This window comes from Phytomonospora endophytica (assembly GCF_014202425.1).
Classification (GTDB): domain Bacteria; phylum Actinomycetota; class Actinomycetes; order Mycobacteriales; family Micromonosporaceae; genus Phytomonospora; species Phytomonospora endophytica.
In genome coordinates this window covers 113,104-226,869 of record NZ_JACHGT010000013.1, presented here as the reverse complement: position 1 = coordinate 226,869, position 113,766 = coordinate 113,104, and the positions used below count along the sequence as shown (strand labels likewise).

Here is a 113,766-nt window from a genome sequence, read left to right as displayed (position 1 = left end):
GCAGCTTTCGGTGCCCGTCGAGCTGGAGTTCATGGCCCTGTCCTCCTACGGGCAGCGCGCCACCTCCTCGGGCGTGGTCCGCATCCTCAAGGACCTCGACCGCGACATCGCCGGCCGCCACGTGATCGTGGTGGAGGACGTCGTCGACTCCGGTCTGACCCTGTCCTGGCTGCTGCGGTACCTGTCCGGGCGGGGCCCGGCGTCTCTTGAGGTCGTGTCGCTGGTCCGCAAGCCGGAGTCCATGCAGGTCGAGGTGCCGGTGAAGTACGTGGGCTTCGACCTGGGCAACGAGTTCGTGGTGGGTTATGGCATGGACTATGCCGAGAAGTACCGGGAACTCCCGTTCCTCGGGGTGCTGAAACCCGAGGTCTACTCGCGGGGTTAGTCCTTCAAGATCGGCACGATTCTTGAGAGTGTTCTCAGTTCCGGGCCGCTTTTCTCGCGTTTCAGAGGTCGAGGCTCCGGGGACCCCCGAGCAGTTTCCCGCCGTCCCTGCGCACCTCTATATATCCCGGCAGCTGCACGGGCCCCTGCCCGTGCCAGTCGGTGATGAGCCGGTCGAGCTCCCGCACGTGTCCGTAGGACAGCGCCGACCCCGGCACCCCCAGCAGGCGTGCCCACGCGTGGATCACGCGTGTCCGCAGCGCGCGGGGTTGCCCGGTGAGCACCGACAGGTCGAGGCTGGCGTCCTGCCCGGCGGCGCGCGCGGTGACGCGGGCGGCGAGGCCGTCGAGGACGCGGTTGTCGTCGGCGACGAGCCGCGCGGTGCGCGCGAGGTTTCCCGGCAGTCCCCCACCGAGGACCTCGGCGAGTTCGGGCATGAGCGCACGCAGGCGTGAGCGCTTGTAGGCGGGGTCGGTGTTGTGGGGGTCGTCCCAGGTGTCGAGCTCCTGCTCGGCGCAGGCCTTTTCCAGGGTTTCCCGCGTGAGTTCGAGGTAGGGGCGGCGGAGGAAACCCCTGCGGTCGGGCATGCCAGCGAGGCCGCGGGGCCCGGCGCCGCGGGCGAGGGCGAGCAGGACGGTCTCGGCCTGGTCGTCGCGGGTGTGGCCGAGGAGGATCGCGGCGGCGTTGTGCCGTTCGCGGGCGTCGTCGAGGGCGGCGTAGCGGACGGAGCGGGCGGCGTTCTCGGGTCCGCCGTCGCGTGGGTCGACTTCCACGGTGATGATCTCGACGGGGTCGAAGCCCTGGTGGCGGGCCCATTCGGCGAAGGCGGCGGCGCGCTGGGCGGAGCCGTCCTGGAGGCCGTGGTCGACGGTGGCGAAGCCGACGCGCAGGCCGACGCGGGGTCCGACGAATGCGGTGGCGGCGGCCAGCGCCATCGAGTCGGGTCCGCCGGAGCAGGCGACGACGACGAGGGCGCCGGGGTAGAGGTCGGCGAGTGCGCGGCGGACGGCGAGGCGGGTCTGGGCGACCGCGCGCGGGAGTTGCGCCATCAAACGCAGACCCGCTGCACCCAGGCGTGGGGGTCGGCGAGCTCGTCGAGCGTGGGGAGGGTGTCGGGGGAGGTCCAGACGCGGTTGAAGGTGGGCATGCCGACGGCTTCGACGGCGGTTTCGACGAAGGCGCGGCCTTCGGCATACTGGCGGAGTTTGACGTCGACGCCGAGGATCTTGCGGACGACCTTCTCCAGGGGGTTTCCGCCGCCGCGGCGTTTGTTGAAGCGCTGGCGGATCTCGGCGACGCTGCCGATGACCTCGGGTCCGACGCCGTCCATGACGTATTCGGCGTGGCCTTCGAGGAGGGTCATGAGGGCGGTGATGCGGCCGATGACCTCGCGCTGGGCGTCGGTGGTGACGGCGTCGATGACGCTGGTGCGGCCGTCGGGGTCGCGGGCGGCGTCGGCGATGGTGGACATGGCGCGGCGGGCGCGTTCGGCCCAGGCCTCGTCCTGTGCGTCGCCGGCGGCGGCGAAGGCGTTGATCTCGCCCATGAAGTGCTCGCGGAGCCAGGGGACGGCGGTGAACTGGGTGCGGTGGGTGACCTCGTGGAGGCATACCCACAGGCGGAAGTCGTGGGGGTCGGCGCCGAGGCGGCGTTCGGTGTCGAGGATGTTGGGGGCGATGAGCAGGAGTTGCCCGGAGTCCGCGCCGAAGATCTCGTACTGGCCGAGGACCTTGCCCGACAGGTAGGCGAGCACGGTGCCGGCCTGGACGGCGGTGACGCGGGTGCCGATGACGCGGCCGAGGGGGCCGGGGTCGCCGTTGCCGGTCAGTTTGTCGGCGAGGGGGCTGAGCACGCGCTGGAGGCCGTCGATGTTGGCCTGTGCCCAATCGGGGCGGTCGACGACTCGCACGGGGCTCGGGCGTGCTTCCATGCCGGTGAAGGCGGCGACGTGCCCGGCCGCCTCGTCGGCGAGGCGGCGGAGGTCGGAGACGACGGAGGCCGCCTCTTCGAAGGTCACGGCGGGGCCTGTCTTGCCGAGGGCGCGGGCGGTTCGGGCGGCCAGCTCCCAGTCCACGAACTGCGTCATGTACCCCACGGTACGCATTCCGGCTCACAAAGGAAGAGCGGTACGTGGCGGAGGTCCGAAGTGCCCCTTTCGTCTCCGGATGGTTCAGATCAGTGCGACGACGCCCAGATCCTGCGCGACCTCGGGCTCGCAGAGTGTCATGAGGGCCCGCACGCCGAGCCATGTGGCGCCGTGGCGGCGGAGCAGCCCGCGGACGGCTCGGGCCTGTGCGCCGGTGTCGACGAGGTCGTCGACGAGCAGGACGCGTTCGCCGGGGGCGAGGACGCCGTCGGCGATGGCGAGGGTGATGGTCCCGTCGGGTTCGGGGCGTTTCTGGACGCCGACGAAGCCGAGCCCGAGTTCGATCGCGACGAGGGGCCCGAGGAGGTAGCCGGAGGACTGGGCGCCGGCGATGACGGTCGGCCCGTCTGGTGTGACGGGTTCGAGGGCGGCGAGGGCGGGGCCGAGGAGCGCGAGGAGTTCGGCGTCGCGCCACCAGTGGAGGGTAGCGAGGCGGTCGCCGTAAGCGGTGGTGGTGCGCGCCTTGAGGAGTTCGCGGGCGCGGTCGACGCTCGTCACCGGCATCCGCACGTGGCGAGGGCGGCGGCGAGCCGGTCGAGGCCGTGAGCGGCTTCGAAGGCGTTGCCGCGGTCGTTGAGGAGCAGCGCGAAGGTGAGTTCGCGGCCGTCGGCGGACATGACCGACCCGGCCAGGGCGGTGACCTTGCTCAGGGTGCCGGTCTTGGCTCGGACGACGCCGGCTCCGGCCGCGGTCTGCTCGTGGCCGTAACGGCTGTCGAGGGTGCCGGTGTACCCGGCGACGGGCAGCGCGGCGAACAGCGGCCGCAGTTCGGGGTGGTCGGGTCCGGCGGCCTTCGCGAACAGGCTGGACAGGACTCCGGCGGAGATGCGGTTGTCGTAGGACAGGCCGCTGCCGTCGACCATGGCGATCTGTTCGCCGGGGATGCCGAGGTCGTTGAAGACGGCGGCGACGGCGACGGTGCCGTCCTCGAAGGAGCCGGGCAGTCCGCGGGCCAGCGCGACCTGCCGGATGAGCATGTCGGACACGACGTTGTCGCTGGAAAGGACGGTTTCCTCGACGAGGCGGCGCATCGGCGGGGAGTGCACGACGCCGAGTTCGGTGGCGCCCGGGTCGGCGATGCCGGTCTCGATGAAGGTGGGGGCGCCGAGGAGTTCGGCGAACTTCTCGGCGGCGGCGTGGCCGGGATCCTTGTAGCGCGGGGTCGCGGTGTCGTGGCGCTGACCGCCGGTGCCGCTGCCGGAGGGGTCGATGCGGCCGCCGTCGGTCATGAGGGCGGTGGTGTTGGCGCCCCAGCCGGCGGCGATGTCGGCCATGTCGACGCCGGGCGCGAGGCCCGGCCCGGTGAAGGCGCCGCCGTCGAGGACCACGGAGGTGACGGGCTGGTCGCCGAGGGCCTTCTTTACCTGCTCGGCCAGATCGGCGAGACTCGCCGCGCCCGGGTAGTAGCCCTCGCCGTCGATGGAGAGGGTCGGATCCCCCGCGCCGATGATGACGACCTGGCCGGGCTGCGAACCGGCGACCACCCGCGTCGGGATGCGGTAGTCGGGTCCGCGCGTCGCCAGGACCGCCGCGGCGACCGCGACCTTGTTGGTCGAGCCGGGCGTGAGTGTCGTGGTGTTGTTCTGGCCGAAGAGGAGTTCGCCCGTCGCGGCGTCATGGACGGCGACGCCGAGCGTGCCGCGCAGGCCCTCGTCGGAGAGGAGAGGTTCGAGTGCGGCGGCCACCCCTTCGGGTGTCGGCGCCTCGGCGCCCGACGGGCCCGGCAGGACCGGAGCGGTCACCGACGGCTCCGCCTCGAAGACCAGCGTCCCGTCCTGGCTACTCTCGGTGCATCCACTGAGGACGAGCGTCAAGACTACGCCGAGGACGGGCAGCAGACGACGGTTGTGTGGGATTGCGCTCGTCACCCGGGGGTCTCCTCGACGATGTGAAACAGGCTGAGCAAGACTTAGCAAGGCTACTGCCTGTATTCATATGCCCGACGACGTGCGCAAGGAGACGCCGTGGACTTCGACGTCACCATTGAAATCCCCAAGGGAAGCCGGAACAAGTACGAGATCGACCACGAAACGGGTCGAATCCGACTGGACCGGACCCTCTTCACGGCCACCCAGTACCCGGCCGACTACGGGTTCATCGAGGACAGTCTCGGCCTCGACGGAGACCCGCTCGACGCCCTGGTGCTGGTACCCGAACCGACCGTACCCGGCTGCCTCATCCGCGCCCGCGCGATCGGCATGTTCCGCATGTCGGACGAAAAGGGACAGGACGACAAGGTCCTGTGCGTCCCCGCCGCCGATCCCCGCGCCGAGCACCTCCGCGACATTCATCACGTCCCGGAGTTCGACCGGCTCGAAATCGAGCACTTCTTCCGCGTCTACAAGGACCTGGAGCCGGGCAAAAGCGTCGAAGGCGCCACCTGGGTCGGGCGCACCGAGGCCGAAGCGGAGATCAAACGCTCCTGGGCACGGCTCAAGGAGCACGGCGAGTCCCACGACGAACCGGCCGTTTGACGAGCTGACTACACTCTGGCGCTATGAGCGGAGCTAACCCCCCAGGCTGGCACCCCGACCCCAGTGGCAGCGGCCAGCTGCGTTGGTGGGACGGCGGCCAGTGGACCCAGAACACCCGTCCGCCCGAGCAGCGTCAAGGCTCCTCACTGGAGAAGATCGCCGAACTCGACGTCTCCGGCGGGCACGACGCGTCGCAGATCCAGCGCCAGGTGCAGCAACAGGCCGGCGTCGGCCCCATCGCGGCCGGCGGCGGCACCATCTTCAGTGAGCCCGTGCTGGTGGTGAACCAGAAGACGAAGCTGATCGAGATCAGCGCCGAGTACTCCGTCTTCAACCAGCAGGGCCAGCAGATCGCGAAGGTCGAGCAGATCGGCCAGAGCGCGCTCAAGAAGATCGTGCGCTTCCTGGGCTCCTACGACCAGTTCTTCACCCACAAGCTGCAGGTGTCCGACAATCACGGACGGCCGCTGCTGTACCTGACCAGGCCCGCGAAGATCTTCAAGTCGCGCGTCATCGTCCAGGGCGCCAACGGCCAGGAGATCGGCGAGATCAAGCAGAACAACGTGTTCGGCAAGATCAGCTTCGCCTTCCTGGTCAACGGGCAGGAGATCGGCAAGATCCAGGCCGAGAACTGGCGCGCCTGGAACTTCGCCATCCTCGACCACACCGGCGCCGAAGTCGCGCGGATCACGAAGACCTTCGAGGGAATCCTCAAGACGGCCTTCACGACCGCCGACAACTACGTCGTACAGCTGCACCGTCCGCTCCAGGATCCGCTGCTGTCGATGGTCGTCGCGTCCGCGCTGACCGTGGACACGGCACTGAAGCAGGACTCGCGCGGGCTGGGGGGCTAGCGCGGGACTTGGACGTTGGGGAGCCCCGGCCGGCGGTCGGGGCTTTCCTGTGTCCGGGTCGGATCCGGCCGGGGGCTTCGCCCCCGCCAGGGCTTCGGCCAGACCGCACCAGGGACTCGCTACGGGAGATCAAAACCCCTCGCCAACTCCTTTGTCTTGCCGGAGACTCTTCGCGTGCCGCTACTCGCCCTTGACGTCCGTCCCCTGCGCAACCGTGACTTCCGGATCTACTACACCGGGTCCGCCGTCTCGTCCTTCGGCTCCGTCATCTCCTTTGTCGTCATCCCCTTCCAGGTCGCCGTCCTCACCGAGTCGCCGTTCCTCGTCGGGTTGCTCGGACTCTGCGAACTCCTGCCGCTGCTGATCACGTCCTTCATCGGCGGTGCGCTTGCCGACTACGTCGACCGGCGCAAGCTCGTCCTCTGGTGCGAAGTCGCCCTCACCGCGCTCACCGCACTGCTCCTGCTCAACTCCCTCGGCGGCACTCCCCAGCTGTGGGCCCTCTACGTCATCGCCGCCCTCACCTCCGGGCTGTCCGGCCTGGCGCGGCCCTCGCGGGAAGCCCTCATCCCACGACTCGTGACGCCCGAGGAGATTCCGGCCGTCTCGGGCCTGCAGTCGACGTACCACAACATCTCCTCCATCGGCGGGCCCGCGCTCGCGGGGCTGCTCCTGGCGAACTTCCCCCTCGCGTGGGTCTACGCCATCGACCTCGCCACGTTCCTCGTGTCGCTGCTGTGCCTCTCGCTCATCCGGGCCGTACCGCCGCCGCCCGGGGCCGACCGGCCCAGCGTTCGCTCCGTCGTCGACGGGCTCAAGTACGCACGCAAGCGGCCCGAACTGCTCGGCACCTACCTCGTCGACATGAACGCCATGTTCTTCGGCATGCCGATGGCGCTGTATCCCTTCCTGGCGCTCAAATTCGGCGGCCCGCAAGTCCTCGGGCTCCTCCACGCCGCGCCCGCCGCCGGCGCCCTGCTGGCGTCGATGACGTCGGGCTGGTCGGCGCGCGTCCACCGGCACGGGCTCATGGTCCTGCTGGCCGCCGGTGTGTGGGGCCTCGGCGTGCTCGGCTTCGGGCTGTCACCGACTCTGTGGATGGCCCTGCTCTTCCTGGCGCTGGCCGGTTTCGGTGACATGATCAGCGGCCTCTTCCGCGGGATCATCTGGAACCAGACGATCCCCGACCACTTCCGCGGCCGCCTCGCCGGCATCGAGCAGCTGTCGTACCTCTCCGGCCCGACCCTCGGGAACCTGGAGTCCGGCATCGCCGCGAAGGCCTTCGGCATCAGCGGATCGGTCGTCTTCGGCGGCGTCATGTCGCTCGTCGGCACGGCCGCGCTCGCGGTCTGGCTGCGGCCCTTCCTGAAGTACGACGGCCGCGACGGCATCGAGCGCAAACGAGCCGAAGAGGCCGCACACGCTGCGAAGTCGAACGAACACACGGTGTCCTAAGTAGACGTACCGTGCTTTCCTCGTCGACGCGTTCCCTCTAGAGTGAGCCCATGTCGTTTTGAGCCAAGGGAAGGAGGCGACATGGAAGTAGACGAATCGAAGATGCGGCGGGCCAGCGCGAAGATCCGGACCATCGGACACGACGCGCAGGCCTATTTAGACCGCGAGAAGGCCGCGCTCGACTTCGGGTCGCAGGGCAATGACGGCTTCGGCACCATGCAGGCGCTGAAGTCCACTGTGGAGAAGCTGCACCGGGCCGCGTCCCGGCTGGCCTCGGACTCCACCGAGACCGGTGACAACATCACGCGGGCGGCCGACAACCACCGCGAGAACGAGCGCGTCCAGAAGCAGAACATCGACGCGAACCTGCGCGCCCTGACCACGCTGAGGACCCCGTAGACATGGTGACCTTCCAGCAGCTGCGCAACGCGCAGACCACGCAACTGGAGAGCGCCGCCAACAGCGCTCGCAAGGTCGCGCGGGAGATGGAGCAGTACGGATCCGACACCCGCCGCTGGCGGCGGAACCTCAACGGCGGCTGGCGGGGAGTCGACGCGAGCGCGGCCGACGCCCAGCTCGGTCAGCACGAGACCTCCTACCAGCAGATGGGCCGGTCCTACGGGCGCGTCGACGAGGTCGTCGGCTTCTTCGCCAACGAGATCGACATGGCCAAGCGGACGCTGGAACGCGGGGTCGACATGGCCAACACGATCCCGGGCCGCGTCAACGAAAGCGGTTCGATCCAGGTCGACTGGGCGGCGTTCGGGCCGCGGCCTTCCCCCGAGGTCGTGCGGCACGCCAAACAGCAGGCCCAGCAGGCCGCGAACATGATCCGCCAGGCGCTGATGCGGGCGAACTCCGCCGACCGGCAGGCGCAGTCGGCGCTCCAGTCGATCGCCGCGCCGATCACGGTGAGCACGCCGAACGGCACGGGCTCCATTCCCCAGCGCGGCACCGATCCCCGGCAGGTCAAGGGCTGGTGGGACGGGCTGAGCGAGGAGCAGCGGGCGGCGTACCTGCGCGAGAATCCCAAGGCCATCGGGAGTCTCGACGGGATCCCCTCGGCGACAAGGGATGAGGCCAACCGGCTGGCCATCGGCAAGGAACGGGAATGGCTCGACGCCCGCCGCGACTACCTGCGCGGACGGCTCGAAGAGCTGCGTCCCGACGACGGGTCGATGAACATGCAGACGGCGGCCCAGATGGGCGAGGTCAACAAGGAACTGCGCGACCTCGACACCCGCTGGCAGAACCTGGACAGCCTCGAACACCAGCTCGGGCGCACCGACCTCCAGGGCTCGACCGAGCGGATGTACCTGCTGAACTACGATTCGGCCGCCGACGGGCAGGCCGTGATCTCGGTCGGCAATCCCGACACCGCGCACAACGTCGTCACCTACGTGCCCGGCACCACCGCCGATGTTCCCGGCATCAACGGCGATGTGAACCGTGCACTGTGGATGCAGGCCGACGCCACCGCGCTCGACCCGAGCCGGCGTACCGCGGCGATCACCTGGCTGGGCTACGACGCGCCCGACAAGGTGTTCCCGAACGCCATCTCGGCGAGCTACTACGAGGCCGCCGCCGACGATCTGGCGTCCTTCCAGCAGGGACTGCGGGCCACGCACGAGGGTTCGCCGTCCATCAACACGCTCATGGGCCACAGCTACGGCGGTTCCACGATCGGTTACACCGCGGCCCGGCACGACATGGGCATCGACAACCTGATCTCGGTCGCCAGCGCCGGTTCGCAGGGCAACGCCGACCAGTATCTGGGGATCGGCGCCGACCACGTGTGGGCGACGCGGGCCTCGGACGACCCGATCCGTTTCGCGGCGGGGATCCACGGCACCGACCCGATCAACGAGGGCTACGGCGGGCGGGTCTTCCCGGCCTCCGACGGTGGCCACTCCGGTTACTGGGACGCGACCAACGAGGCGCGCGGGCACTTCGCCGAGATCATCACCGGCAACTACGACCGCGTGCCCGCCGGCGAGCAGGACAAGTGGTTCTAGAACGCGATTCCATCCCCTCACAGTGACGTGTGTCCACCGCCCCGTCCGCGCGATACGCGTGGGCGGGGCGGTGCGGTGACCCCTTCCCCCGCCTTCTTCACCTGCGTAGAGTGAGGCCTCATGGCGCGTATCCCCCTCCGGCGTCTCGGCGCGTGCGCCGCAGCTCTCATCGTCGCCGCCACAACGGTTCTGGGCGGTCCCGGCACCCCCGCCCAGGCCGCCGAGAAGTGCAAGCCCGAGTCCCGTACCGGTCAGATGTCGGCGGTTCCCTGGCCGCTCAAGCGATTGCAGCCCGAACGGATCTGGCCGCTGACCAGAGGCGCGGGCGTCAAGGTCGCGGTCATCGACTCCGGTGTCGGCGAACATCCGTTGCTGGACGGGCAGGTGACGGCCGTCGACATGGTCGGCGACAAGCTCGGCGCACGCTGCGACATGGCCTCGCACGGCACGATCGTGGCGGGACTGATCGCGGCGAAGGACACCGAGAGCAGCCCCTTCCACGGACTCGCGCCGGACGCGAAGATCCTGTCGTACCGGGTGATCCAGAGCATGGAGAAGTCGACGGCGCAGGAGAGCACCGTGCCGGTCGTCAACGCGATCCGCCTCGCGGTCGAGGACGGCGCCAAGGTCATCAACCTGTCCCTGACGGCGATCGCGACGCCCGCCCTGGAGTCGGCGATCAAGTACGCCCACGACGAGGGCGTCGTCGTGGTGGCCGCCGCGGGCAACAGCGGCGCCGCTTCGGGACAGCAGAAGGAATACCCGGCGGCCTACGAGTCGGTCATCGCGGTCGCCGGACTGTCGCAGAGCGGGACGCACGTGGACTCGTCGTCGGTGCGGAACTACGTGGACGTCGCCGCCCCCGGCGAGGAGATCGACGGCCCCGCCCCGGCGGGCGGCGGCTTCGGCAGGCTGGTCGACGGCGGTACCAGCTTCGCCGCGCCCTACGTCTCGGCGACCGCGGCCCTGCTCATGTCGCTGTACCCGAACATGAAGCCGGACGAAGTCGCCCGCAGGATCACGGCGACCGCCGTGCACCCGCCCGGCGGATGGAACCCCGTGGTCGGATACGGCGAACTGGACCCCTACCGGGCGGTCACGACTCTGTTGTCCGAAGTGGACGAACGAACGCCGCCCGCCGCCGCCGTCCCCGTCCTGCCCGGCGACCCCGGCAAGGCGATGCGCGAGAAGGCACTCCTGGTGACGGGCGCGGCGGGACTGGCGGTCGTGGCGCTGCTGATCGTCCGCTTCGTCGTCCCCTTGGGCCGCCGCCGCGGCTGGCGCGCGGGGTAGGGACGGCGGAGCGCAGGAGTCTGCGGGTTCGGTGGGGGCGCTCGCTGGCGACTGCTGACAGTGAGTCCCGGCGGTGGCGCGACGGGAACGCCCGGGCCGACCTCGGTAGGACGGGATTCACGTCTACGCGGAGGGGTGCCAGCGGCCGGGGCCGGTTCACACCAGTCACCCGGCTGGACTCGGGCGAAGGCGGGCAGGCGAACGGCCAGAAGGCCACGCGAGCGGACGAACGGGCGAACGCGTGGCCGGACAACCTGGCGAGAACATGGGCGTGGCCTTCGCGAACGAACGGCGTCTCCGCGCGCGCACCGAAGCCCTCCGGGGTCTCGCTGGAGCTCCTGCTGCTGCGCAGGCCGCAGGCTCACACGCGCTCCAGACGCCCGGCAGCGTCGGTGAAGAGCCGCGTGGGCGACGGACGAGTAGGCGGGCTGAGGCGCGCGCGCCTGGCGAGCGGGCACGTGCGTGAGCTGGCGGCCTAGTGGAAAGACGGGCCGGTGCCGTTCCCGGAGAAACGGCGTCTCCGCGCACGCGGCGACGCCCCTCCGGCTCCAACCGCTGCTCCGGCCGCGACCGGCTCACGACACCACCGAACGCAGGAAGCCCGGCAGACGCACAGCGTGAACAGCCACACGAGCAACCGACGAGCGGGCGAACGGGCGAGCCGACGGAGAAGTGGAGAGGGCTGAGGAGGCGGGCTGAGGCGCGAGCGCCTGGCAGGCGGGCACGCGCGTGAGCCGGCGGTCTAGCGGAAGGACGGGCCGGTGCCGTTCCCGGAGAAACGGCGTCTCCGCGCACGGACCGAAGCCCCTCCGGCTCCAACCGCTGCTCCGGCCGCGACCGGCTCACGACACCACCGAACGCAGGAAGCCCGGCAGACGCACAGCGTGAACAGCCACACGAGCAACCGACGAGCGGGCGAGCGGACGGAGGAGTGGAGAGGGTTGAGGAGGCGGGCTGAGGCGCGCGCCTGGCAGGCGGGCACGCGCGTGAGCCGGCGGTCTAGCGGAAGGACGGGCGTGTGCCGTTCCCGAAGAAACGGCGTCTCCGCACACGCACCGAAGCCCCTCCGGACCCCGCTACGGCTCCAACCGCAACTTCAGCACTCACGCCAGCCACACGGCACGGCACGCGCTGGTAAACGGATGGGCGGCCACGCGAACGGATAGGCGGCGAGCGAAGGAATGCGCGCTTGGAGATGCGAGCAGGCGGCGTGACGGACGGACGAGCAAGCGAGCAAGCGAGCGGCGGGCGGCGGGCGGCGGGCGGCGGGCGGCGGGCGGCGGGCGGCGGGCGGCGGGCGGCGGGCAAGCGAAGTGTCGACGTACAGGCGGGCAAACGGACAGGCCCGCAGGCGGCGAGCGGAGGGCTAGGCGATCTGGCAGAGGGCTTGGCAGACAAGCGGAGGGCTAGACCTGTGTGCAGGGGCGAGCAGCGCCAGGCGGTAGAGACGGGGCGAATGGGCGGCCGGAAGGCCGGGCGCGCGGAGGGACGAACGGATGGGCTGATGAGCGCACGGCTGGGCAACGGACGAGCGAACAGGTGGGCACACGGCGAAGGAACGGACGAACAGGCGGAGGAACGAGCAGGCGAACGAGCGGGCACACGACGGGAGAGCGAGCGGCCTGGCGGGTGAGCACACGGCTCGGCAACGGACGAACGGCCAGGTGGGCACACGGCGAAGGAACGGACGAACAGGCGGAGGAACGAGCAGGCGAACGAGCGGGCACACGACGGGAGAGCGAGCGGCCTGGCGGGCGAGCGGCCCGGGCGAACGGCCCGGCGGGTGAGCACACGGCTCGGCAACAGACGAACGGCCAGGTGGGCACACGGCGAAGGAACGGCCGAACAAGCGGAGGAACGAGCAGGCGAACGAGCGGGCACACGACGGGAGAGCAAGCGGCCTGGCGGGCGAGCGGCCCGGGCGAACGGCCCGGCAGGTGAGCACACGGCTCGGCAACAGACGAACGGCCAGGTGGGCACACAGCTAAGGAACGGCCGAACAAGCGGAGGAACGAGCAGGCGAACGAGCGGGCACACGGTGGGAGGGCTGGCACGCGGCGGGAGGGCGGACAGGCGAGCGGAGGGACGAGCGGGCACACGGCGGGCGAGCGGACGAGCGACCCGCCCGCCCGCCCGGTCGGTCATGCAGGCGCGCGGCTCCCCACAAGCCCCCCCCCCGCGCAACAAGCCCCCAAAAAACTCTCGGCCCGAGCTGCTCGCTCGGGCCGAGAGTTCTTGGGCTGAGGCGGAACCACGGCTCGGCCTCAAGCTCGCGCGTGCGGGACGTGTCGTCGGCGCTCGCGTGGGGGGATCGGCGCTTGAGGAGAGCCGTGGCCCGCCGGGGTGACGCGGCGTAAGCCCGTGCCCTGGCGTGCGGGGCGTGCCGGGCTTGTGCCGGGGGCCGCGTCACGGGTGGAAGCCACGTCGGCCGGTCCGGCACCTCGCGGTGTCGTCGTGGCCGGTGTGGCCCATCCGTCCCGGGGGACGGACGGTTGTGGTCGGACCTGCCGGGGGATCCTGGTGCGGCTTACGCTGGCGCGCGTTGCCGGTCACCGGGCGGCAGGTCCGGTGGTGCTGTCGCGGCGGGCCGTGTGGCCGATCGGGGCGCCGTTCCGTATGGGCGGGCGTCCTGATCGCATGCGTTCTGCCGGTCTCGCGCGCCGCGACCGCACGCCCGGAACCGAGACCAACCCGAACCACCAGCCCAAGCCCCATGTCACGACTGCTCACGACGGGAACCCGGCACCGGTGGCGGGCCGAGCCCGATCCGATACCGCAACGGCGGTCTCGTTCGCGCCACCCGACCAGCACGAGCACAGACACCGCCGCCCATTCATGCCGGGGCAGTGGGCGGCGGTGCCGTGTGCGGCGGCACTTAGGCGAACATGTTCGCGTTGGTGCGCTCGGTGTTGCTGTAGTTGTTGCCGGCGAGCTGCACGGTCTGTCCGACGCGGGCGAGGAGCTCGTTGAGGCTGGTGACCGTCTTGGTCCACTCGGCGCGCTGGATCTCGTACTGCTGACGGTCTCCACCGTCCCAGGTCATGGCGTCGAGCTTGCTGCGCAGCTCGTCGAGGATGGCCTGGAGCTCCTGCGCGGAACCCTTGATCTTCGACGAGAACATGTCGATCTGGGCGGGGGACGCCTTGATGTTTTCCATGGACTCCCTTTCGGAAACCTAAGTCTTGGGGGTTGAGGGGATGGGGGGCGTTGGTGGTCAGCCGCCGTGCAGGATGCCGAGCAGGTTGTTCGCGTTGCTCTTCTGCTCTTCTTCGTTCTGCTGGTGGTTCGCGGCCGACTTGTCGACGAGACCGGCGATGGTCTCCAGGATCCCCTGGAGCTTGTTGGCCTTGCCGTCGAACTCGCCCATGAGGACGGTGAAGGCTCCGGCGGCGCCGCCGCCCCAGAACGCGGCGGAGGCGCTGACCTCACCGCGGAGCTTGCCGAGCTGTCCCTGGACGCGCTGCATCGCGTCCCGCATGTCGGACGAGCCCTTGGCGAGCGATGAATGATCGACGAAGATGTCGAGCTCTGCCATGTTCGACCTTTCTAGGAATCGCTTGAGCACTCTGTGTGTCGTCCTATACAGATCGTCACCAGATCGCTCTACTTGGTCGTAGGAACACTATCGGATATCGGCCCACAATGGAAGGTCTAATGTGGACCGACTAATCGCCGTGACGCGGTTGTGACCAGGCGAGCTGGATCAATTCGTTGCCACTGCGGCGAACGAGCATGCCGCGTCCCGGTGGTCGTGGTGAAGGCCTTATGTCGCCGAAGAGCAGACCTTCGTCCCTGTTCCCCGACATCAGCAGTCCGGGCGATTGGAGTTCGCGCAGTCGCTGGATGACGGGCTCGTACATGGCTCGTGAGGCGCCGCCGGAGCGACGGGTCATGATGAGGTGCAAGCCCACGTCACGGGCCTGCGGGAGCAGTTCCATGAGCTCCTGGACGGGGTTGGAGGCGCCGCCGGCGACGATGTCGTAGTCGTCGATGAGGATGTACAGATCGGGTCCGCTCCACCAGCTGCGTTTGCGCAACTGTTCGGGTGTCACGTCGCTTCCGGGGAGCCTGATCCGGATGGCCTCATTGGTGTTCCGCATCAATTGCAGGGCCTCCGCGGAGTTGGCGGCGTAGCCGGCCAGGTGCTCTTTGGAGATCTCCCCGAGGAGTGAACGCCGGTAGTCGATGACGAGAATCCTGGCCTCCGCCGGGGTGAATCTCGCCGCCAATTGGGCCGCGATCATCCGCAGCAGGTTGGTCTTGCCGGACTCGCCGTCGCCGAAGGCGACGAAGTGGGGTTCGCTGAGCAGGTCGAGGTTGACCGGCGCGAGCTGGCTCTCGTTGAGGCCGATGGGGATCCCGGTGGCCGCCGGGTCGATCGGCACCTGGGCGACGTCGACCTTCTGCGGCAGCAGCCGGACGGCGGGCGCGGGCAGTCCGGTCCACGACTTGGCGACCTTCGTGACGAGGTTGCGGACGCCTTCGGTGAGGTCGCCGACGCTGTTGTGCCCGTCGATGCGCGGAAGCGCGACGAGCATCTGCATCCCGTCGGGCGCGAGGCCGCGGCCGGGCGCGCGTTCGGGGACGTTGCGCGCGGCCCGCCGGTCCACTTCGGACTCCGACGGGTCGCCGAGCCGCAGTTCGAGTCGCGTCCCGAGCAGGTCGCGCATGGCGGCGCGCATGTCGGTCCACCGGTTGGTGGCGAGCATGACGTGGATACCGAAGGCGAGGCCGCGCTGGGCGATGACGAGGATGTCGTCTTCGAGGTCTTCGAAGTCGTTGCGGATCGTCGGCCAGCCGTCGATGACCAGGAAGGCGTCACCGAAGGGATCCTCGGTGAACTCGCCAGCGGCCTTGCGGCGCCGGTAGGTGGCCATCGAGTCGATGCTGTGCTCGACGAACAGGGCTTCGCGCTCGTCGAGCAGGGTCGTCATCTCGGCGATGGTGCGGCGGACCTGGTCGACCTGCTGGCGTCCGGCGACGCCGCCGAAGTGCGGATACTCCGCCATGGCGCGCAGGGTCCCGCCGCCGAAGTCGAGGCAGTAGAACTGGATCTGCTGCGGCGTATGGGTCAGCACCAGCGAGGAGATCACGGTCCGCAGCGCGGTGCTCTTGCCCGACTGGGTGCCGCCGATGACCAGGACGTTGCCGCCGGCCCCGGACAGGTCGATGGTGAGTTCGTCGCGGCGCTGCTCGAAGGGCCGGTCGACGATGCCGACCGGCACGCGCAGACTGCCCGCGCCGCTCCAGCCGAGCGGTCGCAGACCGTGCTCGGGATCGGGGTGCAGCATCGGGTAGAGCTCGGAGAGCGGAGGCGCGTCGGAGAGCGGTTCGAGCCACACCCGGTGCGCCGGAACGCCCTTGCCCGCCAGGCGGTTGGTGATGACGGCGAGCATCGAGTTCTTGACGATGTCGTCGGGGTTCTCCGGCTCGTCGTCGTCGAAGGTCGTCAGGACCGAGGTGTCGACGGGGATGTCGGGCGGAGCGACGTAGGTCGCCACGAAGTCCTGCAACCTGTCCCTTGTGGACGTCTTGCCGCTCTCGCCGCCGCCGACGCCCCGGTACGGGCCGGAGACGTAGGCGCTGCGGAAGCGCAGCATCGTGCTGGTGTCGATCTTCAGGAAGCCGTGGCCGGGCGCCTGCGGGAGCTCGTAGGCGTCGGAGACGCCGAGCACCGTCCGGCTCTCCATGGCCGAGAAGGTCCGCAGGCCGATCCGGTACGACAGGTGGGAGTCGAGACCGCGCAGGCGCCCTTCCTCCAGTCGCTGCGACGCGAGGAGCAGGTGCACGCCGAGGGAGCGGCCGAGACGGCCGATCATCACGAACAACTCGATGAACTCGGGCTTGGCCGACAGCAGTTCGGAGAACTCGTCGCAGACGATCAGCAGGCTCGGCAGCGGGCTCAGTTCGGCCCCGGCCCGCCGGGCCTTCTCGTAGTCGCGCTGGGAGACGAAGTTCCCGGCCGCGCGCAGGAGCTCCTGGCGGCGGGTCATCTCACCGGCGATCGCGTCGGCCATGCGGTCGACGAGGTGCAGTTCGTCTTCGAGGTTGGTGATGACGGCACTGGTGTGGGGCAGGCGATCCAGGGTCGCGAAGGTCGCGCCGCCCTTGAAGTCGACGAGGACGAAGTTGAGTTCCTCGGAGCTGTGGGTGATGGCCAGCGCGGACACGATCGTCCGCAGCAGCTCCGACTTGCCCGAACCGGTCGCGCCGATGATCAGGCCGTGCGGGCCCATCCCGCCCTGCGCGGCCTCCTTGATGTCGAGGAAGATCTTGGCGCCCTGGGGATCGAGGCCCAGCGGGATGTTGAGGCGGTCGGCAGTAGGCCGGTTCGGGCGCCAGATCACCGACGGGTCAAGGGATCCGACGTCGCCGACGCCGAGCAGGTCGGGCAGTTCGGCCGACACCGCCATCGGCTCGGTCGCGCTGGTCACCGCCGACGGCCGGTACCGGGACAGCCGCCGCGCGAGTGCCGCCGCCTGCGCTTCGCTGACGGTGTCGGGCTTTCCGAGCTGGCTGGCGCGGCCTTTCAGGCGCATCGTCAGCGACTCGGGCTCGGCTTCGAGGGTGAGCAGCCAGTTGCCGGGGTGACGCGGGACGATGCCCGACAGGTCGAGGACCGTGGCCCCGGCCAGGCCGGTGCCCTCCAGATCGCAGTCGGCGTCGACCTCGCCGCCGTCGAGCACGACCAGCACCTGTGGACGGTCGGTGAAGGTGCCCTGGTCGCCGGCCGCGCGGGAGCGGTTGGCCAGCTCGTCGGCGAGCATGTCCTCCAGCTCGGTCATCGAGTCGACGATGAGGCGCCGGGCGCCCAGCGCGTCGGACTCGCGGTCGTGGCGCGCGTGCGGCAGCCACTTCACCCAGTCCCATGTGGACATGCTCGAAGGCCCGGCCACGACGGCGATCTTGAGGTCGGCCGGGGAGTGGAAGGCCGCGGCCTGGCACAGCATCGCGCGGATGACACCACGCGCGATGTCGCCGTCGCCGCGGAACACGACCCGCCGGAAGGCGCGCATCTGGACGGCCATCGGCATGTTCGGGATGTTGGCGTGCGCCCGCACGAAGCGGCGCAGGGCCAAGGCGCTCATGGGTTCGAGGTCCTCGACCGGCTTCGTCTCCGGCGGGACCATGGTCACCGCGAGACGCTGGCGGCCGACGGCGACGCGGACCTCGGCGAAGTCGGGATCGCCGTAACGCCGCTCCCACAGCCGCGTCGAGTGCGTCAGGCTCCACAGCGTGCCGGGCGCCGGATGCCGCCACAGCACGGCCTGCCGCTGCTGGGTGGCCGCGCGGCGGACCTGCCGCCTCGCCTGTGCCAGGTAACGCATGTAGTCGCGGCGCTGGATGGTCTGCTCGGCCTTCTGGTCGCCGCCGGAGGTCATGAAGGACCCGACGAACATGCCGAGCATCGACACACCGAACAGGCCGCCGACGACCATCATCATCGTGCCGCCGCCGCGTCCGGCGTACATGAACGCCATCGCACCGACCATGGCCAGCATCGGCAGCAGCATCAGGTACTGCGCCATGCTCCGCTGCGTCGGCGTCGGCAGGTCCGGTGGCGGCTCCAGCATGAGCTCGCCGCCGGGCATGGCCGGACCCTTACGGCGTGGTGGCCGGGTGAACACCAGTGTGCTCATGTCGTGCGACCTCCGGGGGATGGGGGTTGAAGCATCGTAATGGGTTTAGGGGGACAAAGGGAAAAGCGCGGTGGGCCGCTGAATGAAAGCGCATTCGTCAGCCGGGACGAAACCGCACGTGGGAGCGGGGAAACAGGCCCGATATGCCATCTTGAAGTCACCTGGATTGATCACGCTAAGTTACGCAGGCGTAGGTTTCGCCATTGGGCAAAGTGGACCGGGACGACGGTGAACCCTTTGCGGCCAAGGGGTGTCCGGCGACCGGCACCGCCGAGGCGAAACTCCCATTACGACCGCGACACCGATACGCTCACCGGCGCGAGCCTTCTCGATCCCCCTCCCGGCAAGGAGACCGCGACCGATGACCGTCGCCAGCGAACTGTCTCTCGTCACCATCGTGGCCCCCCACACCCGCATGGACGTCGCCCTCCCCGGACACGTGCCGCTGTCGGAGCTGCTGTCCGACCTGCTCCAGCACGCCGCCGACGGCCCGAAGGGCGAGGACCTCGTCGAAGACGGTGCGGCACAAGGAGGCTGGGTCCTGTCGCGACTGGGCAAGGCGCCCCTGGACCCGGACCTGACGCCGAGCCAGCACGGCATCCTCGACGGCGAGGAGCTGTACTTCACCCCGAGCGCGCAGGCCGCGCCCGAGGCGGTGTTCGACGACGTCATCGACGCGATGGCCACCGCCACCAACGAACGCGTCGGCCGCTGGCAGAACACCACCAGCCGGGTCTTCGGCACGGTCCTGGCCAGTGCCGCGCTGCTCGGCGGGGCCGCCGCGATCCTGTTCACCGGAACGGGTCTGGCGATGTGGGCGGCCCTCGGCGTCGGCGGCGCGCTGCTGTGCGCGGCACTGATCCTGGCCCGCGCGCTCGGCAAGGCCGCCAGCGCCACCGTCCTCGGCCTGCTCGCCCTCGCGTACGGCCTGGTCGGCGGACTGCTGCTGCTCGGCGAACTCCCCGACCTCGGCGACATCAGCGCTCCCCGCGTCATGACCGCGGGCGCGGTCGCGGGCGTGTTCGCCGTACTGGCCGGCATCGTGGTCATCCCCTACGCCCCGGTGTTCCACTGTGGAGCGATCTGCGGCTTCTCGCTGACGGCGGCCGCCGCCCTGTCGACCTTCCTCGGGGCCTCCCCCGCCGAGGCCGGCGCGGCGATCGCGACCCTGCTGGTCGCCCTGGTCCCGATGATGCCGATGCTGTCCTTCCGCATCTCGCGCCTCCCGATGCCGACCGTGCCGAAGTCCCCGCAGCAGCTGCGCACCGACGGCGAGAAGGTCGACAGCGAACTGGCGCTGCTGCGCAGCGAACGCGCCGACCAGCACCTGACGGGCATGCTCACCGCCGTCGCGATCATCGCCGCCGGCGCCGAGGTCGCGCTCGCCTTCGGCCGGACCGTCCCGGCGACGCTCGCGGCGGTGCTGTTCACGCTGCTGGTCCTCATGCGCGCCAGGGTCTTCCTCACGATCCGGCAGCGGCTGCCGTTCCTGTTGGCGGGCGTCGTCGGCCTGGTCTCACTGGCGCTGGCGTTCTGGACCGACGACCACGATGCGGCAACGCGCATGTTCGTGCTGCTCAGCGCCGCGGCCTTCCTCGCGATCATCGCCCTGGGCTACACCCTCGGCGTGGTCGGCAAGCAGGTCTCGCCGATCTGGGGCCGCATCGTCGACATCCTCGAACTGCTGCTGGTCTTCGCGGTGGTGCCGCTGACCGCGTGGGTGTGGAACCTCTACTGGGCCATCCGCACGATCAACGGCTGACGCCCGCGCTCAGATGCCGTCGTCCTCGTCGCCACCGACGACGGGCGGCGGCATCTCCTCGTCATCGTCGAGGCTCCACGGATTGTTGGCCTCGCTGCGCCAGGTCAACTGCTCGGCGGGATCCGGATCGCCCTCGCCGCCGGGATCGACCTCGCTCGTCTCGGCGGACTTGACGCCCGGCGCGACGTGCTCATCGATCCACTGTGGAGGCTCTAAACCCCAGTCCGGGAGCGTCTTGGGAGCTTCGCCGCCGGTACGTGATTCGGTCATCGTCTAAAAGATCCCGCCGCTCGCCGCCGACGCGTACGCCGCCGGACCCTGCCTGCCGTTGCACCGCCGAAGTTTGACCTTGTTGTCGACGGCGAGTTTGCCGAGCCGGCCGACCAGCTCGTCCACGTCATCGTGCTCGGCCGCCACCCTCACCAGGCAGCGGACCGAAAGGCGCTTCTCGATTGGCCGGTCACTGGCCCTCCGCAGCGAGATGGACACCGCGCAGAAGGACGACTGGAGTTCGGCCACCTCCGTCCACAGTCGACGCAGTTCCTCGACGCCGGGGAGCCTGCCGTGCAGGGTGAACGTGACCTGGTCGAGCTCGCCGAGTTTCCAGGTCCGCCAGTCCTCGGTGACCCCGTCGGCGCCGTCGACCTCGGCCGACTCGGTCCCCAGCGACTGGCGCAGGGCCTCGTCGAGGCCGGTCGCGTCGAGGGGACGCAGGTTCACGCCGACCTGTTTGGCGCCCTTCATCAGGCGCCCGACCGTCCCGCCCAGCGCGCGCTGGATCCCCACGGCGCCACCGCCTCGCTCGGCGGCGATGCGCGCGGCGCCCTGCACGTCGAGCCGGACCACGAACCAGGCGTCGCGCCGGGCGAACAACGGCAGACCGTTCATGACCTGCGTGGCCGTCGCGTCGTCGCCGGGGAAGCGCCACTCCGGCTTGATGCCGTCGGCGTCGTCGTCATCCTCGTCGGCAGCCGCCGGGGGAAGGTTCGACGAGGTCAGCGGGACCGTCTGGGTCACCAGCTGCACCGAGGAGACCGGGGCGCCCGAACCGAGCAGGATCCCCGACAGGACACCGAAGGCCAGGTGCGGGGGCTCGTCGCTGTCGACGGTCAGCCCGGCGAACCAGCCGGTCCCGTCGAAGGCGACGCCGAGGCTCATACCGCGCTCGGTCACCGTCTTCAGCTCGATCCCCGAGGCCAGCGCCGCTACCTCGGCGGGCCGCCTGCGGTCCCGGTGGCGCCGGAACACCAGCCGCAGCCAGCGCGCTCCCCGGACGTACCAGAGGAGTCCGCGGGTCCTTCCGAACACCAGGATCCCGGTCACCGCGACGCCCGCGGCCAACCAGATCCAGTCGGAGCCCTTGACGAAAAGCAGCGCCGCCGCCACGATTTCAACGGCCACCAGCTGGGCGAGGCCAACCGGTCCGAAACGCGCGGGCCGCCCCGTCGACGGTGCGGGAGTCGCCATGTGAGACCAACATCCTTTATGGACAGTCAGCGTCGGATGTCTCGCACCCGGGCCGGATTCGGGGTTCTGACATGCTAGCGGGTGCCAGGTTAGCGGCAGGTCATTGACGAGGGAAGCCCCCGGCAAAAAGGGCAGACCTAGGGAGTTTTGCGTATGCGCACGAAGCGCGAACAGGTACAGGCACAACGGTTCATCGTCCGCCGCATCGTCTCGGCAATGGTCAGCGGCGAACCGGAGACCCTGGATCTGCCCATGCGCCGGGTCGGTATCGCGGCCTTCGCCGGAGTGCTGGTCTTCGCCTTGGTCTTCGCCGGTTTCTGGGTGGTCGGCCTGATCTTCCCCGGTGGCAGCAAGTCCTGGATGGTCGACGGCGCGATCATCGTCGAGGAGGAGACCGGGACCCGGTACGTCTACGCCCAGGGCGAGCTGCATCCCGTCCAGAACTACGCCTCGGCGCTGCTCATCGTCGGCAACGGTGAGCGAACCGTCCACCAGGTGCATCAGCAGTCACTGAAAGGAACTCCGCGGGGCCGCACGCTGGGCATCTCCGACGCTCCCGACGCACTGCCCACAAAGGACCTGTTCACGTCTTTGCCCTGGCAGACGTGCAGTGCGCCGACGCCGATCGACCCGACCGGCCGGGATTCCTACGTGCTGATCGGAGCGCCGCTCTCGCCGGCCACCGACCTCGCCGGTCAGGGCCTGTTGCTGGCCAACGGCGACGACTACTACCTCGTGCTGGGACCGACGAAGTACCTCGTGGACGCAACGGCCCTCCCGGCCCTCGGCACCAACAAAGAGCAGGCGATACGTGTCGACGACGTGTTGGTCAACGCATTGCGGACCGGCCCGGACCTGAAAGTCAAGATCTCGGGTAAAGGCCGCGCGGGAACCGAACTCGAAGGCGAGGCCTACAAGATCGGGGACGTCTTCAGCAACAACGATAAGTACTACGTTCTGGTGGGTGACGGTTTGGCGTCGATCGGGGAACTGTCGGCCGAACTGCTGGGAACTAAGAAAGTCGAGCTGGCCACGGCCACCGTCATCGCCAACCAGTCCCCCGCCGTGATCGAGCCGGCGGAGTTCCCGCAGGACCGTCCCGACATCCGCGAGGGCCTCGACGGCGCGGGCACCGCGGTGTGCAGCGTGTACGCCGACGGCGATCTCACCGTGGCCGTGCACACCCCCGTACCTGCGAACTTGTCGATGCAGACGACCGTCGCACCGGTCGGTGAAGGCGATGAGATCAATACCGCCGACCATGTCTGGCTGCCCGGCGGGTACGGCTCGCTCGTCCGCGCCGAGCCCACGCCGGAGGCCCCGGGCGGCACGGTGTATCTGGTCACCGACCAGGGCTGGAAGTTCGGATTGACGCCCGAGGCGATCACGGCTTTCGGTTACGAAAAGGTCACACCGACACCGATCCCGGCGGGCCTGCTCGCATTGCTACCTACGGGACCGGAACTTAGTCAAGCGGCCGCTCTAACGCCTTCGGCGGGCTAGCGGAAATTGAGTCTTTCGCCTTCCCTCCAATTTGCTCTATCCTGTGCGGACAACTGGAAAAGTCAGTGGAGGTAACTGATGGCGCCCCCGTCCGCCACCGACGGTCCCTTTGACGTCCATGTCGATCGGATCGCGGAATTCCAACCGACCTTCGGTCGACTCGACGCCCGGGTGAGCACCGCGCACAGCCAGGTGTCCCCCGCCTCGGCTCAAGGTCTCGGCACTTTCCCGCAAGCTCAGTCGATCATCACCGAACACACGAGGCTGCTCGCCCAGCTCCTGGCACGCTTGGCGGAGCTTCAGGCCGCCATCGCCGCGGCGAACGCCAAAACGACCAAACTCATCGACAACTACCGCAGAGCAGAGCAGACCAACCGCACGAGCATGGAGTCCCTCATGGGTCCGCTGCTCGGTGTCATCTCCGCCATCGCCAAGAAGGGAGACTGACCCGTGTACGGATTCGAGCAGGCGTCGTCCATCTGGATGTCGGTGCAGCCGAGCGGTCCGGCGACCAGCGCGCAGTCCAACTGGATGGCCGCGGCCGCCGAGGCGAGGCAGCTCGCCGACGAACTGATCAAGAACGTCCAGACGCTGCTGAGCTACTGGAAGGGCCCGGCCGCGACCGAGTTCTCCAAGAGCATGCAGACCCTGGCCGGTTTCGCCGCCGACCTGTCGGCGGACATGACGAACATGGCCAAGGGCCTGTCGCAGATGGCCGCGTCGGCCGAAGCGGCGCGCGCCAAGGCGATGGTCATCATCGCGACCCACCAGCACCCGAAGATGCGCGCGATCGGCGCGGCGAAGCTCAACGCGCTGATGGGCACGACCGGTGGGCAGTACAACTCCGCCAAGAGCCAGTACTGGCAGGAGCCGACGCAGCCGCCGGAGAAGCTGCCGCACAAGAACAGCAACAGCGGTGAGACCACCCCTCAGGGTCTCGACAACCCGGGCACCATCCCGTCGAAGCGGGAGATGAAGGACGACTTCGACCTGCTCGACATCATCAAGCCGATCGCCGACGGTCTCGGCTTCGGTGACACCGATGGTCCGGGCGGCGGCGACGGCGATCTGGACGGCTTCGACCCCGGTCCGCTCCCGAACGGGTCGCTTCCCCCCGACGACCCGTCCTACAACCCGGTGCCGATCCCCGACACCAACCTCGAAGAACCCGATCCGATCGGTGGCGGTGGCGCCGGGATGAATCCCGTCGGCGGCAGCACCGGTCTGGCCGGAGCGACACCGGCGGTTCCGACCACGGGACTGGCGACCAACGGCGGCGGCATGGCGCCCGTCGGCGGCGGTGTGGGCCCGATGGCCGGTGTCATGGGCGGTGGCGGATTCGCGCCCCGCAGTGGCGGCGGCGCACCCAAGACCGCCGGCGTCGGCGGCGGTGGCGGTCTGTTCGGCCCGCCCATGATGGGCGGCGGAGCACAGCGCCGCGGCGAGGAAGAGGAGAGCGGTGTGCACACGTGGCTCACCGAGGACGAGATGGCCTGGGACGGCGACGCCGCACCGGGTGCGGTGACCGGGCGGGACTGACGCCGGGTCGTCGACCCGCACCAGTCGCGACCGGAGCGGCGAACGGATCCGCCTGGGAGGGAGGGTTCCGAGCCCACGGCTCGACGAGAGACGACAAGGCCCCGAAGCGCCGGCTTCGGGGCCTTTCCATGGGATGAGCGCTAGGCGTACACCTCCAGCTCGTAGATCCTGGCCGCCGTGTCGGTGTTCTGCGTCGGCGTGATCACGTTGAGGCGCACGTATCTGGCGGTCGTGACCGTCCCCAGTGGATGTTCGCCGACGGCGGCGGTGTTGCCGCGCACCTGCGTGATCGTCGTCCAGTTCACGCCGTCGGCGGACACCTGGAGGTCGTAGTCCCGCGTGTTCCAAGAAGCGTTCTCGCCGCCGGCGCCCGCGTGCCGGACGGTGAAGGAGCGGATCGCGCGCGACTGCTGCAGATCGACCTGGAGCCAGCGGTTCGTGCCGCCCGAACACCACTTGTCGGTGTTGCCGCCGGTCACCGATCCGTTGACGGCCTTGGCCGGGCCCTCGTCGGCGTTGCACGAGGAGTCGGCCGTGGCCGGGCGGTTCAGGGCCACATTGGACGGCCCGCTGCCGCCGTAGGCCTCGAACTCGTAGATCCGCGCGGCACCGTTGCCGTTGTTGGTCGGCGTGGTGATGTCGAGCCGTACGTAACGCGCCTGCCGCGAGGAGAACGGATGGTAGGTCCGGCTCGCCCGCTGGCCCGACACCGCGACCGCCTGCGTCCACGCGTTGCCGTCGGTGCTCGTCGAGATCGTGAAGGAGCCGGTGTTCCAGCCGGTGGTCTCACCGCCGAGCCCGGCGTGCTTGACCACGAAGGACGACACGTTCTGCGCCGACCCGAGATCCACCTGGAGCGACTTGGTCCCCGACGCCGTCGAGCACCACTTGCTGTTCCCCGAAAGGCTTCCGTCGACGGCCTTCTCCGGGCCCTCGCCCGAGCACGACGCCGAACCGGAGGCCGGCTTCCCCAGCGCCAGGTTCGTGCCGAGTTCCGGCGCGGGCGGCGGCTGCGCGGCCCCGTCGGTGAACGACGGCGGGACGTCGGCGGGGTTGTTGCCCCACGTCGACGCCGAGGCGCCCATCGTGTACGACAGCGTCCCGCCACCGGCGATGTCGGTGTAGCGCAGCCACGGCTTCTGCGTCGAGGCGCCGTTGAGCGAGAAGCCCTGTACGTACTGGTTTCCCTGCCCGGCACCGGAGGCGTTGATCTGGACGTTCCCGCCCGGCCGCTGGATCAGGATCGACGGGAACAGTGGCCCGTGCAGGGCGAGGGTGTTCGCACCCGGCGTCGGCGGGTACATTCCCAGCGCGCTCCAGACGTACCAGGCTGAGGTAGCGCCGAGGTCGTCGTTGCCGGGCAGGCCGCCGGGTCCGGTCGTGAAGGACTCGTTCATGATCCGGCGCACCACGCTCATCGTCCCTTGTGGACGGGCGGCGAAGTGGTAGGCCCACGGCACGCCGTGCTCGGGCTCGTTGCCGATGTAGAAGTAGGGCCGCGACAGCCCGCCGTTGAGTTCGGTGAAGTGGTGGTCGAGGCGCTGGACGGCGGTCTGCCGACCGCCCATGAGGTTGATCAGCCCGGCGAAGTCGTAGGTGACCATCCACGTGTACTGGGACGCGTTGCCTTCGGTGTATCCGCTGGAGCTTGCCGGATCCAGCGGCCACGGCCAGCTGCCGTCGCTGTTGCGGTCGTGCACGTAGCCCGAGTCGGTGTTGTAGACGTTCATCCACCACTGGGCGCGCGCCATGTAGGTGTTGTACTTCGCGGTGTCGCCGAGGCCGCGGGCGAACTGGGCGACGGCGAAGTCGGACGCCGAGTACTCCAGGGAGTCCGACGGGTCCTGGTGGATGAAGTGGTTGGCCGTGTAGGTGCCCTGGAGACCGCGGATGGCGCTGCCCTGCATGGTGCCGCCGTTGGAGGACTTGTCCATGAGGGACAGTGCCGCGGCGGTGTCGAAACCGTTGACACCGAAGGCATAGGCGCTCGACACGACGACCGGCCCGGGGTCACCGGTCATCACGAAGTGCTCGTTGCTGTTGTGCGACCACTTCGGTATCAGGCCGCCCTGCTGCCCGTCGAGGACCATCGACTTGACGATGTCGGTCATCTCCGCCGGTGCGATGAACGCGACCAGTGAGGCCCACGAACGGTAGATGTCCCAGCCTGAGTAGTTCTGGTACACGGTGTGGTTCGCGCTGTGGATCTGGTTGTCGAAGCCCCGGTACTGCCCGTTGACGTCGCTGGAGACGTTGGGGTTCTGCAGGACCCGGTACAGCGCGGTGTAGAACTTCTGCAGGTCGGCCGTGGCTCCGCCGGTCGCCTGGACCCGGTTGAGCATGTTGTTCCACGCGGTGTCGGCGGCGGTCCGCACGGCCTGGAAGTCCGTACCCGGGTTCTCCGCGGCGAGGTTGGCGCGGGCGCCCGCGAGGCTCACGAAGGAGATCGCGACCCGCGCCTGCACGGTCCGGTTCGATGTCGTGTCGAAGGTCAGGTAACCACCGGAGTTGACGCCGCCGGCCGAACCCGAACCGGCCGAGATCGTCCCGCCGAGCCAGGTGCCCTGGCCGGTCGGGGCCCGGTCGAAGCTGATCACGTAGAAGATCTGGTAGGTCTTCGACGAGCCGCAGAACCCGCCTCCGGTAAAGGTTCCGGTCATCTCCGAGCCGTTGATGCTGATCGAGCCGCTGCGGTTGCCGGTCGCGCTGCGGCTGGAGTTGACCAGGACGCGCGCGGTCGTCGAGGAAGGGTAGGTCAGCCGCATCATGCCGGTGCGGGTCGTCGCCGACAGTTCGACGTTCGTGCCGCCGTAGGTGTCGAGGACCGTGCGGTAGTAGCCGGGCGCGGCCTGCTCGTTGGACTTGGTGACGGCCGAGGAGTAGCCGGTCCAGCCGGTGCCGGGTGAGGTGCCGAGGTTGCCGGTGACGGGGAGGATGCCGAGGTCCTCGTTGTTGGAGCAGCCGGCGCCGTTGAAGTGCGTGAGGCTGAACTCCTCGACGCGCGTGTCGCCGTAGCGGTACCCCGACGGCGAGCCGGTGGGCGTGTCGGGCCCGAACTGGACCATGCCGAACGGGAGGACCGGGCCGGGGTAGGTGCTGCCCCCGGCGCCGCCGGGGACGGGGTTGGGCGAGTTGCTGTCGTCGGTGCCGATGAAGGGGTTGACGTACTGGGTGAGGGCGAGGGCGGCGGTGTCGGCGGCCTGCGCGGCGGGTGGGGCGGCCAGGAGGGCGGCGACTAAGGCGCCGGTGACGGCCGCGCCCAGGAGGGGGCGGGGTAAGCGTGACATGGGGGTGCTCCCGGAGGTTGAGAGACAACGTTGTCCGTGCTTGTGCGGTCACGCTATTGCCCCGGCCGGAGAGGTGTCAAGACTCTTCATCGGTAACCGGCTATAATCGAATAATCAGTTACACTGATGAGCATGGATCTCACCCCGCTCGTCCGCCGCTGGCTCGCCGCCTGGACCATCGCCCGCGAGCTCGGCCCCGCCGTCGACGTCCCCGGTGGCTTCCGCGTGACCCTCGGACTGCCCGGCCGCCACCACGAGTTCATGGCCCCCGACGCCGCCGGGCTCCCGGCCCTGGTGACCGCGCTCAAGGCCATCGAGCCGTCCTGGCTGACGGCCTTCACCACCGACCCGGCGGCCACCGAGGTCGCGCTGAAGGCCGAGGGCCTGGAGTTCTTCACCGACGCCGAGACCTTTATGCGCACCGACCTCGACGGCCGCCCGAAACGCCGCCCGGCCGAGGGCTACACCGTCGCCACGACGGTCGACGGCCCGCTCATCCGCGCGGCCGTCACCGCCCCCGACGGCACCGCCGCCGCGAGCGGCCTCATGGCCGTCGCGGGCACCGACGCCGTCGCGCACGGGATCCAGACCGACGAGGCCCACCGCCGTCGCGGACTCGGCGGCGCGGTGATGACCGCGCTCGGCGAGGCGGCGACCGCGCGGGGCGCGACGACCGGGCTGCTGATCGCGAGCGCCGCCGGGGAGGGGTTGTACCGGTCGATGGGGTGGGAGACCTTGGCAACGGTGGTGACGGTGCGGGCCTAACCGGCTTTGTCGACCTTCGGTTTCTTCTTGTCCTGTCCGGACTTGGCGCGCAGCAGCGGCAGCACCTCCGTCGCCACGTCCATCGCGCTGATCCCCGAGGCCGCGTAGGACAGCGGGTATGCGCGTTCGACCTGCACCAGGTGGTTTTTCAGGAACACCAGCCGCTCCTCCTCGTCGGTGACGGACCTGACGTCCAGCAGTCCCAGCAGGGCGGCCACCAGCGTCTTGGCGTCGACCGACCTGCCTCGTTCGCGGCCGAGCAGGATCCCGCGCCACTCGCCTTCCCGGTTTCCCTTGGTGTTGGTGACGTCGAGCGCCACCCCGGGGATCTTGTTGATGTAGGCGAGGATCCGATTGACGCCGTCCTGCAACAGCAGCGGCAGATGCGCGTTGGCGATCTGGGCCGCCTGTGCCACGAGGTCGCGCATCGCGGCCGCGATCGGCGGCTCGACGGTCTGACCGAACCCCCTGAACCTGAAGCCGATCACCTCGGCATGGGCACCGAGGACCGGCAGTTTGGCGATCGCCTCGGGGACGGTCTTTCCGAGCACGGCCGTGCGGATCACGTCCTTGTGCACGAGCCAGGCCGTCGTGTGGGCGCCCATCCTGCCGCCCTGAAAGGCGGAGGGTGGTCGCCCCTCGCTGCGCAGGTCGGTGATCACGCCGCGCTCGTCGAGTTCGACCTGGGTCGCGACCGGCTGGCCGGGGATCTCCTCGACGTCGCGTTCCCTCCACTTCGGTGGTTTCGGTGGGGGATCTTGCGCCTCGCGCTTCCGTTTTCCGGCGGCCTGGTCCGCGTCGGACCCGTAGCGCGTGGTCGCCGCCCGGGAGCGCCCGGCCTGCGGATCGGGCCGTGTGAGCGGGGCACCGCCGTTGGCGAGGACGGCTTCCCGGTAGTCCTTGACCTCCTGTCCGATCTCCCGGTACTCGGCGCGCAGGGCGTCGTGCCGGCCGGGGCGCGCCACCGCCTTTTCGTCTTTGAGCTTCTGCTGTCGCTCGTAGGCGCCTCGCAGGCGGTCGTTGTACACCTCGACGTTGCGGGCCTTCTGCGCGACGACGTGGGGGGCGAGAGTCGCGCGCAGCTCGCGGACGGCCGCCTTGACGCCGCCGCGGAGGCCCCACGCGCGCGTGATCGAACCGGGGTAGGCGGCCGAGATCGAGATGAGGTGTTGCGCCAGAATCGGCTCGATCACGCTGTCGGGATCGATGCCCGGTGCGATCACGGGAATCGCTTCCCTCTTGTGCTGCGAAGCCAGCACCGCGAGGCCCTCGAAGTCGAAAAGGCCGCTGATCGCGACCTTGAGCGTTTCGGGATCGGCCTGTTCGTACCCGACCATGGCGCGGGCGGCGCCCGACTCGCCTTTGCCCCGGCCGGCGAGTCCGGCGCTGACGGACTTGATGTTGAGGGTCGTCAGCGGAATCAGTTCACGGTAGTGGAGATAGGCCGTGACGAGACTCTGGAGGGTCGTCATCAGGCGCGGGTCGTCGGCGGCGAGGGTGGTGACCATGCCCGCGAGCCGCGCGACGGTCTGCCTCGCCTGCGCCAGCGCGGCGGCGTGCTCGACTCCGAGGCGTGCGGCGAGGGCGATACCGGGCAGGCTCCTGGCCCGGTCGACCAGTTCGAGGATCCCCCGCGCCGCCTCGCCGGGCGTTCGGCCGACGACGGCGTTGCGCACCGACTGAGCCTGGACGACGAAGGCGGTGGTGTGGTCGCCCATCGTTCCCTTGAACGGCGACTCCGGGCGCCCGCGCACGGTCAGCTCGCCGATGGTGGCCCCGTCGGGGGCCATGCCGATCTGGGCGGCGACCCGTTGCACCACAACGGTTCGGCGCGCCAGCATGCCCGCGACGGCCGCGTTGCCCGCCGTGCGCTGCAAACCGAGCAGCCGTGCCGCGACGGGCGTCGGCGCCGGCGTTCGTCTGACCGGCGCCGCGCTCGGGGCGCGCGTCGGCCGAGTTCCCTTCTCCCACATGAGAGAACTCCTTCCCACCACGCCTGGACTGTGACGGAACGGGAGCCGCGCCGCAATCCGTACATCGGGTGATTCGGGTTCCTCGTCGGGCTTTCCGCGCTTCGCCGGTTGCGGTGCTTTTGGTGGCACGGCGTCAGTGCTAGCCCGTCTTCCGCTTCTTCCCGACGGCCTCGTCTTTTCTGTCGGCCTTGTCCGGGTACGACTTCTCCAGCACGTTGAGGGCCACGCCGGCGATGCGCGACGCCGCGTACGAGACGGGGTACGCCTTCTCGACCAGGATGAGATGGTTCTTCAAGAGCGTCAGCCGGTCGACCGGGTCTCCCACGCTGCTCCTGTCCAGCATGCCCATGAGCAGGCCTTCGAGCTTCTCCGGTGTGGCACCGAGCCCGGTCGTCTCGAAGGCCAGCAGCTCGGCGCGAAGGCCGCCCTCCCGGTCGCCACCGGTGTCGCCCGCGTCGAAGGCGACACCCGGGAGCACGTTGACGCGTTCCAGGAGCTTGTTGATCGCCGCCTGGAGCAGGATCGGTTGAGCCGCGAGTGGCGCGGCGGCGGCGTCCGCCGCGTTCTTGTCCATCACCGACTTCATCGTCTCCGAGGTCGAACCGGCGCCGAACCGCCTGAGCCGGTGCTGCAGCTCGTCCACGCCGACGCCGAGGCCGGGAAGCCGGCCGATCGCCTCGGGAACCGTGCGCTTCAGGATCGCGGTACGGATCACGTCCTTGTGCACGATCCAGGCGGTCGTGTGGGCGCCCATCTTCCCGCCCGTGAACGCGGAGGGCGGGCGGCCCTCGATGTTCAGCTCGGCGATCTTCCCGGCCCCGTCGAGGACGAGCTGGACCGCGGAGTGCGCGCCGACGCCCACCTTCGCCGCCTTGGCTCTTGCCTTGGCCGCCGCTTTGGCGTCCTCCTTGGCCTTGGCTCTCGCGAGGACCGCGGCCGCCTCATCCTCCTCCGCCTTGCGCTTCTTCGCCGCGTTCTCCGCGGTACGGTCCGTACTTCCCGGCGGCGGGGGCTCGGGGATCGGGACGCCCTTGTTGGCGATGATCAGCCGAGTCAGCTTGGCGACCTCGGCCTCGGCGACTTCCCGCGCGTTCATGAGCGTGCGGTCGTCCACCGGCGACTCCTCGTCGTCGCTGAGTTCCACTTCCTTCTCCGGCGGGGGCAGGCCCTTCGCGCGGGCCTCGGCGGCGGCCGTGTCCCACGCGTCGGCCTTCGTCTTCCTGTCCGCGGCCTTCTTCTTCGCCGCCTCCTCGTCGGCGACGGTCTTGGCCAGTGCCGTCGCGGCCCTCGCGTCCTTGCCCGCCTTCTCCTTCGCCAGAGCCGTCTTGTGGGAACGCGGTTTCTCGATCGCCTCAAGTGCCTGGTTCTGCCGCACCGTGGCCAGTTCCTCGTACTTGGTCAGCAGGATCTTGTTGTAGGTGTCGACGTTCGCCTTGTACTCCGCCTCGATCACCGGTGCGACGTACGCGCGAAGATCGTCGAGCGCCTCCTTATCGTTCGCCCACACGCGGTTCGGCATGCCGGGATAGGCGGCGTCGACGGCGTGGAGGTGCTGGAGGAGGATCGGGTCCGTCCGGTCGCGGAGGGCGACGGCGGGAGCCACCTTCCGGGCCATCCCTGGATCGGACTCGGCCATGAGCATCGCCAGGCCGTTGGGGTCGAGCAGCCCCAGGATCGCCTCGCGCAGAATCAGCTTGTCCGTCGTGGCGTCCGATGCCGCGAGAATCTTGGCGTGCCGGGACTCGCCCTTGCCCTTGCCCGCCTTCGCGGGGTTGATCGCGCGGATGTTGAGCGTGCTCAGCGGGATGAACTCGCGGAACTGCAGGTAGGCGGTGACCAGGTTCTGGAGGGTCGTCATCGACCGGCTCTCCCGCAGGTCGCGGTCCGCGGCGGCGTCGTCGGCGTTCTTCCTGTCGGCCGCGGTCCCGGACGCGACCGCGACGGCGTCGAGCGCCGCGGCGTTCCTCTTCGCGACGTCGACCTCGTTGAGCTCGACGTAGAACCCGTCCATCGTGACCTTGGCGGCTTCGAACTTGTCGCCGTGGCCGACGCCGCCACCTTTGGGCAACTTCGGCACCCGGGCGATCCCCGGAAGCTTCATCGCCCTGTCCACCAGCCCTCGCACCCCGGCCACGGCGTCGGCGAGGGACTTGTTCAGGACGGCGTTGCGCACGGCGGTGGCCTGCACGATGAAGGCCGTGGTGTGGTCTCCCATCGTGTCGGTGTAGGGCGAGGCGGGCCGCCCTCGGACGGTGAGATCGGTGATCGTCTTCCCGTCGGGACTGACCGCGAGCTGCGCCGCCACCCGCTGGATCACGATGGGGGCGGTACCGGGGCGGGCGGGCCCGAGCAGGCCCGCGACCGCGCGGTTTCCCGCCGCGCGCTGGAGCCCGATCAAGCGTGCGGCGGCGGGTCTGCCCCGTGCGGCCGTCGCCGGAACGGACGTGGTGGTCCTGCCCGGCGGCTCACCCTGCTCCACCCGTTCGGCACGCTCCGGTCCGTCCGCCGATTCCCGCATGGGTCCCCCTTCATGCCGATGACCTGCGTCGACATTTACCGAAGGGGGCTAATCACCGCAAGATGCATTCGAGGGGCATATGCGCATCCGCCCTTTAGGACCTCGCCCGGTAAGCCGCCACCTTCGTGCGGTTCTGGCAGCTCGTCGAGCAGAAGCGGCGGGTGCCCGGCTTCGTCGTGTCCAGGAAGACGAGGTCGCAGCGTTCGGCTTCGCAGCGGCGCAGCCGCGACAGCCCGTCGCCGCCGGCGAGCATGGCGACGGCGGTGGCGAGGTCGGCGAGCCAGCGTTCGGCGCCGAGGCGGGACGGGTCGCCGAAGTAGAGGTGCCACGGCTCGTCGCCGTACTGGACGAGCCACGGCTCGGCGCGGGTGGCGCGCAGGAGGGCGTTGACGGTCTCGGCGGCGTGGGCGTGGTCGCCGTCGACGAGCAACGACAGGGCCGTGTAGAGGCGCTCGCCGCCGTCGGCGAGCCGGTCGGGGTCATCGACGGGCGGGGCGAGGCGGGTGACGAGGCGCAGGGCTTCGGCGACGGCTTCACGTTTCCCGTCGTCGTCGAGCTCGGGGGCGGGTTTCCCGTGGCGTTCGGGCGCGCCGAAGGCGTTGGCCAGCGCGACGGCCGCGTCGAGGGCGGCGGCGAGGTGGCCCGTCACGTCCACGCGGCCTCCGCCAGCAGCGCCGACAGGAGGCTCGCGCGGGTCCATTCGGGTGCCTCGTCGAACCAGGTGCAGGCGATGTCGACGGCGACGACGCGACCCGTGGCGAGCACGCGCCCGGCGGCGGCGACGACGTCTTCGACGCTCGGGCCGCAGCCGACGGGGTAGCGCAGGCCGGGCATCTGGTCGGAGTCGATGACGTCGGCGTCGATGTGCAGGACGAGTGGGCCGGGCGGGAGGTGCTCGGCGACGTCCTCGATCTTGCTCTGCCGGATCTTCGCCTCGCCGAGGTAGGCGATCTCGGGCGGGTCGAGGTCGCGGGCGCCGACGAGCAGGGCACGGTCCTCGGCGATGGCCTTGAGTCCGAGCCGCTCGGCGATGAGTTCGGGCCGGTAGCCGGTGATGATCCGCAGCGGCATCCCGCCGGGGTAGCCCGACGCGCTGGTCTCGACGGTCTGCACGTCGCCGTGGGCGTCGAACCACACGATCCCGGCGTCGATGCCGGTGCGCTGGAGCCCGGCGAGGACGGCCATGGAGGTGGAACAGTCGCCGGAGACGATGACGGGGTTGCCGTGCGCGGTCTCGGCGACGGCCTGTGCGGTGCGGACGCCGACGTCGCCGAGTCGCGACCAGACGTCGCCCTCGCGGAAGTCGGCGTTGACGGTCGTCGGCTCGACGGCCGCGGGCAGCAGCGCGCGCAGCCCGGGCAGGTGTTCGTCGAGGTGGTAGGGGACGAGGATGACCGTCATGCGAAGACGCTACCGCGCTGCGGTCCGGTGTGGGAGTTCCGGAGGGTGCGGTCCTCGGCGCGTGACCCGCGAGGGCGGTGGCGACCTCGCGCGGGGTCCCGGCCGCGAGAACCCGTAGCCTCGGGAGGGGGTTCGCGCGGTGTCGGCACGCGCCGAGAACGACCTACCCTCCTTCTTGAGATTAACCCGCCCGGTTTCCCGCCGCATTCGGGTCCGTCCAAGGTTCTCACCAGGCAATACGCCTAGAGTTCCGGGCATGACGAATCCCGCCTCGGCCGCCGGCCGCTTCCTCCTCGGCGGCGACCTCGACGTCGCCCGCATCGGCTACGGCTCCATGAAGCTCACGAACTGGCCGCAGGGCGGCCGCAGCCCCGAGCGCGAGACGGCCCTGCGTGTGCTGCGCGAGGCCGTCGCGCTGGGCGTGAACCACATCGACACCAGCTACTACTACGTCGACGGCGAGGGTTTCCGCGCGCCCGAACTGATCCGCGAGGCCCTCCACCCCTACCCCGAGGACCTGGTGATCGTCACGAAGGTCGGTCCGATCATGACCGGCGTCGAGGGCGACGCGCACGACGGACTGGAGCCCGAGAGGCTGCGCGAGGCCGTCGAGTGGAACCTCGCGGCCCTCGGCGTCGAGCGCGTCGACGTGGTCAACCTGCGCGTCGACGGCGTGAACCCGCTGCCCGGCGGGACGCTCCAGCAGCCCCTGGAGAGCCTCCTCAAGCTCAAGGATGAGGGCCTGATCGGCCACATCGGCATCTCCAACGTGCGGCAGGACCGTTTCGAGGAGGCCATGCGGTACGCGCCGATCGCGTGCGTGCAGAACCTCTACAACCTGGGCCGCCGCGAGACCAGCGACCCGATCATCGACGCCTGCGAGCGTGCGGGCATCGCCTTCGTGCCGTTCTTCCCGGTGAGCGGTTTCGACGAGGAGACGACCGCGAAGGTCGCCGCCGTCGCCGCCAGGCACTCGTCGACGCCGCAGCAGATCGCCCTGGCGTGGCTGCTGCGCCGGTCGCCGAACATCCTGCTCATTCCCGGTACCGGTTCGCCCGCGCACCTGGCCGAGAACGTCGCGGCCGCCGGGATCGAGCTGTCCGACGCCGACCTCGCCGACCTAGACCGCACGCAGGTTCCGGACTGACGCCCACGCCAGGGGCAGCAGCGAGACGATCGCGAAGATGACGCCGCCGCCGACCGCCACGGGCTCCTCGCCCGCGGCGGCGACGAGCGGCCCGACGAGCAGCTGCCCGAGCGGGATGGCGACGAAGGAGCCGAGGGCGTCGTAGGAGGACACGCGCGACAGGACCTCCTCGGGGACGTGCTGCTGGAGCGAGGTCGCCCAGGCGATGCCGAAGACCTCCATGCCGAGCCCGCCGACGAACGCGGCCGCCGACAGCGCCCACACCGACGGTTCGAGGCCAAGCACGACCAGCGGGATCCCGGCGAAGGCGACCGCGAACTGGCCCGCCGCCAGGAGCCGGCGGACGCGGACGCGGTACATGATCACGCCCATGATCAGCAGTCCGATCGCGAAGCAGCTCAGGACGGCGCCCCAGCCCTGGGCGCCGATCGTGCGCAGCGCGATGCGCGGTCCGAGGACCGACCACACGGCGACGTAGATGCAGTTGGTGATGCCGAAGGCGGCGACGACCGTCCAGACCCACGAGCGGGAGCGGAACTCGGTCCAGCCGACGCGCAGGTCGTGCCAGGTGCTGGTCCGCTGCTCGCGCGCGGCCTTCTTCGGGAGTCTGACGCGCGTGAGGCAGTACGCGGCGACGAAGTAGGTGGCGGCGTCGACGGCGATCGCCCAGCCGCCGCCGACCCCGGCGACGACGAGGCCCGCGACGGTCGGGCCGGCGATGGTGACGGCGCTGCGCGAGGTCCCGAGCAGCGAGTTCGCGCGCTGTGTGCGCTCCTTGCTGACGATCTCGGGGACGATGCCCATCATCGCGGGGAAGGTCAGTGCGGCGGCGGTGCCGTTGAGGAAGCCGAGCGCCATGATCAGCGGCAGGTGGTAGTTCCCGGTGAGGAAGATGACCGCGATCCCGGCCTGTGTCGCACCCGCGACCAGGTGCGCGCAGAGCAGGACGACCCGGCGCGGGAAACGGTCGGCGATGACGCCGCCGAAGAGCAGGAAGACGACCATCGGCACGCTCTCGGCGGCCAGGACGACGCCGAGGTCCCCGGTCCGGCCTTCCTGGAGGACGGCGAAGGCGAGCGCGACGGGGACCATCGAGGTGCCCATGAGCGAGATGACGCGTCCGGTGAAGAACCACCGGAAGGCGGGGAGGGCGAGGGGGGATGTCGCGATCTTGGCGGGTGGGGACACGGCGGTGGAGTCTATGTCAGGTGGCGGTGGGCGTGTCCCGGTAACGTCGCGGCCGTGACAGAGACCCTGGACGTCGTCCTGGCCGCCGTGGACGAACGGGCCGCCGCCTGCTTCGACGAGGTCGCCGGGGAGTTCGCGCGGGTGCGGGTGTGGCGCGGTTCGATCCTGGACGCCGGCTGCGCGGCCGTGGTGAGTCCCGCCAACAGTTTCGGCTTCATGGACGGCGGGCTCGACGGCCGCTATCTCGTCCACTTCGGACAGTCGATCCAGACGGCCGTGCGGGCGCGAATCTTCCACGACCACGACGGCGAGCTCTTCGTCGGCGAGGCGCTCGCCGTCGAGACGGGCGACGCGTCCGTGCCGTGGCTGATCGCCGCGCCGACCATGCGCGTGCCGATGCGGCTGCCCGCCGACACCGTCAACCCCTACCTCGCGATGCGCGCGATCCTGCGCTGCGCCGCCGGACTGGGTGTCACGTCGGTCGCGGTGCCCGGGCTGGGCACCGGCGTCGGCGGGGTGCCCGCCGCGACGTGCGCGCGGCAGATGGCGGCGGCCCTGCGGTCCGCGTCGGCGCCGACCCGCCTGCCGGGCAGCTGGGCGGAGGCGTCGGAGGAGCACCAGCTGCTGTACACCGACCGGCCGGGGCGGTTGCAGTACTGAGCCGTCAGCCGGGCGGCGTCTGGCGGTACTCCGCCAGCCCCGCCGCCGTCTTCGTCGCGATGAACTCCGTGACCGTGTACGCGCACACCCCGGCCAGGACGAAGGGGTCGGTCGCGACGGCGGCCTCGACCGCCGCCCGCTCGCCCACGGCGAGGATGACGCCGCCGGTGCGCGGTTCCTTGCGGCCCGAGGCGATGAACATGCCCGAGTCGTAGAGCGCGTCGAGCCACTCGACGTGGGCGGGGAGGAGGTCGTCGACGCGGTCGAGGGGGGCGGTGTAGCCGAGTTCCAGCACGAACATGGTCGAGACGGTACTCGACGGCGGGAAGGGGGCCCGCCGACCACGTTCGCGGCCGTCGGCGGTGCCGAGCCCGATCCCCGGGCTCGGCACGCGTCAGCGCACGGCCACGACCTCCCCCGAGCGTCCCGTCGCGCCGGTCGTCAGCGACATCGCCGCTCCGGCCTCGGGGAGGTCGGGCAGGGACGCGAAGGCCGCGCCCATCGCCTCGGCGTCGTCCCACTGCCATGTGTCGGTGTAGCCGCCGTCCTCCAGCCGGACCAGCGTCGTGGCGTTCAGCGCCGGGTGGCGCGACCGCACGGCGTCGATCACGGCCGCCCTGCGCCGCAGGAACTCGTCGAAGACCTCATCGTCGACCCCGTAGTGGTGAACGTGTACCCGCATGCCCGTCACCCCCACTGCCCGGCGATCTGGCGGGTGGTGGCGTTGAGGCGGTTGAGCATGTTGGTCGTCGCGATCGTCAGGACGATGGCGGCGAGCCCTTCCTCGTCGTAGTGTCCGGCGGCCTCGTCCCAGATCTCGTCCGGGACACCGTCGGGGTTGTCGGCGAGGCGGGTCGCGGCCTCGGTCAGGGCGAGGGCGGCGCGTTCGGCGTCGCTGAAGTACGGCGTCTCCCGCCACGCGGCGACGGTGTCGACCTGCCGGTCGGCGACCCCGGCCTTGCGCGACGAGAACGCCCCGCCGTGCACGCACGCGCTGCACCCGTTGATCTGACTGGCGCGCAGGTGCACCAGCTCCAGAGTCGTGGCGGGCACGCTCGTCGTGCGCGATGCGCCCAGAAGCGCCTGGACGGCGGGGTAGGCGCCTTCGATGACGGCGGCGGGGTTCTTCATGCGCGGCTGCATTTCGTGCTCCTTGCGGCTTTCGCGGCGGGACGTTCCCTCCGTCGTTGGGAATCACACACCGGCGCATATGCCGCACGCAGCATCGATGGGACGCCATGGGACAGGCGCACCCGCCGCCATCAGGCAAGATGGCCACACGGAAACAGTCCCGCCGATGGGACAGCGAGGGAGGAGGACCGGGATGGAACGTTCGCCCGCCACCGAACTCGCCGCACGGCTGCGCCGGGTCTGGGACCTGTCCGGCCGCAGCCTGCGCGCCCTGGCCACCGACGCCGCCCTCAGCTCGTCGTCGCTGTCGCGCTACGTCGCCGGGCGGACCGTGCCGCCGTGGGAGGCGGTCGTCGCGCTGTGCCGGGTCGTCAAACGCGACCCGCGACCGCTCCGTCCACTGTGGGAGGAGGCGCGACGTTCCGCCTCGACCGTGGCACCGCCGCAGCGGCCCGCCGCCCGCTCCCCCCGCAACGACCTGCCGTCCGACGTCACCGACTTCACCGGTCGCGCGGGCGAGGTCGAGCGGGTCCTGCGGCATGTCGCCGAGTCGAAGGCCGTCGTCGTCGACGGCATGGCCGGTGTCGGCAAGACGAGTCTCGCCGTGCACGCCGCCCACCGTCTCGCCCGCGAATTCCCCGGCGGGCGCCTCTACATCGACCTGCACGGCTTCACACCCGGCTTCGAACCCGTCGACCCCGCCGAAGCCCTGCGCACCCTGCTGATCGCCCTGGACGTGTCCACACGCGCCATTCCCGACGGCATCGAGCGCCTCGCCGCCCGCTGGCGGGACGAACTCGCCCGCCGTCGTGTCCTGTGTGTACTCGACAACGCCGAGGACGCCGATCAGGTCCGGCCGCTGCTGCCCGGCGCGGGCGACAGCGCCGTCATCGTCACCAGCCGCCGCAGATTCGTGGCCCTGGCGCACATCCCGCCGGTGTCGCTTGACATCCTCGACGGCGACACCGCGAAGGACCTCTTCCGTCGCGCCGGCGGCCCCGACGCGCGCTACGAGCGGGAACCCGAGGCCGTCGCCGAGGTCGTGCGCCTGTGCGGGAACCTGCCGCTGGCGATCCGGGTCGCCGCCGCCCGCCTCCGGCACCGTCCAGGATGGACGCTCGCGGTCCTCACCGACCGGCTGCGCCGCCAGACCGACGACTTCGACACCGCCTGCGGCATGTCCCTGCGCCAGACCGATCCCCTGCACCGCAAGGTCTTCCGCCGTCTCGCCCTCATCCCCGGCGCCGACTTCGACAGCGCCGTCGCCGCCGCGGCCGTCGGCCTGTCCGTCGACGACACCACCGAGATCCTCGAAGACCTCGTCGACATCCACCTCCTCGACGAACCCGACGCCGACCGCTTCCACATGCACGACCTGGTCCGCGGCTTCGCCGCCCGCACCGTCGAAGCCGAGGAGTCCGGGACCGAGCGCCGCCGCGTCGAACAGCGCGTCCTCGACCACCAGCTCGCCCGCGCCGAGGCCGCCTTCCGCCTGTTCCCCTGGCTCACCCTCCCCGGCCCCGTCGAAGAAGGCCCTTTCGCCGACCGCGACGCCGCCCTCGCCTGGTACGACCGCGAACACGCCAACGTCCTCGCCACGTTCCGGCGCGCCGAGGCCATCGGCGACGACACCTTCGTCGCGCGCGTCCCCGGCCTCCTCCGCCCCTACTTCGGCCGCCGCGGCGGATGGGGCGAGGAGGTCCGCGTCCTCGAATCGGCCACCGCCGCCGCCCGGCGCCTCGGCGACACGCGGCTCCTCGCCGAAGTGCGTCTCGGCCTCGGCAACGCCCGCTACGCCGCCGGGAACACCACCGAGGCCCTCCGCGAGTACGCCGACGCCGCCGAACTCCTCGCCGACGGCCGCCACCAGGACGTCGCCGCCATCCTCGACCTGCGGCGGGGATACCTCCACGACAACCTCGGTGACCCCGTCACCGCCCGCGCCTTCCTCGACCGCTCCGCCGAACTGTTCAAACAGGCCGGCGACCAGCCCGGCGGACTGGCCTTCGCGCTCGCCTTCGCGGCCTGGACCTGTTACCAGGACGGGGATCTGGCCGAGTCGGCGCGACTCGCCGAGGAGTCGATGGCCGTCTTCGACCACGGCCTCGCCTACCGCACGGCCCTGGTCACCTACGGGGCGGCGATCGCGCCGACCGAACCCGCGCGCTCGCTGGAGTTCCTCCGTCGCGCCTACGCCCTCGCCGAGGCCGACGACCACCCCTACGACGTCGCCTGGGCGCTGAACTACCTCGCCGTCGCCCTGCGGTACGCGGGCCGTCACGACGAGGCGATGGAGTCGCATCGCGAGGCGATGGCGCTGCTGGAGGAGCTGAACGAGCAGCAGACGGCCGTGCACTTCCTCAACGACTTCGGGGCCACGTGCCGGGCCGCGGGTCTGGCCGACGAGGCCCTCGAACTGCACCGGCGCGCGCTGGAACTGGCCGTGGAGATGCGTTTCGGGCGACAGGAGGAGCTGGCCCGCCGGGGAATCGAGGCGGCTCAGGCGATGGCCGCGTAGTCCCTTGTGGGCAGTCGCGCGAAGCGCTCGGGGGCGAGGAAGGCGGCGACGCCGGTCGGCCGGACGCCCGCGACGGCGCAGCAGTAGGCGGGCGACTCTCCCCGGTACAGGAAGGTCCGCAGCACCTCCTCGGGCGGATCGTCGGCTTCGGGCCAGCCCGCCGGGCCGTGGTGACCGGGGACGAGGATCCCGTCCCGGTGGACGCTGCCCTGGTCGCCGCTCTTGGGGTTGGCGTACATCGCGTAGGCGACCGTCCCGGCCGACAGGAGCCGCGTGACCACCGGATACGACGCGGCATAGGCCCACGGCTGCGCGACGACGCAGCCGCCCGGCACGTCGGTGAAGCCCAGGACGTCGAGGTACTCGTCGCCGAGCCACGCGTCCGGAGCGAACTCCGGCACCTCCGGCAACGCGACGACGTCGAGCCGCCGCATCGCCTCGTCGGCGGAGACTCCGCCCACGCAGCAGACGCTCCACCCGTCGTCGTCGATCTCGTCGAGCGCGGCGATCACGCCCGGCGCCTCCCCCACGGCCGCCTCCTCGGCCGCCGACAGGGCCTCCCGCGCCTTCCCGAACATCCCCGGCGTCGGCCCCGCCAGGCTCAACCGCCCCGGCGACCACCCCGCCATCATCGACCGCCACGGATCGGCGCCCGCCTCCACCAGCGCCCGCGCGTTGTCGTCCCGCCCGGCCCACACCGCGACCCACAGGGCGGAACGCCCGTCGGCGAGCACGTCGGCGTCACCGAGCTCCCGCGCCAGCCCGGCGACCTCGTCCGGTGAACCCGTCTCGGCGGCGCGGTGGAGGAGGTAGAGAGGGTCGGTGTGCGACATGGGGAGAGGGTAGAGGCGAGCCGCCGCCGCGTGTCCGGGGGTGACGCGACTCTCAGCCCCGCCGGCGCCCGCCACGGGTGTGGACCCGCCGCGGAATGGCGCACAGACGATCGAAAGCCCGCCTCCCTGACCGGGAGACGGGCTTCTGACCTGCTCAAACTCTGAGCCGCCTGTCGGAATCGAACCGACGACCTATTCATTACGAGTGGACCGTGATCGTCAAACAGCCTTGCATCTCTTCGTAGCTATCGACTATTCTTGCAGCTAGGCGGCCTAGTTTGATGATCATCAATACTCAGGAATCTACGCGCTGAACGCATGATCCACGGTCAAATCACGGTCAAACAATCTTGGAGGAAAGTGGTGGGGTACAGCAGAAAGCGCTACGGCAAGGACGGCAGGCCCCGCTACACGGCCTACTTCCTCGACCTCCAGGAGAAGCTGCGATCCGCTGGCACGTTCGCCACGAAGAAGGAGGCCGACACCGCCTGGCAGGACGAGGAGGCGAAGCTTCGCCGCGGTCGCGGTTCGAGCCTCGCCCGCAGAAGGACCCACTTCGAGGACTACGTCGAGCGCTGGCTGCCCCACCACACCATGGAGGCCACGACTCGCTCTGGCTACACCTACTCGATCAACGCGAACCTGCTGCCCTACTTCGGGAAGATGAAGCTCGTCGAGATCCAGCCGTCGGTGATCCGCGAGTGGCTGACCGCCCGCAAGCAGGCTGGCATGACGGCCGTGACCCGGGAGTACAACCTCTCGATCCTCAGCTCGATCCTGTCGACCGCCGTGATCGACGAGTACCTCGAGATCAACCCATGCAGCGCCGTCAAGACCGACCCGGTGCCCACCAAGGTCCTCAACATCGTCTCGCCAAGCCAGTTCGACCAGTTCCACGCGGAGATCCCCGAGCTCAAGTGGCAGCTCCTCACCGAGGTCGACCTTGAGACGGGATGCCGGTGGGGGGAGATCGCCGAACTCCGTCCGAAGGACTTCAACTTCGAGGCCTGCACCGTCACAATCAGCCGGGTCGTTGTCGAGATCCCCAAGAAGTTCCACCCCGAGGGCAAGAGGTTCTTGGTCAAGCACTACCCGAAGGACAAGGAGTTCCGCAGCTTCAAGGTCAGCAAGAGGCTGTGCAAGCGGGTCCAGCGGTTCATCAAGGACGAGAACATCGCCCCCGACGACCTGCTGTTCGAGTACGTCCCGAAGGCGAAGTCCACCCCACCCGCCGCTCCCCCGCAGGGTCAGGATCTCGGGCTCACCGAGCCGAATACAAAGGGCCGTCAGTATCAGCACGGCACCATCAGCGCCTACGGCAACGCCCCCTGTCGCTGTGACCACTGTAGGCACGCCGTCGCCGTCTACCGGGCCAACAGACGTGCGGCCGGCAAGGACGAGCCGCGAGCGCCACGCGTCTGCGACACCGACGGGCATGTGCCACACCGCTGGTTCCGCGACCAGATCATCCGCAAAGCCCTCGCCGACTCCGGGCTCAACCGCGACATCACCATGCACGACCTTCGACGCGCACACGCCTCCTGGCTCCTCGCGGGCGGCGCCGACCTGCAAGTCGTCAAGAAGCGACTCGGTCACGCCAACATCACCACCACAGAGAAGTACCTCGGCACCTTCGACGAGCAAGACGACGGCGCGCTCGACGCGTTCCAAAACATCCGCCAGCGCTCGACCAAGGTCAAGAAGAAGACGAAGAAGAAGGTCGGGTTAGCCGACCGCACAGCAAACGACCCCCGGCGAGATCTACTCCGCCGGGGGCCGTTCGCCCCTACCCGTCTCCGAGAACCTTCAGGAGCTCCAGCACGGGAACTCTGATCCGCGACGGGCCGGGACGCAGGAGCCGCACCGGGAACTCGTCGTTCTTCGCGAGCCGGTACGACAGCGCCCGCCCTATCCCCAGTACCGCGCCAGCCGTCTCCAGGTCGGTACTGGCACCGAGAGCTCGGACTTCCTCGATCGTCCAGTGTCGCTTCGGGCAGCCTCTACTCATTGGTCTTCCTTGTCTTCGAGGGGTTCCACCCGTGCTTGGCACGGAGAGGCAGGGAGATCGGTTTGCCGGCGTTCCACAGCCATTCGCGAACCTGGTCGGGGTCGTAGGCGATGTACCAGCCGACGCCGGTGTGAGGTGGGCCGGCACCGATCTCACCGAGGAACAGCAGGGACTCGGGGGTCATGCGCAGGAACTCGGCGGCCTGCTCGACGGTCCAGGTCTCTCGGCCACTCGGGTTGGGTTTACATGTCACTTAACTCGCCTCCTTCTTGGTTTCACAACAAGCCGACTTGTCGATTCGCCCTGTCGGAGTACGAGAATTGCTCGCGACCTGCCACTTTGTCAACAGTCCGTGCTAACTTGTTTCAATGACAAGTCGCTCCCAGGCTTCAGATGCTCCTGAGCGGGAAGCTCTCCCCGTTCGTCAGGTGGTCGCGCGGCGCATCCGCGAAGCGCGCAAGTCCCGGGCGATGACCATGGAAGATCTCGCCGCGCGCTGCGAAGACCTCGGCGCGACTGACATCACCTACAACGTGATCGTGTCGCTGGAGTACGCCCGCCGCGACCCCACGGTCCGCCAGGTCTACGTCGTGGCCCTGGCGCTAGATGTCGCCCCCGTACACCTCCTCGGCTTGACCGAGGACGGCACTGAGTCCCTGACTGTCACAGAAACCGTGACCGTAGATGACCCGATCACATTGCAGCGCTGGATCCGCGGCCTTCACGCACTCCCGTTCGGCGACAGCCGCGCCTACCACGCTGCAACAATCCAGCGCGCCCCCCTGCCGGACTCCACCTTGCTGCCGACGGAGTACGGACAACTGTTCCTCCAGCAGCGGGCCGCCGAGCTCGCCGCACAGTTCCAGACCGAGACCGCCAACGCGCTCGCCGGCGCCCAAGCACAGGTGCGTAACCTCGTTGACCAACTTCGCGCAGAAATCGCCGCCGGAACCGACACCGATCAACTCCTGACAAAGCTTGATACGGTTCGCAAATCGGTGACTCCAGACGACTGAGCATTGCCCGTCGCTACGTCCCGCACAGACCACAGGCATGTCATGATCCTTGCCGGGCCTCCGGCGGTCGCGCCCCGAACGAGCGCCGGAGGCTTTGCACTGAAACCTGCCATCAGCCAGCCAGCGGTCAACGCCTTCGAAACGGGTCGCGCTCGAAGAGTGCCGCCCCGCAACGTGCGCCGAGACTTGTGAGCGTCCTGTATTAATAGCGGCATGCTACGCAGTTCCCGAATCGCCGCAATAGTATCGGTCTTCTGCACAGTGCTGGTGGGGGTGCTCACTAACCTTGCCACCAGCGACCTTCCTTCAGACGTCCTCCGATACCGGTGGATCTTCACCGCCTGCCTGGCAGGCGTCTCTATGATCCTCGTGTGGGTGAGCATCCGATCACAAAGCAGCCGGAGCGTAGCAAAGAGTAGAGTCCGAGAAAGAGCGGCCTTACTCCTTCGCCTGCGACAAATATGGATCGAGGAGGTACTCAATGCTTCTCTCTACCAAGAGGCCAGAATCCGACTCTCTCTGAAGGTTTCATTGGACGAGCCACATCCATGGGGAGTAAGAGTTTCAACCAACCGGGGCGAGGTTCTCCGCGCCGGGCAGGAAGCGATCACAGATCTCTTCTCACGCCAACTCGCGGAACAAATCATCGTATTGGGCGGGCCCGGTGCAGGAAAGACGACAATGCTGCTCGAACTCCTCCAGGGACTAATCAAACGCGCTGAAGACAGTGCCGATGAGCGCTTTCCGATTCTACTCAACCTTTCGGCGTGGCTTCCTAAATTCAGTAAGCTAGAGCAATGGATCGCACATGAGGCATCCGTACGATATCAAGTCAGTAGCGACTTTATATCCGATTCTCTCGCCTCAGGGGAGGCTATCCTCCTCCTAGACGGGCTCGACGAACTTGCGCAGCACAACCGCGAAAAATGCATCGAAGCGATCAACACATTTAGAATTCGACATGGCGAAGCAGGTATCGCCATATGCTGCCGAAGCAAGGATTATGAGCAGCTCGAGACGAAGCTTCGCACCTATGGATCCGTCGAGATCCAGCCCCTAACAATGGCGCAAGTGGAAAGTTATCTGAGAAGGCATGGGCGCCAGCACGCACTGGAGACCCTACAGCAAGACCTGGAGTTGAAACGGCTCGTACGTACGCCGCTCCTATTGAGTATTCTCATGCTTGCGTACCAGGATAGATCGACCGCCGACGTGGAAGCGCCTAATGCTCTTGCGCGACTGGTTACAAGATACGTACAGGTCATGCTCGAACAGCGGGGCCGCACGCCGGATCAACGCTCTCGACTGGTAACTCAGCTCTCCTACATTGCGCGAGCGACAACCGCATCAAAGCAGACGGTTTTTGATTTTGACTCCTTTGATACAGACTGGGTCTATCCCTACCACTCGACGATCAGGGCCAGGGTAGCTTGCGCGCTCATTGCCTCCCCAGTTGCCCTGTTGGCCTGGATGTGGGCATACGACGGAATCCTTGCCGCCATTGCAGTCATCATTGCCTGTATCTGCATGGCAATCCCAAACGAGAACCAGATTGATTCGGGTTGGCTAACGTTCAGCGCTGGACGTCGAATTATCGGAGACCATGCCACTGTCGAGCCCAACCCTCTCAAGGAACTCGGACTGAGCCTTGCGGCGATCGCCATCGAACAGCCAGCATCAATCATCGTTGGACTGCCACTCGGTACGATGGCAGGCTTCTTGTTCGGCTGGAGCACCACCAGCGGGATAGCCTTCGGGGTTGCATCATTTGCGAGCGTCTGGATCACTTGCGGAATTTGCCTAATGACCTGGCATGTAGCCGAACCCGATCGCGTTCCCGCAAGAAAGCGCGAGATTCCTGGCCCACAAGCAGTCGCCGTGCGCTTCAGAGGTCTCATATTCGTACACGTGGGCGCAACTCTCACATTCCTGGTTGCCTACATTATAGTCTATCTTGGGATCCAATGGAGCGGATATGGCACTTACGCCAACGAAAAAGCAACAACGTTTGCTGTCGTTGTGAGCCTACTAAGTGCGTGGTACATTTTCGTTGCATTTGGAGAGCTTGCTTCGGTCGAACAATCGATCATCAGGTCGATACTTGCCAAGAAGCGTGTACTCTTCAAGCCACTGCGCCCATGGCTCGACCACGCTTGCGAATGCCTGCTGCTCCGTAAGGTCGGCGAGTCCTACGCCTTTCCTCACCTCGTGCTACGCGACTTCTTTGCTTCCATCTGGTCTGACACGGGAGTGCCGCAAGAACGGATTGAAGAGCTTTTGCAGCTGTCCAATACGACCAGTGTGGCTACCAACTCGTTTCAATCTAAAGCCTAGGCGCCCGATATCTGGGAGGCCGCTAGGTGGGACACAGCCACTGCTAAGCGGTCAGTGCAAGAACGTCCAGCGGCCCCGGCTGGTAATTCGCACCAGGGCACCAGGAATCACAAAGGTCCAACTGTTTGGCGTCAGATACACACGAGCGTCCCGGTCCTCCCCTTCTGCCGCCCCAGATGGGGCGCCTGCGTGGGCGTGTGCGGCGGGCTGGCCGCCGGCAAGCTGGACCTATCGGGACACCGCATCCAGTCACCGATGCTGCCGGACAGCTGGCCAGTTGGACAGTCCGGCTCTGTCTGGCAGCCTGTGCTCCTACTGCCTGAGTGAGTACGGCTCGCGCCCCCGGCCCAGTGCGGCACGCCCAAGGCGTTCGCGTGCGGGTTCGGGCAACGACGGTGCGTTCTCCAGCCCCGTCTCGCGGAGCTTGCCGGAACGGATGGCATCCGCCATGGCCACGAACATCACCCGCACCGGGCAGCGACTCACTGCGCAACGCCACCCTCGATCGTTTTGCCGGGCTCCACAAGGACCACCAGGACCAGCAAGCTCGACGTAATCATCCTCCGGGCACCGCGCGCAGCATCGGTGGCGGTTTGGCCGTCGCTCAACGCATCCTGCCGGAGACCAGCGTGGCGGCCGCTGCCCTTGCATGACTTCGGCTTCGATTCCATGCACCATTGGGGCTCGCAGCAGCCAGGCAACCTCAATGACCCCTCAGGACCGACTCGGCGAACGAACGTGCGCGAAATACGGCCTGAGAAGTCGACAGTCGGCCTCAAGCCGCGCCACTAACGTACGAGTCACGCTGCTCGCCTCAGTCCCGACGTTCTCTCGTGTGAGGGTCGCCAGCAACGGTTCCATCGATCAGATCGATGATGAGCCGCTGGTGGCCGGTGATGTCGTTACTGTGTGGACCCGATGCGAGGAGGACGAGAACCCGTTTGCTCTCGTGCAGATAAGAGGTCTCCTACACGGCCATCGCGGCCTGGTCTGGCTTCCGGAAGACGCCGAAGTTGAGATCGTGGACCTCCCCCGCTATGCGGGCCGCCCGGAAGACCTGGTCAAGCAGGCGAAACCTGTCAGGGCGCCAGCCGGCAGTAAAGGAGTGCTGAAGACAGCCGAAGGCTGGCCGGAACTGATCTGGCGGTCCGACATCGTCTATTCACCCGTGCAGGGATGGGACGACGCGGAGATCGCCGTTGAAGTCCTTCTCTGCGCGCTGGCGGTCGCCCCCGACGACGACCCAAGCCTCAAGCCCATGCTCCTTGCCGCTCTGGCAGCACGGTACGCAGCACTGCAACGGGACCCCCAGACGTATCCCACCACGAGGTATCCGTGGCGAAACCGAGCTGCGCCGGGATCCGACATGCTCGAGTACCTCCACGGTTGATCAGATCCTCGCGCGCCTTGACTCCGCCCTGGCCGCCATTGATCCGACCGGCTGATCCAGCGGTTTGGCCAGACACAGTTCCCTGTTTGACCACTCCGCCCGCTCCATGGCTGTGCAAGGATTCGTGGCGCCCTCGGCGGTCGTCTGCCCCGCCGCCGAGGGCCTCTGCTTGGCCTGCTGGTTCGTGGCAGTCTGACGGAGCGCCCACTCTGTGCTCCAATGTGGATGCCGCAGTGCGTCACAAGGAGGGCGAACCGCTTGGACTCTCTGCCGACTCGGCTTGTCGGGGTCAACACGAAGACGTACCTGAGTCTCGCCGACTCGCGGCGTTGGCTGGAGCAGCTCGCCGAACGCTCCGATCTACTGGCCGCGGCAGGATTGTTCGTCGCGGTGCCACCTCCCGTCCTTCCCGATGCCCGCGCTCTTCTCGGCGGGACCGGGATCGCTTGGGCGGCGCAGAACACCTGGACAGGCCGAGGCCCCTGCACAGGTGAAGTGGGAACGAGCATGCTCGCCGAACTCGGATGCACCTTCGTCATCGCGGGCCACAGCGAGCGCCGCAAAGCATTCGGCGAGGACGACGCCTCAACTGCTTCGAAGGCCGCATCGATCGCGGCAAACGCCATGGTGCCCGTGATCTGCGTCGGCGAGACCGGGTATGGAGACCTCACCATGGCCGCAGACCACGTCGAGGCCCAGGCCGCACGGATCCTCGCGGCCGTACCCGACACCGCACCGGTGGTCATCGCCTACACGCCAGTGTGGGCAGCAGGCGCAGCCGATGCGGCTAACCACGATCATGTGCAGACCATTCTGCGGCGCCTCGCACCACTACGTCAGGCTAGGCGCGGCGCGATCAGGTTCATGTACGGAGGGGCATGCCGACCGGGAACCTTCACGGCTCTCGCCGGCGGCGAAGGCCACCTTGACGGTGTGTTCACCGCACGCTCTGGGCTGGACGTCACCCAACTGGCCTGCATCGCAGCCGAACTCACCGACGGGTGACAGCCATGAGCCCCTGGCCTTGGGACGGTCATCCTGTGGCCCGGAACGCGGCAAGCCCGTTACCACCCGGGGCATCGGCGATGCCGATGTGCTCGTTGACGAGGTACGGTGCGACTCCAGACGCAACCTCGCGGTCGGCTCCGGCACGAGCGGCGAGGACGAGGGCGCCGTTGGCGGTCCAGGCGTATACAGCTCCGTGCCAGGCACCGGTCACGTCGGGGGCGATGCGCGTCCCGGCTTCGTCGGAGAGTTGCCAGAGCCCTTCGCCGCTGGTGGCGTCGTAGGCGCCGACCCAGTCGCTCGTGGCGCACAATGTCGCCTCGCGGCAACGTTCTCGAGAACTCACTGAGTACGGCAGGCGCGAACTGGCGGCCTGGCATCGAACCGTGGACGGGCTGCTATCCGAGGCAGCGCGACACTGAGGAGGCGGTGGTCTTCGCATTCTTGTCAGGATCGCTCGTGGACGAACTCTTCTCCAAGTTCAGCGGCGGTCCATTGCTCGGCTCTGAAGAGAAGCTTGCCGTTTTGCTCGAAGGGCCGAACGGTCATGAAGGCGCGCTCCTCGTCTCGGGCACACGTGATGAGAAGCCACAGCGTTGACTGCTCGATCCCTCGGATGCACACGTTTCCAGCCGAGCTAAGAGCATGCTGCCAGAACTGCTCGGCGTGGGGCCGCGAGAAGAACAGCGGCATGGCGCCGCTGCCGTCGGGCATGAGCCACCAGCTGCCGGTGATGGCACCGTCGGCGATCTCCATCAGTCCCCAGAATGGCTGGCCGACGGCGTCCTTGCCCGGCAGCGCTACGGCCTTAACCTTTGCTGCCAGGCTGTCGGCGAAGCTCGGCAGGTCCGTGTCGCTGTAATACAGGATCCCGTGATCTTCTAGGTACTTGCGAGCGCCTTGCTGGAAGCCGTTCCTGGAGATGAACACGCCGATCGTGCTTGGCATGTCGAGAAGCTTGCCCGCGAAGGCGATGACGTCGTCGCGCTCGACGGGGCGTTGGGTGTCTTTGCATTCGATCGCGACCCGATGCTGCACGCCGGCAACGATGAACTCGTAGAACACGTCAATGTTGTAGGTGTTACCACGGTTGTCGGTAACCGGAGCCCGACGAGTCACCACGATGTTCTTGCCCTGCGCCTCGAGCAGCATCTGGTAGATGAACCGCACGTAGTCCTCGAACAGCTCTCCGGGACCGGTCATGGGGCGATTCTAGGTATCGGTCTCTGGAATCACCAGATCGAACCGTTCGCCAAGTACGCGTCGGATGCACAGCACCATGCCGGAGCGCGTCGGTAGGAGTGTGCGGCGGGCTGGCCGCCGGCAAGCCGGACCTGCCAGGACCCTGCATCCGTTCACCGTTGCGGGCGACGGCCCGTCGCTGAGACGGTCCGGCTGTGTCCGGCGGCGTGCGCTTCCGCCGCCGAGGATGTCGGGTCGCGCCCCGGCCCGGTACGGCACGCCCACGGCGTGCACGTTCGGGTTCGAGCATCGAGGGCGCGTTCCCGGCCCCGCGAGACGGGACTTGTCGGAACGGACGGCATCTGCCATGACCACGAGCATCACCCGCGCCACTACGGCACCAGGCAGCAACTCACTGCGCAACGCCACCCTCGACCACCTCGCCGAGCTCCTCAAAGACCAGCAGACCCGCAAACTCGACGTGATCATCACCCCCGGTACCGCCCGCAGCGTTGGTGGCCGTCTGGTCATCGACGGGGCCGAACCGGTCCTGTCCGAGACCGGCGTGTCGACCACCGCCGGGACCTACCGCTTGAACCCAATCGCACTGGAGGGAATCGCTGCGAAGCTGCAGATCCCGTTGCCCTACCTCAGGCGCCTCCGCGCCGAGAACATCGACCTGTTCGACACCAACATCAACTCCTGGCTGATGCGCGCCGAGAACCCTTACATGGTTCGCTGCCTGCGCGGCGAGGACGGGGAAGGCATGGCACGGGCGTTCCTGTCCGACCGCTATGCCCGCATCGACAACCTCGACGTCCTCATGGCTGTACTGGAAGGGATCCGCAACGCAGGCATCGCCGTCAGCATCGACGGGTGTGACCTGTCGGATCGGCGCATGTACCTGCGGATCATGGCTCCTGAAGTCGAAGCACTCGCCCCGACTCTCCTGGCGCGCTACCGGTCCCCGTTCGACAACCGGTCTGGCGCAGACCGTCCCGTCGTGTGGGGCGGGTTCGCCGTCTCCAACTCCGAGACCGGCGGAGGCGCGTTCACCATCAAGCCCCGGTTGATGGTCCTGGCGTGCCGCAACGGTGTGGTGATGGATGCCGCCGCAGTCCGCCGTGCCCACCTCGGATCCGCGGTCGACGCTGACGGCGTGATCCCCATGAGCGAGGACACCACTACGAAGACCCTCGCCCTCATTACCGCGAAGACGCGTGATGCTGTCGCAGCGTTCCTCGACGCCGGGTTCGTGCAGTCCATGATCGACGAACTCGAAGAAACCGCCGTGACGCCCGTGAGCGACCCAAACGCCTGCGTCAAGATGCTCGGCCAGAAGCTGCGGTTCACCGAGGATCAGCAGACCCAGATCCTGCGGCACTTCATCGCCGGTGCCGATCCCACCGCGGGCGGCATCCTCCACGCGGTCACCTCCGCTGCCCAGACCCTCACCGATGCCGACGCCGCACACAATTTCGAAGGCGTCGCCGTCAAAGCCATGCACCTGGCCGCAGCCGGGAACTGACACCGCTACCCCAATTCGGGCCGGTCCGATCGCACCCGATCGGGCCGGCCGTCTCGTTGCTCCCAGAAGGACTCCCGTTGCCATGAGCCAGCCACCTGTCCCAGCCCCACCGTCCCTGGTGTTGTCCACCCCGGCCGACACCCTCGCCGCGATCCCCTACTTCATCGGCTACCACCCGAACAGCGATCTCGTCATCGTCGGCTTGCAGAACTCCAGATACCACGCGGCACTGCGCTGCGACCTGTGGCCGACGAACACCCCCTGCCCGATCACACCCCGACTCCTCGCCGACATCAGAATCGACACCGCACTCGTGGCTTCGTTCGGTTCCCGCCGCCAAGCAGCCCTTTGCCTGGCAGCGACCTGCCAGGCGATCATTGACGCCGGGATCCTCGCCGAGCAGCTCATCGTCGTTTGCGACGGCGGCTACCGCGACTTCCTCAACGGCGGCCACACCCTGCTCCCACTTCCGGATGCCACGTCGGCTCTCGCGGCCGGTCTCACCGCCGCCGGGTACGGCGCCTTTCCCGACCGGGCCAGCTTCCTCAGGCACCTCGACCCCGTCCCGGGAGCCTTTACCACCGCCGTCAACACGGCCAGCGCGACCCAACGAAACCGCACCCCAGGAGAGCTGACGTCCACGCTCGCCGAGTTCCTCGATGCCAACGGCACACACGGACTCCCCGACGCCGAAGCCACTGCTGCCCTGCTGCTGGCGATCACCGCCCCGGACATCTCTCCACTGGTCTTGGATGCCTCCACACCGGAACGGTTGACCAGCCTTATTCCCTTGTGGACCCACCTGGTGCGCCATGCGCCCAGACGCCTGCGGGCCGTTCCTGCGGCATTCCTCGCCTACACCGCACGGAAAGCAGGAAACACCGGGTTGGCGCGGCTAGCTATCGACCATGCCTGCGCAGCCGACGCCGCACACCCCGTCGTCGCCATGATCGCCAGCGCCGTCGACGGCTGGATCCCCTCCATCGCCCCCAGGAAAGGGCCACGCACGTGACCATGCCATCAGGGTTTCCGAAGCCCCGCAAGACACCTGTCCAGGAGCGCAGCGCCGAGCGCGTAACCGCAATGCTCGACGTCTGCGGAGAACTCCTCGACGAGATCGGCTACCGCGCACTGACCACCACACTCATCGCCGAACGCGCGAGGGTTCCCATCGGTTCGGTCTACCAGTTCTTCGCCGACAAGCACGAACTCGCCGATAGCCTCGCGGCCCGCCACCTCGGTGATCTGCTTGACCGGATCGATGATCCCTTCGATCCCGAGCGCCTCTCCTACCCCGCGGATTGCAGCCACGAGGCCCTCCCGGGACAGCCTCCCGACGACTGGTGGCAGCTCTTCTCGACCTTCTACGACGAGCTCGTCACCTCCTACCGCACCGAGCCCGGCTGCCGCGTCCTGAGCCTCGGTACCGACTCCACCCTTTGGTCTCCCGGCACCCGGCCACACCCGCACGACGTGATCATCGACCACCTCACCGCCTACTTCGAGAAATACCCGCACCTGACCGAGATCCCCGAGTGGACACGGTTGGGAGCCCGCTGGGGCGTTGAGATCCTGCACGCCTTGGTCGCCGCGGCATTCCGCGCCGACCCCGACGGCGACACAGGAGTCCTCAGCGACGGAAGAGTCCACGCCCGCCACATCCTCACCGGCTACTTCACCGTCCGACGTGCTGGCCATCGATGACCCTCACGCCAGCGTCACGTGTCCGGCCCCCAAGAAGCCGTCAGGAAGGGAACCACTCCATGACCACCACACCACCCCGCGACCGACTTGATCCGAACGTCGAACGCCTCGGCCTTCTTCTGCGGGCAGCGCTCACCTACGCCGCCGCGAACCCCAATCTCGGCCCGGAAGCCACCTACTGCCGCCTCGACCATCCCGCCCAGCTACGCAGCCGCGGCAGACGGGCGCTGGCCTACCACGGCCACGACCCCGTCCTGCCCGACTGGGCAGAAGCACTCATGAACGCCATCGTCCGCTCCCACCCGACCAGGAAGAACCCTCCCATGAACCCCGACACCACGTGCAGCAACGTCCTTCGCGACAGCCGCGACGAGGCGCTCTTGGAACTCGTCACCGAACTCGCGTCCTACCTCGACCAGCGCACCCGGGCCCGCCTTCACGCCGCACGGGGACTCACCAAGACCAGCTCCGAACACGGCAACGCCGCCGAGGAGCATCACCAGCGCGCCACAGCCCTCCTCACCAGCATGTTGCCTGCATCCACGAGGAATGGTGAGAGCCCGTGAGTCGTTTCCAGTGGAACTTCATCGACGACAACCATCCACTTCACGCCTTGTGCCGACAGATCGCGCTCTGTCTGCCTGAGTACACTCTCGTCCGCTGGCGCAACCACCTTGCTTTCAAAGCCGTCCTGTGGAAGACGATCGCCATTGGTGCCACGCCCGACAACTCCCGACTTGTCTTTCGCAGTATCTACCCCGAGCCGCTGCACAAACCCAGCCACTGGCAAGCCGGCACCGCATACATGATCACGGTCTCCGCAGCGAAACCGCCCGACAAGATCGCCGCCGAGATCGGCCGCCGATTCCTACCCCACTACCTGCCCGAGCTCGCCGCAGTCAAGCAACGAGTCCGCGCAACCGACCATGGCCATACCAAGCGCGAGGAACTGATGGCATCTCTCCTGAACAGGCTGCCGGGGTCGTGGATCGTCGAACCCGCCAACCGGCCCAGCCACCTACGCCTCCAACACAGCGGGCAGTCAGAACTGACCTCTGCCGACATCCATCCTTCCCTGAACGGCGAGCGAGCCGACATCACCATCACCGGCGTTTCCCTCGAACTGCTCGACACGATCGTGGCCGACGTCGCAAGGGAACTTCAGATCGCCGACTGACAAGACACCCCACGTCGCGACTAGAAGGACTCCTGCTGGCTCTTCAGTGTTTCGAGGTCATCCTCGGATAGGACTGGCTGCAAGAGCGCGGTCTTGAGGTGTCCGTGTTCTACCGCGTCGAGAGCCTCTGGTGAGGCATCGAAGGCGTGTTCCCGCCACGCTGAGTCGAAGACGACCGGTTCGGAACTGAGGCGTTGGAGCAGGATCCGCTCGCCTTCCTGTGTAAAGACCCCCCGCTGATCGGAGGTGCTGTCCAGGAACGAGACCACAGCGGCGACGACCTCGTCGAGGTTGCGTTGCTCTAGGGCCGGATCAGTGTTGTTGAGGAACCTGAACGTCGTGGAGACCACGTCTCGGTACCCGAGGAGGAACTCGGTGGTCTCGATCTCATCGGCGGGCAGGACACTGGTCATGATGTGAAGACCCTCCCGCTGCGCGAAGCCATCCTCCTCAACGTGGACACCAAGTTCCGCAGCGAAGTGCCTCAAGGTCGCCTCCGCCGCGGAGACGCTGTCCAGGGTTTCCAGGACGTACTCGATTGCCATGGAGCTGCCTTCCGGTCACCAGGGGTAGAAGTCTATGACCTGCCGATTTGCGATGATCTTGATTTCTTTCAGGCCGGCCACGGGCCGCCGTTCCAGGCTCTGCTTGATGGCGTCGGGATCAGCCATCGACCCACCGTCCTCCCTGTCCAGATTCAGGATGATCCGATCCGCCTGATCCTTTTTGATCTTCTCGCTGATGCGTTTGCGGATCTGGCCGCCGTTCGTCGTCAGCGGCGAGAGGCAGTCCCAGTGCCGGTTCTCGATGAGGTAGTCCGGCTGCCGTCTGTTCTCCTTCGCGGGCGGGTTCTGCACAACGTCGTAGCCGGCTTGTGCCAGCACCGTTGCGGCGGTGTTCTCGCGTCGGATCCCGTCGCCTTCGGTACGGGCTTCGCGGACCTTGCTGACGGTCCCGCCGGGCAGCCGCTCCGGATCTGGAGCCAGGGACGGTCTTGTCACTCCGGCGCCATCGGCGTCGTGTGTGGTCGCCGTGTCCGTTGGCTGGACACCCTGCGTGTCAAGCGCCGATGCTAGCCGCGGTGTGGTGGCGCTCGTCGTCAATGGGCCGGCAGTGCCGCGGATGAACGCCACGTAGGACTCGATGGTCTCGATCGCCTCCTGCGCAGCATTGATCGATTCCTCGAGCGCGGTGTCAGCCTGACCGTAGGGCGCGGTGAGGGCGGCGTACCTGGAGGACTGCTCAGTTAAGGTCTCGGCGAGTGTCGACTTCGTGGTGACGAACTTCGCGCGAGCGGCGACCGCCTCCTCGATCCCTTTCTTGATCATCTCGATGGCGCGGTGGCACCCACCGGCGACCTCATCGATGGTCACAATCACCCCTCTGTGGTCGACGTACCGGCATCGTAGGCCACATGGGAGATCTTGCCGCTCAGGTCCCGGTTTGGCCACTGGGCGAAGCGCATCGGGGACGGAGTCAGGAGACTGACAGGTCCGGCCCCGAGCCGAACGTCAGCAGGGGGGACGTTGTACAGCGCCGTATTGACGCAAGCGCCTGCATCACGCGGGGAGCCGCTTTCGCTTTGCGTTGAGTGTGGCCAGGCGCGAGCCCCCGGCAAGCCGCCGTCGTCCACGTACAGCGAAGTGGGTCGGTTGCCGGGGGCTCTCATCCGCCCGGCCGTTCAGCGCGCGTCCGAAAGCGGCCCCGCCCAACCTCCAGGGCGGCTGCGTCTCGATCACGCTCAGAGAGGCCCGTCATGCCCCACACTCCACAACTTGCACGAACACGGTGGCCGTTGCGCACCATCTCGGCCACCGGCTTGGACCATCATGTCCTGGGCATCGGTATTAACGCCCAGCCCGATTCCGAAACCCGTGTCGATCTGCCAGGTCCTCGCGAGCAGCGAGACCGAGTTCGCGCGGCGATCATCAACAGCTCCTGGTTGTGGCCGGACGGTGCGGTACGGCTGGAACGCGACCATGCGGATGGTGAGCTGGGGTCCTCAGCCGATCTGGCCCTCGCGATCGCGGTCCTCATCGCCACCGGCCAAGCCGTGGCCTGGCCGGAGTTGGCCGACACGCTGATCCTCGGCGAGCTCGGCCCCGACGGGTCGGTTCGGGCCTGTCGTGGCGTGTACCCGGCGGTGAAAGCCGCGAAGGCCGCTGGGCTGTCGCGGGTGATCGTGCCCGACGAGAACATCGCTGAGGCGCAACTCGTCAGCGGGATCGGCATCGTTGGCGCCGGCCCGTCTCTGCACTGGGTGAACTCGTGGCTAGCGTCGGCGACTGCCGCCGATGACGTCGACGACGCGGGCGAGCCCGATCCCATCGGGCTTCTGCTCGTGACCGCCGACGCCGAAACTGGCGACGTCACCGTGGAGTCGCTCGGTGCCGGACCGGTTCCTGGGTCTCCACCATCGGATCGCACCGATGGGATCGGGGTGGGGCGGATCTCGGTGAGTACGGCCGACCTGGCCGAAATCCCCGCACATGTGCTGCGCGCGATCAGCCTGGCCGCAGCCGGTGGGCATCACATGATCCTCACCCACGAAGCGCCCGCGGGCTTCGCCGGTGACGTCGCCGCGTTGCTCGTCGGGCTTCTCCCACCGCTGTCGGCCACCGTGCGCGAAGAGGTCATGGACTTGTGGTCTCTGGCCGGGGCTCTCGAACCGAACCTGTCCGCTGTGATCGACGGGGATTCCGAGATGGTGGCAGTGCTACCAAATCTGCTTCTCGACCGGCTCTACGGGCAGCCCGACCACCCCGCCCGACCCGGGTATATGCCCCTGGCGCACCACGGAGTCCTGCACCTCTACGACACCGCCGCCATTCAAGGGTTCGCCCTCGACGTCGTCGCTCAGACCATGTCGCGCCGCAGCGTCATGGCGATGAGCCACTCACCGTATGGCCGCTACCCCGCCGAGTTCCAGCTCCTGGCCACGACCGCGGCCTGCCCGAAGTCCCACACGCCCTGCACCTGCCGGCCCGAGGCACGAGTCCTGCACACCCAGCACATCCACGACAAGCTCGGCGCGCACGCCGCCATCAACATCGCCGCCACCGAACCCGCCGCATCCTTCGACCCCGAGGCGGTGCCGACGGCTGAGAAGGTCGCCACCGCCCGCATCCGCGCTGCCAGACGGTGGGGAGCCAGCCAGGGCGCGGCATACACCAACCACACTGTTCCCGCTGACATGCTCCGGTCGGTCAGCGACGAGGGCTTCGCGTACGGCATCCACAACGATCTCGCAGGGCTGGCTGCCGCTGGTGTTCTCTCCGACCGGCACGTCGAGCTCGTCCAACGGTTGATGTGGACGATCGCCGACTATGACGGCATCACCGCACCCGGCGACGTACAACTCACCCAGGCCCTCGCGCTTCACCTCCACACACCCAAACCCCACTGACCGCCTCAACACCTACGGCCCGATCCGCGAATGCGGATCGGGCCGTCATCGTTCCCCAGCCTGAACGGAAACTCCTCATGTTCGACCCCATCAACGACTACGACGTGCGTGTCCTGCGGATCATGTTGGCGTTCCTGGCCCGGCCCGGTGTTACCGACGTCGCCGACTGCGTCGACCGCCGCGGCTTCGCGAAAACGATCAACATCCTCACCGACCACAGAAACGACCTCGCGATCGCCGCCCGCAGAGACTGCCACCACCTCATCCGCCGCGGCCATGCCCGCATGGTCACCGACGTCCAAGAACTCAGCAACGACCCCACCCACGAGGCGCCCACCAACCGAGGGCAGGACCGATGAGCCACGCCACGCCCAAACCCTCTGAGTGGATGGTCTGCGGCACCTGCGCCTTGCCGCTCAACTCGTTCCAGCCCGCCGACGGCGGCACCACCATCTACCAGCACCCGCTGCGCCCCGGCACCGTCTACGACCACGAACCTCTGCCAGTCCCACGAGACGGCGCCGAGCTCGTGATCATGGAATGCGACTTCTGCAGCGACCCCGATGTCGCCTGGATCTACCCGACCAAACGGGCGGAGTTGCATCGACTGCAACTCACCTCCGCCGCTGCCTCGACGACGACCAGCTCCCACGCGATCTCAGGATCACTGGAGCACTACTTCTGCTGTTCGGCCACCCCATCGGCCGCACCGTCCGGCTCACCGCCGCCCACTACCGCACCGTCGACGACAACCACTACCTGCAACTCGGTCGAACCCCCGTGCTGCTGCCCCCGAGCCTGGCCGTCCTCATCACCGAACAACTCAACCAACCCGCACCCACGCCCCTGGCCAACACCCTCGAGACGACCACCTGGATGTTTCCCAGCCCCCACCCCGGAACCCACCGCCAAGCCAAAGGACTCTACGAACGCCTCGCCGCCCTCGGCATCACCGTCCGCAGCGGACGCCGCGCCGTGCTCATGGCCCTCGCCCAAGACCTACCCGCCGGAGTCCTCGCCAGCCTCATCGGCATCCACGCCTCCACCGCCACCGCCTGGTCCCACGAACTCAAACGTGACTGGACCGCATACCTCGCCACCCGCATCAACCCACCCAACACGGCCAACCATGACAAATAGCGCACACAACCAATAACACCCCTGCGCCAGTCTCGACCCCCATGGGCAACATGCTCGCCATCGAAACCCGAAGGGCGACCGAAGAAGACCACGACACGATGCGCGACCACACCATCCGCCGACACCGCACCACCGGCCACGAAGAACTGCGCGAGAACAGGTTCAGCCCCGACTGGACCGCCTGCGACCCCTGCGCGAAACTCATCGACCGCTACGACGCCAACGCCCTCGCCAGCCGCGTCGCCAAACTCCTCCCCAGCCACCCACCACAAAACGTGCTCAAGAAGCTGTACAGAGACTTCCTCCGCAAGAAGCAGCCCAAACTCCCGGCGCTCCCGAACCCGTGACTCGCCCTCAATAGCCGCGGCACCTGGCCCTTCATCTATGCTTGTGCCCGCCAAACCGGGCGACCAGAGCGACGCTGACGCCCGCGAGCCGAACCCGCAGGCCATCGGGGGCTGCCTACTCCTCCGTCCGGTGGTCGATCGCCGCCTCGTAGAAGGCGTCCGCCAGCGCCGCAATGACGGCGTTGATGCCGGGCCCATCGGAGAAGAAGTAGTCGGCCATGGTGTTGTGGGCCCCTTGGTTCTCGATGACGGCCTCAGTGACGGCCGACTGGAAGTCTTGAGACTCCATGAACTGCTTCTTCGAGTTCACCTTGGTCTGGTTGATCAGGTCCGGATAGGCGAGCAGCCGCTGCACCAGGCCCTGCACGAACTCACGGACCTGTGACTGGGTGAACGACTCGGCGCCGAAGAGGTCGTTCATCTTGTCGATGACGACCTGGAGCGCGACGTACTTCGGTTCCTTCCGTGCCCCGGTACCCGCGGCGCCGATACCCTTGAGTTCACCGTCACCGGTCAGCGAGATGTCGACCGCAGTCGCCTTGCTGTGCTTGACACCGACCAAGACCACGTCAGAGAGGTCGACCTCCGCGGCCCAAGACGCGTCGGCGATGACCCGCTCGAGGAGCCGCAGGAAGATCGAAAGCATCTCCATGTACGGGTCGCCGTAGTCGACGATCTGGCTCATGAAGTCGTAGAGCCGGACGTAGGTGGAGACGTCTTTGCGGAACAGGTCGAGGGTGTTGAGGGTGACCTTGTCGTCGGCCTCGATGGCGGCGGCGTAGCGGCGGGCGAACTCGTTCTTGGCGGGGCTGATTGCGGCCGAAAGGGCGTTGTTGCCCTTGCGGGTGACCCACAGTTCGGCGACCTTGCGCACCTGCTCTTGCGTGTAGATGCCAGCGTGGTTGAGTTTGGTGGCGAGGTGGATGACGACGTAGGGGTCGGTCTCGGTCTCGAGGCGGGCGCCGGCGAAGTACGGCTCGAACGCGGTGCGGATGTCGTCGGGCTTGTTCACGAAGTCGATGACGAAGGTCTTGCGTTTCTGCTCCCCGCTGGCGGTGCGATGGGTGCGGTTGAGCCGCGAGAGTGTCTGCACCGCTGTGACCCCGGAGAGCTTCTTGTCAACGTACATCGCCGACAGCAGCGGCTGGTCGAACCCGGTCTGGAACTTGTTGGCGACCAGCATGACCTTGTACGTGTCGCCCTTGAAAGCGGCGGCCAGATCCGAGCCGGCGCCGGGGTTCATGTTGGCTTCGGTGAACTCGTCGTCCTTGCCCGGCTGCGGCCCCCAGTCGGCGACCCACTCTTCGTCTTCGGCCATCGTCACCGAACCGGAGAAGGCAACCAGGGTCCGATAGTTGTACGAGGCGTCCTCGGCGGCTCTCTTGGCGATGTAGGCGTCGATCGCCTTCTTGTACTTCACCGCGGCCTTGCGCGAGTCGGTCACGACCATCGCCTTCGCCTTGCCCTCCAAGAGGTGGGCGACGTTGGCGTGGAAGTGCTCGACGACGATCTGCACCTTCTGGCTGATGTTGGTCGGGTGGAGCGTCACCCACCGCATCAGCCCTTTCCGTGCCGTAGCCTCTTCGACCATGCTTCCGTCGCCGCTTTCGGCCTTGCCGGCGATCTTCAGTGCGGTGTCGTAGGTCTGGTAACCCTTGAGCACGTCGAGGATGTATCCCTCTTCGATCGCCTGCCGCATCGGGTAGAGATGGAACGCGACGGGCTTGCCGTCAGGTCCTTTGCGGCCGAACAACTCCAGGGTCTTGTTCTTCGGTGTCGCGGTGAACGCGAAGTAGGAGATGTCCTCCGACTCAGCGCGCTCGGTCATTTCCGCGGCCAGGACCGACTCGACGTCGACCGCGCCGCCCTCCTCGATCTCCTTGACCTCCTCGGCGGTCAGCACCGCCTTGAGCTTGATCGAGACCTGCCCAGACTGCGAGGAGTGCGCCTCATCGGCGATCACCGCGAACCGCTTGCCCTTCAGACCTTTGCTCTTCCGGATCTCGTCGAGCGCGTACGGGAAAGTCTGAACAGTCACCGCGATGATCAACTCGCCGTTCTTCAACGCGGTCGCCAGCAGCCCAGACTTCGACTTCGCGCCGGCCTTACGGACGTCCTCGGGGCTGATCGTGGCAACGATGTTCCCCGAGCCGTCGATCTGCCGGATCGCCTCCTGGAGCTGCCCGTCGAGCACCGTGCGATCCACGACCACGATCACCGAGTCGAAGACCTTCGCGTCGTTCACGTGCAGCCGCGCCAGCCGATGCGATGCCCAGGCAATGGTGTTCGTCTTCCCCGACCCTGCCGAGTGCTCGATCAGGTAGCGATGCCCCACACCCTCCTCGCCCACCGCGGCCACGAGGTTCGTGACGGCCTCCCACTGGTGGAACCGCGGGAACAGCATGCTCGTACGCCGCACCGAGGTGCCCGTGGCGACGTCCCACTCCTCCTTGGTCTCCACGATCATCAACCGGCCGATGATGCTGAGCCAGGCATCCTTCTCCCAGACCCGCTCCCACAAGTACGCCGTCGCCGAACGCCCATCCGTACCCGGCGGGTTCCCCGCACCGCCCTCATGGCCCATGTTGAACGGCAGGAAGTGAGTCTTCTCGCCCTCCAACCGGGTCGTCATCGCAGCCAGGTCGTTCGAGACCGCGAAGTGCACCACCGCCCGATGCCCGAACGACAACAGCGGCTCCGGCCGGCCGTTGGTCAGCGGGTTCCGGTCCTTGCGATACTGGTTGGCCGCCTCATCCAGCGACTGAGTGAAGTCGGTCTTCAACTCCACGGTGGCCACCGGGAGCCCGTTGACGAAGAACACCAGGTCTATGCTGCGTCGGTCAGCGGTGGAGAAATGCACCTGCCGCATCACCCGCAGCCGCATCGCCGCATACTGCTCGTTGGTGGTCGCGTTCAGACTGGTCTCAGGCCGAAACTGCGCCATCTTCAACCGCCCACCACCGATGTACTGCACACCGTTCCGCAGGATGTTCAGCGTCCCGCCACCATGTTCGAGAGGCTTGTCGAGCGCCGTAGCTAGCACATCGAGGAACTTCGCCTGCGACCCCGCGGCCCTTAAAGCCTTCTCGTACGCCGCCAGCTGCGTCTCCTTCAGCCACGCGAAGAGGTCCTCGGGGAAGAGAGCCCGCTCCCGGTCGTAACCGGTGTCAGTTGCCGAGTACAGCCAACCTTGGGACTCCAGATACGCGCAGATCTCGGACTCGAAGACGACCTCGTTGTGATCGGCCATCACACCACCTCCCGTACATCAATCTGCCCCGTCACCGCAGCCGCGATCAACGCCGTACGCCGCTCCTTCGAGATCTCGATGAATCGCCATGTCTCAGCGATCAGCGTATCGATCTTTACTGTCTGCCCGTCGAGATATGCAGCAATGCGACGCTGCTCCGTCAATGACGGATAATGCATCTCGAAAGCGCGCAGTTTAGAAAGCGGAAGGTTGTTTGCGAGCCCCTCAGCCCCGCTGATGGCGCGACGCACCTGGACCCGATACCGGCCCGAGTTGAGGCCCCATGCCAGGAACTTGGGGTCCACTAGATGCTTCGGCCGCAGACGAAACAACTTGTCGGAGAGAATTAGTCGATAGTCGAGATGTTCGACGATTGCGGCCGATCCGACAAGATCCGGTGATCCGTTTGCTCGGGAGACGATGACATCGCCCACCTCCACTCCAATCGCAGGATCGAAACCGAAGTCATTCGGAAGCCGCTTGTGCTCCTCCTGGCGGAACACCCCGCGATTGACGCATCCTGCCTTCAGCACTCCCCAGGTACCCGGCTCGTCCGCAAGACCTGCCTCAGCCTGCGGACTGACACCCTGATCGATCCCAGACAGCATGTGCTTCAGCGCCGTACGCGTCCAGGAACTCAATGGGGCCAGAGCAGCGTCAACCATCGCAGCCCGCCGCTCGCCGAGCATCTCAATCAGGCGCTGCTGCTCCTCGATTAGCATGTCGATGCGGACGGTTTCGCGGTCGAGGTAGTTGGCAATCGCGCGCTGCTCCTCCAGGGGCGGCACTGGCATCGGCAGATTGTCGAGGTCTGGCTGCTGCACTCGGCGGTCGAAGGTAGTTTGTGCCCGCGTGTACAGCACGTATTGATCGAGGTAGGGCTGGGATCGCAGTAGGTAATGGATGAACCGTGGGAGCAGAACGCCGCGGGACCTGAAGACCCTGTAGTCGGGGCTCACTGCTCCAGCGCGCCGAGATACTCCGATCCCACCGCCGATTAGCCACATCGGATTGACGATGAGGTCGTCGATCTCGGCTATAAGGTACTTCGGCAGGCTAGCCTCGTCCGGCTCCTGTCGCCCTCCCATCTCGGCGCGTGCAACCACCTCACCTGTCGAGCGAAGTGACAGCATCTCGTGGGAGAGTTCGTTGTTGCGCTGATTGAGTCGGTCGAACAGGCCCTTGAAGCGAACGACGCTCCACGACTTGGGCCGAGTCTCCAGCAACGCGGAGACGGCCCGGTGCGCACCGATGAGTGTCAGAGAACTCATCCCTCGACCTCCCGAAGGAGGTAAAGGATCTTGGCGATCTGCTTCTCCATGTCCGCATCAATCTCGGCGAGGGGCCGGGGCGGAGCGTATTTATAGAAGTGGCGAGTGAAGGGGATCTCGTAGCCGGTCTTGACCTTGGCCCAGTCGATCCAGGCGTCGGAAACGTGAGGCTTCACCTCGGCGCCGAAGTACGCCTGGATCACCTCGGTCTTGCCTGCGGCACCGGCGGTCGAGCCGCCGTAGTTAAACGGAACGTTCTCGGTATCGCGCTTCTTTGTGTCGGGCTTGGGTTTGCCTCTGCGGTCGCCAACGCTGTTGCCGTGTTCGTCAAGCATGGGGCGTTCGACGGTGATGGTCCAGTAGCCGAACTCGTCGTTCCGCAGCACCTTGGAGTAGTCAGGGTCGGCGTCGGTGAAGTCGGCGTACAGTTTGACGACCTTGGTGCGGTCGGCGTCGTTGATCTCGCGGCCCTTGGAGCCGAGGTTCTTGCGCATCTTGGTCCAGAATGAGGTGCCGTTGATGAGCTGGACCTTGCCCTTGCGGTCAGGATGCTTGGTGTTGTCGAGGATCCAGATATAGGTGGCGATGCCGGTGTTGAAGAACATGTTGGTCGGCAGCGCGACGATGGCATCGACCAAGTCGTTCTCCAGTAGCCATCTGCGGATGTTGGAGGGCCCGGACTCGGCGGCACCGTTGAAGAGCGGCGAGCCGTTCATCACGATCCCTGCCCGACCGCCGCCGTCCCCGGGGGCGCGCATCTTGCTGGCCAGGTGGAGCAGGAAGAGCATTTGCCCGTCTGAGGTCGCCGGGAGGCCAGGGGCGAATCGGCCGTAGGGGCCAGCGGAGTCCTTTTCGGCGTTGATGGCCTTGGCGTACTGCTTCCAGTCGACGCCGTAGGGCGGATTAGACATACAGAAGTCAAACTGTCGGCCCTTGAACGCATCCTCGGTCAGCGTGTTGCCGAAGGCGATGTTGGTCGCGTCGTGGCCCTTGGCCAGCAGGTCAGACTTGCAAATCGCGTACGACTGCGGGTTGTACTCCTGGCCGTACAGACTCAGCTTCGCGTCGGGGTTCTGAGCGAGCAGGTGTTCCTCGGCCACAGTGAGCATGCCGCCAGTGCCTGCGGTGGGGTCGTACAGCGTGCGGACGATGCCCGCCTCGCGCAGGTCGACGTCCTTGTCGGCGAAGAGTAGGTCGACCAGCAGTCGGATCGCGTCCCGCGGCGTGTAGTGGTCACCGGAGGTCTCGTTCGCGGCCTCGTTGAACTTGCGGATGATGTACTCGAAGGCATCGCCCATGTCGGCGTTGGAGACGACGTTCGGGTGTAGGTCGACGGCCTTAAAGGACGTGATGACCTCACGTAGGAGCCCGGCCTTCTCTAGGGCAAGGATTTCTTTCTTGAAGTCGAAATACTCGAACACATCGACATCAGACGAGAACCGGTCGATGTAGTCAGCGAGGTTGTCTGCCAGCCCATCGGCGTCGGCCAGCAGGTTGTCGAATGAGTAGTTCGAGGTGTTGTAGAACGGTCGACCGGTCGCCTTCTTCACCTCGATCTTGAGCCGGTTCGGGTTGTCGTACTTCGCCGCGAGCTTACGCACCGTCTCCCGGTCAGGCTCGATGATGCAGTCGAGGCGACGCAGGATCGTGAGGGGGAGGATTACGTTGCCGTACTGGTTGGGGCGGTAGGGACCTCGAAGCTGATCGGCGATCGACCAGATGAAATTACCGAGGGTGCTCACAAGGCTCCTTACGAGGCTCACTCGACTATCAAAGCGGGACGCCCAGCGCAAGCTCGCGCGTGCCATCCGAACAGGCGGCGCACAGTCTGCAGTAGTCGCTGCGTCACGAAACATCATCGCGCATACGACACCCCGCGTGCCACGCGGTCGTCTCGCACGCCCTTAAGACTTGGGCTGCCCTGAGCTTGGTGGGGCGTCAGGGTTGCCGACGGTGTTCGTCAGGCGAGAAGCGGCCGTCAGGGTCGTGATCGCTTCGGTGAAGGTCCCCGCGTGGGCGAGTTCAACGGGTTCCTGGCGAGGACTGGTGAGGGTTACCGTCGTCCCTGTCGGGGTGATCAGGCAGGTCACAGTGGTGCCGGTGGGTGGGGTGTATCGCTCGGCGAGGGCGCGCACGAGTTCCTCGAATCCGTCGGCGAGTTCGCTATCTTGCGGCGCCTGGGACGGGGCTGGAAGCAACTGCGTCGGGCCGTGGTTCGTGGCGGAATTGAACAGCTCGACGGGTAGCGATCGTGCGAGCTGGTCAACGGCGTCACCGAGGGTGTGGTGGGAGCAGATGGTGGCCTGAGGTGGAGCGTCGAGGTGGACGGCTCGAACCTCCCACCGTTCGCCCTGAGTGGCGCCTGCGTCGCCGGCGAGGTGCTTGTACGAGCAGAGGGAGACGCGCAGGCCGATGCCCAGTCCCGTGAGGATCGAAATGAGTCGCGACAGCTGCTCGCTGGTTGAGTCAGGTGCCGGGGTGATGAACAAGAACATGCGGCCTGCGCCCCTGCCCCACATCGTGCGGGCGATGTAGCGGCCGATGACCTGTTGGACGTTGTCACTTGCCGCAGCGGTCACAAGGCCATCATGGAGGTCGTGGGTGATGGGGGTTCCGGACTCGTCGACGAGGCGCTCCCGGTCCACACCGAAGCCGGCCAGGATGGTGGCGAGGCGGTATTCGGCGGGAAGCTGGTAGATGGGATCCCCGGCTGGTGTGGTGTCCACATGTTCGATGTCGGCGTCGAAGGGGATGCACCAGTCAAGGTGGACGGTGCGTGCAGCCAGGTCCGTGACGGTGACGGTGCCTTCCCATTGGTGAAATCCAACGCCGCCGCACGCACTGCAGGAGCCCTCCTGGGGAACTTGGCCGGTCCCGGCGCACCGTGGGCAGTCGGTCTCGGGGACGGTGAGGGCGTAGGCGCACGAGCAGCGTTCCCATGCGGTTCCGGTGACGCAGGCGGCGCACGGCTGCGTTTGAGTCGCTTCGCCGAGATAGGTCGGGTCGGGAATGCGAGTCGCGATGGCGTACACCGACTGGGTGCGGTGGGAGATCTGCCCCGTGGGCAAGCGAGTCATGGTGGTGTTTTCGCCGACGACGGCGACGAGACGGTAATGCCACGTACCTTCGCGCCACACCGCGATCGCCGTCCCCGCGGTCCCGCCGGTGTCGGTGAGCCGTTGTTCGATGGCGGCGATCGCAACGTTCTGGGCGGGTGCTGAGCCTTTGGCGTTGGGGCGGATCCTCCGCGCCGGAGTGCTGCGGTCGCGGTATAGCCACATGTAGTGCAGGGCCCGGTCGACACTCGTGTATGCGAGTGCCTCCGTGAGGGTCCCGTGGTGCCAGCGGAGGTTCCCGTCGCGTAGGCGTGCGCCGGCTGGTTCCAAGCGCACCTCGAACCGTGGAGACGATGCGGGGAAAGGACGCCGCTCGATCACCAGGTCTACATGCATCAGGTCCGCGATCCGGCACAGCTCCCGCAGTGTCGTCTCAGGGGCTGTCGACTGTCGAGGGGCGCTGGTCGCCAGGTACGCCGACCAGCGGCGCGGTCTGCCGGAGACGAGACCGTCGCGGATCATCCGCTGCCGCTCCATGGTCGGCAAGTCAGGGGTGAATCCTTCGGGCAAGGCGATCTGCAGCAGAGTCTGCGGCTTTCCGGTTCCCCCATCCGGCAACAGCTCAACCGCGCCGACCTCGTCGAGCAGAGACGACACAATCTTGGGGGTGTCGATGAACCAGCGTCCGTTGTCGGCTCGGTGCAGCGGCAGATCGGCCTCAGGGGTGATCTCGAACGACGCCAGAGCCGCAGTCTCGATGTTTACAACGGTGCCGACACGCTGCGACCGGATCTGTCCTCCGCCGGCGCACGGTTCACACGCAATGAGCACCGCACCATCGCCTCGGCACTGCTCGCACTCGGCAAAGGGCTCGCCCCGGTACCCGAGAGGTCGGTCGGCCACGATCGCGGTGTTCCCGCTGTAAGTGCACCGGCAGGGTTTCGCGCGCATGGTCGTGCCCTGACAGGTAGGGCAGTCAATAAGATCCTCAGCCATCGACACGCAGAGGCCCCTCTCAAACGCTTGCTCGGCAAGCCTCCATCATCATGTCTCTACGAGAGGGTCGACGTGCCCCAGCGGCATTGCACACCGCAACTTCGTCGCCAAGACGCCCAAGGTGGTGACCCCATCCTGCCCATCGTCCGGCGCTGGTCAATCCTGTCGCGGCACGCTGGCGGCCGCGGGGGCCGGTAGCCGGGAGGCTACCTTCGCAGCGCACTTTTCGAGCGCGGAGTGCGCGTCGAGGCCGAGGCTTTCGATCGCGACGAGCGCAGTGAGGGCTACGTCGGCGAGTTCCTCGGCGACCTGGGCCCGCGTGTGGGTCACGCCCTTCCTCGGGTTCTGTCCCAAGGTTCCGATCCAGGCACCAGCGGCTTCACCGGATTCCTCAGTGACCTTTAGGATCCGGCAAGTCAGCTCGCTCAGCTCGGTGCCGTTGGCCTCATCGAGCCAGCGTCGTGATGCCCGGATCGTGTCCCATATCGCGTCAGCCACCTGTGCACCCTAGCCGCCGACCACGCGCATCCCGGGCAACCGCCGCCTTCTTCGCTGGTGAGTGTGCCGCCCGTCGCCGGACGGCAAGGCCTGGCTTTCGTGTTGTGGGCGTGGATCAGTTGCCGTCCGGCTTCCGCGGGCGGCGAGGGCCTGCGAGTCAGAAGGCGGCACCCGCTGGTGTGCCGCTGTGGTTCGCACCCGAGAACGGAGGTGTCCATCGTGGACATCCTCGACATCCCGCCGCTTCAACTGCTTCCCAGCAAAACCAACCCGCCCGACCGGTCGGCGCGCAACATGACCGCCTTCCGCGACTCCATCGCCGAGGTCGGCATCCTCCAGCCGCTAGTCGTCACAGCCACCGACGAGGAGGGCGTGTACCGGATCCAGATCGGTCACCGCCGCCACACCGCGGCCATCGAACTCGGTCTCGAAACCGTCCCCTGTGTCGTTATCGATGCTTCGGGCGACGCCGAGTACCTGGTGTCGCTGCTGGTCGAGAACAAGCACCGGGAAAATCTCACCGTCTCCGAGGAAGCCGGCGCCTACCACCAGTTGACCCTCATGGACTGGGAGCCCGAGGCCATCGCACGGGTCACGGCGCAACCAATCACACACGTCAAGCGAAGCCTGGCGTTGACGAAACTGCCGAAACCCGCACAGCAGGCTGCCGACGACGGTGTGCTGCCCCTCGACCAGGTCGCCGATCTGGAGGAGTTCAAAGACGACCCCGAACTCCTCGCAAAGGTACTGGATAAGGCATCCAGCGGCACCTGGGGCTTCAAGCACGCGATCTCCGACGCCAAGAAGCGCCGCGACCGCAAGGCCGAAGCCGACAAGCTGCGCGCTGAACTCACCTTGGCCGGCGTGAAGATCATCTCCAGGCCGAAGGACTACCCATGGGCCTCGCGAGCCGCCGACGCTTCCAGCCTCCGCGACAGTGACGGCAACCCGCTCGACCCGCAAGAGGTCAAGAGCAGGCCCGGATTCGCCGCGTTCATCGAACACGACGGGTACAAGCCTGCCGCGACGATCGTGTGCACCGACCCTGAGGCCTGGGGCTACACGCGCACCAGGCACACCAGCTACAAGTCTCCCGCCGAACTCGCCGAAGCCGAACGCGCCAAAAAGGAACACGAAGCCGAGCTCCAGGCACTCACCGCGGCGGCCGAGATCAGGGCCGAGTTCGTCAAGAGCACCTACCACTCCGCGAAGGCCGTCAAAGGCCTGTTCCTCACCGTCCTGCGCGACGCCGTCATCGACCCCGACACGATCAACATCGGGCTCAGCGACTACGCCCAGGACATCCTCACTTCTTTCGCCGGTGGCCCTATCCTTCCGGCGGCCGAGAAGGCCGGCAGTGACAAGCTCTCCCGGATGCTGGTGGCCCGCTGGTTGACCAAGAACGAGACGCGGCTGGCTGGCGGCAAGGCCTGGACCAGCAACGCCCACCACGTCGTGGCCTACCTTGATCAGCTCGCCAGCGACGGCTACACCCTCTCCGAGGCCGAAGCGAACCTCCGCACCGAACTGGAGGCGGAACTGATCGCCGCTGCCGCCACGGACGAACCCAGCCGCGACGACACTGACGACGAGGACGCCGAATCCGAGGCTGAAGACGCTTAACGGCTCGTCCTAGCGGGTCCCGTCCGTGTGGTTCAGTGGCGTGGACGGGACCCGCAACCGCCAAGCCTTCGGGAGTGCCCGCGCCGGTCCGGTGATTAGCCGACGCCGCTGCCCGCTCCTGTGGCACTGTCGTTCGCGGGTTGACCGTAGAGCACCCGCCAGGACTTCTGGTCACGATCGTTCAGTTCGCTGACACGCTCGTTGATTTCAGCGGAGAGTTCGTCGGCCTCGTGTTTGTGGAGTCTTTCGCTGTACCGACCCTGGGTGATCTTCGTGAACTGCTCGATGAGCTCGTTCACGGTCGGCGCGGCCAGGTGAGGGTTGGCGGCGGCGCGGACGTCTCGGAGTTGGGGTCTGGGGCCGGTGTCGTCGTTCGGGTCCCAGATGGAGGCGATCAGGAGGCAGCGCTGGCCTTCGACGTTGATCGCAGCGCGCAGTACGACCGCTTCACGGTACTCGACCGTCACGTCGGGACCGTGTCCTCCGAACCGTTCAACCCACGCGCGCAGTGCCCGGTAGCGGTCGGCGGCCCCGCCGGTGTCGACGATCCCGTGAATGCCCAGAACCGCGCTAAGCGGATCGGAGTTCCACCGCAGGCGCGGCAGGCCTTTGGCCACCGATGACATTGCCTCGGCGAGCACCCGTCCGTAGACGGTCTGTTCAGCGCGACGGGCTTCGATGCGCGCATCGTGAAGGACGCTGCTGATGTGGTTCTCGAAGTCGCTGCGCTGTCGCGGGGTGAACATCGACCGGATCTGAGCCGTGCCAGCTTGCCCACGGATGGCTTTGGCGACCCAGTCGGAGATGGTCACCCCGGCTGACAGCGCGGCCTGTTTGAGGTCCTCGGCAACGCTCTCGCCGAGCACCAAGTTGAGTACTTCGTGAGAGTCATCGTCCCCAAGGAGCCGGCGCTGTCGGTCGCGTTGAGCGACGGCGACCTCGTCGGCGCTGATCTGAGCGACCCATTCGGTCACGGTCACGCCGTCGCGTGAGGCGGCCTCGCGGATCCACGTCATGCTCTCCTTCGGGATGGCGACACTCACGTGCCGGAGCACCTCGGTCATGTTGTCTGCCCCCTTGAAGGTGCGTCCGTCTCGGCATCGGTGTGGACGGCGACGATGATCGTGTCAGGCTCGCGGTCCCATTCGCGTTCGATGACGCGGGCCAGGGCATCGGGGCCGTCCTCGGGATCAGTGACGGTCACCTCCGGTCCTGGAAGCCCGGGGATGGTGATTGTGAAGGTTCCATCCGGGTTGGGCGCGGCGACGGCGTGAAAGATGAACACCGCCAGACGAGGCAGGTCGATCACCTCTGTAGCCCCGTCAGGGTCGAAAGAGGGGAACGGCTGGTTCATGATCGCTTCGGCCGCGTCTCGGAGCTCTTGCGAAACCGGGGTGCGCGGTATCCAGGGTACGAGCCGGATTTCCGCTATGGCGACACCTTCGCGCTCGGCAGCGCGCACCCGTAGACCGTGCCAGGTGCTGGCCTCGACCTCGGCTCCAGATCCGACCATCGTCCCCAGCCAGCCGCCATGGACCCGGGCGGCGTAGACCGTTGGTCGTCGTGGTGACACATGAACCTCCGCACCTCGCGGTCCGATTCAACCGCGGTGACACCAAACAAGAGGGGCGACGTCGCTACTTCTGAGATCGTAAATGACTAACCCTTACCTCCACCGCACATCGTGTCCGTCAACTTTCTAGTACCCTCGATGTCCCACCGCCGCTCAGGCCAAGTGTCCGATCTATCCCTGAATATGAGCCGCTTGTTCGACCAGGCCGTTCACGGTTTCCTGGAGACTGGTGAGTTCAGTGAGCAGATCCTCATCGACCTCTTTCGAATCGAGGAGGCTCTGAATTGCAGCCAAGTTCCTAGCCGCACTTCCCAGCACGCGACGTGCTTTCGCGCGTTGCTCCTCGGACTGCAAAGCAGACGAGCTTTCGACTGCCTCAGCAACGAGCTGCCGCACTGAGCCGTAAGCCTCGGTTGCAGCCTGACCTGGGTCAAGGGTTGGGGAGAGCTGGATCTTCGCTAGGTGCCGAGCGGCCGCATCCCGAATCGCCTTCGGAGCTTCGATCAAGAGGCCCGCCGGTGTCTTCACCTTGCCTTCATCGGCGATCCTATGTAGATACTCGAGCTGACTGGTTCGCTTGCCCTCCGCCGCGATGGCCTTCTTGAGCTGTGGCGTCTCACTGACCTCGTGCACCAGGGCAGTTTGGAGCTCAGGATCGTCCTCGAGGCGTTCAACGATTGCTTCAAGCGCAGCGTTCGCTGCATCCGGGTCCTCAGCGATTACCCGACGCATGACGTCGGTCCGTCCGCGCTGGACATCGTCTCCCACCTCAAGACTCTCGCCACCAACGCCATCGTCAGCCGTTGATGCTGCCGAGAAGTATTCAGACCACCTCTGCGGTTCGGGCAGCGAAAGCTCCTGCCCAGGTGAAAGCATCCCTGCGGCCGGGACGACACCCGCGGTGGCAGCTCGCTCCCATGCCCTGAAGAACCTCATGACTCGGGACGTCGACGTGCCTGCCTCCTTCGCAAACTGCTTGGCGGACAGCTTTGCGTCATGACGACCCTTGCCAGTTGCCCCCGGGCGCACGCTACGCGCGACCATGAGCCCAAAATGCCAACCGCCTGTAAGTGCGAACGCTCCAAATTCCCTGGCGTCCTGCAATGTTGGATCTGCGCCCGGGACCGGGCCCAGAAGGGTCCTAACGGTGGCCCGCATGGCGTCCATACGAGACCGAATCTCACTGTTGGTTTCGTGTGGATGACGAAGCTGAAGCAAAATCCGCACATCCGAGACACTTGCATTCAAGCCAAAGGGTGGCTTCGCTTCGATAAAGTCCTTGAACGATTCAAAGGGTCGGTCGTCGTTGACGCCGGAGGGCACCTTCCGCCAAGTGCCCTCCTCGACCACTGCAGCCAGGACCTCAAGGAAGCCAGAAGGCGTTCCGCCGTTGCGCGTTAGAGAGTCACGCAGCGTGTAGACACGGTGCTGCTCTTCCGTCAGATAGCTGTTTGACTCAACGCGCGTGGTCATGGGGTCTCCTATGTGAGGGACAGCGCGGCTCGAAGGCGCTTCTGGGCTCGCTGGACGGTTGTCGCTTCATCGGCTTTGTACCCCGAAGCTTCGTTCACCCGGTACGTGGCTCGCCGCATGGCGTCGTGGTAGCCGTCGCAACCCGGGACCACTCCGCGAGCATGGAGGTGCTTAGTGATGGCGGCTCGCGTCTGGGCCTTGATCTCCTCGATCTGTTCCTTCTCCGTCGCAGGCGCCTGAACGTAGATGGTCGTCTCTTCTGGACTTTCCCGAGGTCCGGGCACCGGCGGTGAAACCTTCGTCATGATGCCGGCTAGCTCGAGGATCTTCTTCAGCTTCGTGGCGTCCTCACCGGAGTCGACCTTCACTTTGATGTCTTCGATCATCTGGAGGTCGGCCGCCACCAGGTCGGAGTCATTGCTGGCTGCGCGAGTGTCTGTGGCGATGGCCGACTCCAGGTAGCTCAATGGAGTCTGCGACCCATCCGAGCCTTGTGAAGCCTCCGCCACTTCGCGCTCCCTGATGATCTTGAGTCCCTGGTCTCGCTCCTCGCGCATGACCTCAAGGAACTGCTGCATCTTAGGATCGTCGGGGGCGACGATGACGCAGGACTGCTCGCGTGCGGGCATCTGGTCCCAGGTACGCAGGCCTCGGCCGACAAGCTGGGAAAGATGTCCTGGGTCGCGGTAGTGGGTCAGGATCCCGACAACTGTGATCTGTGGGCAGTCGTACCCGATGAACGCCATGCGCACGGTGACGAGGATGTCCATCGACGTGAACCTGAAGTCTTTCAAGATCTTTGCGGCGTCACTGTCGGCTGAGATGGCGATACCCACCCTCAGCCCAGGATAGGTGTCCTGCAAGTACTTCTGTACCTTGCGGGCCTCAGCTTGCTGCATGCAGGAGATCAAGCCCCGGTAGCCGGCGTTGAACTTCTGCTTGTCCTTCACTGCGGTCACCACCCGGTCCACGAGCGGTTTCCACGTCTTTTCATGTTGAAGAGCAGCTACCAACTCGCTTCCGTCGTCGGAGAGGTTGTAGGTCAGTGTGGACTCTCCACGTCCGTCGTCTGAGTCGCCGAGCGTCTTCTGTGTGATCCTGGCGTTGGTCAGCTGCATCTCGAATGTCCGGAGGTAGCCTTCGGCGACTCCATCGGCATAGCTGGCCTCGGCGTGATAAATCAGTTGGCGTAGCGGCTGTCCCGGCACGTCGGTGTAGTTGGCCAGCACCAGGGGCTGGTTGTCAGCACGGTAGGGCGTGCCAGTGAGGAGTAGCGTGTGCCGCGAGTATTGGTGCAACTGCTCGATGTACTGCCCGGCCTTGGTCCCGCCACCCTCATTGTCGTTGGAGTCGCCGCAGAACTGGGCCTCGTCGGCAACAAGCAGGAACTGATGTTGGTGCTTGATGGCCCAGTTTCGAAAGAGTTCTGGGTTCGTCGCGAGCGCGCTGTAGGTAGCGACGAACCCGCTTCCTGGTTCGCTGGACAGCGTCAGGGGGACCTCGTTGGTACGGTGTCGGATCTTCCCCAGGCGCGGCGACTGGAAGAGCTGGCAGTGTCCACGAATGCTGCCGTTGATCTCGTGGAGCCAGTTGAGTTCACACTGCTGAGCCAGGGAGATCCGGGGAACGAACACGGCGATGCTAGTGATCAAGTTCCGCCGGAAGAGGTCAGTGCCCAGAGCCTGGTAGGCAAGGGTCTTTCCTGACCCTGGGGATGCCAGCACGACTGTTTCGTCGCGGCCGGCCCTGATGCCTTCGATGACTTCGTTCCGCACTGCCGCCTGGAACGGCCGCGGCTTGAACTCGTCGGTGTATTCCATCTGACGTCCTTTCGCACGGTTGCAGGCGTCGCACCGCGCGCGCCCGTTCTCGATGGAGGTCGGACCGCCTGCGATCCAGGGGATGCGATGGTCGGCGTGCCAACCATCGGCGAGAGCGGCACCACAGTCCTGGCACTGGCCATTGGCTTGCTCGAAGAGCACCCGTCGCTGTGCAGCCGAGAAGAACCTTTGAGGATCCTGCTCAGCCATCGCAGACCGCCTTCATCCGTGAGGACGTCATGTGGTTGCTGAGGCTAGTGCTGACAACCGACACTTTCGTGTCGCGCCACGACTTCGCGATCGCGCTTCTCATCGGACCAACATCCCTGGGCTGGCCCACAGCCAGGGAGCAGCGACACGGCTACATATGGCAGGCCGAGCCTCCGGCAACGATCACCACATGACGGAACGTTCTGCCCAATGGTTCCGTATCGCGGAGTTGTTCTCCAACGTGAACAGTTAGGCAAGAAAGTGGGCGGCCACCAGAGGACCTAGATCTTGTTCGGGGCTTTAGACAGTCCACGACGCATCCGTGGGCGGGTTCCGGGTGTCTCACGGCAGTTGGGGCGGTTGTTTCCTTCTGTGGTGCGCCGCTGGTGAATCGACCCTATGCATGACCGACCCGGCCCGGGCCGCAAGGTCGCCGCCGAAAACAGTCTGTGGCGGGGCGAAAGAGCGCACCCCGCCAAGATCTTTTCGTCGCTCTCTTGCGGCTTCCGGTCCTATGGGGTCGGTCCTGCGGGTCTTGTCACCGCGGCACGATCCATCAGAAGGGCAACCGCCTCTCACGTGCTGCGGGACAGGAAGCGAACCCGTCATGCTCTTCACCTGCGTCGTCGAAGGCAACCTGACCGCCGACCCGGTCCTCAAGACAACCGACAAGGGCCACACCGTCGCCAACTTCCGCCTCATCCACAACCCGCGCTACCGCAATGGTGCCGGCGACTGGGTCGACGGGAAGGCCGTCACCATCGAGGTCGCCTGCTGGCGCAAGCTCGCCGAGCACGTCGCCGGAGGTCTCCGTAAAGGTGACACGGTCGTCGTGGAGTTCACCGACATCCGCGCCTACGCCAACGGCCAGTTCTCCAACCTCATCGGCAACGCCTCCAACGTCTCGGTCTCCATGCGCTGGGCCACCGCCGCCTCGGCGAAGTCCCGCCCCGAGATCGCCCGGCCCCGCGTCGATTCGGTCGGCGATGCCTGGACCGGCGAGAGCGGGTTCTCCCGCCACCCCGATGACGTCGAGTCGTTCACCGCCGACCGCGAAACCGTCGACGCCTTCTAGGACCTTCCACTCCCTCCAGGACCGGTCGGGTGCCCCAGGGCACGCGGGCACCCGACCGGTCCCCTTTCCATGCCCTGGAGGCATCCACATGACCGCACCGGCCCTGACTCTGTCTTCCTGCCACGACATCTACACCGCAGTCCCGTATCTCCTCGGGTTCCACCCCGAGAAGAGCCTCGCCCTCCTCATCCTGAGTGACGCAGGGGTGGAGGCGGCAGTCCGCTTCCACCTCCCCAACCACCGCACCGCCGAGCGGTGGAAGGCCGACGTTGCCGAAGTCCTCGGCCGACGCGAAGCCACCATGGTCACCGTCGCCGCCTACGGCACCCCTGACGAAGCGGCCTTCGCCGCGCAGACGGCGCTGTCAGTCGCTGATGCCTGTGGCCTGGAAGTCGCCGATGTACTGCGTGTCCACGGTGACTCCTACAGTGCCGCCTCATGCATCACCGACGGTGAGTGCCCGCTCAACGGCCATCCCATCTCGCCTGAACCGGCTCGACCTGCTGACGGTTTGACCGCCCGGCAGCGGCGCCGCCGCGCCACCGGTTTCGCCAGAATCGAGCCCACCGGCCGACCAGAGCCTGCCGCGTGGTTGAAGCCCGCCTTCGACAACGAGATCGACCGCCTCGCCGGGCTTCTCCAAGACCGGCCCGACACCGCGGTCGCCCAGATCCATGCCGACGCGATCGCGCTGTTCGACGAGCACGCCACCAGCGTCGACCTTACGGCCGCACAGACCGCCGGGATGCTGATCGCATTGACCCACAAGCGAGTCCGTGACCACGCGATGATGCTCACCGACCGGTACGGCCCGAAAGCCACCATCGCCACCTGGTCCGACCTCGACCGGCAAGCGCCAGCCGGATACGCCGCGGCGCCGGCCACCCTTCGCGCCTATGCCGCATGGCGGTGCGGTGACGACGCCCTCGCCCGTCACGCCATCGCCTGCGCTCGAGCCGACGACCCCGCATACGTCATGGCCGCCTTCCTCGACCAGGCCCTCACCGCTGGCATCCCCGCACACCGCCTCCCGGCGATCGATGCGCTGTGGCTCGCCGACACCTGGACCGCACTGGTCTAGCCATTCCCGGGGTGGCCCGGGGTCTGACTGCCCCGACGGTCCCCGGGCTGCCCCGTATTCACCTTCCACTTCAGGAGCTCAGACATGAACACGACAGCCACGACGATCCGTCTGTCCACCGCCGACGACATCCTGACCGCAATCCCCTACCTGCTCGGTTACCACCCCACCGACAGCCTTGTCTTCATTTGCATCAACGAAGGCCAGGTCAGCGCCACCGGCCGCATCGACCTCACCTCACCGCCCCCACCGTCCGCCCTGACGCAACTGCTGGCTCGCCAAGCCCGCGACGGCGTCACCGCGATCCTGCTCGTCGGGTACGGCCCCGCAACGGCAGTCACCACAACCGTCGAGGTATTCCGTGACGCCTGCCGTGAACAGAACATCGCAGTCAAAGAAGCCTTGAGAGTCACCCACGGCCGCTACTGGTCCTACCTGTGCCCCGGCGGTGACTGCTGCCCCATCGATGGCGAACCCACCCCGGCCGCCGAAAGCACCGTCGCTACCCAGTTCGTCGCCGCCGGCCACCAAGCCCTCCCGGACCGCCAGCATCTCGCCGGAATGCTCGACCCCGTTGATCACATCAACTCCGGTGAGATCGCGGCCATGATCTCCGCCGTCCGGCCTTGCGGCGACACCTGCCAGGAAGCGCTCCTGCTCCTGCGCCACTACATCCACGCCCAGTCGCTCCCCGACACCGAGCAGACCGCGTTGATCCTGGCCGCGTTGCGCCGCGACCCCGACCTCGTCGCCGACGTCCTCACCGCCATCGACACCAACCCACCTGGCGCGTGCCTCGAAGTGCTGACCTGGGTGACCCGGCTGGCCACACCCGGATACATCGCCGCCCCGGCGAGCCTGCTCGCCTATGCCGCATGGCGCACCGGCAACGGCGCCTTCGCGAACATCGCCTGCGAACACGCCCGCACAGACGACCCCGACCACGACCTCGCAGGCGCCGTCCACCAACTCCTCACCGTCGGCATCAATCCCACGACCGTTCCACCGCTCACCGGTTTGTCCACCGAAACGGCGGCTGCCTCGCCAGCAGCGTGAACCCAGGCCGCCGGGTCCGCACATGGCGCGGGCCCGGCTCGACATCCGGGAGTCTCTCTATGCCTCAGCCACCCTGCCGCTACCTGCGCAGGTTCCGGTACTTCACCGGAGCCGACCGCGCCATCCGCACCATCGCTACCACAACCGGTGACCCGGTCACCCGCTTCGAACCCCTCGAATGCGCCGACTGCGGAGCCATCCACATCTGGGACAAGCACATCGGCCCACCGGCATGGCCCACCAGACGCGCGCTCAACAGCACCACGACCCCGGCCCCAACGGCCCTCTCCCCTCAGGAACGGAGCCCCACATGACCACCGTTGACCACGTCGTCTCTGTCATCGCCACCCGCTACGACCGGGCCCTCACCAAGACGATGCGACAGCTCACCGAAGCCAGCCGCGACGAACCCCTCGACCCGTTCGGACTCGCCTGCGTCTACAACCTCTCGGTGTCATCGGCGTGGTGGCGCGACCTCGAGCGGACCCTCCGGGCACCCGACACCGAAGTGCACGCGTCGATCCAGGCATGGATCCACACCGCCGGGGACGTCCTCCACGCCGTTCCGCCGCCCTACAGCACTCCTGAGCATCCGTTCCGCATCCCGGCCGGCTACCTGTCCGATATCGTCATGCGCACTCTCATCGCCGACGGAACCTACGTGCTGGAGCACACCGAACCAGCCGACCCCGGACTGGTCGGGCCCCTCAGCTTCAGCTCGACCGCACCAAGCTGCTCGGCCGCGGACTGCTGCGGCTCCCTCCTCGGGCACGACACACTGTGTGCACTCGCACGCCGGGACCCGTGCAACGACTGCCAGGCGGGCATCGCTGCGTCCTGTGTCCTCTGGTGCACGATGCCCTCGCCGATGGACACGCGTTGATCGCCCACGTCGTCGTCCGCGCGTTCTCGAAAGGCCACCTCGGCGTGTGCACCGGCACGCCTGCATGCTCACTGCTCGGCCTCACCAGCTCCGCTGTCCATCGCAACGCTTGAAGCGTTCGACGACCACCACGACAGGATCTGCTTGGCGTCTCGCCGCCGACGCGGCTCTCGCGAGTACAACACCACGAACACCAGCCAGACTGAAATGACCGGCCGGACAACGAACCTGGCCACAAGGAACATGGGGACTCCCCTCACCTCTCGCGCCGACCCCGAGGTGTGGCCCGCTGGAGACTGAGGGACAACGTTGGCCCCCGCAGACTTCGCGGAAGGAAACGCAGTTCAGACCACAACATCAGATCCGCAGGCTCGACGACTACAGGAACCAGCACCCAGCTCGTCGTGGCACTGGGGCTTCGAGCGCAGGCCATAACGGTCGCCGATGGCGCCGGTCTAGGCGTCGTCGGTGAACGCCAGGTGGGCCACTCCGTCCCATGGCTCCATCAAGCTGGCGTGCTTTCAGGGGCGGCGCGGCACTCAAGGTCGGTCGCGCCGCAGCACTCCCAGACCCCTGGGATCATCACCAGCACCACGCACGCCAGCCAACGCCCCGGCTGGTGCAGCAGCATCGCGACGACGGGAACGTGTTCGTCGAGAACCGGTTGTGCACGGTCAGCCTTACTCCCGACTCTTGGTGCGTTCGCATGCGGCCCGTCGGTGTGCCCGTGCGATTCGGTCGCGGTTCGACTCAGCCCAGCCTTGACCGCCGTGGCCGGTGCCGCAAGGTCGCCTGCGAGGGAACATCTGATGTCTCGCTGCGCTCGCCAAGATCTTCCCCGCCGCTTCCTTGACGGCCCCTTGGCCTTGATCGGCGGTCCTCGACGGCTGCGTCAACCCGGCGGCCCGAACCGACCAGAGCACCACCATCACCCGGCCGCCGCGAACCTCCCGCCTCTCAAGGAGCGCAGTCATGGCCCACACGATTCGCGGCACCCTCGCCACCCACCCCATCCCCGGACGCGACCAGCAAGGCCGCACTGTCACCCAGCTGCGTATCGCGATCACCCCGCAAGTGACCCACCTGCGGCGCGGCGAGCGCCGCGAGGACTACATCCGCGTGACGACCGTCTACCTCACTGGCGCCCTCACACACCCTGTTCCAGTCGGTGCCCCCGTCACCGTCACCGGTACCACCACGTCGCGACCACGAACCGGACGGGTGACCTACTGGGCGGCACCGGAACAGTTCTCCTGGCGCTGACGCCGCATACGGCGAAGGCCGGAACCCCGTCGGGGTTCCGGCCTTCGCCGCTGGGGCACCGCTATGCGCAATGTGGGGTGTTGAGCTGGGTAGGCGGCGCCTGGACGTTGTCGGCGAGGGCGTTGCGGACGATGTGCACTGGAAGCCGGGTCAGGTCCGCGATCGCCGCGCGGGTCTCGCCGAGCGCGTGGAGTGCGCGTATCGAGTCACGTGCGGCTTCGCGATGCTGCTCGGCTTGCGTGTTCCCGTCAGCGAGGATCTGATCGGCTCGTTGGCGGGCGGCGGCGAGGGCGGCCTCAGCACGGTCATGGTGTTCGAAGACGCCCGCGAGGGCGGTCTCGATGGCCTGTTCGCGTTCGATGGCGCGGGCCAGGCGTTCAGCGCGGATGGAGTGGGCGCGCTTCAGCGCAGTCAGTCGGATTGCTTTCTTCGGTTGCTTCATGGCGGCCACGGTAACGACAAAAAATCTGCCCGACAACCAGTGCATCCCGCGATTCATCATCGCCCGTAATTCGCCGAACCGCATCATCACCAGAAGGAACGAGATAAATCAAACTAGCACTACTACCAGCCCAGATACATACTTCAAGATCATCTCTGTTTTGGGCGAGACACGTCTTGCACCACCGTGGCTGAGGCTATACATTAGCTCCCCGACCCTCTCTCCAAGACCATTTGAAACGTATCGAGTGGCCTCGTGGTCGGAAGGTTTAAGGAACCCGAAGGGTGGTGAGATTTGTCGTGGTGATGACAATGCACAAGCTCACCGCCGGGGACGGGTACACCTACCTGACGCGGCACGTCGCCGGCGGCGACGTGCCGCGCTTGCGGGGCCAGGACGCCGCCGACTACTACACCGCACGAGGGAACCCGCCGGGAATGTGGTTGGGGTCGGCGGTGCACCTGCTGGGGGTCGACGGGACCGTGACCGAGGCGCAGATGAAGGCGTTGTTCGGGTCGGGCATGCATCCGAATGCCGATGCGATGATCCGCGCGTACCTCGCCGAGCATCTGCATGCGGGACTGTCGAAGGCGCATCGCGCGAAGGTCTTGGAAGATGCCCGCAAGGCTGCAACGCTGGGTGCGACATTCGCGGTGTACAAGTCGCCAGAGAACTACGAGCAGCGTGTCGCTATGCGCCTGGAACAGATCGCCGAGCAGACCGGTCGGGCACCTACGGCCGCGGACGAAGCCTGGGTTCGCCGTCAGGAAGCTGGTACGTCGCGCGCCGGGGTCGCCGGTTACGACCTGGTGTTCACGCCGGTGAAGTCGGCGTCGATCCTGTGGGGCCTGCACCCGGATGCGGCCGTCCGCAAGGCGATCGGCGAGGCGCATGCCGCAGCCGTGGCGTCCTCGCTGGCGCTGGTCGAAGAGCATGCTGCGTTCACTCGCACGGGGAAGGCCGGTATCGCCCAGGTTGACAGCTGCGGTCTGATCGCCGCGTCGTTCGACCATTTCGACAACCGCAACGGCGACCCGAACCTGCACACCCACATTGTCGTGGCGAACAAGGTCCGCGTCAACGACGGCCAAGATGAGGTCAAGGGCGAGCGGTGGCGGACGCTGGACGCACGAGCTCTCTACCGCATCACGGTCGCCGCGAGTGAGCACTATTCGACGTCGTTCCAGCAGCAGATGACCAGGCGTCTTGGCGCAGTGTTCGAGCAACGCGGCGACACTTTGGGGCTGCGGTCCCCGGTCATGGAGGTCGCCGGCGTCCCGACCGAAGCGATCTGGTTGTTCTCCTCCCGGCGCGAGCAGCTCACCGAGCGACTGGCCGAACTCCTGCAGGAGTACCGGACCCAGCACGGGCACACCGCCCCGGCGAACGTTCGCCACGCCCTGGCCCGGCGAGCCAATCTCGAGACCCGCGAAGCAAAGAAGCAGCCGCGTTCGCTGCGCGAGATGCAAGCCCAGTGGCGGGACCAGGCTGTCACCGCTTTCGGGCCCGAGGTCCTTGACCACATCGCTGCTGCGATCCCCACCACCGTCAGACACGGTGCGGCCGAAGCTGTGGCGGTGGACGTAGATCAGGTCGCCGCGCGGGTGGTGGCCGAGGTCGCCGAGTACCGCTCTACCTGGACGGAGGCGAACCTCCACGCCCACACCGAACGTGTCCTGCGCACCCAGCCTGGACTCGCTCTCACCCCGCGGGCACATCGTGCCCTGGCCGCCCAGATCGTCCGGGCCGCGGCGAGTCCGGCGCATTCGATCAGCCTGGCGGCCCCCACTCTGGCCATGGAACCCGAAGGCTTGCGGCGCGCTGACGGCGAGTCGGTGTTCGCCGAGCACGGGGCTGGCCGCTACACCTCACGCTTGATTCTCGACGCCGAAGAACGTCTCGTTGCCGCAGCGAAGACTCCGACCACGAAGGCCCTCACAGCGGAGTGGACAACCGGTGCTCTCGACGGGATCGAAGCCGAGGCCGGTACGGAGATGGACGCTGGACAACGGCACCTCGTGGAAGTCTTCGCGACCGATGGGCGGTTCCTGGTCGCCGGACTGGGCCCGGCAGGGGCTGGGAAGACCACCGCCATGCGCGCCTACACGCAACTCGTCCAGCGCGCCGGACGGCGAGTCATTCCCCTGGCGACCTCGACCACTGCGGCCGCCGCGCTCGGAAAGGAACTCGATACCCCGGCCGACTCGGTACACAAGTTCCTCCACGAACACTGCCGCGGCACCCATGCTGCACAGCTGGCCGCCGGTGAACCGGTGCCGGAGGACAAGGCCGTGTACAGGGTGCGGTCGGGCGACGTGATCCTTGTAGACGAGGCCGGCATGGCCGGGACCTTGAACCTCGACCGGATCTGCGCCATCGCCCACACGCATGGGGCGACCGTCCGGCTTCTCGGGGATCATCGGCAGCTCGGCGCCGTTGAATCCGGCGGCGCTCTCGCCTTGATCTGCAATGAGGCCGGGGCGGTCGAGCTGACCACTTTGCATCGCTTCACCGACCCAGGTGAGGCAGAGGCGTCCCTGAAACTCCGCATCGGCGACACCGCTGGCCTCGACTATCACCAGAGCCACGGCCGCATCACCGGCGGGGAACATGACGCGATGATCGACGCCGTCTACACCGCCTGGCACTCCGATATGCGTGCCGGAAAGACCACGATCATGCTCGCCGCAGCCGCCCAGGACGTCACGGCACTGTCGGCAAGGGCTCGGGCCGACCGGGTCGCAGCGGGCCTGGTTCAACCCGGTGGGCCTGCCCTTCGCGACGGGAACGAGGCCGGGATGGGCGACTGGATCGTCACCCGCGACAACGACCGGCGCCTGTCTCTCAATGGAGGCAAGGACTTCGTCCGCAATGGCGACCTGTGGCGCATCCTGCACGTCACCGACACCGGTGGCCTGGTCGTCGAACACCTCGGCCACCAAGGATGCATCACCCTCCCGGCCGCCTACGTTGACGCATCCGTCGAACTCGCCTACGCAGCGACCGTCATGCGCGCCCAAGGCACCACCGTCGATACCGTCCACGCGTTGATCACACCGCAGATGCGGCGGGAAAACCTGTACGTCGCCGCCACAAGGGGCCGCGATGGCGTGTGGTTCTACACCGTCACCCACCACCGCCCCGACCACGTCAACGCACTCGATGCCTCGCGCCGCGACCCGCACGCTCGCACACCCCGCGAGATCCTCGATGCCGTCGTCTCCCGGGCCGGCAACGAACAATCCGCCACCGAGACCATCCGCGCCACTCAAGACGACGCCGTCTCCCTCGCCACGCTGGTACCGCAGTACATCCACGCCCTGACCGAAGCCACGACCGAGACCTACCGGACTATCGCCGGTACGGTTCTCGGTCCCGAGGTCGCCACCGCAGTCACCGGTGACGAGGCGTTCGGCGCACTCGTCAATGCCCTCAACCGTGGCGGCGCGGTCGGCTGGCAACCCCAGCAGCTCCTCGCCGAAGCGGCCCGCTCCGGCCCTCTCCGCGGACACGACCACCCGGCGGCACTCCTCGCCGGTCGCGCGAACGCACTCGTCCGCGACCTCATCCCACCAGCTCCCTTGTCCCAGCCGACAGCAGCCGACGCCGCCCGCTACGCCCGCCTCATCCGCGGCGCGCACACACGCCTGGCGCTCGCCCCGGACGCCGCCTTGACCCCACCGATCGCACTCACCGCGGGCGATCCAGCGAACCGTGCTCAGTACGCCAGCGTGCCCAAGCAGCGACTGGACACAATTGCCGAGACCGTCGCCGCTCACCTCGGACTCTCCGTCGAACAAGTCGTCCGGCATCGCGCATGGCCACATCTGGCCGCCACCCTTACGTCCCGCTCCGAGACCACGCGACTCGTGGAGGCCTACCGCGGCACGCACGATCTGACCTCCCTGGCGAGAACCACCCGCGCACTGCACCGGCATGACCCCAACACTCCAGTCCGGATCCCCAACGCACTCCGACACCAGCACCACACCACGATCGCGCTGGACCCCGAGCACGCCGAAGACGTCCGTACAAGCCGCTACTGGCCCGCCCTCGCCAAAGCCCTTTCCGCGGCCGAGAAAACCGGCATCGACCCCGTCGAAGCACTACGCCGCGCCACCGCCAACCACCGACCTGACCGCGCATTCGACCCCGCACTCGACCTCGCCACAGGTGTCCACCGGCAAGCCCATCTCCACAGCACCGGCATCACCAGCGACCCGACCGAAACCTGGCGCCAGATCGCCTGGATGCTCAAAGCCCACACCGAGCACGGCGGCAACCCCACCGACGTCGCCTACCGAGTCCGAACCACCCGCGACCTGACCGAGCTACGCGACCACATCGCCGCTCACGCCACCCACCCCAGCCACACCGACCTGCCCGCCTGGATCCCGGCCACACCCAACAGCGCCCTGCACGAGCACTGGCGCGCACACCTCACCGACAGCGCCACCGCGATCAACGACCGGATCAGCCACCTCACCGACACTGTCCTCGCCACCCACCCCGCCTGGGCAAGCGCCCTCGGACAAGCCCCCACCGACCCCGTCGCAAGACGCACCTGGCAAGAATGCGTCGGCGTCATCGCTGCCTACCGCGACCAGTTCCAGATCACCAGCAACGACCCCGCCCACCCACTCGGCGCCTACCCCGAACAAGGCCGCACCGGACACGGCGCCTACCTCCACGCCACCACCGCCCTGATCCACGCCCACGCACTCACCACCGCCACCGTGCCCCCTCAAGGCGGCCCGAACCCACCCACCGGTCTCGGCGCCAACACCAACGACCGCATCCGCCACCACCTAACCGCCACCATCTATCGTTCACTCCCGGGCGCCGAACAGAACCAGATCGCCGCAGCTGTACAGGACAGGTTCGGGGCGGCATGGATCCAAGCAGCTCCTACGACTGAAGCCGTCACCGATCCCGCGTACGGCCCCCAACTACTCGCCGCGCTCACCGAGCAAGGGCACCTCGCCCAACACGCGCCAGCACCACGAACGGCCATCCCATATCCGATCCAGCCTCGCCAGAAGCCACGAACCGCGCCAATCCCAGACTCCCAAACACGGTCGCCGCAGGTCTTCCCTGCACCGGTCAGGCCGTCTCCGCCAGCGCCATCAGCGCCGGCCACCGGCTACGACCCCGCGCTCGAACTACCCACACCGACACAACCACAGCCAAGACTTCGCCCATGAGCCCCGCCGTTCGGCGCCCCAGGGGACGCGTGTCAGGTCTGTCGCCAGCATGGAACTGCTAAGGCAGGGTCGCCTTGTCGGCAACGACTACCGCGTCGTACTCACCCAGACTCCTTCTCCTGTACCCCGGTACCGGAACACGTCGACGGACGCAGACGGGTGTCGCAGGTCGGCAGGTCCGCCTGTGATGTCGACTGTAGGAGGGAGCTACTACGACTCTGTCCCTTCGCAGGTTGGAACTCTCGCTGCCTGGCAGTGCGGGGGTGTGACGGTGGCCGGAACTGTGGTGTCAACTTGCCGCCCACTCGGCTCCTGTTTCGCTGGTGTTCTTCGGAATGTCAACCGCGGCGCCGGTGACGTGGATGCCGCCTGTGGGTGGGATATGGACGTGGATGGTGCTTGGCTGGTTGATGTAGTGACCTTGGTGGACAGTGATCGTCGCCGGAGCTCGGACAAGGTCTTGTTCGCGGAGGTAGCCGCCGAGGGCGGCTGCGGCTGATCCGGTGGCGGGGTCTTCGAAGACGCCGCCGATGGGGAAGGGGTTTCGGGCGGTGTATTCGTCTGGGGCGGTGCGATGGACAAGTTGGATGGTGGTCCAGCCGTAGGCGCGCATGGTCGCAGTGAGGACGTCGGAGTCGTAGTCAAGGTTGGCGAGTCGTTCAGGCGTAGCGGCGGCGAGAATCGGGTGCCAATTGCCTGCCCACGCGACCTTCGCCGGTAGGTGATTGTCGAGGTCGTCGGGGCGCCACCGCAGGGCGATCAGGAGCTCGGTGAGCGTGGCGGGGGTGAGCGCGGCAACGCGGGGTGGTGCGCTGGTGAGGGTTGCGGTGACGTGCCCGTCCCAGGTTTTCGTGGTGACGGGGATGGCGCCGGCGTTGGTGGCGAACGTGACGGTTCCGGTGCCATGCCGAGCGGCGTATGCGCAGGCCAAGGCGATGGTGGCGTGGCCGCAGAAGTCGACTTCGGTGAGGGGGCTGAAGTACCGGACGCGGATGCCGAGGATGTCGCGGACGGCGAAGGCGGTTTCTGAGTAGCCGACGTCGCGGGCTATGTCCTGCATGGTCTCGGTTGTTAGGCCGTGCGCGTCGAGGACGACTCCGGCGGGGTTGCCGGCGTTCGGGTCGGTGGTGAAGGTCGCGTATCGCAAGACCTCGGGCAGGACAACAGGGCTGGGGCCGGAGGTTTTCATGCTGTTCCTTGGCCTGTAGTGACGGGAATGTTGGTGTAGTCGGTGCTGATGAATGACGGCAGCGGCTGAAGCTGCCCCGATTCGACGGCAAGAGCGATGTCGGGGAAGCGATTGAGGAGTCCGGTGAGTGCGATGTGTGCTTCGAGGCGGGCGAGGGGTGCGCCGAGGCAGTGGTGGATGCCGTGGCCGAAGGCCAGGTGGTTCTTGTCGTCGCGGTCGAGGTGGAAGGCGTCGGGTTCGCGGTGGATCAGGGGGTCGCGGCCGTGGGCGGCGAAGGCTATGAGGAGCGCTTCACCGGCGGGGATGGTGATCCCGCCGGGGAAGCTGATGTCGTCGGTTGTGTATCGGAGGGGCAGAAACATGACGGGTCCGTTGAGGCGCAGCGTTTCTTCGATGACGTCGCCCCACGCTTCGGGGTCGGTGGCAACGGCTTGACGCACCGCCGGGTTGGTCATCACGTTGACGGCGGCGTGGTTGATGAGGGACACGGTGGTCTCTGAGCCAGCGCCGACGAGGAGCAGCAGGGTGGCGAGGAGCTCTTCTTCGGAAAGGCGATCGTCGTCGGTGTCGTGGATGGCGATGAGGTCGCTGGTGAGGTCGTCGCCGGGGTAGGCGCGTTTGAACACGGCGAGTGCGGCCATGGCCTGGGCCATGGTGTGGCTATTGGCGGCGGCCTGGTCGGGTGGCAGTGAGGTGTTGACAGCGGCTTCCATGACGTGGGCCATGGTGGGCCGTTGGTCGGCGGGGACGCCGAGGAGGTCGCAGATGACGGTGATGGGGATGGGGTAGGAGAAGACGCTCCGCAGGTCGACGAACTTCCCGGCCGCAGCGGTTGCCGCAGCGAGCGCGTCGAGTCGTGTGTGGACGATGGCTTCGATGGCGGGGCGCAGGGACTCGATGCGGCGTTTGGTGAAGGTCTTGCTGAGGATGCGTCGGAGTCGGCTGTGGTCGCCGCCGTGGGCGTTGAACATCGACGGTGACGTCCAGGGCATGAGCCAGCCGGGTTCGGGGGTGGGGCGCCCTCGGGTCCAGTGGGTCGGGTTGCGGGTTATGCGCTTGTCGATGAGCAATTTCTTCGCGATAAGTCCGTCAGTGATGGCCCATGCGGTGACGCCGTCGGGGAGCGTCACCTTCGTGGCGCTGGTGTTGCGGAGGGCGGCGACTTGGGCGTGCAGGCCGGTGCCGGTGGAGTCCAGCAACGGCGGGGCAGGGGTGGTGGTCACGGCGTGTCTCCTCGGGTGGGTGTGGGTTCGCGGGTGAAGGTGATGTTGAGGTGGCGGGGGCATTGGTGGAACAGGCCCGGTGCGCGTGGTGGCTCGGGACCGGTGAGGTGGGCGTCGGGGATGCGGTCGAGGAGGGCGGTGATGGCGGCGTGGGTGATGACCGCGGCGTGGGCGGGGACGGGGCATCGGTGTTCGCCGCCGCCGAAGGCGAGGTGTGCGCGGGAGTCGTAGCCGACGCCGGCCAGGGCGGGGTCGGTGTTGCAGGCATGGTGGGAAATGAGGACGAGGGCGCCGGCAGGGATGTCGACGCTGTGGAGCCGGGTGTTGTGGCGGGCGACGTGGAAGGTGAAGTTCGCGACGGGGGCGGTGTCCCAGAGGACTTTCTGCATGGCGCGGTCGATGGCGACCGATCCGCTGATGAGGTCGCCGGCGTAGGTGTCGTCGGATAGCAGCAGTTGGAGGGCTTGGGTGATCCAGCTGGCGGTGGGGACGTTGCTTGCCCCGACGAGTGAGTAGAGGTTGTCGACGACCTCGGCCGGGGTGAGCCTGTTGGGGTGGCGGAGCATCCAGGTGGCGATGTCGTCGCCGGGTTCGGTCTGTTTCTGAGCGACGAGGTGTGCGAGTTCGCTCGTGAACAGCGCCGCACCGTGGGCGGCTTGGGGGCCGCCGGAGACGATGAGTTGGCAGGCGTCGGCCATGCGGCGGCTGGTGTCGGGTTGGCAGCCGAGGAGGTCGGCGAAGACGAGCAGCGGGATCTGCAGGGCGTATTCGGTGACGAGGTCGGCGTGACCCTTGGGTGTGAACGCGTCGAGGAGACGGCTGGTGACGGCCGCGGTGACCGCGTCGAGGCGGTGGTGTGGCACGCGGGCCATGCAGTCGATGATCGGAGTCGCGAAGTGGCTGTGGCGGTCGCCGTCGGTGTGCAGGATCCCGTCGCGGGGCGCGAGGATCCCCATGACGGTGCTGTCGGGTGGAACACGGCCCTCGGCGAGATCACGCCAGGCGCTGGTGTCGCGGGTGAACGCGGTGGTGTTGTTCAGCAGTTCACTCGCGGCGGCGTGGCTGGTGACGACCATGGCGTGCACACCGGCGTCGATCTCGGCCCACGCCACCGGCCCGGCCTGGCGCAGCACCTGGTAGACGGTGTCGGGGGTGGTGGTGAACGGCTCCCCGAACAAGCGCGGCAATGAGGTGGTGGTCATGTGGTGGGCTCCGGGATGGTGCGGGCGATGATGTCGCGGACGAGGGTCGTCAAGACCGTCTTGACCGAGGCGCGGTCGCGGGCGTCGCAGGACACGATCGGTGTCTGTGGTGCCAGGGCGAAGGCGTCACGCAGTTCGCTGTCGTCGTAGACGGGTGCGGTCGCGAAGGCGTTGACGGCGACCACGAAAGGGAGACCGGCGTTTTCGAAGCGGGTGATGACGTCGAAGGCGCCTTCGATGTGACGCGTGTCGGCGAGGACGACACCGCCGAGGGCGCCGATCATGAGGTCGTCGACCAGCGGCAGGAACCGCGGCTGTCCCGGCGCCCCGAACAGGTAGAGGACGATGTCGGACGGGAGTGTCAAGCGCCCGAAGTCGAGCGCAACAGTCGTAGTCGTCTTGACCGAGTCGGCATCAAGGTCGTCGACGCCGCGGCTGTAATCGGTCATCACGGCGTCGGTCGACAGTGGAGTGATCTCCGAGACCGCGCCGATGAACGTGGTCTTACCGACGCCGAACCGGCCGCCGATGACGAGTTTGACGCTGGTCGCCGTCGTGCTCGCCACCCGTGCGATGACGTCAGAGCTGCTCGAGCCCATGCAAGATCCTCTCCAGCAGGTCGCAGTCGTGCTGCTGTTCGGCGGGGACGGGGGTGCGCGAGACGATGTGGCCGCTGGTGATGAGATCGGCGGCGAGGACCTTCACCACTGCCAGCGGCAGGCGCAGGTAGGCCGCGACTTCAGCGACGGCCAGGGCCCCGGGGGCCAGGAACTCCATGACCTGCTGGGTCTTCCCTGGCAGGCCCGCCCGTTCGACCGTGAGGTCGGGGTAGAGCAGTGTCGACTCATTCAGGGATGAGCGGGCCGGGTCGGCTCGGCCGCCGGTGGGGGTGTGGGAGCGCACCAGGCCGGTGCGCAGCCGTGCCGGCATCACGTGCCCCGCTCGGTCACGGCCAGATGCGGCTCCATCGCCCGCACGACCTTCACCGCCGTCGCCGCGATGACCATCGTCTCGTCACTGCGCAGATCCGCCGCGACACTCACCCCCAGGCACGTTTTCTCCCCGGCGGTCACCAGCAGAATCGTGTAGCCGACGAACTGCACGATGCTGCCCGTCCACACCAGTTCACTGGCGTCGCAGAAACCATCGAGAGTCCGCGACAGCGCATGCATACCCGACAATCCGGCCGCGACCGGATCGGCGACATCACGCTCCAGGCCTGTCGAGCACGCTTTTACCAGGCCGTCGATCGTGAACAGCAACGCGTGCCGACACCCTTTCTCTCGCGTGATCCGGTCGAGCTGCCGGGTGAGCTCGGTATCGAGAGCCATCGGGGTGGTCATTGGGGGTCTCCGTCATCGGTGGTGTTGAGGGCGTCGGCGATGCCCGCCAGGCCCTGGCCGAATGCGTCGGCGTCCAGCAGCGCCGGGTCCAGATGGACCGGGCTCGTCCGTTGTGGAGCCGGTGCCGTGCGGTCACGGACCGGCAGACCCGACTCGGTCCGCTGCACCGGAACCGAGACCGGCGCCGCCGGGGCGAGAAGAGGTGCTGTGTCGCCGGACCGTGTCATCGGCGGATTGGCCAGCCGGACCGCCGTGGGCTCATACCCGTCGGAGTCAGGGCCGGAGGCGATGTGGTGCATGGGGATGAACAGCGCCATCCGGTTGCCGCCGAAGATCGAACGTCCGGCAACCTCGACGGTGAAGCCGTAGCGCGCGGCCAACAGCGCAATGACCGGAAACCCCAGCCGCAGCGCGTCCTCTGACCGCGTCACATCGACAGGTTCTGCGTTCGACAAGACCGCCTTGGCGCGCTCGCGCTGCTCGTTGTTCATGCCGATACCGCGGTCGTCGACGACGATCGCGTACCCCGCCGCACCGTCATGAACCGTCACATCCGCCGGACGGGTCGAATGCGAGGCGGCATTGGCGAACAACTCCGCCAGCGCCAACACCACTGGCTCCACCACCCGGCCCGTCACCCACGCGCCACCGGTCTTTGGATCGTGCACATAGTTGATCTAGTCGTGCGCCTGAATCCGCCCCCGCGCCGCCTCCACCATGTCGAGGATCTGGCTCGTGGAGCGCTGAACACCAGGCGTCTCACCACACAAGATCCGCAACCGCTGCAGGCCATGCAGAGAAGCCGAAGCGTGCGGATCGATGCGCATCAATGACGCCACCGCTTCCGGGCGGTCCTTATGAACCGCCAGTTCGGCATCGATCTGATGAAGCAACCGCACCAACCGCGACTGCGGTTCCGCCAACGCATGCCGGATCGTGGTGAGCGTGGTACCCGACATGTCTTCGCGAATCGCCCTGATGCCAGCGGCCACCTTGTCGAGAAGTTCACCGTGCACGCCGGCGAGGACGCCACCGGCAAGATCAGGGTGAGCCAGGCCCGGGAGAGTCACCCCCGGGGTGTCGCGCGCAAGTTCAAGAACCGCGCCGAGGCGCGCATCGGCGAGATGGCGGGTCTCCTCGACGTACACGCGGTTGATCGCCTGGGCGGCTTCCAGGTCGCGCTGCGTTCCCTCCAGGGTTTCGGTGATATCGGCGAAGTCTCTGTCGGCAACGGCACTGACCACATCCAACTGTTGTTGCTGTCTCCTGTGGCTGAGTACCCAAGCCACGCAGACACAGGCGAGACACAGCATCAGGCCAGCGGAAACTGCCGCCCAAGGAGCCATCAGCTGTCCTCACTGGTGGCAAAGACAACTGACGGGTGAACCGATTCCGAGGGGTCGCCGAGTGCTCCTGGGATGCCCGGGATCGGGTCGCCCTTCTCGATGGCGCAGAACACCGCAATGGCCTCCGCGCATGCCTCGAAAGCGGCCTGCACGTGGGCGTCAGCGTCGGCTATGGATTCAGCTGCCCGATCGGCACCGAGCATCGTGTCGACAGAGCCGAGGTCGTGGGCACAGGTCTGGACTTTGATCACCGATGGTGCGGTGATCTTGATGCTGCGCCTGACCGCCTTGAGATTGGCCCGTGTGTGTCGCAGGCTCGCCAAGGCCACATCGATCCAGGTGGGACCGACACGCGTTCCGATCGGTTCGACTGAGGCGTCCGAATCGTCGGATGGCGTGGGCCTGCTCGACAACTCACCGGAGCCAGTCCCTTGTAGAGCCTTGTGGCCCATTGGGGTCGTTTGGCCACACGAGTTTGCTGGCAAGATGGTTTCCACCCGAGACCTCCCTAGTCGCTGACAGGCGCAGGTCCAGGCTGACCCGGTACGGGATCGGCGAACAGGGTGTTCATGCGGACAAGCCCGGGGTCCGCATTCGCAGCCACGGCGGCGGCACCCACTCGACACTCGCTGTCTACGCAAGCCGTTTCATTCCGGTTTACCCAGAGCCCATCCCAGCACCGGAAAGGAAGGACGCGGCACCGCTGTCATCACCGAGCGCAATGACGAGCAAGGCCGTGTTTGTCCAATGCAGACAGTCGGAATGTCTGTGCTCGGTCCGAGCCTGGGTGTTCAGGTGGAAAACGCCATGCGTCCCAGACTCGCGCTGGCGAGCTCTCTGAGTTCACCGACAACTGACATCCGGCTGTGGGGCTGGAACTCGGCGAGCAGCATCGTCATGCGGTGCATGACAAGGAACGAGGTGGTTCGCGTGGCGTGCTCGATGGCCTGGCGTGCGGCATGGCAGGCTTCGTCGATCTTTGCCGAACGTGCGAGCGCGGTGGCGGCCAGCGCGTGCTCGATTGCGAGACGGCGGACACGAATCGGGTCGAGTAGGGCGATGGCTGTGGCCGCTTGTTGGTGGGCGTGTTCGTGTCGTCCGAGGTCGAGGAGGGCGCCGGCGATCTCGTCGGCGAGGTCGGCCGGCCCGTAGTAGGCGATCCAAGGCGGTTCGAGGGCGGGGTTGCTGCGTTCGAGATCGGTTTCGGCATGCCTCAGCGCTGCGGTGCAGGCGCGTTCGTCGCCAAGTCGTGCATGGGCGCGGGCGAGGACGGCTCGGCAGGCGGCACGGACGGCGGGACTCGATTCTGCGGTGTCGAGTCCACGTAGCGCGGCTTCGGTGAGCCTGGCTGCGTGGCGCGGGTCGCCGTAGTGCAAGGCGAGGTGGGCGAGGCTGACTCCGACGATGTAGGCGCCGTAGAGGCGGTCGTCGCTGATGGCGGCTAGGCGGAGGGCGTCCAGGTAGTGGCGTTGGGCTTGTTCGTCATGGCCGAGGTCCACCGCTTGGTATCCGGCGAGTTCGAGGTACCCGATGGCGATCTCAGGTGCAGTCGTCGAGAGTCCGGGAAGGTCTCGTTCCATGAGATCGGTGACGTCCGTGTGGTTGCGGCCGGCGCCGTGGAGGTGATCGATGTGCCGAAGCCGGCGAAGGCGGTCGGCGGCGTCGCCGCCCGCGGCGAGAAGGCGGGACGAGGGCCGCGGTTGTGGGTGTGTCAAGAGCCAGTCGAGTACTGCGCGGTCGTCGGCGGCCGGATTCAAGCGGCCGGACACTTCGGTGCCGAGGAGGCGGATGCGGCGTTCGCGTTGCAGCAGCGCCCACATGCTCGTCAGCAGCCCGTCGGCAGCAAGAACGTGATCGCAGTTCTTCACGAACTCATAACTGGGGACCCTGATGGCGACTTCTACTTTGCGGACGAGGTCGGGGCTTTGGTGGATGCGGCGGCCGAGTTCGTAGGTCGACCAGCCCAGTCGGGTGCGCAGGCGGCGTATCTCGGCGCCGAAGTAGTGGCATGCCGATGCTGTGGGGGTCAGTGGCATGGGCCGCTGTCCAGACGTCGGCGTCTCCGTAGGACCTTGGGCGTGGCTGGGTGTGGAGGAGTGGGTCGTCGCAGTGTCGGCCCGCAGGCTCCGGTCGCGCGTTGATGGTGCCGGGCTATTCATCGGCGCCTTCCGCCCTTTCGAACGACGAAGGGTCGATCCAGCAGATGTCGGTGAGGCCACCGTGCCCGTGGATTCGCAAGATCTCCTCTGTCGAGTTCCACACGGTGTTCTGCCGGACGCCGGTCCCTTCACCCTTCCAGCGCATCACCGCGGGCCCGTCGGACCAGGCCAGGCCGTCGGCGACGGTGCCGGTTCCCGACAGCCCGGTCGCGTCGTGGCGGCGCATCAACAGGAACCGGCGGGGCGGTTCATGGCCTATCTCAAGCGGTGTGGTCATAGCGTGATCCGGGCCGTTGCGGCGTTGACGCGCAGCCACGAACGGCGTGCATGTGGGTCGGTGCTGAAGAACCCCGGAACGAACCCGGCGACGCGAAGTGACCGCCAGGCGCGGCGATCGGCGACGGCGGCGTCGATGGTGTAGCCGCAGTCGAGGCAGAGGTATCTCGGTCGAGTCCGGCTGGGACGGTCAAGGTTCATGAGCGGCTGTTCTGCTCGCGGGTGCCGCCCGCAGAAGGCGTGTCCGTCGAAGATCGGAATATAGGCGTCACCCCGAACGGTCGCCAGGGGTGGAATGTGGCCCACGGTCAAGACGACCCGGGCGGGAACCCGGACGATGGCGGTGGCCGGCATCATGCCGCACCCACCCAGAAAGAGATGACGTCGGCGAGGGCTCGACGTTTGTCGGCGATCGTAAGGCCGGGCGCGTCGTCGGCGAGTCCGGTCTCCACCACGAGCCGCCAGACGGTGTGATCGGTCACCGGCGCCGGTCGGGTGTGGTCGCACCGGGGTGCACTGCACTGGTACCGCCAGCCGAAGCCGCTGGAGTGGATTGGCAGCATCGGGGGCAGCATGAGGCGGTGGCAGTGGGTTTGTCCATGGCGTCGGCAGAGCAGTTCCCCGTGCACGAGCAGCGGCATCTCGTCGCTTCCGTGCTCGACGCCCACGACAGAACCACCTGGCCACAGGGGACGTTGTTCTCGGCTGACCGCGTCGTAATGCGCACTGGATTGGGTCATGGCGCCGGGGTGTGGCAGGTGCGGTCGAAAGGGTGCGGCATTCATCGAGATGCTCCATTGTGGACAGTTAAGGATCAGCGTCGTGCACAGCAGGCAGGCCGAGAGGTACGGACACGCTCCCCTCCGCGGCTCCGGACGCGCAGCGACCTTGCAGGTGTGTGCCGTGGTTGAGTTCGGCTACCGCCGCCGGTGCGGTCGTGGTGTCGACCTCGCCGCCGATCGTCGCGGCTGCTGGTACTCCTCGAGTGCGCTTGCCCAGTCCCGGCGATCGTCGGCGGCCGGTGGCGGCAGCGGGGCACATCCTGACCTCACCGCCAGCGCGTAGCGAACCGTCGGGCACGGCGCGACGTGGTCGCACCAGCGGCACCGCTTCTTCCACCACAGGTCGCGGATGGTGCGGTAGGTGCGGCTGTGATTGGCGAGGTCGTCCGTCGTCCATTTCTCAAGGCGCGGCGGTAACGTCTCGGTCGACATGTGATCCCTCCTTCAGGGGTCGCTGGTGTCGATCCCCGGGGACCGCTGCCTGATGTGAGAGTCGGCAACAGCGGTCCCCGGAGTCCCCTTTCACGGGACCCGCCCACCGCGGGGTCAGCGCGGTGCAGTGGCGGGGAGTTTTGCGCGGGAGACGAACCGCCCCGACCTACGCGAAGGCCTCCGGTCCGTCTCCCGCTGGGAGCCGCGTACGCCACCCACCCGGCGGAGGTCCTGGGCGGTGCGGTTGACCGGCTCATGCCCATGAGCCGGTGTACGCGGCAGGTCCTAGGTGTTCGTGTCGACGATCGGGACGAGCACGAATAGTTCGGGATGCCCAACGTGGGTAAGGGTTTCCGCGGCGTCGTACATCGCCTGGCAGGGCCAGGCGCCGCGGCAGGCTTCGCAGGTTCCGTTGGCGGCGCGCCGGTGCGCGAAGTACCTGGCCTCAGCCTGGGCTTTGGGCGTCACGGGTTCAATGCTGGTACTCATCACAGGTGCACCTCCGGTGCCGGCCGTTGGCCCAGGTCGGGTCGGCGGCGAGGACGTTGCGTGCCCAGGACCGCCATCCGCGGTTCGGTTCGTGGGCTCGGATGAACCTCGCCCAGAAGCGGTCCTCGGTCAGTCCCTGAATCGCCCTGGCCTTGTCTCCTCCGTATCGGGAGAGGTAGCGGGCGAATTCCGGGTCCGCCAGGTTCACGGTCATTGCCACGGCAACCCCCTCCGTGCCGGGTCTGGTTTCCCACCGTCACGTCAACCCCTCCTGACAGGTTGTAGTTGACGAACTAGTCGTAGCATGGCATAAGTCACAACAAGCGGACAAGATTCTCTGCCAAGAATTTTGAAGTTGACAAGAATTTCTTGGTCTGGTGAGCTTTGCTCATCACCTGAGGAGGGATGGCCATGGCACCTGCGAAGCCAGCGACGACCATGCGTGCCGGATGGCTCGCCGCCCGGTTCAAGGCGCTCCGCGAGGACCGCGGGTTGAAGGGTGCGGAGGTCGCCGACTACATCGGCAAGACTCAAGGCACTGTCAGCAAGTTGGAGAACGGTGAGTTCCCACTGACCGGCGACACAATCCTGCGACTCATGGATCTCTACGGCGTCAGCGATCTCAAGGAACGCAACGAACTCCTCCAACTCTCCGAGGAAGTCGCCCAGCGTGGCTGGTGGGACGGCTACGCCAGCCTGCTCGGTTCGAACTTCGCCGATTACATCTGGATGGAGAGTCGCGCTGACGCGATGCACATCCTTGAGATCAACGCCGTGCCAGGCCTTCTCCAGGTTCCCGAGTACGCTTCGGCGCTGATCGGTCGCGGACCACAGAGCAGCGATGAGTTCCAGGTGCGTCGGCTGACCGAGGCCCGGCTGCTCAGGCGCGAGCAACTATCCAAGCCGCACTCGCCGCACGTCCGCTTCCTGGTCCATGAAGGCGCACTCCACCAGGAGGTCGGCAAGCCTGGTGTCATGAAGGAGCAACTCGAGTACCTGCTCACCGCAATGCAGCGGTCCAACCTCGAGATCCGGGTCATCCCGCTTCGCGCGTGGAGCCACACCGCCGCGACCGTTGGCGGCGGTTTCACGATGTTCGAGCTCCCGGTGCCGTTCCCGAACGTTGTCGCCGTCGAGTCACCTGCGGGAGCGATCTACGTCGAGGGCCCGGACATAGACTCCTTCACAAGTTCCTACAACGCGATCTGGGCAGACGCACTGTCAGCCTCGAAGACCGAGGCACTGATTGCGCAACTAGCAAAGGACGCAGCAACATGACCATCCACGCAACTCCCGCACTCCCCGACCTGCGGGGGGTCGCGTCCTGGCGCAAGAGCACCCGAAGCAGCAGCGGCGGAAACGGCCAGTGCATCGAGGTCGCATGCCTCGACGCCACCGTCGCCATCCGCGACTCCAAGCACTGCTCGGACGCCGGCTACCCGGTCTTGGCCGTCGACACCACCAGCTGGGCTGGTTTCGTCAACGAGCTGAAGACCACCGCGTAGTACGCGCCATCAGTTCGACAGGGGCGAGCCGTGAAGCGGTTCGCCCCTCGCCGTGTCGTCTCGACGACAGCCCATCCCACAGACGAGTGCTTCTCTCACAGGGACACGATCGGGAGGCGACATGGACACCCACACGATCATCACCTGGCGACGCTCCAGCCACAGCAACAGCGGCGGCAACTGCGTCGAAGTCGGCTGCCTCCACGCGGCCGCCCGCTGGCGGTCCTCCACCCGTTCCAGCGGTAGCGGCAACGGCAACTGCGTCCAGACTCTCGCGAGCAAGGCGATCGTCGCGATCCGCGACTCCAAGGACTGCACCGGCACCGATTACCCGATCATCACCAGCGACACCGCGACCTGGACAGGTTTCACGCACCAGCTCCGCGCTGGCGACTTCGACCCTGTCGGCCGATAGAGCACGATGTGCGCAGCAAATCCACGATGTAGTTGTTGGACTGTTCGGCCTTATCTCCAGGCACAGTTCTCGGCACGCAGTCTGCTTGCCCCGGAGCTGCCTGGTGAGGCTTTGCCTCACCAGGGATACAACCAGCCCAGCGCGCTTCATCACGAGAGCAACAGACCTCGCAAAAACCGCGCACCAACCGCGCAGCCCCATTGATGACCTGCTGTAACCTCAGTCACACAACAGCAGTTGAGGGGGTTCAATGGCTCGACGCCGTGGCCTCGCCGACCGCCGAGCCGCCATGGGCCTTACCCAAGAAGACCTCGCTGAAGCCCTCAAGGTCCATGTGGCCACAGTGCGCCGGTGGGAAGCAGGTACCAGTACCCCTCAGCCGTGGGTTCAGCCTGGCTTGGCGCGATACCTGAACCTCAGCGCAGACCAGCTGCAGCAGTTCCTCAGCACCGAGAACACCACTCCCTCGTCGGAGCCGGCCACCCCTGCCGAGGAGGTACGCCCGGCATCTGAGTCGCCGTTCCTCTCCGCGCTTGAGATCCCGGTCCCCCGCCGGTTGGATCTCGCCGACGCCGCGCAACTCGGGGGCCTCGTCGATCAGTTCGAGCAACTCGACCATGCCGCCGGTGGCAGAGCGACCGCGCGGGCTCTCGCGTTGACGCACTTCAACTTCGCCATCGCATGCCTCAACACGGCGTCCATGACACCGGCAGGCCGCCTTGCGTGGATGCAGGTGACCGGAAGACTGGGACGGTTGTGCGGATTCGCATCTGCCGACGCCGGCGACCATGACGGCGCCCGACGTGCGTTCAGCACCGCGCGAGCAGTCGCCGCCGAAGCCGATGACGAGCTCACCCACCTCAACATCCTGTGCGGCCTCATCCGCCAATCCGTCCATCTCAGCGACAGGACGACATCGGCCGAGCTCCTGGGCGAACTCCAAGCCCACCGGCTACCAGAGTCCAGCCTCGCGCAAGCCGCACTCCATGCCGTGGAAGCCCGCGTCCACGGCTTGCTCGGCCGCGAACGCCAAGCTCTCCTGGCGATCCAGCTCGCTGAAGAGGCCTTCACCCGCGGCCGAAGCGGGAACGATCCGCCGTGGCTGTGGTATTACGACGAAGCCCAGTTGGCTGGTGACACCGCCCATGCCCTGTTTCCACTGGCATTGCAGGGACAGCAGATCGAGAACGCTGTCGCTCGGTTCACGCGAGCAACAGCACTTCACCTGCCGAGCAACGCCCGCTCGCTGGCCTTCTCCGCCACCAAGCTCGCGATCCTGTCAGTGAAGTGGAACAGCCCCGATGCCAGCGACCTCATCGACAAGGCCATCGCAACCACCCGACGCGTGTCGTCCACCCGAGCCGATGACGACCTCCGACTCCTCGGACAGCATCTACACCAGCAACGCGACACCCCACACGCGCGACGCCAGTTCAGCGAGATCAGCCAGCTGCTCGCCGACCGCTGATCACCGGCGGGACCACACGCGCGGAACGCGGTCATCCACAAGGCACGCGACCCTGTGGCGAGCCTGCGCCGCCAGCTCCTCCGACTCCCCGGCATGCTGAATCAGCCAGGACGTCATCCGCAACTCACGGATGCGGCGAAGGACTTGAAAGTGCGGCGACACGGTCACGTCCCGGCCACCGTAGGCGCGAACGAAGCCTTCATAGTCGGCCTTTCCCAGCCACCCCAGGGAGGCGAAATAGGTGCCGGGCAGCGCCAGGTCCCATTCAGCCGGCCCAAGGCAGACCGTCTCCAGATCGATCAGCACTGCGTGCCCCGCGGAGTGCGCAACGTTGCCCGAGTGCGGGTCCCCGTGGATCAACCGCATAGGACTGACAGCCGTCAACGCCGCCCACGCGCCTTCCAACTCCTCCAACACTCCCTGCAGGTCAGCCCGATCACCTTCCGAGATCGGAGCCCCAGCGATGCGGTCACCGACGCGGTGAAACGCATCCAAGACCGGAAGGTCTAGATCAGCGACCGGCACCGCGTGCAAGTCCCGGAGAACCTCGCCAATCTCAGCGAAGGTCGCCCGTCGCGAAGTATCGAGCTCTTCCCAGAACGTGACAGGATGCCCATCGATCGTCACCGGCTCGCCAGGCGCCGCAGGTCTCCCACAAGGCACACCATGACGTTCGAGCAAACGAGCAACCCGGATCTCACGCGCGGCTGTCTCCGCCCAGCCCGGCCCCCGCGCAACCCGAGCCACCACACCACCCGGCAGCCGAAACATCGCATGCTCACCCATGCGAATCAGCTCCATGACCATCTCGTACCCACCGACCTGGGCCGCAGCCTCCAGGGCCAGCGCACGAGCACGCTGCTCTGAGAACGGTGCATGCGTGGAGGTACTCATATGCCCTAAGTACACCAGACCATTAGATGTCAGCGGACGTGTCAGGCTGACACGTCCGCTGATACCCACCCCAACACCCGCATCACCCTCCGGCAAGCCGGGGAAGCGCATCACCGAGCCGGCCAGCAACCAAGGGAAACTCCCGTAACCCGAGAGGCGATCCATCCGTGGCAAGCCCGCGCGACAGACATGGGAAGTCAGGCGCCTCGCAGTCGGAAGAGTTGGGCCAGGGCGCTTTCGTGGCAGATCGCCTGCCACAGCGCTAGCTCGTCGGTGTTGTCGCTGCGGTTGTCCACGCAGTAGCCAGATTTCTGGTTCTCGATATATCGGTAGTACATCCAGCCGTTGTTAGTCGAGTCGTAAGTGACGTGCCAGAGCTGGCTGCCGCCGGAGTCGGTGCAGGTGTTCTGGACGATCTCAGCGGCGAGGTTCGTGCCGCCCTGGTAAGTGTCGAGGCATTTGCCGCTGTTGCGGTTCACGATCTTGTGCCAGCTGCCGTCGGAGCCATAGCCGGAGACGAACGCCCATTTCTCGTGTTCCCACGAACAGTGGGTTTGGGTCTCGATACCTGACTGCACGACGGAGGCTTCGTCGTCTTGGGTGCCGTTCTCGACACCGATGCACATGCCGCTTTGCGAGCTGGCCCACAGCACCCACTGGCTGGGGACAGGCTCGGGTTCAGGTGGAGGTTCGTCCTTCGGCGCTTCCTTCTTGGTAGACGTGGTGGTCGGCGGGGCAACCGGTTTCGATGACTTCGACGACGACGGCTCGCCAAGGCTGGTGCTAGCCGGGTCGCTTCCAGACGGACCGGGCACGTTTCCCGAAGCGTCGTCGCTCCCGTTCGCCGACAGCAATTGCCAACCCAGACCTCCGGTCGCGGCGAGCAACAAGACCACAAGCCCGAGGACAGCCCACATCCGCGACCGCCGTGCCGGTTGCCTCAGGACCTCATCTGGTGGTTTCGGCTGTTCTCGCTGCCGAAATGGGGTGAGGGCAATGTCCATCGCTTCCAACGGACCGGCGAGGTCGAGGACCTCGACATCAGCGGGCTCGGTGCTGTCACCGCCGCGCGTTGCCCTGGTGAGACCTACGACCTCGTTGGTGCCGTGCAGGACGACGGGGCCTCCGCTGTAGCCGGGCTCGGCTCGAAATGGACCCTTCCGCTGGTGCAACTGCCAGATCCCGAGACGTCGCTGACCGGCGATGGTGCCTGAGACGAAGTCCAGCGATGCACCGTGATCAGCGCTCGGCCCGCAGATCCGGACGGTGGCCCCAGACTTGATCGCCATGAAGCTCGCCGGAGCAAGCCCCTCAGGCAACGGCGACAATGGAGACAGAACAGCGAAGTCGCTCGCCGCGGCCCAGTCCCGCCCCGGCCCCCACACACTGACCTCGGCCTCAACCTCGGCACCCTCAACGAACGGAAACCGCAGCGCCACCTGCCCATCGGGCTCAGTGGCATCCTTTCTGGACCGTCCCAGAGCAGTGTTGACGACATGAGCGCAGGTGATTGACCGCTCGTCGACAACGACCGCCAGTCCCGCGCGCCGTCCGTCCATAGTGCGCACCACCGCTATCGAGCGCCCAGGCTCCACGTCGTTTCTCCCCCTCGTACTGACCCATCTCACCCCATCGTTGCAGGTCAGTGTTGATCTCCGACCGACACCGACCCAAGATCCGCACGATCATCCCGGCCCCACCGCCGCCATCGCAAAGCGATCGCTCTGCGCGATACAGCTCCGCGGCGGTGTCGGCGACACCAATGTCGTGGCATCCCAGCACGATCCCGACCTCGGTGATCGTCGCCAGGTGATGGAGCTGGTGGTAGTCCCAGACGATCGTGGCTGCGTCGAACTCGTTCTTGCTCAGACCGAAGTCTTTGCTCACTTGATGCCCTCTCCCGTCTGCAACGTCAGTCGAAGGGGGGCCAGGTTTCAGAGATCGGTCGCCACACCAACCAGTGATTCTCGTTCCACCAGTCACGTTCGATCGCACACGACCAGCGGATGCCCGACACGTCCGGTGGCGCGTAGCCTGTCTGGCGCAGTTCCTGCGTATACGCATCGGGAGAAGCAGCCCGGCTGAGCCCTGCCATCAGCTCCTTGTTGACGGCCGAGTCGGTCGTGACCTGCAGGTCGTCCTCCTCACCCTGGTCGGGATGCGGCCCGACCCACAGAAGCATGTCCACCGGTTCGCCCTGTTCGTCCACCTCACCCCACTGATCCCCACCCAGACACAGGCTCCACCCCGTGTAGCCGGGCGGGTCCGGCGGCGGCGTCAGATCAAGGCCCAGCGCGTACTTCGTGAAATCGACCGTGTCCATCTCATCGACCTTCACCATCAGATCAGCGATGACCTCGGGCGCGGCCTCCAACGGACGGTCGTAGACCACCGGCCCAGGGCCAGGCAGCCACATGACGATCCGACCGCCGCCCAAGAGCGGGCCGTAGACCATCACCTTGTCCTCCTGGCCCTTCTCCGGATCAGGGCACAGCCCCAAGGCATGCACCTGATCCCGCAGCGGCCGGAGCCTCCCATCCCACTCCGCCAAGAGACTGCGCTGGATCTCACGGTCGGTCGACACGGCCCAACAGGCCAGCTCAACGTCCACCTCAATCTCCTTCTGACCTCGGTGCATGAGACGGCCCGGCCACGATGCGGATCACGAACGAGCCTGGTCGCCAGGGTCTGACCAGCCGGCTTGCGAGCTCGGGTCGCTATCGTCGGCAGGTTCTGGAAGATCGGCGTCATCCGGATTGTTCTCTGGACCCCACCAGTAGAGAACCGGATTGCTGTAGTCACGTTCGGGGTAGGCAACGATGATCGCCCAGGCTGAGAACCCTTCGGGTTCCGGCGGCGGCGTGAGCCCGATGCTCATCGCGTACCGGCCGAGCCCATAGGAGTCCAGTTCTTCCTCCTTGGCCCACAGATCGGTCAGCACGTCGGCACTGGCCTCCACGGGGCGGTGGTACTCGTCTTCGCTCACTTGATGCCCTCTCCAGTACCCACGATCTTCCAGCGGCCTGGCACGCCGCGCTTGGGGATCACATGCACATACACGACGGTGTCTTTAGGGATTATGTGACGGAAGTTCTCCGAGCAGCCCATGGGGTGCGCCTGCTCCATGCCGGGTCGAGGCGCGCCGCACGTAGGAATATTCAGGTAGACGGCTCCACCGTTGATCCCGTTATCTCGAATGGCTTTCGCCAGCGCGCCTTCGACATGCCACGACGTGGTGACGTCGGGGTTGTTCCATGCCGGCTTCAGTTCTGGGCGGTGGGGTTGCTTGCCCTTTTGGTACGGCTTGTACGCCTCCTCGTTGACCCTCGTGCCGTCGGAGGTGTACAAGAACGCGCGGGCCGAGGTGTTGCCCGCTGCGTTTTTCGGGTACTCCTCCTGTTCAATCGCCTTGACAGCATCGGGATGCGTGTACCGAGGGCGAAAGTCCTTGAGCGGAGGAGGTTTCGTGGTCGCCGGTGCAAGGCTGGTGCCACTGTTGGCCGGCGCACTGTCTCCGGGCTGTCAACCCCGAGCCGACTCGACGGTCGACTTCACCGTGTCGGACTCGTTCTTGGCCTGCTCCAGGATGCCCCGGATCTTCTCCAACCCGTCCTTGCTGTTGTTGATGATGTTGGCCAGCCCTTCGGCCCCGGCTCCCTGGAGCTGGCTGTACAGCTCATCGGCCTGTCCGGCAGCCGCCCCGACCTGGCTGATCGCTCCGTCGATTGCGCCCTTGAGGGTTTCGATGGCAGCAGACACGTCATCGATGGAAGCCACGGGCAACTCCTTTGTCTACAAGGGGTGGGTACTCCCGCACGGTTGTACCGCCGAGCACTGACACATCCTCGCCCAGCTCACATCGACGGCCAGCGACAGGTCCATATCGGACACCAACAAGCCAGCGAAGCTCGTGGTCTGTGTTCCTGCAAGGTTCGCAGCGCGGTGACGACCGTGGTCAACAGACGCGTGCCACACGCGGGACCACTCGTCGATCGGGGCCCCAGTTGGGTCGTAACTGGACGACGGCGCACACGGTCGGCGAACCGGATCCACCAGTGCCACGCGTCACCAAACCGAGATCCTCTCGGTTGTAAAGGTGCCGTCGCGACCACCAATAGCAGTCCCGGGCACTCCCTGGACCTAATTGCCGGTCGCCACCAGGCCGGAACGTCCAGGAGCCTTCCGCCCCACCGCAACGAGCACGCCAGCAAGGAGAATCGCCGGTGAAAGCCACACGCCTACTCGCCGTCATCACCGTTTTCGCCGCTACCGCGGCACTGACCGGCTGCACGAGCGGCGCCAAAGCCGACGGCCCGTCGGCCGACCAGATCCAGGCTGGTCGGGAGGTCTACACGCGCCTGCGGACCCTCATCGAGGGCACCCCGCGCGACTCGCTGCGCGGCAACGCCGTCGCCAACTACCTGATGTGGAACGCCACCGCCGAGTGCATGCGCGAACGCGGCTGGGACTACCAGATCGCCCCCTACGTAGTCGGCGGACGCCTCACCCGGCCCGGCCCGCCCGGCGACATCACCGCATGGGCCGACATCACCGACGACTTCGGGATCGCCGAGATGGCCGCACTCGCCGCCAGCGAAGGTTTCATCGCCGATGGCGAGTTCCACCCCACGGGGATGGAAAACCTCTCCGGAGAGGACGAGCAGCGCTGGATCGATGACATGAACGAGACCTGCATGTCCGCAGGGACCGGCCCGATGTTCGAAAGCTACCCACCAGACGTCCTCCAGGGCGTCGGCATGGAGTTCACCGCGCTCCTGGTCAAAGTCGCCGCCACCCCCACCGCCCAAGCGCTCCAAAACCAGTGGGTGGACTGCCTGGCCGACCAGGGCTTCGACGCCCACACCAAGCACGACGGCTACGACGGCCCCGAACTGTGGCCGGGCTTCCGGCAGGCCACCGAGGGCCGCGAAAACAAAGGCGCACTCGCCGATGCCAAGTGCCGGCGGCCTCTGCACGAACACGTCCTGGCCGACGGCGCCGCCGACCTCGCTGCCTTCGAGACAACCCACCAAGACCAGCTCGCCGACGCCGCCGAAGCATGGCGAGACCTGCGCGCCGAATCCGACCGAGTCCTGGCCGCCAACCGATAGCCCATCTCGAGGACGCCGTCTCGTGGACGGTCTCTGGCGGATGTCAGCGGCGACCACGGTTGCGTGTGGAACTGGTCGTCGGCTTCAGCGGATGTGACGTATGCGGTCGGCTAGGTCTCACGCTCCAACTACTGTCGCGGTATGACAGTCACGGAGCCGCCCGGGGCCGATCCAGGCAACATCGCCGAACTCGAGCTGTACGCCGAGATCCTGTCAACGATTCTGATTCAGTTGCCCACCACATCAGGGGTGCTGACCACAGTCCACCGCATGCTGCGCGAGGGAGCCGCGGCTGGCGTGATCAGCCTCAGCGGCGACGCCGACACTCCCGACATTGAACGCTCGGCAGGGCTGGCACTCGTTGAGCGGATCCGAGCGTTGACCCGGAAAGAGTCCGCCAGCATCGGTTTCCGCATCTTCCCAGCCGGGCCGACGTCAGGCCCTGCCGTGCCGTAGGCAGCCATCGAAACTCGGCTCGGTGCGCTGTCTGCCTGACGACATCGAGTCACTGCCTGGTGGTTTGGTGCGGGGCCCTTGCGGGGCCCGATTCGGACTGGTGTCGGGCGGCCCTTCGGGCAGCCCGATCGCATCATGAGCGTATGAGCGCCCCGCCTCCCGCTCCAAACCAACGCGGCTCGCGGCCCTGTTGCGACTACCGGCTCGTCACAACGACGCCCGGGACCAGCCAAGCTCCACGAACGGGTGGTCGTAGTCGAGATCTTGGACGGAGACGGGTTAGCGTTCCGAATGCGTACGCTAGACCGCTCAGCAGGGACTTCGCCCTCTCGCCTCTGCGAGAACTGTGGTGCTCAGGTTCCGCCACGCCGCCGCACCTTTTGCTCGACAGACTGTCGCGAGCAAGGCAAACGCAAGGCACGAGACGCTGCGCAGGAAGCAGCAAGAGCCGAGTCGAAACGCAAGATGGAGGAGCACGCCCGTCAAGTCGTCGACCGCGCCGGACCAATCCCTCCTGAGGTCGCTGCGGAGATCCGCAGCTTGCTGTGGCCAGAATCCATCACTGCACGACGTCCCAGCCATCAAACCCAGACACGCCAGCAACATCAAGAGTCCGGAGCACGGTCAAACCAACTGCCGGCGAACCAGGCAGGCTACGCCCGCGTTCCCAAGAGCCTTCCTCCACCTACTGGAGGTGAGCTACACAAGCCGCCCGACGTCGAGTGCTACATCATCGGGGTCAAGCAACACGGGTGTGCCTCGACTTTCGTCATGGTCGCCACCCTCGAGGAAGCGCAAGCACAGCTCGCCCAGTTTGCTACTGTCGGCCCTGTTGAACAAAACTGAACTGCGTGACCGACGAGGTGGAGCACGCCGACACCGAGGTTGACTGGAGTGTTGCCCTTGGCCACGGAGAAGCCCGTACCCTCGCAGTTCACCGCCCGTGCCATTCAGCGTCGGCCCGTAGGCTGACACCATGACGCGAGATCGCCCCACCCAGTGGACCATTCTCGGTGAGCATGAGATCGATGGCTCCCGTCGGGCGAAGTGGAGCATCGCGCACGTGCGTTTGCCGGACGGGGTCGAGTTTGAGCAGTACGTCCTGCGTGCTCCGGCGTCGGCGATGGCGTTGCTGATCGATCCAGAGGACCGTGTACTACTTATGCACCGGCATCGTTGGGTCATCGATCGATGGGTATGGGAGCTCCCCGGTGGGTACTGCGACCCGCAGGAGGACCCGGCGGTATGCGCGGCGCGGGAAGCCGAAGAGGAGACGGGATGGCGCCCAGCGGCATTGAAGCCGTTGATCTCGTTTCAGCCGTGGGTCGCCAGCGCCGATTCGGCCCAGCACTTGTTCGTTTCCCACGGTGCGACATTCACCGGTGCACGGACGGATGTCAACGAGGCTGAGGAGATCGCGTGGATCCCGTTGGCTGAGATTCCCGAGCGCATTGAAGCCGGTGAGATCGTGGGCTCTGCCTCGATAATCGGACTGCAGGCAGTGCTGCTCGATCGCCGACACGGTTGACAGTTCATCAATGGCGGAATCTCACGTGACGGGCTCATCAGTCTCAGACTGAGTACTGTCGGCCATATGCGCATCCCCCTGTCCGAGGCCGTGGACCGCTACCGACGTGAACCTCGCGCCCACAGCAACGCCTACGACTGGTACCGCAACTCGGCGCGCCAATACGGCGCAGTGTCGCTCGGCGGCCACCGCATCCCGGCTGTCAAAGTTGGACGACAGTGGATGGTCGACGAGGAGGACGTGGAGCATGCCTTGACGGCGTGGCGTGCGGAGCTCGCCAACCTGGTACAAATGACAGCCGACTACCAGTCCCGCGTTCTACATACGGGCACTGTGCGCATCGACGGCGGCGGTTACACCGTCCAAGGAGCGTTCCATTTCGTCTGGAACGACAGGTCGCGAGCCCTTCACGACAGCGACGGGGCCTGGAAGTGCAACACGTATTGGACTTCGGCGTCGCAGGAACGCGGCCGCGAGGAATGCCACCGTTGCCGAGACTGGCGTCCTTGTGGAAAGGATTGCACGGTCTCGCGGATCTTCTGCTCAACGTGTGGGGCATCCCAACCCAGGTGACGTCAGTCGCATCGGATGCGAGGATCCTCTACTGATCTTCTTCAACCCTTACTCAGAGGTGGGGCCGATAAACGTTGCTCTTGGCCGCCGGATCGGCAGACCAATCATGATCAGCTCTCGACGGCTGGTGCCTCGGCATCGGTCTGTCCTTGGCGAGGCTGCGGCGGCACAGAAGCGACGTGCACCTTCTCCCCACCGAGTAGCGGCGCACCATCGGGGCCTTTGAGGTAGGGGGCGATCCACTTCGGGCGGTGGTCGCCGAGGCTCGGGTACCAATGGTTGCGCCAATGCCCGCGCACCACCCACCGGTGCCGGTACTCCCGGCCCGAGTCCGAGCCAGCCTCATCGTCACGGTCAGCTGCCAGCGCTGAGCGGAGCTTGATGATCCGCACGTCGCGTTCGGGGATGCCGTCTTTGATCGCGCGGCGGCGTTCGGGCCGTGGCGTACGTTCGACGGACTCATCGGCGAGGTTGGCTTGCCGCGCTAGCTGGAAGGCGCCCAGAACCATGCGCGCCCACACCAGCGTGTCACGCGTGGGGTCGTTGTCGCCACCGAGCTGATACTTCTCCACCGGGGCTCCCGGGGGACGCAACGCGATGATGCCTTCGTTGTCGATCATCACCGGTGGCCTCGATGCCCGCATGGCGCGCAACTGGTCGATGCCTCTGGCCAACTGCGTGCCTAGGTCAGTGTGCACGTGGGTTTCAGAGTAGAAGGAAAACCACACCCGCTCCAGGCCTTCTGCTCTCCAGTCGGGCCGCTCGAAGGATGGTGGCATCGGCCCCCAGGAGGCGGCCACGATCCTCGCCGGAATGTCCGCTAGGGCCTGGTGCGCCTTGGCGATCTCCGGGTCGAAGCCGAGGGCCGCGAAGTCGATCCCTTCCGGCTCGGGAACCTCGTGGATCGGTTCGGCGAAGACCACGAACCCGTAGGGCGAGGGCAGGTCAGACGCCATCGGCGCGAAAGGCGGCATTGTCGGCCACGCCGACGCGAGCAACGTGCACAGGTCCTCGTCTACGAACCACAGCTCCGCCTGCTCAAGCCGGTTCGCTTCCGCAGCGGCCAGGAGCCTCGCGACTCGCTCGTCCGGCCCTGGTGGTCTGATCGGCTGCTGACCTGTCTTGATGGCGTCGTAGAAGAACTGCACCCCGTCGGGGGCGTTGTAGTGCTCTCGCGCAAGGCGCCGCAGCACGGGTACCGAAGTGGCTGTACGCATCGTGGGCATACCACCACTGTGGACTATGCCTGCGACACCAACATCTGGCGGACCTCAAGCCTTAGCGCAAGTTTTTGCAAGATCGTTAGTCGCGGGCCGTAGTCCTCGGACGACGTCTGAATCAAGCTGAAGGAACAGCATCGGCGCCACCTCCCACTGCTGGCCATGGCAAGTGGTCAGGTTCTTCTAATGAGGCCGATCCGAGTGATCACGGCCTGCCGGTGAATGTTGAGGAACGTTACGAGGCCGGGGTCGTCGACCAGTAGCCACCGTTCGATCTCTTCGACCCACCAGTGGTCGCGGTAGCGCGCAAATCCGGTCATGACGTCGGAGAGGTATTCGGCCGAACCGTCGGCGATCGCGGTGTTCATGTCTGCGGCGGAGACGACAGCGGGTTCTTCGGTGCCGGTGCGGGGTGTGGTGTCGTTCATCGTTGGTTCCCCTTCTACGGCTTCAGGCTCGGACCGGACTGGCCGTTCACGGGTCCTGGGACGACGTCCTGGATGGTGGGGTCAAGGCCTCCGGTGATGGGGCCGAGTTGCGGCTGCGGCGTCTGTTGGGGAGCGGAACCTGGTTGGTAGGTGATGGCGGGGAGGTTCGCTGACAGGGTGGCGTGGAGGTCTTCTGTGATGAGGTCGGCTGCGATGTCGAGGGCGCTGACCCGCTGCTCGGGTTCGCTGGTGCTGAGGCGCTGGATGTAGACGGCATCGGGGTCGCCGGCGCGGGGTTCGACCGTTGAGCCGTCGAGGATCGCGGTGAGGCGGCGCTGGTTGTCGAGTTCCCAGGCGACGATGACCGCATCGACGTTGTCGCCGCCGACGGCCAGGGACAGGATCGTCTCGTATACCTCGCGACGCTGCTGGCTGGTGAAAGTCTCCGAAGGCAGTGTTCGCGCCAAGGTGACGGCCTGCTCGGGGTGGCGCATCACGTCGGCGAGGAGAGCGTCTTCTCGACCGGCACGGCTGTCGGGTGCGGGCACTGGGCGTGGTGAAGGGTCGGATGCCAGCCACGTCGCTGGCTGACTTCGTGCCGTGGCGAACACTTCAGCGTGGCGCTGCAAGGCAGCGGCAAGGTGCTGGGTGTGGGTGCGGGCGGCGCCGGGCTCGGCACTGCCGGCGGCTTGTGCGATGCGGGTGGCGTGGGAGGCGACAATGCGTCGGAACCCGCTAGCCTGCACCAGCTGGGCATAAGCGGCGACGTGTCGGGAGTTGGGGCAGTGGCGGCGCAGGCGCTGCAGGTGCTCGGCGTCGATTCCCGGTGACGCGGACCGTACAGCGGCCACGGCGAGGAGGTCATCGCCGCGCAGGTCGGGGTGGTCGGCGCGCAGGGTCTTGAGCTCGGTGAACAGGCCGCCGTAGGCGGCATGGTCGAAATATTCGGGCGTCAGCTGATAGACCACGGCGGGTGGCTGCTCGTCGGCGAGCATGGCGCCGATGAGTGCCTGCTCAGCCTGCAAGGTCACATAGGACATGTGGGTCGCTCCTATCGGTCTAGAGGCCGGAGAGGCGCTTGTGGACTTCGGCGGCGCCGACGAGTTCGGCGAGCCGTGTCTGGGCGGTGTCGAGTTCGCGGGTGACGGCTTCGTCGGTGATCTTCAGCCAGCCGTTCTCGGTGGCGGCCCACCATGCGTCGTGGTGATGGACGTATTCGGCCACGCCGACGCTCAGTACGCCCGCGGTGCCGTCGTCGAGGTGTTGCTGCATGTCTTCATGGGTGATCACGTCGTCTCCTTCTCTGAGGTGGGGTCGCCATGCGTGTGCGAGAAGCCGGGTGGGGATGCCGGTGGTGGGGTCGGCGTCGATCCATCCCTGCTTGGTCGCTTGTTCGGTCGCGACCGGGGTGCGGTGCTCGGGGCGGGCGCGGCAGCCTTGGGCGTAGAAGTTCGTCATCGCCGTGGCAAAACCGCGCAGGTCGTTGTGCCAGGACCGGGCGGCCTGCCCGGACGGACTGTCGGACTGGTAGATCTGGTCTCGCCAGGCCTTCAGCGCCCGGAGTTCCTCGATGAGGCCGGGGTGCTGCGGCCAGCACTCCGGGAGGCGTCCGGCGATGGAGAGCTCGTAGCGGTCGTGGAGCCACTCGACCCAGTCGACGAGGTCAAGCCACTCTCGCTGGCGCTGCTCGGGGTCGAGGTCATGCCATTCGATCAAGGATCCGAACCCTTGAGCATCCTTCGCGCTTTCTGCGGTGGGTACTCTCTCTGCTTCCGGGGCGGTCGGCTTCTCAGGGTTCGCTTCTCGCGCGGCGTGATCCCGGCGTGGCATGCGCAGTGGACGTCCGGGGGTCCTGCTGGTCTTCGCGCGTGGCATCGGGACCGGGCCCTTGCGTTCTCGCCTGGGCGGTTGATTCGGGTCGATCCACCGGTACCGGATCACGGCGCCACCTCCACCGGTGTGTCACTGATCGGCCATGCCTTCGTGGCCGTGGTCAGTCCATGTACGTACTCGACCGAGGCCGCGTAGGTCTTGGCATCGGCGGTCTCGTAATGCCTGCGCATGATCGTCTTGATCGCCGGTGTCGTGGAGTGAATGACCAGTGCTTCACGGCGATCGGCAGATAGGGTCCGGATCCCCTTGGCCGACATGGTCGGCCGCTCCCGCAGCGAGGTCGATGTGCTGGTGCCACCGCGTCCATGCTGCGTAGTGGTGATCGTCTGGTCGTAGCTGCCGGTGAGCTTCGAGAATGCCTCCAGTTCGTCGCCGGACAAGCCGCCGAGGGCGATCTTGGTGGTGGAGGCGGCCCACAGCATGTCGGCACCGTCGCGGCCCCACCGTTGTCGGGCTTGGGCGAAGGACTGGAACACCGCAGTGATGAAGATGCCTGAGCCGCCCGCGTACGACATCAGGGAGGCCAGATTGGGGAGCGGCGCAACGTTGCCGATCTCGTCGAGGAACATGCCCAAAGCCGGGTCCAACCTGCCCCCTGGGTTGCGGTCGGCGAGGCGTTTCGCGACGTGAGTGACTTCGTCGACGAACGCCGAGATCAGCGGAGCGAGATCTTTGGCCCGGTGCTCAGGGATCAACAGATAGAGGGTTCCGTTGTCCCGGAGGAACTCCTCGATGTTCAGACCATGCCCGGTGGCGGGGCAGAACACCTCCCGCGCAGCCTTCGATAGCAGCGGAGCGACACCGGTCAACACGGTCGTCCATACCGAGGACCTGGGCTCTTCGGGAGAACTGTAGATCCTGTCGAGCATG

Annotated in this window: 105 protein-coding genes, 1 tRNA gene and 1 pseudogene (2 of these 107 cut by a window edge); 45 read left to right on the top strand and 62 right to left on the bottom strand. The window is 67.0% G+C overall.

All coding sequences use genetic code 11. The features are described 5' to 3' along the window. A protein-coding gene (hpt, locus tag HNR73_RS27815) for a hypoxanthine phosphoribosyltransferase (RefSeq protein WP_184790602.1) crosses the window boundary here: on the top strand, positions 1–385 show its 3' portion. The gene continues 176 nt to the left of window position 1, outside the view; only the last 385 of its 561 coding nucleotides appear in the window; the start codon falls outside the window, past its left edge; it ends in the stop codon at positions 383–385. 61 nt (positions 386–446) lie between these two features. Here the strand turns inward: hpt and tilS are convergent, their stop codons facing one another. The 4 genes from tilS to dacB all read right to left on the bottom strand — a co-directional run bounded on the left by tilS (position 447) and on the right by dacB (position 4,398). Continuing rightward, complete coding sequence (gene tilS, locus HNR73_RS27810) at positions 447–1,433, bottom strand: tRNA lysidine(34) synthetase TilS (protein WP_184790601.1); 987 nt, start codon at positions 1,431–1,433, stop codon at positions 447–449. Continuing rightward, a complete protein-coding gene (locus tag HNR73_RS27805) occupies positions 1,433–2,470 on the bottom strand; it encodes an Rv3626c family coenzyme F420 biosynthesis-associated protein (RefSeq protein ID WP_184790600.1) in 1,038 nt (345 codons plus the stop codon). Before HNR73_RS27805 ends, tilS begins: the two co-directional genes overlap by 1 nt. Before the next feature lie 84 nt (positions 2,471–2,554). Then, positions 2,555–3,028 carry a phosphoribosyltransferase family protein gene (locus tag HNR73_RS27800; protein WP_184790599.1) on the bottom strand — a complete coding sequence of 158 codons (474 nt, stop codon included), beginning with the start codon at positions 3,026–3,028 and terminating at the stop codon, positions 2,555–2,557. Continuing rightward, positions 3,025–4,398: a D-alanyl-D-alanine carboxypeptidase/D-alanyl-D-alanine endopeptidase gene (gene dacB, locus HNR73_RS27795; RefSeq protein ID WP_184790598.1), complete on the bottom strand. Its 1,374-nt coding sequence runs from the start codon at positions 4,396–4,398 to the stop codon at positions 3,025–3,027. The genes HNR73_RS27800 and dacB overlap by 4 nt, the downstream gene beginning before the upstream one ends. A 96-nt stretch (positions 4,399–4,494) precedes the next feature. Between dacB and HNR73_RS27790 the strand changes: the two genes are divergently transcribed. The 6 genes from HNR73_RS27790 to mycP all read left to right on the top strand — a co-directional run bounded on the left by HNR73_RS27790 (position 4,495) and on the right by mycP (position 10,621). Next, a complete protein-coding gene (locus HNR73_RS27790; protein ID WP_184790597.1) occupies positions 4,495–5,004 on the top strand; it encodes an inorganic diphosphatase in 510 nt (169 codons plus the stop codon). A gap of 23 nt (positions 5,005–5,027) precedes the next feature. Continuing rightward, positions 5,028–5,858 carry an LURP-one-related family protein gene (locus tag HNR73_RS27785; RefSeq protein ID WP_184790596.1) on the top strand — a complete coding sequence of 277 codons (831 nt, stop codon included), beginning with the start codon at positions 5,028–5,030 and terminating at the stop codon, positions 5,856–5,858. A gap of 174 nt (positions 5,859–6,032) precedes the next feature. After that, positions 6,033–7,313, top strand: a complete 1,281-nt coding sequence (locus tag HNR73_RS27780; RefSeq protein ID WP_184790595.1) for an MFS transporter — start codon at positions 6,033–6,035, stop codon at positions 7,311–7,313. A gap of 81 nt (positions 7,314–7,394) precedes the next feature. Further along, entirely contained in the window at positions 7,395–7,712 is a 318-nt protein-coding gene (locus tag HNR73_RS27775) for a hypothetical protein (protein WP_184790594.1), read from the top strand. 2 nt (positions 7,713–7,714) lie between these two features. Further along, positions 7,715–9,328 (top strand): alpha/beta hydrolase, encoded by a 1,614-nt coding sequence (locus HNR73_RS27770; RefSeq protein WP_184790593.1) that lies wholly within the window; start codon positions 7,715–7,717, stop codon positions 9,326–9,328. 120 nt (positions 9,329–9,448) lie between these two features. Further along, positions 9,449–10,621 carry a type VII secretion-associated serine protease mycosin gene (mycP, locus tag HNR73_RS27765; RefSeq protein ID WP_184790592.1) on the top strand — a complete coding sequence of 391 codons (1,173 nt, stop codon included), beginning with the start codon at positions 9,449–9,451 and terminating at the stop codon, positions 10,619–10,621. Positions 10,622–13,496: 2,875 nt separating this feature from the next. Here the strand turns inward: mycP and HNR73_RS27760 are convergent. The 3 genes from HNR73_RS27760 to eccCa all read right to left on the bottom strand — a co-directional run bounded on the left by HNR73_RS27760 (position 13,497) and on the right by eccCa (position 18,261). Then, the gene (locus HNR73_RS27760) at positions 13,497–13,778 is read right to left on the bottom strand and encodes a WXG100 family type VII secretion target (protein WP_184790591.1); all 282 of its coding nucleotides are present in this window, start codon (positions 13,776–13,778) and stop codon (positions 13,497–13,499) included. A gap of 57 nt (positions 13,779–13,835) precedes the next feature. Next, complete coding sequence (locus HNR73_RS27755; protein ID WP_184790590.1) at positions 13,836–14,156, bottom strand: WXG100 family type VII secretion target; 321 nt, start codon at positions 14,154–14,156, stop codon at positions 13,836–13,838. A gap of 130 nt (positions 14,157–14,286) precedes the next feature. Continuing rightward, the gene (gene eccCa / locus HNR73_RS27750; RefSeq protein ID WP_184790589.1) at positions 14,287–18,261 is read right to left on the bottom strand and encodes a type VII secretion protein EccCa; all 3,975 of its coding nucleotides are present in this window, start codon (positions 18,259–18,261) and stop codon (positions 14,287–14,289) included. A 361-nt stretch (positions 18,262–18,622) separates the two neighbouring features. Here eccCa and eccD point away from each other — a divergent pair, with 361 nt between their 5' ends. Next, a complete protein-coding gene (eccD, locus tag HNR73_RS27745; protein WP_184790588.1) occupies positions 18,623–20,023 on the top strand; it encodes a type VII secretion integral membrane protein EccD in 1,401 nt (466 codons plus the stop codon). 9 nt (positions 20,024–20,032) lie between these two features. Here eccD and HNR73_RS27740 read toward each other — a convergent pair whose 3' ends face one another. Both HNR73_RS27740 and HNR73_RS27735 read right to left on the bottom strand, forming a co-directional pair. Next, a complete protein-coding gene (locus tag HNR73_RS27740; protein WP_184790587.1) occupies positions 20,033–20,293 on the bottom strand; it encodes a hypothetical protein in 261 nt (86 codons plus the stop codon). Between the two features lie 3 nt (positions 20,294–20,296). Beyond that, complete coding sequence (locus tag HNR73_RS27735) at positions 20,297–21,490, bottom strand: type VII secretion protein EccE (RefSeq protein ID WP_184790586.1); 1,194 nt, start codon at positions 21,488–21,490, stop codon at positions 20,297–20,299. A 153-nt stretch (positions 21,491–21,643) separates the two neighbouring features. Here HNR73_RS27735 and eccB point away from each other — a divergent pair, with 153 nt between their 5' ends. The 3 genes from eccB (at position 21,644) to HNR73_RS27720 (ending at position 24,532) form a co-directional block, all read left to right on the top strand. Then, positions 21,644–22,993, top strand: coding sequence for a type VII secretion protein EccB (gene eccB, locus HNR73_RS27730; RefSeq protein WP_184790585.1), 1,350 nt, complete (start codon positions 21,644–21,646; stop codon positions 22,991–22,993). Positions 22,994–23,071: 78 nt separating this feature from the next. Further along, positions 23,072–23,440, top strand: a complete 369-nt coding sequence (locus HNR73_RS27725; protein ID WP_184790584.1) for a hypothetical protein — start codon at positions 23,072–23,074, stop codon at positions 23,438–23,440. Between the two features lie 3 nt (positions 23,441–23,443). Next, positions 23,444–24,532 (top strand): WXG100 family type VII secretion target, encoded by a 1,089-nt coding sequence (locus tag HNR73_RS27720; protein WP_184790583.1) that lies wholly within the window; start codon positions 23,444–23,446, stop codon positions 24,530–24,532. Between the two features lie 140 nt (positions 24,533–24,672). Here HNR73_RS27720 and HNR73_RS27715 read toward each other — a convergent pair whose 3' ends face one another. Further along, entirely contained in the window at positions 24,673–27,819 is a 3,147-nt protein-coding gene (locus HNR73_RS27715) for a GH92 family glycosyl hydrolase (RefSeq protein ID WP_184790582.1), read from the bottom strand. A gap of 132 nt (positions 27,820–27,951) precedes the next feature. Here HNR73_RS27715 and HNR73_RS27710 point away from each other — a divergent pair, with 132 nt between their 5' ends. Next, a complete protein-coding gene (locus HNR73_RS27710; protein WP_184790581.1) occupies positions 27,952–28,584 on the top strand; it encodes a GNAT family N-acetyltransferase in 633 nt (210 codons plus the stop codon). Here the strand turns inward: HNR73_RS27710 and HNR73_RS27705 are convergent. The 4 genes from HNR73_RS27705 to HNR73_RS27690 form a co-directional block, all read right to left on the bottom strand. Then, on the bottom strand, positions 28,581–30,557 hold the full coding sequence (locus HNR73_RS27705; protein WP_184790580.1) for a hypothetical protein: 1,977 nt from the start codon (positions 30,555–30,557) through the stop codon (positions 28,581–28,583). The two genes, HNR73_RS27710 and HNR73_RS27705, sit on opposite strands and share 4 nt — an antisense overlap. Positions 30,558–30,696: 139 nt before the next feature. Further along, positions 30,697–33,075 (bottom strand): hypothetical protein, encoded by a 2,379-nt coding sequence (locus HNR73_RS27700; protein WP_184790579.1) that lies wholly within the window; start codon positions 33,073–33,075, stop codon positions 30,697–30,699. A 94-nt stretch (positions 33,076–33,169) separates the two neighbouring features. Next, positions 33,170–33,730, bottom strand: coding sequence for a CGNR zinc finger domain-containing protein (locus HNR73_RS40930; protein ID WP_184790578.1), 561 nt, complete (start codon positions 33,728–33,730; stop codon positions 33,170–33,172). Further along, on the bottom strand, positions 33,721–34,476 hold the full coding sequence (locus HNR73_RS27690; RefSeq protein ID WP_184790577.1) for an arginase family protein: 756 nt from the start codon (positions 34,474–34,476) through the stop codon (positions 33,721–33,723). Before HNR73_RS27690 ends, HNR73_RS40930 begins: the two co-directional genes overlap by 10 nt. Positions 34,477–34,732: 256 nt before the next feature. Between HNR73_RS27690 and HNR73_RS27685 the strand changes: the two genes are divergently transcribed. Then, positions 34,733–35,623 (top strand): oxidoreductase, encoded by an 891-nt coding sequence (locus HNR73_RS27685; protein WP_184790576.1) that lies wholly within the window; start codon positions 34,733–34,735, stop codon positions 35,621–35,623. Here the strand turns inward: HNR73_RS27685 and HNR73_RS27680 are convergent. Then, entirely contained in the window at positions 35,597–36,811 is a 1,215-nt protein-coding gene (locus HNR73_RS27680; protein WP_184790575.1) for an MFS transporter, read from the bottom strand. The genes HNR73_RS27685 and HNR73_RS27680 overlap by 27 nt on opposite strands. A gap of 54 nt (positions 36,812–36,865) precedes the next feature. Here HNR73_RS27680 and HNR73_RS27675 point away from each other — a divergent pair, with 54 nt between their 5' ends. Beyond that, positions 36,866–37,471 carry a macro domain-containing protein gene (locus HNR73_RS27675; RefSeq protein WP_203686373.1) on the top strand — a complete coding sequence of 202 codons (606 nt, stop codon included), beginning with the start codon at positions 36,866–36,868 and terminating at the stop codon, positions 37,469–37,471. Between the two features lie 4 nt (positions 37,472–37,475). On the opposite strand, the gene HNR73_RS27670 is transcribed toward HNR73_RS27675, so the two are convergent. The 3 genes from HNR73_RS27670 to HNR73_RS27660 all read right to left on the bottom strand — a co-directional run bounded on the left by HNR73_RS27670 (position 37,476) and on the right by HNR73_RS27660 (position 38,614). Then, positions 37,476–37,772 (bottom strand): YciI family protein, encoded by a 297-nt coding sequence (locus HNR73_RS27670; RefSeq protein WP_184790574.1) that lies wholly within the window; start codon positions 37,770–37,772, stop codon positions 37,476–37,478. A gap of 93 nt (positions 37,773–37,865) precedes the next feature. Beyond that, positions 37,866–38,153, bottom strand: a complete 288-nt coding sequence (locus tag HNR73_RS27665; protein WP_184790573.1) for a hypothetical protein — start codon at positions 38,151–38,153, stop codon at positions 37,866–37,868. A gap of 5 nt (positions 38,154–38,158) precedes the next feature. Further along, complete coding sequence (locus HNR73_RS27660; RefSeq protein ID WP_184790572.1) at positions 38,159–38,614, bottom strand: carboxymuconolactone decarboxylase family protein; 456 nt, start codon at positions 38,612–38,614, stop codon at positions 38,159–38,161. Between the two features lie 181 nt (positions 38,615–38,795). On the opposite strand from HNR73_RS27660, the gene HNR73_RS27655 reads away from it, so the two are divergent. Beyond that, positions 38,796–41,120 carry an ATP-binding protein gene (locus tag HNR73_RS27655; RefSeq protein WP_184790571.1) on the top strand — a complete coding sequence of 775 codons (2,325 nt, stop codon included), beginning with the start codon at positions 38,796–38,798 and terminating at the stop codon, positions 41,118–41,120. Here HNR73_RS27655 and HNR73_RS27650 read toward each other — a convergent pair. Beyond that, positions 41,102–41,953, bottom strand: a complete 852-nt coding sequence (locus HNR73_RS27650) for an ankyrin repeat domain-containing protein (protein ID WP_203686375.1) — start codon at positions 41,951–41,953, stop codon at positions 41,102–41,104. The genes HNR73_RS27655 and HNR73_RS27650 overlap by 19 nt on opposite strands. Positions 41,954–42,117: 164 nt before the next feature. Next, positions 42,118–42,226, bottom strand: a tRNA-Thr gene (locus HNR73_RS27645). 90 nt (positions 42,227–42,316) lie between these two features. Here HNR73_RS27645 and HNR73_RS27640 point away from each other — a divergent pair. Continuing rightward, the gene (locus tag HNR73_RS27640) at positions 42,317–43,786 is read left to right on the top strand and encodes a tyrosine-type recombinase/integrase (RefSeq protein ID WP_203686378.1); all 1,470 of its coding nucleotides are present in this window, start codon (positions 42,317–42,319) and stop codon (positions 43,784–43,786) included. 167 nt (positions 43,787–43,953) lie between these two features. Here the strand turns inward: HNR73_RS27640 and HNR73_RS27635 are convergent, their stop codons facing one another. Then, positions 43,954–44,214 (bottom strand): helix-turn-helix domain-containing protein, encoded by a 261-nt coding sequence (locus tag HNR73_RS27635; RefSeq protein ID WP_184790569.1) that lies wholly within the window; start codon positions 44,212–44,214, stop codon positions 43,954–43,956. A 115-nt stretch (positions 44,215–44,329) separates the two neighbouring features. On the opposite strand from HNR73_RS27635, the gene HNR73_RS27630 reads away from it, so the two are divergent. The 4 genes from HNR73_RS27630 to HNR73_RS27615 all read left to right on the top strand — a co-directional run bounded on the left by HNR73_RS27630 (position 44,330) and on the right by HNR73_RS27615 (position 49,706). Beyond that, positions 44,330–44,977: a helix-turn-helix domain-containing protein gene (locus HNR73_RS27630; protein WP_184790568.1), complete on the top strand. Its 648-nt coding sequence runs from the start codon at positions 44,330–44,332 to the stop codon at positions 44,975–44,977. Between the two features lie 213 nt (positions 44,978–45,190). Beyond that, positions 45,191–47,311: an NACHT domain-containing protein gene (locus HNR73_RS27625; RefSeq protein ID WP_311677834.1), complete on the top strand. Its 2,121-nt coding sequence runs from the start codon at positions 45,191–45,193 to the stop codon at positions 47,309–47,311. 835 nt (positions 47,312–48,146) lie between these two features. Beyond that, entirely contained in the window at positions 48,147–48,701 is a 555-nt protein-coding gene (locus HNR73_RS27620) for a hypothetical protein (protein WP_184790566.1), read from the top strand. Between the two features lie 219 nt (positions 48,702–48,920). After that, a complete protein-coding gene (locus tag HNR73_RS27615) occupies positions 48,921–49,706 on the top strand; it encodes a triose-phosphate isomerase (protein ID WP_311677833.1) in 786 nt (261 codons plus the stop codon). Positions 49,707–49,734: 28 nt separating this feature from the next. Here the strand turns inward: HNR73_RS27615 and HNR73_RS27610 are convergent, their stop codons facing one another. Together HNR73_RS27610 and HNR73_RS27605 are read right to left on the bottom strand one after the other, a co-directional pair. After that, complete coding sequence (locus HNR73_RS27610) at positions 49,735–50,019, bottom strand: hypothetical protein (protein ID WP_184790564.1); 285 nt, start codon at positions 50,017–50,019, stop codon at positions 49,735–49,737. 134 nt (positions 50,020–50,153) lie between these two features. Next, positions 50,154–50,909 (bottom strand): restriction endonuclease, encoded by a 756-nt coding sequence (locus tag HNR73_RS27605; protein WP_184790563.1) that lies wholly within the window; start codon positions 50,907–50,909, stop codon positions 50,154–50,156. 460 nt (positions 50,910–51,369) lie between these two features. On the opposite strand from HNR73_RS27605, the gene HNR73_RS27600 reads away from it, so the two are divergent. From HNR73_RS27600 to HNR73_RS27580, 5 genes are all read left to right on the top strand, one after another. After that, a complete protein-coding gene (locus HNR73_RS27600) occupies positions 51,370–52,416 on the top strand; it encodes a DUF932 domain-containing protein (RefSeq protein WP_239122183.1) in 1,047 nt (348 codons plus the stop codon). Positions 52,417–52,498: 82 nt separating this feature from the next. Continuing rightward, positions 52,499–53,428, top strand: a complete 930-nt coding sequence (locus tag HNR73_RS27595) for a DUF4192 family protein (protein ID WP_184790562.1) — start codon at positions 52,499–52,501, stop codon at positions 53,426–53,428. 71 nt (positions 53,429–53,499) lie between these two features. Beyond that, entirely contained in the window at positions 53,500–54,120 is a 621-nt protein-coding gene (locus tag HNR73_RS27590; protein WP_444544122.1) for a TetR/AcrR family transcriptional regulator, read from the top strand. Positions 54,121–54,179: 59 nt separating this feature from the next. Continuing rightward, on the top strand, positions 54,180–54,686 hold the full coding sequence (locus HNR73_RS27585; RefSeq protein ID WP_184790560.1) for a hypothetical protein: 507 nt from the start codon (positions 54,180–54,182) through the stop codon (positions 54,684–54,686). Then, positions 54,683–55,297, top strand: coding sequence for a hypothetical protein (locus HNR73_RS27580; protein WP_184790559.1), 615 nt, complete (start codon positions 54,683–54,685; stop codon positions 55,295–55,297). Before HNR73_RS27585 ends, HNR73_RS27580 begins: the two co-directional genes overlap by 4 nt. A gap of 20 nt (positions 55,298–55,317) precedes the next feature. On the opposite strand, the gene HNR73_RS27575 is transcribed toward HNR73_RS27580, so the two are convergent. Together HNR73_RS27575 and HNR73_RS27570 are read right to left on the bottom strand one after the other, a co-directional pair. After that, positions 55,318–55,842, bottom strand: coding sequence for a SitI3 family protein (locus tag HNR73_RS27575; protein WP_184790558.1), 525 nt, complete (start codon positions 55,840–55,842; stop codon positions 55,318–55,320). Between the two features lie 15 nt (positions 55,843–55,857). Continuing rightward, entirely contained in the window at positions 55,858–56,670 is an 813-nt protein-coding gene (locus HNR73_RS27570) for a CdiA C-terminal domain-containing protein (protein WP_184790557.1), read from the bottom strand. 422 nt (positions 56,671–57,092) lie between these two features. Between HNR73_RS27570 and HNR73_RS27565 the strand changes: the two genes are divergently transcribed. The 4 genes from HNR73_RS27565 (at position 57,093) to HNR73_RS27550 (ending at position 60,190) form a co-directional block, all read left to right on the top strand. Then, positions 57,093–58,703 carry a magnesium chelatase domain-containing protein gene (locus HNR73_RS27565; protein ID WP_184790556.1) on the top strand — a complete coding sequence of 537 codons (1,611 nt, stop codon included), beginning with the start codon at positions 57,093–57,095 and terminating at the stop codon, positions 58,701–58,703. A gap of 77 nt (positions 58,704–58,780) precedes the next feature. Continuing rightward, entirely contained in the window at positions 58,781–59,062 is a 282-nt protein-coding gene (locus HNR73_RS27560) for a hypothetical protein (protein WP_184790555.1), read from the top strand. A 181-nt stretch (positions 59,063–59,243) separates the two neighbouring features. Beyond that, a complete protein-coding gene (locus tag HNR73_RS27555; RefSeq protein ID WP_184790554.1) occupies positions 59,244–59,843 on the top strand; it encodes a hypothetical protein in 600 nt (199 codons plus the stop codon). Positions 59,844–59,884: 41 nt separating this feature from the next. Then, complete coding sequence (locus HNR73_RS27550) at positions 59,885–60,190, top strand: hypothetical protein (protein ID WP_184790553.1); 306 nt, start codon at positions 59,885–59,887, stop codon at positions 60,188–60,190. A 115-nt stretch (positions 60,191–60,305) separates the two neighbouring features. Here the strand turns inward: HNR73_RS27550 and HNR73_RS27545 are convergent, their stop codons facing one another. From HNR73_RS27545 to HNR73_RS27525, 5 genes are all read right to left on the bottom strand, one after another. Then, on the bottom strand, positions 60,306–63,440 hold the full coding sequence (locus HNR73_RS27545; protein WP_184790552.1) for a type I restriction endonuclease subunit R: 3,135 nt from the start codon (positions 63,438–63,440) through the stop codon (positions 60,306–60,308). After that, positions 63,440–64,711, bottom strand: a complete 1,272-nt coding sequence (locus HNR73_RS27540; RefSeq protein WP_184790551.1) for a restriction endonuclease subunit S domain-containing protein — start codon at positions 64,709–64,711, stop codon at positions 63,440–63,442. The genes HNR73_RS27545 and HNR73_RS27540 overlap by 1 nt, the downstream gene beginning before the upstream one ends. Further along, entirely contained in the window at positions 64,708–66,453 is a 1,746-nt protein-coding gene (locus tag HNR73_RS27535) for a type I restriction-modification system subunit M (protein ID WP_184790550.1), read from the bottom strand. The genes HNR73_RS27540 and HNR73_RS27535 overlap by 4 nt, the downstream gene beginning before the upstream one ends. Positions 66,454–66,615: 162 nt before the next feature. Further along, positions 66,616–68,718 (bottom strand): hypothetical protein, encoded by a 2,103-nt coding sequence (locus HNR73_RS27530; protein ID WP_184790549.1) that lies wholly within the window; start codon positions 68,716–68,718, stop codon positions 66,616–66,618. 201 nt (positions 68,719–68,919) lie between these two features. Then, the gene (locus HNR73_RS27525) at positions 68,920–69,261 is read right to left on the bottom strand and encodes a MazG-like family protein (RefSeq protein WP_184790548.1); all 342 of its coding nucleotides are present in this window, start codon (positions 69,259–69,261) and stop codon (positions 68,920–68,922) included. A 219-nt stretch (positions 69,262–69,480) separates the two neighbouring features. Between HNR73_RS27525 and HNR73_RS27520 the strand changes: the two genes are divergently transcribed. Beyond that, complete coding sequence (locus HNR73_RS27520; RefSeq protein WP_184790547.1) at positions 69,481–70,884, top strand: ParB/RepB/Spo0J family partition protein; 1,404 nt, start codon at positions 69,481–69,483, stop codon at positions 70,882–70,884. Between the two features lie 95 nt (positions 70,885–70,979). Here HNR73_RS27520 and HNR73_RS27515 read toward each other — a convergent pair whose 3' ends face one another. From HNR73_RS27515 to HNR73_RS27500, 4 genes are all read right to left on the bottom strand, one after another. Next, positions 70,980–71,948 carry a hypothetical protein gene (locus tag HNR73_RS27515; RefSeq protein WP_184790546.1) on the bottom strand — a complete coding sequence of 323 codons (969 nt, stop codon included), beginning with the start codon at positions 71,946–71,948 and terminating at the stop codon, positions 70,980–70,982. Next, the gene (locus tag HNR73_RS27510; RefSeq protein WP_184790545.1) at positions 71,945–72,346 is read right to left on the bottom strand and encodes a hypothetical protein; all 402 of its coding nucleotides are present in this window, start codon (positions 72,344–72,346) and stop codon (positions 71,945–71,947) included. Before HNR73_RS27510 ends, HNR73_RS27515 begins: the two co-directional genes overlap by 4 nt. 282 nt (positions 72,347–72,628) lie before the next feature. Then, on the bottom strand, positions 72,629–73,930 hold the full coding sequence (locus HNR73_RS27505) for a hypothetical protein (protein WP_184790544.1): 1,302 nt from the start codon (positions 73,928–73,930) through the stop codon (positions 72,629–72,631). Between the two features lie 8 nt (positions 73,931–73,938). Continuing rightward, positions 73,939–75,960, bottom strand: a complete 2,022-nt coding sequence (locus tag HNR73_RS27500) for an HNH endonuclease (protein WP_184790543.1) — start codon at positions 75,958–75,960, stop codon at positions 73,939–73,941. 607 nt (positions 75,961–76,567) lie between these two features. Here HNR73_RS27500 and HNR73_RS27495 point away from each other — a divergent pair. The 6 genes from HNR73_RS27495 (at position 76,568) to HNR73_RS27470 (ending at position 81,318) form a co-directional block, all read left to right on the top strand. Beyond that, positions 76,568–77,035 (top strand): single-stranded DNA-binding protein, encoded by a 468-nt coding sequence (locus tag HNR73_RS27495; protein WP_184790542.1) that lies wholly within the window; start codon positions 76,568–76,570, stop codon positions 77,033–77,035. Positions 77,036–77,123: 88 nt separating this feature from the next. Further along, entirely contained in the window at positions 77,124–78,116 is a 993-nt protein-coding gene (locus HNR73_RS27490; protein WP_184790541.1) for a DUF4192 domain-containing protein, read from the top strand. An 84-nt stretch (positions 78,117–78,200) separates the two neighbouring features. Continuing rightward, positions 78,201–79,172 (top strand): DUF4192 domain-containing protein, encoded by a 972-nt coding sequence (locus tag HNR73_RS27485; protein ID WP_184790540.1) that lies wholly within the window; start codon positions 78,201–78,203, stop codon positions 79,170–79,172. Positions 79,173–79,231: 59 nt separating this feature from the next. Further along, the gene (locus HNR73_RS27480; protein WP_184790539.1) at positions 79,232–79,486 is read left to right on the top strand and encodes a hypothetical protein; all 255 of its coding nucleotides are present in this window, start codon (positions 79,232–79,234) and stop codon (positions 79,484–79,486) included. Beyond that, complete coding sequence (locus tag HNR73_RS27475; RefSeq protein ID WP_184790538.1) at positions 79,483–80,055, top strand: hypothetical protein; 573 nt, start codon at positions 79,483–79,485, stop codon at positions 80,053–80,055. The genes HNR73_RS27480 and HNR73_RS27475 overlap by 4 nt, the downstream gene beginning before the upstream one ends. Before the next feature lie 972 nt (positions 80,056–81,027). Further along, positions 81,028–81,318 (top strand): hypothetical protein, encoded by a 291-nt coding sequence (locus HNR73_RS27470; RefSeq protein WP_184790537.1) that lies wholly within the window; start codon positions 81,028–81,030, stop codon positions 81,316–81,318. 61 nt (positions 81,319–81,379) lie between these two features. Here HNR73_RS27470 and HNR73_RS27465 read toward each other — a convergent pair whose 3' ends face one another. Then, positions 81,380–81,760, bottom strand: a complete 381-nt coding sequence (locus tag HNR73_RS27465; RefSeq protein ID WP_184790536.1) for a hypothetical protein — start codon at positions 81,758–81,760, stop codon at positions 81,380–81,382. Positions 81,761–82,071: 311 nt separating this feature from the next. Between HNR73_RS27465 and mobF the strand changes: the two genes are divergently transcribed. After that, positions 82,072–86,964 carry a MobF family relaxase gene (gene mobF / locus HNR73_RS27460; protein WP_184790535.1) on the top strand — a complete coding sequence of 1,631 codons (4,893 nt, stop codon included), beginning with the start codon at positions 82,072–82,074 and terminating at the stop codon, positions 86,962–86,964. A gap of 289 nt (positions 86,965–87,253) precedes the next feature. Here the strand turns inward: mobF and HNR73_RS27455 are convergent, their stop codons facing one another. From HNR73_RS27455 to HNR73_RS27380, 16 genes are all read right to left on the bottom strand, one after another. Continuing rightward, entirely contained in the window at positions 87,254–88,153 is a 900-nt protein-coding gene (locus HNR73_RS27455; RefSeq protein ID WP_184790534.1) for a PhzF family protein, read from the bottom strand. Beyond that, on the bottom strand, positions 88,150–89,376 hold the full coding sequence (locus HNR73_RS40925) for a cytochrome P450 family protein (protein ID WP_203686382.1): 1,227 nt from the start codon (positions 89,374–89,376) through the stop codon (positions 88,150–88,152). Before HNR73_RS40925 ends, HNR73_RS27455 begins: the two co-directional genes overlap by 4 nt. Then, positions 89,373–90,578, bottom strand: a complete 1,206-nt coding sequence (locus HNR73_RS27445; protein WP_184790532.1) for a cytochrome P450 family protein — start codon at positions 90,576–90,578, stop codon at positions 89,373–89,375. The genes HNR73_RS40925 and HNR73_RS27445 overlap by 4 nt, the downstream gene beginning before the upstream one ends. After that, positions 90,575–91,177 (bottom strand): GTP-binding protein, encoded by a 603-nt coding sequence (locus HNR73_RS27440; protein WP_184790531.1) that lies wholly within the window; start codon positions 91,175–91,177, stop codon positions 90,575–90,577. The genes HNR73_RS27445 and HNR73_RS27440 overlap by 4 nt, the downstream gene beginning before the upstream one ends. Beyond that, positions 91,158–91,508 (bottom strand): DUF742 domain-containing protein, encoded by a 351-nt coding sequence (locus tag HNR73_RS27435; protein WP_239122190.1) that lies wholly within the window; start codon positions 91,506–91,508, stop codon positions 91,158–91,160. Before HNR73_RS27435 ends, HNR73_RS27440 begins: the two co-directional genes overlap by 20 nt. Beyond that, positions 91,508–91,921, bottom strand: a complete 414-nt coding sequence (locus HNR73_RS27430) for a roadblock/LC7 domain-containing protein (RefSeq protein WP_184790530.1) — start codon at positions 91,919–91,921, stop codon at positions 91,508–91,510. Before HNR73_RS27430 ends, HNR73_RS27435 begins: the two co-directional genes overlap by 1 nt. Further along, positions 91,918–92,589: an ATP-binding protein gene (locus HNR73_RS27425; RefSeq protein ID WP_184790529.1), complete on the bottom strand. Its 672-nt coding sequence runs from the start codon at positions 92,587–92,589 to the stop codon at positions 91,918–91,920. The genes HNR73_RS27430 and HNR73_RS27425 overlap by 4 nt, the downstream gene beginning before the upstream one ends. Before the next feature lie 9 nt (positions 92,590–92,598). After that, positions 92,599–93,210, bottom strand: a complete 612-nt coding sequence (locus HNR73_RS27420; protein ID WP_221331170.1) for a hypothetical protein — start codon at positions 93,208–93,210, stop codon at positions 92,599–92,601. Positions 93,211–93,266: 56 nt separating this feature from the next. Then, positions 93,267–93,764 (bottom strand): hypothetical protein, encoded by a 498-nt coding sequence (locus tag HNR73_RS27415; protein WP_184790527.1) that lies wholly within the window; start codon positions 93,762–93,764, stop codon positions 93,267–93,269. Positions 93,765–94,058: 294 nt separating this feature from the next. Continuing rightward, a complete protein-coding gene (locus tag HNR73_RS27410; protein WP_184790526.1) occupies positions 94,059–95,303 on the bottom strand; it encodes a helix-turn-helix domain-containing protein in 1,245 nt (414 codons plus the stop codon). Positions 95,304–95,418: 115 nt separating this feature from the next. After that, a complete protein-coding gene (locus HNR73_RS27405; RefSeq protein WP_184790525.1) occupies positions 95,419–95,703 on the bottom strand; it encodes a hypothetical protein in 285 nt (94 codons plus the stop codon). Further along, a complete protein-coding gene (locus HNR73_RS27400; protein WP_184790524.1) occupies positions 95,700–96,056 on the bottom strand; it encodes a hypothetical protein in 357 nt (118 codons plus the stop codon). The genes HNR73_RS27405 and HNR73_RS27400 overlap by 4 nt, the downstream gene beginning before the upstream one ends. After that, positions 96,056–96,370 carry a hypothetical protein gene (locus HNR73_RS27395; protein ID WP_184790523.1) on the bottom strand — a complete coding sequence of 105 codons (315 nt, stop codon included), beginning with the start codon at positions 96,368–96,370 and terminating at the stop codon, positions 96,056–96,058. Before HNR73_RS27395 ends, HNR73_RS27400 begins: the two co-directional genes overlap by 1 nt. A gap of 249 nt (positions 96,371–96,619) precedes the next feature. Further along, positions 96,620–96,916: a hypothetical protein gene (locus tag HNR73_RS27390; protein WP_184790522.1), complete on the bottom strand. Its 297-nt coding sequence runs from the start codon at positions 96,914–96,916 to the stop codon at positions 96,620–96,622. A 285-nt stretch (positions 96,917–97,201) separates the two neighbouring features. Continuing rightward, positions 97,202–97,405, bottom strand: a complete 204-nt coding sequence (locus HNR73_RS27385) for a hypothetical protein (protein WP_203686386.1) — start codon at positions 97,403–97,405, stop codon at positions 97,202–97,204. After that, positions 97,389–97,625, bottom strand: coding sequence for a hypothetical protein (locus HNR73_RS27380; RefSeq protein WP_184790520.1), 237 nt, complete (start codon positions 97,623–97,625; stop codon positions 97,389–97,391). The genes HNR73_RS27385 and HNR73_RS27380 overlap by 17 nt, the downstream gene beginning before the upstream one ends. Positions 97,626–97,816: 191 nt before the next feature. On the opposite strand from HNR73_RS27380, the gene HNR73_RS27375 reads away from it, so the two are divergent. From HNR73_RS27375 to HNR73_RS27360, 4 genes are all read left to right on the top strand, one after another. After that, positions 97,817–98,683: a helix-turn-helix domain-containing protein gene (locus HNR73_RS27375; protein ID WP_184790519.1), complete on the top strand. Its 867-nt coding sequence runs from the start codon at positions 97,817–97,819 to the stop codon at positions 98,681–98,683. Next, positions 98,680–98,910, top strand: coding sequence for a DUF397 domain-containing protein (locus tag HNR73_RS27370; RefSeq protein WP_184790518.1), 231 nt, complete (start codon positions 98,680–98,682; stop codon positions 98,908–98,910). The genes HNR73_RS27375 and HNR73_RS27370 overlap by 4 nt, the downstream gene beginning before the upstream one ends. Before the next feature lie 121 nt (positions 98,911–99,031). Then, the gene (locus HNR73_RS27365) at positions 99,032–99,325 is read left to right on the top strand and encodes a DUF397 domain-containing protein (protein WP_184790632.1); all 294 of its coding nucleotides are present in this window, start codon (positions 99,032–99,034) and stop codon (positions 99,323–99,325) included. A 250-nt stretch (positions 99,326–99,575) separates the two neighbouring features. Beyond that, complete coding sequence (locus tag HNR73_RS27360) at positions 99,576–100,793, top strand: helix-turn-helix transcriptional regulator (protein ID WP_184790517.1); 1,218 nt, start codon at positions 99,576–99,578, stop codon at positions 100,791–100,793. On the opposite strand, the gene HNR73_RS27355 is transcribed toward HNR73_RS27360, so the two are convergent. The 6 genes and pseudogenes from HNR73_RS27355 to HNR73_RS27330 form a co-directional block, all read right to left on the bottom strand. Continuing rightward, positions 100,794–101,852 (bottom strand): aminoglycoside phosphotransferase family protein, encoded by a 1,059-nt coding sequence (locus tag HNR73_RS27355; protein WP_184790516.1) that lies wholly within the window; start codon positions 101,850–101,852, stop codon positions 100,794–100,796. A 32-nt stretch (positions 101,853–101,884) separates the two neighbouring features. Continuing rightward, positions 101,885–103,246 carry an RICIN domain-containing protein gene (locus tag HNR73_RS27350; RefSeq protein ID WP_184790515.1) on the bottom strand — a complete coding sequence of 454 codons (1,362 nt, stop codon included), beginning with the start codon at positions 103,244–103,246 and terminating at the stop codon, positions 101,885–101,887. A 353-nt stretch (positions 103,247–103,599) separates the two neighbouring features. After that, positions 103,600–104,298: a hypothetical protein gene (locus tag HNR73_RS27345; RefSeq protein ID WP_184790514.1), complete on the bottom strand. Its 699-nt coding sequence runs from the start codon at positions 104,296–104,298 to the stop codon at positions 103,600–103,602. Between the two features lie 51 nt (positions 104,299–104,349). Beyond that, positions 104,350–104,673, bottom strand: a complete 324-nt coding sequence (locus tag HNR73_RS27340; protein ID WP_184790513.1) for a hypothetical protein — start codon at positions 104,671–104,673, stop codon at positions 104,350–104,352. Further along, positions 104,670–105,104 (bottom strand): annotated as a pseudogene (locus HNR73_RS27335) (DddA-like double-stranded DNA deaminase toxin); the annotation flags it as partial. The pseudogene HNR73_RS27335 and the gene HNR73_RS27340, both read right to left, overlap by 4 nt. A gap of 105 nt (positions 105,105–105,209) precedes the next feature. Then, on the bottom strand, positions 105,210–105,464 hold the full coding sequence (locus HNR73_RS27330; protein WP_184790512.1) for a hypothetical protein: 255 nt from the start codon (positions 105,462–105,464) through the stop codon (positions 105,210–105,212). Between the two features lie 446 nt (positions 105,465–105,910). Between HNR73_RS27330 and HNR73_RS27325 the strand changes: the two genes are divergently transcribed. The 4 genes from HNR73_RS27325 to HNR73_RS27310 all read left to right on the top strand — a co-directional run bounded on the left by HNR73_RS27325 (position 105,911) and on the right by HNR73_RS27310 (position 109,355). After that, entirely contained in the window at positions 105,911–106,798 is an 888-nt protein-coding gene (locus HNR73_RS27325; protein ID WP_184790511.1) for a hypothetical protein, read from the top strand. Between the two features lie 141 nt (positions 106,799–106,939). Further along, positions 106,940–107,254 (top strand): hypothetical protein, encoded by a 315-nt coding sequence (locus tag HNR73_RS27320; protein ID WP_184790510.1) that lies wholly within the window; start codon positions 106,940–106,942, stop codon positions 107,252–107,254. A gap of 976 nt (positions 107,255–108,230) precedes the next feature. Next, complete coding sequence (locus tag HNR73_RS27315) at positions 108,231–108,782, top strand: NUDIX hydrolase (RefSeq protein ID WP_184790509.1); 552 nt, start codon at positions 108,231–108,233, stop codon at positions 108,780–108,782. Between the two features lie 66 nt (positions 108,783–108,848). After that, positions 108,849–109,355, top strand: a complete 507-nt coding sequence (locus HNR73_RS27310; protein WP_184790508.1) for a hypothetical protein — start codon at positions 108,849–108,851, stop codon at positions 109,353–109,355. A 110-nt stretch (positions 109,356–109,465) separates the two neighbouring features. Here the strand turns inward: HNR73_RS27310 and HNR73_RS27305 are convergent, their stop codons facing one another. From HNR73_RS27305 to HNR73_RS27285, 5 genes are all read right to left on the bottom strand, one after another. Continuing rightward, the gene (locus tag HNR73_RS27305; RefSeq protein WP_184790507.1) at positions 109,466–110,581 is read right to left on the bottom strand and encodes a hypothetical protein; all 1,116 of its coding nucleotides are present in this window, start codon (positions 110,579–110,581) and stop codon (positions 109,466–109,468) included. A gap of 167 nt (positions 110,582–110,748) precedes the next feature. Beyond that, positions 110,749–111,003 carry a hypothetical protein gene (locus tag HNR73_RS27300; RefSeq protein WP_184790506.1) on the bottom strand — a complete coding sequence of 85 codons (255 nt, stop codon included), beginning with the start codon at positions 111,001–111,003 and terminating at the stop codon, positions 110,749–110,751. 14 nt (positions 111,004–111,017) lie between these two features. Beyond that, positions 111,018–112,043 (bottom strand): DnaB-like helicase N-terminal domain-containing protein, encoded by a 1,026-nt coding sequence (locus HNR73_RS27295; protein ID WP_184790505.1) that lies wholly within the window; start codon positions 112,041–112,043, stop codon positions 111,018–111,020. A gap of 19 nt (positions 112,044–112,062) precedes the next feature. After that, a complete protein-coding gene (locus tag HNR73_RS27290; protein ID WP_184790504.1) occupies positions 112,063–112,719 on the bottom strand; it encodes a hypothetical protein in 657 nt (218 codons plus the stop codon). A gap of 221 nt (positions 112,720–112,940) precedes the next feature. Continuing rightward, positions 112,941–113,766 carry the final stretch of a type IV secretory system conjugative DNA transfer family protein gene (locus tag HNR73_RS27285; RefSeq protein WP_184790503.1) on the bottom strand. It continues 992 nt past the right edge of the window, so only the last 826 of its 1,818 coding nucleotides appear in the window; its start codon lies off the right edge, out of view — the gene reads right to left on this strand; it ends in the stop codon at positions 112,941–112,943.

What these genes read in the sequence shown, in the direction of transcription:
- tilS (WP_184790601.1), bottom strand. Translation starts at nt 1,433, where the DNA reads ATGGCGCAACTCCCGCGCGCGGTCGCCCAGACCCGCCTCGCCGTCCGC.
- HNR73_RS27805 (WP_184790600.1), bottom strand. Translation starts at nt 2,470, where the DNA reads ATGACGCAGTTCGTGGACTGGGAGCTGGCCGCCCGAACCGCCCGCGCC.
- HNR73_RS27785 (WP_184790596.1), top strand. Translation starts at nt 5,028, where the DNA reads ATGAGCGGAGCTAACCCCCCAGGCTGGCACCCCGACCCCAGTGGCAGC.
- HNR73_RS27775 (WP_184790594.1), top strand. Translation starts at nt 7,395, where the DNA reads ATGGAAGTAGACGAATCGAAGATGCGGCGGGCCAGCGCGAAGATCCGG.
- HNR73_RS27770 (WP_184790593.1), top strand. Translation starts at nt 7,715, where the DNA reads ATGGTGACCTTCCAGCAGCTGCGCAACGCGCAGACCACGCAACTGGAG.
- mycP (WP_184790592.1), top strand. Translation starts at nt 9,449, where the DNA reads ATGGCGCGTATCCCCCTCCGGCGTCTCGGCGCGTGCGCCGCAGCTCTC.
- HNR73_RS27760 (WP_184790591.1), bottom strand. Translation starts at nt 13,778, where the DNA reads ATGGAAAACATCAAGGCGTCCCCCGCCCAGATCGACATGTTCTCGTCG.
- HNR73_RS27755 (WP_184790590.1), bottom strand. Translation starts at nt 14,156, where the DNA reads ATGGCAGAGCTCGACATCTTCGTCGATCATTCATCGCTCGCCAAGGGC.
- eccCa (WP_184790589.1), bottom strand. Translation starts at nt 18,261, where the DNA reads ATGAGCACACTGGTGTTCACCCGGCCACCACGCCGTAAGGGTCCGGCC.
- eccD (WP_184790588.1), top strand. Translation starts at nt 18,623, where the DNA reads ATGACCGTCGCCAGCGAACTGTCTCTCGTCACCATCGTGGCCCCCCAC.
- HNR73_RS27740 (WP_184790587.1), bottom strand. Translation starts at nt 20,293, where the DNA reads ATGACCGAATCACGTACCGGCGGCGAAGCTCCCAAGACGCTCCCGGAC.
- HNR73_RS27735 (WP_184790586.1), bottom strand. Translation starts at nt 21,490, where the DNA reads ATGGCGACTCCCGCACCGTCGACGGGGCGGCCCGCGCGTTTCGGACCG.
- eccB (WP_184790585.1), top strand. Translation starts at nt 21,644, where the DNA reads ATGCGCACGAAGCGCGAACAGGTACAGGCACAACGGTTCATCGTCCGC.
- HNR73_RS27725 (WP_184790584.1), top strand. Translation starts at nt 23,072, where the DNA reads ATGGCGCCCCCGTCCGCCACCGACGGTCCCTTTGACGTCCATGTCGAT.
- HNR73_RS27715 (WP_184790582.1), bottom strand. Translation starts at nt 27,819, where the DNA reads ATGTCACGCTTACCCCGCCCCCTCCTGGGCGCGGCCGTCACCGGCGCC.
- HNR73_RS27710 (WP_184790581.1), top strand. Translation starts at nt 27,952, where the DNA reads ATGGATCTCACCCCGCTCGTCCGCCGCTGGCTCGCCGCCTGGACCATC.
- HNR73_RS27705 (WP_184790580.1), bottom strand. Translation starts at nt 30,557, where the DNA reads ATGTGGGAGAAGGGAACTCGGCCGACGCGCGCCCCGAGCGCGGCGCCG.
- HNR73_RS27700 (WP_184790579.1), bottom strand. Translation starts at nt 33,075, where the DNA reads ATGCGGGAATCGGCGGACGGACCGGAGCGTGCCGAACGGGTGGAGCAG.
- HNR73_RS27690 (WP_184790577.1), bottom strand. Translation starts at nt 34,476, where the DNA reads ATGACGGTCATCCTCGTCCCCTACCACCTCGACGAACACCTGCCCGGG.
- HNR73_RS27685 (WP_184790576.1), top strand. Translation starts at nt 34,733, where the DNA reads ATGACGAATCCCGCCTCGGCCGCCGGCCGCTTCCTCCTCGGCGGCGAC.
- HNR73_RS27670 (WP_184790574.1), bottom strand. Translation starts at nt 37,772, where the DNA reads ATGTTCGTGCTGGAACTCGGCTACACCGCCCCCCTCGACCGCGTCGAC.
- HNR73_RS27665 (WP_184790573.1), bottom strand. Translation starts at nt 38,153, where the DNA reads ATGCGGGTACACGTTCACCACTACGGGGTCGACGATGAGGTCTTCGAC.
- HNR73_RS27660 (WP_184790572.1), bottom strand. Translation starts at nt 38,614, where the DNA reads ATGCAGCCGCGCATGAAGAACCCCGCCGCCGTCATCGAAGGCGCCTAC.
- HNR73_RS27655 (WP_184790571.1), top strand. Translation starts at nt 38,796, where the DNA reads ATGGAACGTTCGCCCGCCACCGAACTCGCCGCACGGCTGCGCCGGGTC.
- HNR73_RS27650 (WP_203686375.1), bottom strand. Translation starts at nt 41,953, where the DNA reads ATGTCGCACACCGACCCTCTCTACCTCCTCCACCGCGCCGCCGAGACG.
- HNR73_RS27630 (WP_184790568.1), top strand. Translation starts at nt 44,330, where the DNA reads ATGACAAGTCGCTCCCAGGCTTCAGATGCTCCTGAGCGGGAAGCTCTC.
- HNR73_RS27625 (WP_311677834.1), top strand. Translation starts at nt 45,191, where the DNA reads ATGCTACGCAGTTCCCGAATCGCCGCAATAGTATCGGTCTTCTGCACA.
- HNR73_RS27615 (WP_311677833.1), top strand. Translation starts at nt 48,921, where the DNA reads ATGTGGATGCCGCAGTGCGTCACAAGGAGGGCGAACCGCTTGGACTCT.
- HNR73_RS27605 (WP_184790563.1), bottom strand. Translation starts at nt 50,909, where the DNA reads ATGACCGGTCCCGGAGAGCTGTTCGAGGACTACGTGCGGTTCATCTAC.
- HNR73_RS27595 (WP_184790562.1), top strand. Translation starts at nt 52,499, where the DNA reads ATGAGCCAGCCACCTGTCCCAGCCCCACCGTCCCTGGTGTTGTCCACC.
- HNR73_RS27590 (WP_444544122.1), top strand. Translation starts at nt 53,500, where the DNA reads ATGCTCGACGTCTGCGGAGAACTCCTCGACGAGATCGGCTACCGCGCA.
- HNR73_RS27585 (WP_184790560.1), top strand. Translation starts at nt 54,180, where the DNA reads ATGACCACCACACCACCCCGCGACCGACTTGATCCGAACGTCGAACGC.
- HNR73_RS27575 (WP_184790558.1), bottom strand. Translation starts at nt 55,842, where the DNA reads ATGGCAATCGAGTACGTCCTGGAAACCCTGGACAGCGTCTCCGCGGCG.
- HNR73_RS27560 (WP_184790555.1), top strand. Translation starts at nt 58,781, where the DNA reads ATGTTCGACCCCATCAACGACTACGACGTGCGTGTCCTGCGGATCATG.
- HNR73_RS27555 (WP_184790554.1), top strand. Translation starts at nt 59,244, where the DNA reads ATGCGACTTCTGCAGCGACCCCGATGTCGCCTGGATCTACCCGACCAA.
- HNR73_RS27550 (WP_184790553.1), top strand. Translation starts at nt 59,885, where the DNA reads ATGGGCAACATGCTCGCCATCGAAACCCGAAGGGCGACCGAAGAAGAC.
- HNR73_RS27545 (WP_184790552.1), bottom strand. Translation starts at nt 63,440, where the DNA reads ATGGCCGATCACAACGAGGTCGTCTTCGAGTCCGAGATCTGCGCGTAT.
- HNR73_RS27540 (WP_184790551.1), bottom strand. Translation starts at nt 64,711, where the DNA reads ATGAGTTCTCTGACACTCATCGGTGCGCACCGGGCCGTCTCCGCGTTG.
- HNR73_RS27530 (WP_184790549.1), bottom strand. Translation starts at nt 68,718, where the DNA reads ATGCGCGCGAAACCCTGCCGGTGCACTTACAGCGGGAACACCGCGATC.
- HNR73_RS27515 (WP_184790546.1), bottom strand. Translation starts at nt 71,948, where the DNA reads ATGACCGAGGTGCTCCGGCACGTGAGTGTCGCCATCCCGAAGGAGAGC.
- HNR73_RS27505 (WP_184790544.1), bottom strand. Translation starts at nt 73,930, where the DNA reads ATGACCACGCGCGTTGAGTCAAACAGCTATCTGACGGAAGAGCAGCAC.
- HNR73_RS27500 (WP_184790543.1), bottom strand. Translation starts at nt 75,960, where the DNA reads ATGGCTGAGCAGGATCCTCAAAGGTTCTTCTCGGCTGCACAGCGACGG.
- HNR73_RS27495 (WP_184790542.1), top strand. Translation starts at nt 76,568, where the DNA reads ATGCTCTTCACCTGCGTCGTCGAAGGCAACCTGACCGCCGACCCGGTC.
- HNR73_RS27490 (WP_184790541.1), top strand. Translation starts at nt 77,124, where the DNA reads ATGACCGCACCGGCCCTGACTCTGTCTTCCTGCCACGACATCTACACC.
- HNR73_RS27485 (WP_184790540.1), top strand. Translation starts at nt 78,201, where the DNA reads ATGAACACGACAGCCACGACGATCCGTCTGTCCACCGCCGACGACATC.
- HNR73_RS27480 (WP_184790539.1), top strand. Translation starts at nt 79,232, where the DNA reads ATGCCTCAGCCACCCTGCCGCTACCTGCGCAGGTTCCGGTACTTCACC.
- HNR73_RS27475 (WP_184790538.1), top strand. Translation starts at nt 79,483, where the DNA reads ATGACCACCGTTGACCACGTCGTCTCTGTCATCGCCACCCGCTACGAC.
- HNR73_RS27470 (WP_184790537.1), top strand. Translation starts at nt 81,028, where the DNA reads ATGGCCCACACGATTCGCGGCACCCTCGCCACCCACCCCATCCCCGGA.
- HNR73_RS27465 (WP_184790536.1), bottom strand. Translation starts at nt 81,760, where the DNA reads ATGAAGCAACCGAAGAAAGCAATCCGACTGACTGCGCTGAAGCGCGCC.
- mobF (WP_184790535.1), top strand. Translation starts at nt 82,072, where the DNA reads ATGCACAAGCTCACCGCCGGGGACGGGTACACCTACCTGACGCGGCAC.
- HNR73_RS27455 (WP_184790534.1), bottom strand. Translation starts at nt 88,153, where the DNA reads ATGAAAACCTCCGGCCCCAGCCCTGTTGTCCTGCCCGAGGTCTTGCGA.
- HNR73_RS27445 (WP_184790532.1), bottom strand. Translation starts at nt 90,578, where the DNA reads ATGACCACCACCTCATTGCCGCGCTTGTTCGGGGAGCCGTTCACCACC.
- HNR73_RS27440 (WP_184790531.1), bottom strand. Translation starts at nt 91,177, where the DNA reads ATGGGCTCGAGCAGCTCTGACGTCATCGCACGGGTGGCGAGCACGACG.
- HNR73_RS27435 (WP_239122190.1), bottom strand. Translation starts at nt 91,508, where the DNA reads ATGCCGGCACGGCTGCGCACCGGCCTGGTGCGCTCCCACACCCCCACC.
- HNR73_RS27430 (WP_184790530.1), bottom strand. Translation starts at nt 91,921, where the DNA reads ATGACCACCCCGATGGCTCTCGATACCGAGCTCACCCGGCAGCTCGAC.
- HNR73_RS27410 (WP_184790526.1), bottom strand. Translation starts at nt 95,303, where the DNA reads ATGCCACTGACCCCCACAGCATCGGCATGCCACTACTTCGGCGCCGAG.
- HNR73_RS27405 (WP_184790525.1), bottom strand. Translation starts at nt 95,703, where the DNA reads ATGACCACACCGCTTGAGATAGGCCATGAACCGCCCCGCCGGTTCCTG.
- HNR73_RS27400 (WP_184790524.1), bottom strand. Translation starts at nt 96,056, where the DNA reads ATGCCGGCCACCGCCATCGTCCGGGTTCCCGCCCGGGTCGTCTTGACC.
- HNR73_RS27390 (WP_184790522.1), bottom strand. Translation starts at nt 96,916, where the DNA reads ATGTCGACCGAGACGTTACCGCCGCGCCTTGAGAAATGGACGACGGAC.
- HNR73_RS27385 (WP_203686386.1), bottom strand. Translation starts at nt 97,405, where the DNA reads ATGAGTACCAGCATTGAACCCGTGACGCCCAAAGCCCAGGCTGAGGCC.
- HNR73_RS27375 (WP_184790519.1), top strand. Translation starts at nt 97,817, where the DNA reads ATGGCACCTGCGAAGCCAGCGACGACCATGCGTGCCGGATGGCTCGCC.
- HNR73_RS27370 (WP_184790518.1), top strand. Translation starts at nt 98,680, where the DNA reads ATGACCATCCACGCAACTCCCGCACTCCCCGACCTGCGGGGGGTCGCG.
- HNR73_RS27365 (WP_184790632.1), top strand. Translation starts at nt 99,032, where the DNA reads ATGGACACCCACACGATCATCACCTGGCGACGCTCCAGCCACAGCAAC.
- HNR73_RS27360 (WP_184790517.1), top strand. Translation starts at nt 99,576, where the DNA reads ATGGCTCGACGCCGTGGCCTCGCCGACCGCCGAGCCGCCATGGGCCTT.
- HNR73_RS27355 (WP_184790516.1), bottom strand. Translation starts at nt 101,852, where the DNA reads ATGGATCGCCTCTCGGGTTACGGGAGTTTCCCTTGGTTGCTGGCCGGC.
- HNR73_RS27350 (WP_184790515.1), bottom strand. Translation starts at nt 103,246, where the DNA reads ATGGACGGACGGCGCGCGGGACTGGCGGTCGTTGTCGACGAGCGGTCA.
- HNR73_RS27320 (WP_184790510.1), top strand. Translation starts at nt 106,940, where the DNA reads ATGACAGTCACGGAGCCGCCCGGGGCCGATCCAGGCAACATCGCCGAA.
- HNR73_RS27315 (WP_184790509.1), top strand. Translation starts at nt 108,231, where the DNA reads ATGACGCGAGATCGCCCCACCCAGTGGACCATTCTCGGTGAGCATGAG.
- HNR73_RS27310 (WP_184790508.1), top strand. Translation starts at nt 108,849, where the DNA reads ATGCGCATCCCCCTGTCCGAGGCCGTGGACCGCTACCGACGTGAACCT.
- HNR73_RS27305 (WP_184790507.1), bottom strand. Translation starts at nt 110,581, where the DNA reads ATGCCCACGATGCGTACAGCCACTTCGGTACCCGTGCTGCGGCGCCTT.
- HNR73_RS27300 (WP_184790506.1), bottom strand. Translation starts at nt 111,003, where the DNA reads ATGAACGACACCACACCCCGCACCGGCACCGAAGAACCCGCTGTCGTC.
- HNR73_RS27295 (WP_184790505.1), bottom strand. Translation starts at nt 112,043, where the DNA reads ATGTCCTATGTGACCTTGCAGGCTGAGCAGGCACTCATCGGCGCCATG.